We start from the raw sequence: 102,984 nt of genomic DNA on the forward strand, positions 1-102,984 counted from the left end.
TCAATACATCAATGAGCTGGCCGAAGAAAGATATGGCAAGAAAATCACCAACATTGTTTATATGGGGATGGGTGAGCCGTTGCACAACTATAAATCCATTACAAATTCTGCTCATATCATTTCAGATCCGTTAAGTATTGAATTATCCCCAAAACGAATTACGGTTTCTACAGTGGGGCTCACTAAGCAGATCAAAAAACTTGCCGACGACCAGGAACCATTTAACCTGGCGATCTCATTGCATGCTCCAACCGATGAAAAGCGAGACAAGATCATGCCGATCAACAACTCCATGAACCTGGAGAGTCTTGAAGAGGCAGTAAAGCATTACTATAAAATGACGGATCGCCCGATCACATATGAATATTTACTATTTGACAACTTCAATGATACTCCGCAAGATGCCCGGGACCTTGCCAAGATCGTAAAATGGGTTCCAAGCAAAGTAAATATCATCATGTATAATAATGTGGCCGGTGTAGAGCTTAAACGAGCCCGCGAAGAACGTCTTGATAACTTTATGCGGGAACTCATTAAAAATGATGTGCGTGCGACCGTCAGGAGAAGTCGCGGAGATGATATTGATGCGGGTTGCGGTCAGTTGGCGATTCGGGAAGGAGCGCCTAAAGGAAAGACTATTGCTAAAGATTAGTTTGGGGGTCAGAAAATTCGTTCCAACGCAGAGCGTCTGGAACGAGTGTAAAGGTAAGACGATGGCGAAGTAGTAAGCAGCATTACAGAGGTAAAAAGTCAGAATTCAAAATTCTGACTCCTGTATTCTGATTCCTTTTCTCCCTAATCAATCAGGTTAAACACGCGTTCGAAGCGGGGAACCATTCCATCCATAGAAAACCAGACAATCACCGCTTTTCCGATCACATGGTCTTTGGGTACAAATCCCCAAAAACGTGAATCCTGGCTGTTATCGCGATTATCCCCCATTGCAAAATAATAATCTTGCTGAATGGTATAAGTATCCGTTTCCTCTCCATTGATCATGATAAGGCCGTTCTCACGACTGAGATCGTTACGCTCATACCGCTCGATAATGTCTTTGTACACAAACCAATTTTCATCGGTAAGCTGAATCTCCTGACCTTTAAAGGGCACCACAATCTCCGGCATCTGATCAGGATTGGTGAAAGCTCTTGAAAAACTCCCTTCACTTTGAATATATCCCCTTTCAGCTACCCCCTCAGGAGTCACATTCATGTATAATGTATCCACCTCAGCCCAAGCGCTTACTTTACCGGCTACATCTTCGGTCATATTTACAATGTATGTGTCTTGATTGGTATATCCGATCAATTCTCCACCCACCGATTCCATCTTAGCATTGCTCAATCGGACGCGGTTTGCCATCTTGATCACATAATGTCTTTGAAGTCCTTCATGATCGGCTTCCGGTTTGCCATCAATATACAGGATCTTATCCCTGATCGATATGGTATCACCGGGAATGGCTACTGCACGCTTTATGTAGTTGGTCTTTTGGGAGGTAGGTTTCACTTCCCAAGGCACATTGAATACGAAAATATCATTACGCTCAACATCCCGAAGTCCGGGGAGCCTTGTCCACGGGAGTTGAACTCCCGGTAAGCACCACCCCTGAAGGAAAGGAACACAAACACCCATTGGAGTACGCGGGCCATAAGTGATATTGGATACGATCAGGAGGTCGCCCGTCATCAGGGTTTTTTCCATGGACGGCGTTGGAATTTTATATGATCCAAAAAGAAATGCTCTTAAAATTGCAGCCGCTATAAAAGCAAAAACGATGGCATCGATCCACTCGCGCAGCCACGACTTAGCTTTTTTATTTTCCTCTTCCTTCTTTTCCTTCCGTTTTTTCCAATAGGAGCTTAATCCCGTGTCTTCCGACGTATTTTTATCTTCCAATGTTGATACTATTTAGTTTTGATATGCGAGGGCTGCTTTATTTCTTCCTTTTTATACTCTCCAGCCTCATAAGCCACTCGAAACCATTGTCCTCGCTCGGGAGAGTAAAAGTAATCTACGTATTCTTTTGGAGAAGCACTCCTTAATTCTTTTGTTAGTGTACGCTTCACTTCCGGCATCAAATCTACATATCGGCTGGCTCCAACATATACCAATCCGTCCTCAAAAGGCCCTTCCAGATCCAGTACCATCATAGGGATATAGCCATCAATAATGAACCAATATTCAAACTGAATGGACTTCCCATCCCTCAGGTAACCATCCTTTTCGATGATATCTTCTACGGTTTGCGTGGGGTCTCCATACACATCTTGCAGTACGGCTCTTATCTCGATAGATGGCATCCGGTCCAGCTCATTGTAGCGAAATCCTTGACCGGTCCATTTTATATTGGAAAACTGAGCCTGAAAAGCGGCCCGGGCTTCTTTTGTATTCTCGACTTTTTTGATCTCAGGTTCTTCGAACTGCGCTTGTGCAGCCGTTGAGATCATCACCATAAAGATGAAAAAAAGTAATACTCGTTTCACTAAGTTCTGCATAGGGTTTTTTATTTTTTAACGATCTTCTTCATCCATCGAAAGTACAGCCAGGAATGCCTCCTGTGGAATCTCAACTGTACCAACTTGTTTCATTCGTTTCTTTCCTTCTTTCTGTTTTTCAAGCAGTTTTCGTTTTCGGGAGATATCGCCGCCATAACATTTTGCGGTAACGTCTTTTCGCATAGCGCGTACGGTGTCTCGTGCAATAACCCTGCTTCCGATGGCTGCCTGTACAGCTACTTCAAACTGTTGCTGAGGAATAAGTTCCTTCAATTTTGCACAAACTTTGCGTCCCAGGTAATAAGCTTTATCTCTGTGCGAAATACTTGAGAGTGCATCCACCTGGTCACCATTAAGTAAAATATCCAGACGAACCAGATCACCTTTTCTGAATTCAATGAATTCATAGTCAAGCGAAGCATAACCGCGGGTACCTGACTTCAGGCGGTCATAAAAATCAAATACAACCTCAGCCATCGGTAATTCATACGTAATTTCAACTCTATTATTTTGCATGAAATGCTGATTCACATATACACCGCGACGATCTTGACAGAGCTTCATCACCGGACCAATATAATCGGCCGGCGTAATGATACTTGCCTTGATGTAAGGCTCGTAAATTGCTTCAATATCACCATTATCAGGCATTTGACTGGGGTTATCAACCTGAATGCGCTTGCCCGTTTCCTTTAGTTCAACTTCGTATTGCACGTTAGGAACCGTGGTAATGATATCGATATCAAATTCCCGGTCTAACCGCTCCTGAACGATCTCCATATGGAGCAATCCCAGAAAACCGGCCCTAAATCCAAATCCAAGTGCTTTAGACGTTTCCGGTTCATAGGTGAGCGAGGCATCGTTGAGTTGCAGCTTTTCAAGTGCACCCCGGAGATCTTCAAAGTCGTCAGCATCAGTTGGGAAAAGCCCGCTAAAAACCATCGGCTTTGCTTCCTGATAGCCTGGAATTGCTGTTTCAGCCGGATTATTTACTTTCGTGATCGTATCACCAACACGGACATCTTGCAGAGATTTCACACTCCCGATCACATAGCCCACTTCCCCGGCACGAAGTTCTCCCGTTGGCTCTTGCTTCATCTTCAGGTAACCGATCTCTTCTGCGTTATATTCTTTTTTATTAGCCATGAATTTGAAGAGATCTCCTTTTTTCAACACTCCTTCCATCACCCGTACATAAGCAATGGAACCTCGGTAAGTGTTAAAAATGGAATCAAAAATAAGCGCCCTGAGAGGTTTATCTTCTTCCCTTTTAGGCCCGGGGACCCGGTCAACAATAGCTTCAAGCAATTCCTCAACCCCTTCTCCTGTCTTTCCTGATACATGCAGGATTTCTTCAAAATCACATCCTATTAAGTCTACAACTTGCTGTCCTACCCCTTCAGGATCAGCGCCGGGAAGATCGATCTTATTTAAAACAGGAATGATCTCCAGGTTTTGATCGATTGCTTGATACAGATTTGAGATAGTTTGAGCCTCAATGCCCTGAGCGGCATCCACCACTAAAATAGCGCCTTCGCAAGCTTTAAGGGCACGTGATACCTCGTACGCAAAATCAACGTGACCAGGGGTATCGATCAGATTGAAAATATATTTTTCCCCATTCGGGCGCTTATAATCCATGCGAATGGCATGGCTCTTGATCGTGATCCCTCGCTCTCGCTCAAGATCCATATCGTCCAGGATCTGCTCCTGCATTTCACGTTCACTGATAGAGCCGGTCTTTTGAAGCAGGCGGTCTGCCAGTGTAGATTTCCCATGGTCAATATGGGCAATGATGCAAAAATTTCGAATGTTATTCATGAATTGAATAGGATGTGGTGCGTCTCACTTAAAAAAATAAAGATACAAAGAAGGCGGGAGCTGTTAAAATGTATGCCTTGGGAATTTTGATTGTTGATTTATGATATGGGAGTGAACGAACATATTCCCAATAAATTTTTATCTGCGCAACGCTATTCACCAATGTGTTTATGAGTCCCTTTGCTATGACGTTTACGAAGTTTTTTGATCACTTTGTGAAGCGGAATTTCTTTTTCGGCCAACAGCAGCATGAGGTGAAAAATGAGGTCAGCAGCCTCTCCGATAGTTTCTTTGTCTTTTTTGTTTTTAGATGCGATCACGGTTTCAACGGCTTCTTCCCCAACCTTTTGAGCGATCTTATCCAACCCTTTCTTATACATAGAAGTAGTATACGAACCGTCAGGCATTTCTTCTTTTCGGTCGTATAACAGTTCCTCGAGTTCAATAAGAAATTCAAAATCTTTTTGTGTGATCGTCTTGATATCAGCCATATCTAAAATATTTGATGCAATTTTTTGCGGGTGTGAAGTTCTGCTTTTTATGGCACTCAAACAATGTGTTATTCGAAATTTAACATTGCCAGGTAATTCCAACCTTTTCTCATTCTCGTTCCGAACCACCGGTTCCGATAGCCGCAAAGAATATAATAGCCCAACTTCCGATGGACTATTTCTCCATATAGATAATCGGGCGGAGGTTTTTATTATTTGGATACTTAACTCCAAAAAAATCATTACTTGATCCAACATCTCGCACCCTCCGTTAGCCACATAATTTGATTATGTAGCGAACACCTCCCTCAAAGGAGGACTCTTTGAACATCGAACAGAAGAACACTTAATCACAAATGTTGAAGTGAAAAAATCGCTTCACGATTCAATATTCTACAGCAGGTTTCTCTAAGCTACCACAAACCTTTATGTCCACTTCAAGAAGTCTCCCCTCAAGGGGAGATCAATTCAAAAAAGGAACAGCTTTTTTGAATTTCGTAGGGTGTTGGCGCCATAGCATCAATATCTTCACCGAATCCTTCCTCCTTCAATGTTCGATGTTCCTTGTTGGATGTTCTACTCATACCCGGTCATCTCGATAAAACCGTTGCCGCCGATTTCCTCTCCGTCCATTTGGCCGGAAACCGAAAGGGTGCCTTCAAAATATCGTACGGAAACATCCATCTCCTGATCCGGGAACAGGGTGGCCAGATCAAGTTCAAGATTATATTTTGGTATTTGAAGCGTCCATTTTGATGGGTAACTGGCTCCGCTGTGAGGACTTTCCCAACGATCCAAAACATCCAAATTCACTTCCTCTGGAGAGATATTGACTTTATTTCCATCCGGATCAACAAGAGAACCCACGGTAAATTCACTCACTGAGCCATCTGCATTTCGGAGCTGATAATACATCAGGTCGTAGCCGTTGGAGAGCTGAATGGAGAACCAATCCCAGCCTTCCTGCTCACGATCCAGCGCCGAAGTACTCCATTCGTGGTCCATCCAGCTTGAGCCACTCACTTCCAGTTTTTCTTTGTTTATAGTGATGGAGCCTTCTGCATCCATACGGGTGAAGGCCAGGTAATAGGATGCATTTCCTTCTTCCTCTCCTTTTTTATCGTATCCATTTTCCCCTTGAAGCACCAACGGTTTGGCAGGTGTAACGGTGAGATCGATCGCCGTGCCATTTTCCATTTTTGCTTTTAGTTGAACCGGGAAATTTTTGTCGTCAGTTTCTTCAGGATCAACCCGAAGAATTTCCCAGTCTTCCAGCCAAATGCGATAGGGATCCACTTGAGCACCGGCTAAACCTGCGGCACCGCGACTGTATCGCTCTTCAAAAACATGGTTTTCATTTTGGACGTCCGAAATCGCAAAGTGCCCCAGATATAACTGATCGGTATTCCATCCCTTATAAAAAGGCTGACTTGGATTGAGACTGTCCGGCGGATTCAGCTGGCTTCGAAAAATGGTGAATTGATATCCAAAATGACGTCCTTCCTCTGTAAACACATTCCCGGTGTAGTACCACCACTCTGTTCGGAACCCGGGATGCGGACCGTGATCATCCGGAAACACAAATTCACGCGGACCTGTAGCACGAAGATAACCTTCTTCATCCCCGCCGCCCATCGCTTCAGCTACGGATATGGAAGCGGTGATTTCTTCCTCGCCCCCGGAATTCATCCATACGATTCCAGCCACCAAGATTATCGCGAATATGCTCCAATATATTTTTTTCATTTTGCCACTAATTATTTAATCCTAAAACTCGTTTTTTGACTCTTAACCAAGCTCCAGCTTGGTTACGCATTCCAGGAAGCTCCTGCTTCCTACTTGTCAGCTTTGGGGATATTTTGTCCAACCTCCGATCTACATTTTTCCTAAAAAACCAATCGGGCGGAAGGTTTTCTATTTGGATATCTTACCCCGGGATAAATTCCGGGGCTATTCATATTTCATCCCTATCGGGATTTCTTTCTTAATTCAATATTTGGGTGTTCCTTGTTCGATGTTCCTTGTTGGATGTCCTTTCTATTCATTTCTCAAAGCATCCGCAGGGTTTGCTTCGGACATTTTTTTGGAGGGATAAATTCCCGCCAAAAGTGCTGCTATGATCGCCAATGCAACGGCCTGAATCAGTACTTCCGGGGTGATCATAAATTGCAACGTCCAGCCGAAGGAGCGCAAATTTATTACATATACCAAAATGTAGGCCATCAAAATTCCCAGGGGGACGGACAAAATTCCGGCCATTACACCCATCACTCCGGTTTGGGAGATCACGTAATTCCAAAGCTGACCAGGGGTCATTCCGTTTGCCCTGAGCACCGCTAATTCACGGGCTCGTTCTAACTGAAGAGCCATCAATGCGCTCAACACGCCCATAAATGCAACTAAAATCGCCAGCATTCTGAGTACAATCGTTACCGTAAAGGTCCGGTCAAAAATCTCGATGGAAGCTTCTCGCAGTCCTCGGTTCGAACGGATAAAAACTTCCTGCATTCCCGATACACGCTCCCTGAGTTGTTCTACCAAGGCCTCTACCTCCACTCCTTCTTCAGCATAAAGTGCTAACCCAGATACAGCATCGTCATCAAAAAATTGATTATAGATTTTTCTGCTGATGGTCACCGTTCCAATATCGGAAGCATAATCAAAGTTAATGGCCTGAATTACGAACGGCTGATTTCCGGCATCGGTATCAATAAAAAGAGTGTCTCCCAGCCCAACATCATTCCTATAGGCATACACCTCAGAAACCATCACAAGATCTTCCTGAGTATATCTTTGCCAAAAATTGGGTCCGCTTTCCTTCAGTTGAAAAGCGTCCTTAGCCGCGGCTCCCTGATCGATGGCTACCAGATTGTCGGTTCCATAATTGGTTCTTACATCCACGCTTCGAACCGTGCTTGCTTCGGCTACGCCTTCGGTTTCTTTGAGGATTTGCACCAAATTCAGCTCCAGAGTGGCATCGGCTTGTCGGGTTACGGAGCTTGGGGGTTGAATGTACACATCGGCTTGCAACTGCGCCTCCAGCCAGGAAACGACCGTAGTGCGGAAACTGTCCACCATCACCCCAACACCTACGGTAGCCGCGATTGCGACCGCCAAAGCTGCGATTGCAACCGATGTTCGGCTCAATTCCGTGACCACTCCCCGAACCGACATCTTCCCGATCAATCCGTTTATGGCTCCCAGCAAAGGACGGAATAATTTTGCCATTCCTACAATAAACAGCGGAGTGATGAGCGCAAATCCCACGATCATAAATAAAAGTGAAGAATATCCCGCTGCAATTCCACCGTTTGGAATAAGCAGAATTCCCACTCCGGCTAATCCGCCGAGGATGCCATATCCGGCCAATGGTAAAATTCTTGAAGTGATCTTTGATTCATTGGAAGATCGTTTTAGCACCGTGGTGACTTCAGCTTGTGAAGCCTCGCGCGCCGGCCAAAATGCGGCTATTAACGTGGCTCCAATTCCCAAAACGATTCCCTTCAACAGCGGAAAAACACCGATAGATAATTCCTGAACCGACAGCACAAAGTATAGATCGTTGATAGATTGAGTGACCAATTTCACTAAGCCTTGTGCAAGTATGATTCCGGCAACAATTCCGATCACGGTTCCCAATGCACCGATCAAGAGTGCTTCTTTCAGCACGGTAAATAAGATCTCATTTTTGGTAACGCCCAACGCTCTTAGTCTCCCGATCAACGGACGGCGCTGTACCACGGAAAAGGTCATGGTATTATAAATCAGGAACATCCCGACCAACAGTGCCAGCATACTTAAAGCTTGCAAGTTGAACTCGAAAGCGCGGGTCATTTGTTCGACGGTTTCTGTGCGGGAATCGGACCGGATGATTTCTGCTCCCTCCGGCAACAATGGTTTTATTTCGGCTTGAACCGATTCTGAATTTTCGGGAAGGATGAGGTCGATGCGGGTGAGCTCTCCTTGCATATCGAACAGTCGCTGAGCGGTGCTGACATCCACCAATAAAATACTTTCCAGGGCTTGTTGACTGCGGTCATCGCTGGCTTCGATAATTCCGATAAGTCGAATCTGAAACCCTCTTCCACCTACCGAAATTTGTAATGTATCTCCAATCTCAGCCTGAATTTCTTCTGCTACAGAGGCCGCTACCAATCCGGAATTCTCACCGTTTATAAATTCTGAAAGTTCAATTCCTGCCCGTTGGCTTGCGTAATCCCGAAATGGTTCCTCGGCGATAGGATCAACCCCAAGCACCTGAAACGTTCGGTTCAGACCATCGACCCGGGCATAACCCTCCACCACGGGGGCTGAATTTCTGAAGCCTGATTCCACCCGCAGATCCCGGTAAACCGATTCGTCCAGGTTTTCCCCTGCGCCTCGAATTTGATGCGTTGCTTTGCCGGTCACAGCTTCGGTTGAGAGTTGAAAAGCTTTCTCGGCACTGGAATTTGAGAGATCAATAGAAACAACAACGGCAACGCCGAGTGCAACGCCCAAAATGGAAAGCGCAAAATGCCAGGGATGTTTTTTCAGGAATCGCAGGCTGGACAGCCACAATAAATTGGAAGAGTTTGAAGCCATTATTTTGCGAATTCGGCCGGTTCTACCTGTTCTAATTTTCCGCCCCGAAGTTCTACCACGCGATCTGCAATCTCACAAATATCACGATCGTGCGTAGCTAAAATAATGGTACGGCCATTTTCCCTGACTGATTTGTTCAGTATATCAAGAATGGTTTTGCCGGTTTCGTAATCAAGGTTACCAGTGGGTTCATCGGCCAGAATCAGCATGGGTTCGTGAGCTAATGCCCGTGCAATAGCTACCCGCTGTTGCTCTCCCCCGGAGAGTCGATCCGGATAGCTGTCTCCGCGATCACCGAGTCCCACTTCATCCAAAAACTGTTGGGCTTTTTTTTCTGCAGATGCGTCGGAATCTCCCTTTAATTTTAGTGGGAGGAGCACATTTTCGAGCGCAGTCAAAGTGGATATCAAATTGAATGATTGAAAGATGAAGCCAATATTTTTTCTTCGGAATAGCGTTCTGGAATTTTCATCCATTCCGGCCAGATTGGTACCACCAATTACGACTTGACCGGAATCCGGTTTATCGATGCCGCTTACCAAATTCAGCAAGGTGCTTTTGCCTGAGCCTGAGCGTCCGAGCAGCACGATCATCTCTCCTTCCTTAACCGAGAGTTCCAGGTCGTCTAAGACAGAACGGGATTTTGTTCCCTCCTGATAGCTTTTAGTGAGTTTGTTGAGCTGAATATGTGCGTTTTCTTTCATTCTGATGATTTGGTCATTATTGCTACGACCAAACATCAACAACCCGGTATTTGTTCCTTATAAGTTGCTCCATTGGGAAACAAAAATTTCCCCATAAAAAAAGGCGTCTGAATAAATCAGACGCCTTAAACCGGAAGATCAATTGATCATTTCACCAACATCATTTTTTGGGTCTTTTCAAAATTGGCTGCACGCAGTCGATAGATATACATACCACTTGGCAGCCCTTTTGCATCAAATACGACGCTATGGCTTCCTGCAGCTTGTTTCTTGTTTACCAGTTTTGCCACTTCCTGCCCCAATGTATTGAATACGGTAAGTTGAACTTGTGATGCCTCAGGGAGAGCATATTTAATATTCGTAGTTGGGTTGAATGGATTCGGGTAATTGTGATGGAGCTTGAACTCTTCGGGTACACCGGGTTCTTCCGTGATCTCCGTTGATTCCACCATGTCTACGCCTACGGTTACCGTCGTTTCACCGCCGTCTTCATCCGTAACTTTAATATCAAGAGTCGCGGAACCATCAAAACCCTTATTTGGACTTAAGGTCAGGTTTCTGCCATCAAAGTCTATATTTATTCCGGAGGTATCCACGCTAAAGCTGTACGTTAAGGCTGAATCCGGGGATTCCACATCGCCGGTGCGTGCATACATATCGGCAGTAAAGGAGCCCTCAAATGCTATCTTTATGTTATTCTCAAAACCGGCCAGCTCAGGCAGATCATTGACAGAAGTCACATTTACGATCAGCTTTTGAGATACCGTTGTAGCACCATCCGAAGCCTGAACTTCCAAAGTATCCGTTCCAAATATGTTATCCAGTGATTGAAACACCAGGCTGGTATCTTGCTGAACCTCAGCTTCCACTATGTGGCATGGTACCTTTATGGAGTAGGAAAGCACCGGGTTATCGTCATCCTGAAAAACCGTATCTAAATCTGCTACAGTCAATGTTCCAAAATCTTCTTCGATGGTAACTTCCTGAATTGGGTTCTCGATTACCGGCTGACTGCTTAGTGCGTTCGAATTAATAAAAGTAGCATCACCTTGTAACTCTCCACTCATTGCCCTTGTAGCAGAGCTGTGAGTGAGGCTTGAACCGAGATCTTCATCAAACCTCAAATAGGTGATCAACCCATCCTGAGAACCGTTGAGCATCTTATAATAATTATCGTCGATTTCAGATTCTGTTCTGGTCACATTCCAGATCCGGATCTCGTCCATTGCTCCGCTGAAGAAGTTTGCATCAAGAGCATTCGGGGCTCCTAATAACAACGGTTGTCCATTCGAACCAATCGATCGGGTCTCACTGTCTGTACCATCCAGTTGACCGTTTATATAGATCTTAAGGTCTGTACCGTCATAAGTGGCAGCGATATGCGTCCACTGATTGGCCGGAATACTTGATCCGCTAACCACTCTTGGGCCGCTATTGTTGATGTCCCCAATGGTAAATGAAGCCGTAACAGCATCACCGGCCCCTTCCAACCTGAGCATGTATCCGCCACCGGTTGAACCTTTTTGCAGAATGATAGCATTTTCATCACTGTTGCCATCGTGATTCACCCAGGCTTCCACTGTCATTGAGTGGTCATAATTTTGGTAAAGCTGTTCGTATCCGTCAAGAGAATTTCTGCTGTCAAAACGCACATAATCCAGCTCTCCATCCAGTTCCAGGGCATGTCCTGCTCTGTAAGACGAGACTCTTGCCGGAGCAATGTAGCTCAGATCACTTTCCTGACCTTCAGCATTTATCACAGTAGCTTCGTAAAAGTAAGAATTTTCAGCTTGCACATCGGCATCACTGTAAGAAGAGGTTGAAGACAGCGTAGCGATCTCCGTACGATCACTTCCGTCCTGAGTTGTAGAGCGGTACAATTTATACTGGGCTGCTGCTGCACCATCCCGGTTCTCTACACTCACATTAACCAAACTGCCCGATGCTTCGGTAAAACGGTAAGGTGCCACCGGAAAAACTCCTGAAGCTTGAATACCAATATCTCCATTTACGGGAATCAACTCCATATCGGTGTGATATGTATCCGAACTTCTAACAATACTATTTCCTGTATCATCGAATTTATAGTATAACTCAAGTCCTACTTCGTTCCCGGTATAAGGACTGTTGAAATGATCTTCGATATCCTGCCGGGGAAGAGCTACACTCCAAATTCCCAATTCATCGATCTGCCCGCTGTAAAAATAGCTTGATGCTGCTGCGTCTGCCCCTATGAACAGATCAAGATCGTTATTTCCAATAGTTCGTGTTTCAGTGTTGGTTGCATCCAGTTTTCCATTCACATAAACCTTTAGGTCCGTTCCATCATAAGTTCCTGCGACATGGGTCCATTGATGCGCCGGTATACTGGAATTAGAAATAATCGTAGGTCCTCCGTTATTCACATCCCCGATCGCAAAAGCAAGCCGGGGAGCCTGGCCTTTTCCGTCAAATCGCAGAACATAACCTCCATCGGTTGAGCCCTTGGCCATGATAACAGCATTTTCATCACTCTGTCCATCATGTTTTATCCAGGCATGAACGGTGATCCCGGTTCCGGTGATATCCAACGATGGTCGTTCTGACACGGCCCCATAAGCATTTTTGGACAGATGTAAACTTGCTCCTCCAAACTGACTGTAAGGAGTTGCATTAACATTTCTTGAAAAATCACTTTCATTACCTGACCCATTTACCGTCGTAACTTCATAATAATAGGTGACTCCGTTATCTACATCCGTATCCGTAAAACTACTTACCGTTGAAGCTGCCGTTGCAACGCTTGTGCGGTCAATTCCATCCGGTTGTGTGGAACGGTAGATCTCGAATGATGCGGCATCATTTTCGTTATTAGGCCCCAATCTCTCATCCCAGGTTAATTCTACCTGACCGTTCTTATTTTGAATATACACTTCCGGAGCAATCGGTACAGCTCCCGGAGTTACCACCGTTGCATCTCCAACCATAGATAAGCCGCTGGATCCGGCCATATCATTTACGGTGCTGCTTGTTACATCATCAAAGTCATAAAAAGCGATCAATCCGGCTTCACTGCCCGTTAATTTTTCAAGATAACTGTCAGCAATTTCAAAAGCCGATCTTGTGGTATTCCAAATGCGTACTCCATCCATTTGACCACTCAAAAAATTTGTGGATAAAGAAGCATCCGTCCCCAAGGTGAGGTTATTACTATTTGAACCGATGCTGCGTGTTTCCGTGTCGGTAGCATCCAATTCGCCATCAATATATATCTTCAGAAATTGACCGTCATAGGTAGCTGCCACATGGGTCCATCGATTGGCAGGAAGTCCACTTTCTGAAATAACCTGAGGCCCTCCATTATTGAGGTCACCGATCACAAACCGTAAATAGGTTTCATCACCTTCCCCAATTAGTTGAAGGCGGTAACCACTACCATTCACCCCTTTGTTAATAATGAAGGCATCCTGCACACTGTTGCCATCATGCTTAACCCACGCTTCCAGGGTAATGTTGTAACCGCTGATATCCAGGGCTGCATTATGAGCTGCCGTTGCATAATCTCCGTTTCCATCCAGACTTAAAGCAGCTCGCTGAGCCATCACCTGAAAGGAGACAAATGTCATCAGCAACACCATCATGGCTCTCTTCGTCCATGGCTGTATTTTTTTTCTGAGTACATAGCCCGTACCCTCTTTGTTATTATTTTTTTGTAAAGTATCTGTTTTATTCATTTTAACTTCTCATTTTTATTTCTCAAGGTTTATATATCATCATTTACGAAGTTGAAATGAGAATTAGCTCAGTCTTTAATTTTAAACATCACTTTTTTATTGATGATATCTTCTCTCCTTCCATTTTGAGTAAGAAAAGAAGTGCTGTAACCCCTAACTTTATGCAAAAAAGAATCCATGCAAACTATTCCTGCCATTGACCTTTTAGACGGGCAAGCCGTTCGGCTACATAAAGGTTCTTACGAAGAAGTCACAGTCTACGACCAATCACCGCTTAATCAAGCCCAAAAGTTTAAAGATGCTGGGTTCAATCATATCCATGTGGTAGACCTGAATGGAGCTAAAGAAGGTAAATTTGTGAACCTGCCGCATATTCAGCAGATCATAGATGAGTTGGAAATCTCGGTTCAAACCGGAGGCGGCATTCGGTCTTTTGAGGATGTGGAGATGCTTCTTGATGCAGGACTTTCCAAAGTGATTTGCAGTTCTATGGCTATCAAAAATGAAAAGGACTGGCTTAGGTCTCTGGAACAATATCCCGAAAATATGATTCTGGGAATGGATCTGAAAGATGGCAAAATCGCCTACTCCGGCTGGCTGGAAACGGCTGAAGAATCGGTGGAATCTTTTTTGAGCCGGATGATTGATCGGGGATTACAAGAAGTACTTTGCACCGATATTTCCAAAGACGGCACTTTGGCCGGCCCAAATTTTGAACTCTACAACGACCTCCATAAAAATTTCCCTGAGATCAGATTAATTGCTTCCGGCGGGGTTTCTTCTTTGGAAGATCTGAACATCTTGAATGAGGCTAACATTGACGCCGTAGTAATTGGAAAGGCCTATTATGAAGGACGAATTTCACTTGAAGAAATGGCTGCTTTTAACGCCTGATGATAAAAGTAGGCCGCACAGCTTGTCCGACTATTATTCTACAGAATTGAATGTACGATATTAAAATCCTTTGTTTTATTGAGATAAATAGATTCCTGTCTTCACAGGAATGACTATATCCTCTCACTCATCTTGTCTTCAAATTAAAAAAGCCGGACAAGCTGTCCGGCTTACTTGTTTCTACGAGATAATCTCAGGTGTTCGGGTTGATCATTTTTCCCATAAAAATTATTGCTCCGGTGCTTTGTTCACGAATTACAAATACAAAGGGACGATTAGCGTAGAATGAAGGCGGAGCAGAATCAACCATACTTACAGACGTTACAGCAGCAGCTTCTGTCCCTTTCTCATCTACAGTAACAAAGGTTTTATGCTTTACCTCACCGATCCACAGTCCGCCTTTTGCATGTATTCCTGTGAAATCAGCACTTGTGTTGAATGGCACCTCCATCCCCATTGACTTAAGCACATCATTCAGCGTGATTTCATATTCCATCTCAAATTTAGGGAGATTGACTATAGTTCTGGAATAGGATAACTGATCAATCCATGAATTAAAGTTATCGTAGGTCAGGTCATTTTCTATAAACTCATTTACGGAGATATTTTCATCGGCAGGCATCACCAATGTCATGCTATACAAGCTGTCTCCATAAGGTAAATCCAGCATATGTACTTCATCAGAGAAATAAGCATTAAATTTTTTATCCTGATTCATCATATCTACGGTCACTTCATCCCCGTTCTCAAGGAAAAAAGAAGCTTCCCTTGTTTTTTCTTCCTCAAAAGGATGTGTCCAATCTCCTTTAAAATAAATCGCATTTATGAGGTACATAAGAACATTTGGAGGGATATTTCCACTAATAATTTTTTCTATTAAACCATTGGTATTATCCTCAACCCACTGATTGATGATTTCTGCAGATTTCGGATCATTAAAATCCAGTTCATCAGCAACTGCATTAAAATAGGTTTCGAGGTCATTGATGAACTCTTCTTCTACCTGAAACCCTTCCCGGCTCCACACCGAATTGGCAATTTCCATATCAACTTTAGAGTCCGCTTCCTTCAACCGCTCGATCAAAAGCTGATACCCTTCGTTTATTTCTTCCATTTCTATCTCCTGGAAAGCAAGTGTCTCACGCATCTGATCAAAAGTTTCTCCCCGGGCACCATTCATCGTCATGCCTAAGGCTATTGAAATACTCAGGGGTGAAATAAAAATATTTTTCTCGCCATCGTAAGCAATAGTATGTTTGAAAATATCAAAACTGAATGAATGCCCGGTCTCAACTAATTTCTTCTCGGCAGTTGTAAGCTCTTTTGGAACATTAATTTTGTCATCCGGACCCGATATATTATCCGTGCAACTCCATAATAAAAAGAACCCGGAAATTATTGTGATAAGCGGAAGTATTCTCTTGTATCTCATGACTTTATAATTTGGTCTGAGAACATATTAATAAAGATTTCTGACAAAGAAAATTGTGAACCTTTCATATGAAATCAAATCAGCATCATTAAACCGAACACTACACATTATTTTATTTATCTTTCCGTTGGATTTATTCCTCATAACGTTATAATTAACTATTTATACAGCAGACTCAGATTTCCGCATGCTCACAACACGCATCATTCCCTGCCTGGATATTAAAAACGGTAGAACCGTTAAAGGCGTAAATTTTGAAGGACTTCGGGATGCCGGCGACCCGGTTGAACTGGCCAAACGCTACAGCGGTGAAGGCGCGGATGAGCTCGTATTTTTAGACATCACAGCTACCCTCGAAAAAAGAAAGACGCTGGTTGAATTGGTGAAGCAAATCGCAGCTGAGATCAATATTCCGTTTACGGTGGGCGGGGGAATCAAAACCGTAGATGAAATTGAAGAACTTTTAAAATCCGGTGCAGATAAAGTATCTCTGAATAGCAGTATCGTCAAGGATCCGGATCTCATCAATCGCGCATCTGATGCATTTGGTGCTCAGGCGATTGTAGCGGCCGTTGACGCGAAACGGAATGGGGATTCCTGGAATGTATATGTAAAAGGCGGAACCGAGGATACGGGTCTTAACGCTTTGGAATGGATGCAGGAAGCAGAACAGCGAGGAGCGGGAGAGATCTTACTCACCAGCATGGACCGCGATGGAACTAAAGCAGGTTTTGATACCGAACTCCTAAAAAAAGTAAACGATCTTGTTCGCATTCCGGTGATTGCCAGTGGCGGCGCAGGCACCATTCAGCACTGCATTGATGCGGTAAAAATTGCAAACGCAGATGCCGTCTTAGCAGCCAGCATCTTCCACTTTAAAGAGATCGAGATCAAAGACCTCAAGCAGAAAATGAGTGAAGCCGGCATTGAAGTGCGCACAAATCACACCCTTTCGGTACAAGAATAATTTTCTTAGAGCTTGACCATTTTATTGGATTTCGAAAAAAATTAATTTTTATATTTATAAACCTAATTTATTTAGGATAAAATTTCTTTCAGCTTGTAAGCGCTTTTCCAAAAGCTGAAGTAAGATTCGAGTTCATTCATGCATTCAAGTTCCCCTTTCAAAAGAAAAAATAGCTTTTAAATTCATTAAGAAGACATTTTAAATTTTTGAGCGTTTGACAAAGAAAGATTTTTTGTGCTTTTTGATGGTACTCATCTCGCCTAACCATCGAAGTATAAAATACAATGAACCGAAATAATTTAAGTTATACCGGTGAAGAAAGTTCTGCCTGTGGGGTAGGCTTTATCGCCAGCCGAAAAGGAGTCTATGCAAATGAACATCTGTTAAACGGACTTCACGCGCTGAAGTGCGTAGAGCATCGCGGAGCGTGCGGAGCAGATGGAGTAACCGGAGACGGAGCCGGCATTATGACAGATATTCCGTTCAACATGTTTGGCTATGAACAGGATACCGTTGCCATTGCCACTTTATTTGTGACCAACGATCCGGTAAAACAACGGAAAAGTTTACAGTTATTTGAGAACACCTTTGAATTCATGGGGCTTCCAATTTTGGAATACCGGGATGTTCCCATCAACAAAAAAGTTCTTGGGAAAGAAGCTCTTGCCACACTGCCTGACATCAAGCACGTCGTAATAGAAAGGCCTGCAAAAAGCAGAACCAATCTAGCTTTCGATACGCTTTTATATAAGGCAAAACAGCTGACTATGCAGAAATTGTATTCCACTGAATTAGTGGGAAATTTATTCTTTACTTCTCTGTCGGCCCAGACCATCGTGTATAAGGGACTTTGTAAAGCCGAATCGTTACAAGATCTCTATCCCGATCTTCAAAATCCGGAGTATAAAACCCGATTCACTTTATTCCACCGAAGATTCAGTACCAACACCCGAACCTCGTGGGATAAGGTACAACCATTCAGACTGATCGGACATAATGGTGAGATCAATACGATTGCCGGAAACCGATCCTGGGCAAAATCTCGGGAAAAAATGATTGGTGCTGAGAAGTATGAATTGCTCACACGCAAAGGTATCAGCGACTCTGGCAGCTTCAATGAAATGGTAGAAGCCATGCGTTACCGAAGCGGTGTTCCCAATGTGGAAGACATTCTTGCCCTGATGGTTCCACCTGCCAGTGTAGATAATGAATTTTATACGTTTTGGAGCCGTGCTATGGAGCCCTGGGATGGCCCGGCATTCATATCGTACGCAAATGGATATACCATCGGTGCCCGACTCGACCGAAATGGATTCCGCCCGGCAAGATGGGCTCGAACGGAAGATCATTTCTATCTTTCTTCAGAAGCAGGAACCTTTGAAGTAGATGAATCAAGGATTGAAGCCAAAGGAACGTTATTTGCCGGTCGTGGAGTTACACTTGACCTCGATACCGGAGATGTTCATTTCCGAGACCCAAGTCATTCCAAAGAAAATGAAGATGCCAAATTCGATGCCCGCCTCACCCCCATTCCTGAAGAAGTTGGCGATCCAAAAAAATCGTATCTCGAAAAACTCCCGCTATTCAGCTACACCGATGAAGAATTAAGCAAAGTGATCTACCCGATGGCTACAGATGGCAAAGAACCGGTTGGGTCTATGGGTGATACGGCCCGACTTGCCGTTCTATCCACTGAACCAAGATCATTTTTCGATTATTTTTATCAGAATTTTTCCCAGGTCACCAATCCTCCGCTGGACTATATCCGCGAGCAGGTGGTTACCGATCTTAGAACGCACCTCGGGAAAAAACCGAACATTTTTGAACCTAAAGAACTCATCCCACCGGCTCCGGCTTTCTTGCTGAAAAGTCCTTTTCTGAGTTTGTCACAGATGGATTACCTGCATTCTATTGTGGGCGGAGATCTTTCGGAAGAACAAATTGTGCCGGTTCGGCTTTCCATGACTTTCAAACGTACGCATGGTGTTGTCGGCTTCAAAGCCAAACTGAAGGAACTGGCCGATCAAGCTATAGAAGCGGCTCAAAAAGGACATTCCATTATTATTTTAAGTGATCGGGATGCTTCTTACGAATATCCGGCCATTCCTTCGTTGCTTGCGCTACGTTCGGTTGTAAATAATCTGAATGAACAGGGGTTGCGGCTCAATGCTTCCGTTGTGATTGATTCCGGTGAAGTGAAGAACACGCATCACGCAGCGGCCATTATTGGATTTGGGGCGTATGCTGTTTGTCCTTACATGGCACTTGATGTTGCCCGAAATGATGACAACCGCGCACTCAAAAAGCTGGATGCGGATACCAAAGAGCGCAATTATTTGCATGCGTTGGAACAAGGATTGCTAAAGATCATGGCGAAGTGCGGAATTTCTGTGGTTCGCAGCTATCAAAGTGCAAAATTATTTTCCGCAGTAGGACTTGATAAACAAGTGATTCGCGATTTCTTCCCCGGAATCCAAAGTCCTATTGGAGGGATCACGCTCGATCAAATTGGCGAGCAGGTTCTTGAGCGAACGCAACATTTGCGGGATGAAGACCTCAGCGAGATGAAGCCGCTGAAGACCTATCAATACAAAGAACACGCCCGTGGGAAAATGGGTGAAAAGCATTCGATGACGAGCTCGCGATCTAAAGCCATCCACGAATTGGTGCGCGATAAAAAGCTCGATCTCACCGACATGCAGCTGTTCGATGAATATCTAAAAGCCGGTCATGAGGATGAACCGGTAGCATTGCGCCATTTGCTGGATACAAAGAAAGCCGAAGAGCCTCTGGATCTGGAAGAGGTGAAATCCATTGATCATATTCTTCAAAAATTTGGTTCTGGAGCCATGTCATTTGGAGCCATCAGTGCTGAATCTCAGCGCGATATCTTCAAAGCCATGAAAGAGATCGGCGGGCGCTGCAACAGTGGCGAAGGCGGCGAAAATCCCTATTATTTTACGGAGGGAATTTCAGCTTCCGTTAAACAAATTGCCTCTGGGCGTTTTGGCGTCACCGGAGAGTACCTGGTTGCCGGAGACGAAATTCAGATCAAAGTTTGTCAGGGTGCCAAGCCAGGTGAAGGAGGTCAGCTGATGGGAATCAAAGTAACGGAGGACATCGCCCGCGCCCGATTTGCCAATCCCGGCTTCGACCTGATCTCTCCTCCTCCACTCCACGACATTTACAGCATCGAGGATCTGAAGCAACTTATTCACGATCTCAAGCAACTTCACCCCGAAGGAAAAGTGAGTGTGAAACTGGTTTCTGGTGTGAATATCGGAACCATTGCGGTGGGTGTAGCCAAAGCCGGAGCGGATGTCATCCAGGTTTCCGGTGGAGAAGGAGGAACCGGAGCGGCTTCGTTGAGTTCCATGAAACACGCCGGATTACCTTGGGAAATCGGACTTCCTGAAGTGCATCAATCCCTGGTAGAAAATGACCTTCGGGATCATGTGATCCTCAGAACTGATGGCGGACTTTCGTCCGGAAAAGACATTGTACTCGCTTCTATTTTAGGAGCTGAAGAATTCGATTTCGGGAAATTGTTGCTGATCGCGGAAGGCTGCATTATGGCTCGAATTTGTGAGAAGAATACGTGTCCAACCGGAATTGCTACGCACGATCCGAAATTCAAGGCCAAGTACAAAGGCCACAAAGATCATGTGGTGGATACGCTGAAGTATCTTGCCCAGGATGTGCGTCGCGAACTGGCCAAAATTGGAGCTTCTTCTTTGGATGAAGTTTTTGGGCAGACCCAGTATCTGCAAATGCATCCTGACCGGGAAGAGCTTATCAAAGAGAAAAACTTCGATTTAAGCTATTTCCTGAATGCTCCTTCATACAAAAAAGAAGAAAATCTGTCCGGACTTTCAGATCCTATCAGTCCGCTGAACCGACAAATTGTGGATGATCTTTCCGAAGCCATCGACAACAATGAAGATATCAGCAAGGAATATGAGATCTACAATACCGATCGTTCTGCGCTGGCTACTTTATTTGGTGAAATGTCTCGCAAAATGAGCAAGCAGCGGCTGAAGGAAATCAAGGAAGGCAAAGAATTCAAGAACCCATACAGCAAAACCATTTCCCTCACTTTCAATGGAAGTGCCGGTCAGAGTTTTGGCGTATTCCAAACCGGAAATGTAGATGTACGACTAATTGGTGAAGCCAATGATTCGGTCTGTAAATCCATGTCGGGTGGGAAAACCGTGATTGTTCCACCAAAAGAAGCAAGGTATGAACCGAGCGAGAATGCCCTTATCGGAAATTGTGCTTTATACGGTGCCACCGGGGGGCGGTTTTATGTATACGGCCAGGCCGGCGACCGATTTGCTGTCCGCAACAGTGGTTGCACGGCTGTTGTGGAAGGAACCGGATTGCATGCCTGCGAATACATGACCAACGGAACTGTGGTGATTCTGGGTGGAACCTCGAACAACATCGGCGCGGGAATGACGGGAGGAGAATTGTTCCTCTTTGAAGATCCCGGCAGTAAGGTAAATCGCGAGTACATTGATGCGGTAACCCTTTCCGAAAAAGATGAGCAAAAGCTGAAAACTATTATTCAGGATTATCAAAAAGAAACCGGTTCAACCAAAGCCGATTATATTTTGTCGGATTGGGAGAATGTGAAATCACAATTCAAGAAATACATTCCGGTTTCTATGATTGACAAGGAAACTCAAACTGAAAAAGCTTCTGTGGAGAATAATTAGAATCTTGATCTCACTCACTCATTGATTCTTTTTAGCAGTAGCTTTCCCCATACACAAATCGTGTATGGGGTTTTTTATTTTGCTGATTTAGATCTTTTCAGTCTTGAGCGAAGCGGAGACTGGAAAATAGTAGCTAATTCAAGTCTTCAGACTTGAGGATGCTAAAAATCTTAAGTCACCGCTCGGAAGAATTTGAATTTCTTTTTTAAATACTTGGACTCGCTCAAGACTTAAGATATCAGATAACCTCAAGGTTCGATGTTCCTTGTTCGATGTTGGATGTTCAACAGCTTAAGCTTCCACTAAATACACTTCGGTAGCAACGGCATGTCCGATCGTTTGCTGTTGTTCTTCTTCAAGGGTAACCGTAACCGGGCCATTAAAGGGTGCTTTTTCAAGTACTTTGATCTTGACACCCGGCAGTACTCCGATCTTTTCCAAATACCGCAGCAGTTCCGGATCCTGATCTTTGACCCGGCCAATGATATAGGGTGTATTGAAATCAGCTTCCGCAATAGACAGTTGAGCCATTTCCGGCATTACGCCGTCTTTAGAAGGGATTGGGTCGCCATGGGGATCGTGTGTGGGGTGATTCAGGAGTTCCGCAATTCGGTCTTCAAACTGCTCTGAGATGTGATGTTCAAGCTTCTCGGCTTCGTCGTGAACTTCATCCCAGGAATAGCCCATCACTTCCTTCAGGTACAATTCAAGCAAACGGTGATGGCGTAATATCTCCAATGCGATCTTCTTCCCGGATGCTGTAAGCTTGGCACCTTTATACGATTCATGATCCAGCAAATTCATCTTTGCCAGCTTCTTCAGCATATTGGTCACCGAAGCTGATGAGACTTCCAGCGCATTGGCGATATTAGTGGTGGTTGCTTTCTCTCCTTCCGTTTGAAGCACGTAGATTACTTTCAGGTAGTCTTCAATGGACTGGCTCAGCCCCATTTTATTTTTAATGGATTCTTTCAAAGCTGGTATTTTGGGTCAGAATTAGTATAAAGTTAGGTAAAATACAAAAATTACTGATTTACTGAGGCATCTGCTTTTATAATCACCAACGTCATATCGTCGTGCTGTTTGGCCACGCCTTTGAATTCTTTCACATCATCCACAATGATCTCCAGAATTTTTTCAGAGGATGCCTTTCGTACTCCTCGTACCAGGCGCTCCAGGCGTTCCTCCCCATAAAATTGGTTACCCGGACTCAGCATCTCGGTTATGCCGTCAGTGTAAAGAATAACCACATCACCCTCTTTCAATTTCAGGGTAGACTCCTTGGTGGTTTTCAGGAACATATCCCCCTTTGCTACGCCAATTCCAAGTCCGTCCGGTTTCAGCCACTCGGAATCACCATTGGACCTCAAAACAAGCATGGGATTATGTCCGGCTCTGGCAAAGGTAAACTGCCGTTTATCCGCCTCCAGAATTCCATAGATCATAGAAATGAATGTTCCGCGTGTAGCATTTTCGTTGAACAATCGATTCAATTGATTCAAAAGCTCAACCGGAGACATTATTAACGCACTCAAACTATGAAGTACACCCTTGGTAAAGGTCATATAAAAAGACGCCTTTATCCCTTTACCACTTACATCCCCAATAGCAATAGCGGTGCGCTGATCTCCAAGCGGGATCATATCGTAATAATCGCCCCCGGTTTCCTGGGCAGGAATACAAACCCCTGCTATATCAATTCCGGGCAGGTGATGAATCCGGGAGGGTAAGAACGTTTGCTGTACAATTCGGGCAATCGAAAGTTCTTGCTTAAGGCGTTGCTCTTTAGCCTGTTCTTCAATGTAAGCAGGCACATATTCCGGTAATTCATTGCGATCACTTCCTTTAAAGATGAAGTAGATCCCAAAAGCGACAAAAGTAACCAGCATGATCCCAAACAGCCAAAAAGCGTTAGCATCGGGAGACCCTTCCAGCACCCAGCCTTTGGATGTTGACAGTAAATTCACAAAAATGAAGAATCCGAATACCACCGGAAGAATATCATATCGCAAATAAAAATATCCCAGCACTAACCCGATAACGGCTCTTGTGGTATGGTCTAAACCTGCGGGTTGAAGCTCAAAAGGGATCACGTCCATCAATCCAAAAATTACCGCGGAAAGTATCGGAATGACCCACTCTTTGCCCGACAAGCCCTTAATTTGATTTCCCGCGATCAGGAAAATCGGTACCATAATAAGCAGTACTATGAGTGAACTCACCATCAGGTTACCGATGGAAGGAAAGAGAAATTGGTTTGAAATGAAGCCGGTATCAGCTGAGATGTAGCCGTTTGAAGAGAAATACAGAAAAATGCCCAGGGTTCCGGCCAAAATACCTCCAATACTCACGGCCTGGATGATTCCCCAGCCCATCGGTTTGTTCATGAATAATCCGCGCCGGACCAAGTCCCATGTTTTTAACTTTTCCGGCCAGTACTGTCGGGTAATGGAATCGCTGACAGCCGTTAATACAAAGAAGCCAACCGCACTCACCGCTCCTAAAACAGCCACCAGCATGGCACCGTTAATGAGCTGATTGGTTCCAATATTTGAGAATGCGAAACCAAAATCGTTGGCAAATTGCAGCACCCAAAAGGCGGGCGCCATAAAACCGGCGATCACAGCAATGATCATAGCCGGACGGGTATCGAGGGCCCGGGCTTTGATCCGAAGGTAGAATACAAACAGCAGCCATAAGGAAAAAAGCACGATGATCAGCAAGGATATACTTTCCAATATATCCTGGAAATCAGCATTCCGGACCGTTACCTGAGGTTCAAGGGTATAAGCAATAGATTTGACCGAACCGGCCGGCAATACATCCAAATTAAGTTTAACGGAACTGTTCGTTGAGGCATCCTCATAACTCCAATAGGTTCTGGCAAACCGAATGCCTCCTTCGTCCATGATCTCAATGGAATCCTGAGAAAAATCGAAAGTTCCCCAAAGCGTACGGTTCAGATAAAAACGAGCCAGATTCCGAATGTTATCCATGCTGTAATATCGTGCCTCATCTTCGCCACGCAATACCCGTAACCGATCTAAAATACTTTGTTCGCGACTCGCACTTGCGGATCCTGTCAAATGCTGATAATCTGTGAGCCCTGCAATGAGAGAGTCCTCCAATCCCCGGGTGTATTCCTCCACTTGATCCCTAAACACAGAACGCACTGCAAACCGATTGGCGGGACGCTGCTGATTTAAGAATTCAGCATTTGCCGAGTACCCCACTACTTTTCCATTTCCGCCGAACGCCATCGTAACGGATGGATTTTCTTGCGAATTGACCCTATTGGTTTGCCTGACTTCCCAGCTTAGCAACGGGATCTGCGAAAGAAAATCTGATTCTGCTACCCGCTCTTTGAAATCTCTTTTTCCCCATTTTTTTTGTAGCGTATCGATATAGGCATGTTCAGCCTGCAACTCGGCTCCGGCATAAAAATCAACAGAGTTGAATTGCCAGCTTTGCAATACTGAATCCGCTTTCTGAACAACTTCATTTTCATTCAGACTGGTTTGCTGACCGGAAAAGGGATGATCAGCATTAAATGAATAAAAGAACCACCCAAGTCCGATGACCCCGAGCAGTATGATCAATAATTCCCTAAAGAGTTGTTTTCTCTGTTGCATGAATGGTACTACGAAAAATATCCGTTAGGTTTCGTGAATATGCTTAGATTATTGGAAACATCGAAATTGAAAGATAGCATTTTATGTGTCTTATCACCTTTGCCTATAAAGTTCACCCTGATTATGAGCTGATCTTGGCCGGAAACCGGGATGAATTCTACGCACGACCTACCCGAAAGGCTCAATTCTGGACGGAAGAAGGCCACCCGGATATTTTAGCCGGAAAAGACCTGGAAGCCGGAGGAACCTGGCTTGGTGTTCATAAAGATGGTCGATGGGGAGCTCTCACAAATTACAGAGATTTTAGTATCCAAAAAGTTAACCCACCATCACGCGGGGAGCTTGTATTAGATTATCTGGCTTCCGGCAAAAAAGGAGAAACATATTTAAGGCACATAAAACCCAAGGCGGGACATTACAATGGTTTCAACTTGTTGCTTGGAGACCGCCAAGGGCTTTACCATTTACACAATCAGGAGAAGAAGATCCATAGAATTGAACCGGGGATACATGGTTTAAGTAATGCTTCACTCGATACCCCGTGGGACAAACTCACAAAAGCCAACCAACAGCTGGCCTCATTGATCAAAAATGAAAACCTAAGCAAGGAGGCTTTGTTCGAACTCCTGCTAAATGAAGAAAAAGCCCCGGAAGAGAATCTTCCTGAAACCGGTTTATCTCCGGAAATGGAAAAAGCGGTTTCCTCCATTTTCATCAGGACGGAAGGATATGGTTCCCGTTGTTCTTCCTTGTTACTCATCGATAAACATGGAAATGTTGACTTTACAGAACGTCGTTATATTCCCGGAACAAAGGAGATCAATGGCGAACAACATTTTGCATTCTCCCCTTAACTTTTATCTAATATTTCATTAAATAGGCGTCCAATTATTTTATCGTTACCTTAATCGCCTCTTATTTCATTTAAACCCCATTTATGACGTATAAAAATACCAAACCCACGCTTCTACAGGCCTTCATCCCAATTATATTTTTGATCATTGCACTTTTTATCAACGTGCGCATTTTTGGGGATGCTTCCCTCGACGGTTCCAACCAAATTATCCTTATGCTCTCAGCAGGGGTAGCCAGCCTGGTGGCGCTGAAGTTGGGTTTTAAATGGAAAGAGATTCGAAACGGTATCGTAAAAAGTATCAGCTCGGCAATGTCTTCCATTATTATTTTGTTGTTGATCGGGTCTTTGGCCGGTACCTGGCTTCTTAGCGGCATTGTTCCGGCAATGATCTATTATGGATTGATGGTTCTTAACCCCACCATATTTCTCTTCGCTGCCTGTGTGGTATGTGCCGTTGTGTCTGTAGCAACCGGGTCTTCCTGGACTACAGCGGCAACCGTGGGTATTGCACTTGTTGGAATAGGAACCGCACTTGGCCTGAATCCGGGAATGGTAGCAGGGGCCATTATTTCCGGTGCCTATTTTGGGGATAAAATGTCTCCTTTGTCTGACACCACCAACCTTGCCCCAGCCATGGCGGGAACTGATCTTTTCACGCATATTCGCTATATGGCATATACCACTGTTCCGTCGATCACTATCTCCCTCATCTTGTTTTTGATCCTTGGTTTTATGTTCGGAGGAAACGCCCAACCGGTAGATACCCATGAAATTCTGAATGCCATAGATGGTGTATTCAATATCAATGGATGGCTTTTTATTGTACCGGCCTTGGTGGTCTTTCTGATCGTTAAAAAGATACCGGCCATTCCTTCCATTTTGGCCGGCGCTCTGTTAGGAGGGTTGTTTGCCATTATTTTCCAGCCCGATGTCATTCACTCTGTATCCGGCTATGAAGATGCCTCCTGGGAATCTACCTATGTGGGTGTAATGATGGCTTTCTATGGTGATATCAGCATCACTACCGGAAATGCCATCGTAGATGACTTACTTAGCTCCAGCGGGATGTATGGAATGTTAGGAACCGTGTGGCTGATCATGTCAGCTATGATCTTTGGCGGCGTGATGGAAGCCAGCGGCATGCTTAAGCGTATTGCTGAAGCCGTTATATCCATGGTCAACTCAACCGGATCGCTGATCGCATCTACGGTAGGTACTTGTGTATTCTTTAACGTCACTGCATCGGATCAATATTTAGCCATTGTAGTGCCGGGCCGTATGTACACCGACACTTTTAAAGAAAAAGACCTGGCTCCTGAAAACCTGAGCCGTACTCTTGAAGACTCCGGAACCGTCACTTCTGTTTTGATTCCATGGAATACCTGTGGCGCTTACCATTCCAGTGTTTTGGGAGTTTCAACCTTTGCTTACTTCCCCTTCGCATTCTTTAACCTGATCAGCCCATTCATGTCTATCTTTTATGCCTATGCCGGTATTAAGATCAGAAGTTTGGCAGAAGCCGGCGGTGAGCCGATGAATGAAGATGACTTTGATAATCCGTAAGTATCAGCTGATAGTAACTTTCAGGCTTCAGCTATCAGCTTGGTAAAGTGGTAAAGTTTTAACCGGTGACGACTACTCTGCGTCGTCACCAACTTATTGGAATAGAAATACTTGTATTATTTCAACCAAGCTGCTCTTTTATTTTGCTGAGACCGGCTGGCATTTTCATTTATTGCAGTTTTGAATGAAGCATCTTCAGATAAGATCACCATTGCAGATTTTTGCTCTCCCCATCTTAAGAAGGTGATTTCAACCTCATCACCGGGAGCATACTTTTTCAGAATCTCATCCACATCATTCACTGAACTCAAACGTGTTCCGGCAATCGAAAGAATCTCATCCGTTGATTCAATCCCGGCATCATAAACCGGAGAACCTTTGATGGCATTGGATCGAAGTTCCCCCACTCCATTTTCGATACGAATATTTGTCCCTAAACTTGCTTCACCCGGATTCGCCTTTCCAAAATTCACCCCAACACTCGCAAATAAGGATTTATAATCCGGCATTTGGCTGTCAAAGATGTACTTATCGAAAAAGTTGGTTGCGAATTCTTGACCGGCATATTCAGCCAAAGCGGCTTCAATATCTCTGTTTGTATACGGGACTTCAGGTTCTCCAAATTTCTTCCACATGAGCTTCATGAAGTCATCGATATTTTTGTTGCCTTCCAGGTTTCGCAGCGACAGATCCAGCGCCACCCCTAGTACACTTCCATAACTGTAATACGAAATGAAGGTGTTTTCGCGATTTACCGGATCTACGGAACGAGCGGCATCCACAAAAGGGGCCTGATAACTCATTTCAACGGGATTGAAAAACTGTCGGCCGGGATGATTGAATACATAGTTGAGTCCGCCTGCAAGTCCACGAATGTATTCCTCTTCAGAAAGAATCCCCGCTCGCTGAAGGATCAGATCATCAAAATAACTCGTAAAGCCTTCAGCAAACCAGAGTTCGCCACTCATGTTGGCTTCTTCAAAATTAAACGGTTCCAGGCTGGCCGGACGGATGCGTTCTACATTCCAGGTGTGAACAAATTCGTGGGAGATCGTGCCAATGCTCGTTTCACCAAGCGGTTCATCCAGAGGTTTCGAGTTCGTCACGATCGTTGAATTCCGATGCTCCATTCCATCTCCACTGGCATTTGGCATGTAGCAACTCAAAAAGACGTACTCACCGTAATCCAATTCAGGAAGTCCGCCAAAAACGTCAACTTGCTCGTTTACGATCGCCATCACTTTTCCAAAATACTCGTCCACTTCAGACTCAGTTGCCGGCGTGTGAAGGGCCAGCTTAATGGTTTGATCGCCTACCCTTTCAGAACGCTCATGGAAATTTGCGATCTCAACCGGACTGTCAAGGAAGTAGTAAAGATCGGGTGCATAATACGTGTTTCCCTTCAATGGCTTAAGCTGAGTCGCCACTTTCCAATCCAGGTCGTTACGAACGTCAAAAGTTATTTCGATGGGCCGGTGACCGTAGTCCCGTGCCCAGGCAAAGGTAGCCGGCATGTTGAGATGGGCATGCGTTTCATCGACTTGTGAATACGTTCCGTCTCCCCGATTGGCAAACAATGTGTACTCAAATTTCACGGTTCCATCATGACCGCTGATGTTCCATTGATGCGGATTGGGCCGCGTTACTTCCAGCTCATTTCCTTCACTGTCAGTTGCCTTCACTCCGTACACATTCTTGGCAAACTCGTGCAGCGCATATCTTCCGGGAGAGGTCCGGCTCATTCGAACTTCCAGCACTTTGTTATCCAGATTAGTGTACGTCACCGATATTTCTGCTTCATGATGAACAGCGTTTTCGAAGGAAATCTCGTATTTGGTGGTGGTTTGGGCTTGGAGTGATAAAGTGAGAAGTGATAGAGCGAGCGTAAATAGAATTTTTCTCATGACGGAATTTTGAGATTACAATTATTGGGACGTGAATATGGAGAGGAATGGGATAAGGTTCAAGGTTTTAGGTACAAGGTACAAGTTTTCACAAACGAAAAACTTGTACCTTGCTTTGCATTGTAAAGAAATTGGTAACCTCGCAGAGCGATCCTCACCAGGACAAACTTGCATCTTGCACCTAACTTCTTGCACCTATTCTTCAATCCAGGAGTACGGATAGCTCGGATCGTCCAGCCGCATGGCTTCTTCGGTTACATACATCGGATGGAACGTATCGATCATCACCGCATACTCGTCGGTTTCTTCAGCGCCGATACTGGCTTCGGCTTTTCCGGGCTGAGGTCCGTGTGGAATGCCTCCGGGATGCAGCGTGATATCCGCATAGCCAATGCCTTTTCGGCTCATGAAATCTCCTTCCACATAATAGATCATCTCATCGGAATCCACGTTGGAATGGTTGTAAGGCGCCGGAATGGATTCAGGATGATAATCGAATTTACGTGGACAGAAACTGCATACCACATAATTGGTGCCCCGGAAAGTTTGATGTACCGGTGGTGGCTGATGGATGCGTCCGGTGATCGGCTCGAAATCCCGAATGTTGAAGATCCAGGGATACAAATATCCGTCCCAACCCACTACATCGCACGGATGATGATCGAATGTGTAATGATGGAATCGACCGCCTTTCTTGATGCGCACTTCAAACTCCCCTTCTTCGGGATGAAAAAGCTGCTCGGAGGGCAGACGAAAATCCCGCTCACAAAATGGGGAGTTCTCCATGAACTGTCCCATTTCAGAAAGATATCGTTTAGGAAACTCAATGGGACCGGTTGAATCAGCAAATAAAAACCGCGCCTCGTCTGACTCAAAGTTCATTTGATAGGTCGTGCCGCGCGGAAGGAAAATATAATCGCCCCACCCAAAATCGAGTCGGCCAAAAACCGACTGAATATGCCCCTCACCTTCATGAATGAACAGCAGTTCGTCATGCTCTCCGTTTCGATAGAAATAATTCATGCTGTCGGTGGGCCGCGCTACGCCGATTTGGATATCATTATTGAACATCAGCACCTTTCGGCCGGTGATTGGATCTCCACCTGCCGGAACATCTCTGGTTTTGATCAAGCGATGGCGCAACGTTTTCTCATCGGCTTTCTTGATGATCACTTCAGCACCTTCCTCGATCTTCTTGACCCGCGTAGGCATGTGGTGGTGATACAACAGTGAGCTATTCCCGTGAAATCCCTCGGCTCCGAATAACTCTTCGGTATATAATTCACCGTCCTCTCTTCTAAAAACGGTATGACGTTTATGGGGAATCTTCCCTAATGCGTGGTAGTACATGACTGGAAATTTTGAATTTTGGATTAGAAATTTTGAATAGGCTTACACAATTCAAAATTCATAATCTCTAATTTATAATTACAAATTGCCTCTCAGCTCTTGTTCGCGTTCAATGGCTTCGAAAAGGGCTTTGAAATTTCCTTTCCCAAATCCACGGGCGCCTTTGCGCTGGATGATCTCATAAAACAAGGTCGGTCGATCTACAACCGGCTTCGTAAAGATCTGCAGCAGATAGCCTTCATCATCCCGATCTACTAAAATTCCCAATTCCGCCAGCTTGTCGATGGGCTCGTCGATCTTGCCAACGCGTTCTTCCAGTTCTTCATAATAGGTGGTTGGAACCGAGAGAAATTCCACCCCACGGTCGCGCAATTTGGTTACTGTATCAATGATATCGCCCGTAAGCATTGCCACGTGCTGCACGCCCGGACCTTCAAAGAAATCGAGGTATTCTTCGATCTGGGATTTTTTCTTTCCTTCCGCCGGTTCGTTGATCGGGAACTTGATCATGCCACGTCCGCCGGCCATCACGCGGCTCATCAACGCGGAATATTCGGTGGAAATGTCTTTGTCGTCAAAGCTGATGTATTGGGTGAAGCCGAGTACATCGCGATAGAAATCCACCCAGTCGTTCATGCGGCCAAGCTCCACATTGCCCACACAGTGATCCACAAACTGTAGACCGACATCTTCTGTTTTGATCAGGCTTTCTTTGGCTTTGAATCCAGGCATAAACAAGCCATCATAACTGGAGCGATCGATGAAGGAATGGATCACATCGCCATAGGTTTTAATGGCTGCTTTGCGAATGACTCCATCTTCATCTTTCAGGTCGTGGGGTTCCAGCACCGGTTCCGCACCTCGCTTCACCGACTCGTTGAACGCCCGGTCCACATCTTCCACATGCATGGCAATGTCCTTGATTCCATCTCCGTGTTTGTGAATGAATTTCGCGATCGGAGAATTGCTGTTTAGCGGAGCTGAAAGCACAAACCGAATATTGCCCTGCTCCAAATAATAAGAAGTCCGATCCCGAATGCCGGTTTCCAATCCGGAGTATCCTTTCAGTTCAAACCCAAAAGCCGTGATATAGAAATGTGCCGCCTGCTTGGCGTTGTTCACATAATGTTCTACATAATCCACATCCTGAAGTCCAAGATGATCATCAAATTTCTCTTCTACGGGTCGTTCGAGGGTTTCTTGTTGATTAGCCATGTCCACACTTGTTTATTTTGAATTACTTCACACTTGAAAATACAAAATAAAAAAGCGCTTCCATAAGGTAAAGATCTGAGGCTCATCGCTTTTTAGAAAATCCGCCCCAATGATCTTTTCAGTCTTTGTACTCGTTACGAAGCTCCGGCTTCGTAAAGCAGTCCCGGAAGCTCCAGCTTCCCCTCAAATAATCCTATCAATATCTATGAACCCACTACCTCCCAAATAATCCCTCGCTGATGAATACCGCCAATCTTCCGGTTTATCCACATATCCCCGTTTAACCGGATTAAAGTGCACATACTTGATCTTCTGATGCAACATCTTCTCCGTAGAAATTTGCTTGGGATGATATCCCTCCTGCCACACTTGATAGGCAGACTCTTTCTTGCCTCTTTTCCGTGAAAATGCCAGCTGCTTTAAATAAACCTGATTATTCTTTGATTTCAGAAGATCCAAGACCTGTTTGGCCGTATATGATTTAATGCTTTGCAGACATGTTTTTAAATCCTCGTGCTCAGCAATCAAATGAAAGTGATTTTCCATGATACACCAGGCATATATTTTGAGTCCATTTTGGGACTGATGATGCTTTATTGCTTCAATGACATATCGCGCAATTTCCGTTTTAGAAAATAGTGGCAATCCATGTACAAAACAGCTGGTAAGCAAATAAGGATACCAAGGTTCGTGTTGTTTGTATCGGCTTCTTCCCATGGTCTTTTTTTATAGTAAGAGCGATGGGAATGGGATTCCTTACATATTTTTTGAAAAAGCCTCCTCCCTGGTCATCCTGCTTATGCAGCTCTGGCTTCCAGTCGTTCAGTATAGGAGGTGGGCGGCTCATTATATTTCACGGGAAGCTGGAGCTTCCCCGACTGCGTTGCGAAGATGGACCTTCGCAACGAGAATAAACGAGAATAAATCAGGAAATCTGGGATGCTACCTTCAAATCACATTATATTTCAATTCCCGAACTACTCTTTTTAAATTCCTGTTAAAGAGACTGAAAAGCGCTTCCAAAAAACCGTATATTCATCATTATGGAAAACCAAGAAAAGTTAGACGAATTTCAAGCTCGCATTGATGCGGGCGAAAAGATTGAACCGAAGGACTGGATGCCGGAACGGTACCGCCAGCAGCTCATTCGAATGATGAGTCAGCACGCCCACTCTGAAATTGTGGGTATGCTACCCGAAGGAAATTGGATCGAAAGAGCTCCTTCCCTGAAAAGAAAATTGGTACTGTTAGCCAAAGTGCAGGATGAAGCCGGGCACGGACTTTATTTATACAGCGCAACGGAGACGCTTGGTATTGACCGAAGCGAATTGGTTGATCAGTATCTGTATGGGAATGCCAAATATTCCAGCATCTTTAACTATCCTACCATGACCTATGCCGATATCTGCGCCATTGGCTGGTTGGTAGATGGTGCTGCCATCGTGAATCAAACCATGCTGGCGCGTTCTTCCTACGGTCCCTATTCCCGTGCAAACGTGCGTATCTGTAAGGAAGAAAGTTTCCACAAAAAGCAGGGCTATGAGATGTTGGCCAAAATGGCTTCGGGAACCCCTGAACAGCAGAAGATGGCGCAAGATGCCGTAAATCGCTGGTGGTGGCCAAGCCTGATGATGTTTGGTCCGCATGATTCGGATTCTCCCAACAGCGCCGAGCTCATCAAGTGGCAAGTGAAATTGAAGACCAACGATGAACTTCGACAGCATTTTGTAGATCGCATGGTGATGGAAGCCGAAGCCATCGACGTCACTCTTCCCGATCCCGATCTGACCTACAACGAAGAAACTGGTCATTGGGATTTTGGTGAGATTCCCTGGGATGAATTCTGGAACGTGGTGAAAGGCAACGGCATCATGAATCGAGATCGTATGAAAGCACGTCGTTCGGCCCATGAAAATGGCGAATGGGTGCGTGAAGCGGCTGTTGAATATGCCCGCAAGAAGAAATTACGAGAAGAGAAAGCATCTTAGACAGTTATCAGTTTACAGTGAACAGTTTATCAGAGCTCACGTCTCACTATCAGATCATTTTAAATCAATTATTTTAATGTCAGATACAAATAATAAAGACAACTGGCCTCTTTGGGAGGTTTTCACACAACCTAAATCCGGGAAGCCTCACGAACACGCCGGCAGCCTTCATGCTGCCGATGAAGAAATGGCCCTTCAAAATGCCCGTGATACCTACGCCCGAAGAAATGAAGGCGTAAGCATCTGGGTAGTGGAATCAAAGCACATCACGGCTTCAACACCGGAAGATATGGGGCCGTTTTTTGATCCGGCCAATGATAAGCCATACCGACATCCCCAATTTTACAGTGTACCAAGAGCCGTTAAGAAAAGATCATGAGTACAGCAACGAAAGAACTAACAAAACAAGAAGCTTTTTTAACCTACTTACTCCGTTTAGCAGATGATCGATTGATCCTTGGCCAGCGAAATTCCGAATGGTGCGGGCACGGACCTCAACTAGAGGAAGACCTCGCTATCGCCAATATTTCCCTGGATCTGATCGGACATGCTACCGCCCTTTATGAGTATGCCGCAGAAGTGGAAGATGAAGGGCATGATGAAGATCATTTCGCCTATTTCAGGGATGATCGTGAGTTTACCAACCTGCAGCTATGTGAACTCCCCAAAGGTGATTTCGGATTTACCATTGCTCGACAATTTTTGTTCAGTGCGTTCAGTTATTTCCAATACGAGCGACTCAAAGAAGCTCAAGATGAGCAATTCACCGGAATGGTGAATAAGCACCTGAAAGAGATCAAATATCACCTTCGACATTCCCGCGAGTGGGTTTTGCGTTTAGGTGATGGGACGGAAGAAAGTCACAACAGAATCCAGGAATCTTTCGATGAGCTTTGGATGTATACCGATGAACTCTTTTATATGGATGAAGTGGATGAGTGGATGATCAAGGAAGGCCTGGGGGTTGATTCCTCTGAATTCAAAGATGAATGGAAGAAATTGGTTGAGGATACGTTAACAGAAGCAACACTCACCGTTCCCGATTGGGATCAATTCATGATGAGTGGCAGCCGAAAAGGAATTCATACCGAGCACCTGGGACATATGCTGGCACAGATGCAGTTTTTGCGTCGGTCCTATCCTGATGCGGAGTGGAAATAAACTTTTAAAGTTTAAACTATAAAATAGTCCTCTCTTGAGGGAGGTGCCGACCGAATGGGAGGCGGAGGGTGTTGTCACCAAGGAGTAAATTGCTTGAATCAAACTCAAATTCCCTTGGCTACAACACCCCTCCCGGCTAAAGCCGTACTCCCCTCAAGGGGAGACTTACTTTGCTAAAAATTAATTTCTCAGCCAAACAATAATGCCAACCATCCAGTTACATACCGAAGAACAGATCTGGGACTTTCTGAAGGAAGTGACCGATCCCGAAATACCGGTGTTGAATATCGTGGAGATGGGGATTGCGCGTAAGGTTGAAGTGGACGAAGATGGCAAAGTGCTGGTCAAGATCACCCCAACGTATTCCGGCTGTCCCGCTATGAATGCCATCGAAAAGTTGGTAAACGAAAAGCTGAAAGAACGTGGAGTTGCTGATTTTTCAGTGAAGCTTGATTTCGCTGAAACCTGGACCACCGACTGGATGACGGATGAAGCAAAGGTAAAACTCAAAGACTATGGCATCGCCCCGCCGGAAAAAACCGAAGATGAAGACGACGATTTTCTAAAGAGCCTGTCTAATACAAAAATTGTTCCCTGCCCTTACTGTGATTCTTTTGAGACTGAATTAGTAAGTCAGTTTGGGTCTACGGCTTGTAAATCACAATATTATTGTAATGAGTGCGAGCAGCCTTTCGAGCATTTTAAGTGTATCTAATTACGGATTTCACAGATTTTTAATTGATCCTTTTCAAACTCTGCGGTTTATATAAATAACATTTTTGGGAAAAGGCTGTCATTGAATAACTTCTCTCAGAATAATAATCCGTGTAATCCTTAAATCCGTCAGATCCGTGATTAAAACAACTTTATCCGATGGCATCTTCACCATCACCCTGAACCGCCCCGATAAGCTCAACAGCTTTAATTTTGAGATGGGTAGTCAAATGAAAGAGGCCTTGATTCAGGCCGAATCAAATGATGAGGTTCGATGTGTCTTGCTCACCGGAAACGGTCGTGCTTTCTGCGCCGGGCAGGATCTTGCCGAAGCTACTGAAGTATCCAACGATCCGGATCGTGATCTTAGCGAAATTGTGTATCATACCTACATCCCTATTATCAAAGGGATTCGGGAATTAGAGAAACCGGTAGTTTGTGCTGTGAACGGAACAGCAGCCGGAGCCGGAGCTAATATTGCTCTTGCCTCCGATATCGTGATTGCCAGCCAAGAAGCCAAATTCATTCAATCCTTCTCCCAGATCGGATTGATCCCGGATAGTGGCGGAACCTACATCCTGCCCCGGTTGATCGGATTAGCCCGGGCAACCGCACTTACTTTTCTGGGTGAAAAAGTATCCGCACAGGAAGCCGTTGAAATAGGGATGATCTGGAAAGCTTATCCCGCTGATTCTTTCATGGATGAAGCATTATCCATCGCCCAAAAACTAGCCAAAATGCCTACCCGTGGATTTGGTCTCACTAAACGTGGATTCAATGCAGGGTTTTCAAACAGCCTGGAAGAACAAATGAAACTGGAAGCCAAGCTTCAGGCCGAAGCCGGTGAAACCCACGATTATAATGAAGGCGTTCAGGCCTTTCTGGAGAAACGAAAGCCAGACTTCAAAGGTCAGTAAGTTCACAGATTTCACAGATTCCGGAATAATATGGAAGGGTAGATCTTGGCGAACTTTGCGAAAAACTTTGCGTACTCTGCGGTTATAACTAAAAGCCTAAACCGTTTTGAATATGGAACTCACCAAGAACCTTAGAACCCTTCTAAATCTCGAAGAGCTATTACTTTTCATTGGTTCGGTTATTCTTTTTGGAATAGCCACCGAATATAGCTGGTGGATGTATGCCCTCCTCTTCTTCCTGCCTGATATTGCTTTCGCAGCTTACCTGATCAATACACAAGTTGGTTCATGGGTGTATAACTTCCTTCACCACAAAGGCGTCATAGTCATACTGATCCTGGCTGGATATTACTTATCTATTCCTATACTCCTTGCAGTTGGGATTGTATTCCTGGGACATTCATCTTTTGATCGGGTCGTTGGCTACGGACTTAAATTCCCCGATGATTTTAAGCACACGCATTTGGGTAGGATTGGTCCCCAAAATTAATCAAAGCTCATCTATTCCTACCACATATTCTGAGTACGCCGTATTCGCTACCCCATTCAAAAACCTTTTATCAGCTGTATAGAATATTCCTTGATATTCCACTGCTAAAGCTAAATAGCAAGCATCATACTGTGTAATCGGAAACCGAGTTGATATGAAAAGTACTTCTTTACTTAGCTTTTTGTAAGGAATGACAATGAAGGGTAAATTTCTTATGATCGAAAAAATTTCCTCAGCTCCCGGAATATCCAACTCTCCCTTTCTAACCTTTTTCGACAAAATATTGTCAATCTCAATTAAGAACAGATCCGGAACTACAAAGTTATCCAGTTCAGAAAAAAACCGCCGTGCATTATCACTGCCATCTTCCGGTAAAAACCACTTTATGGCAAAACATGCATCTATTACAGGTACTTTCATTCTTCCCTTTCTTTCGAAAGATCTTCGGCACTATCGGAAAACTTCTTCCCAGTGGCTTTGTACCTCATATACACATCTCTGACCATGCTCTTGGTTTCCTCTAACTCTGGCCCGGCATATAGCTCCAGCAAAGACTTTAACTCTGCTTGCAGTGAGCGGTTATTTCTTTCTGCTCTCTTCTTCAGATTGTTAAGGGTTTTTTCTTCAATATTTCGTACTAAAACGTCAGGCACATCTCCTCTTGCTTTATTGATTGATATCATTATGATATCTTTTTTAAAAATGACTTTCAAGTCCAAATTTTTCATTCAATTTACAACGCATTCCGATTCAGAATCCTTATCTTGGAAGCGATTTTTCAGACGATAAACCAAGAAATTCTATGATATCAAACGATGCAAAAATTGGCGTAATTGGCGCCGGAACAATGGGAACCGGAATAGCGCAGGTTGCGGCCACACAAGGTCACCATGTTTTCCTTTATGATGCTTATCCGCAACAACTCGAAAAATCAAAAGCAGGACTGGAAAGTATTCTCGCCCGACAGGTTGAGAAGGAACGAATGACACAAAAAGAAGTGGATGGAATTTTAAATCGCATCAACTTTGTAGATAACATTACCGGTTTCGGAGAATGTGGATTTGTGATCGAAGCGATCGTAGAAGACCTTGATATAAAAAAAGACACCTTTGCCCGCCTTGAAGGCATTGTTTCAAAAGATTGCGTGCTTGCTTCCAACACCTCTTCCCTCTCTGTTGCAGCAATCTCTTCTGCACTGAAAAAGCCTGAACGATTTTTAGGTGTTCACTTTTTCAATCCGGCACCGCTGATGAAATTAGTGGAAATTATCCCGGGTATCGCCACTGATAAACAAGTTTTTGAAAGCACCAAGACATTCATCAAAAGCTGGGATAAGATCACCGTTTCCGGTAAAGATACACCGGGATTTATCGTGAACCGGGTAGCCCGGCCGTTTTATGGGGAAGCCCTCAGAATCTATGAAGAAGGAATCGCGGATGCTGCCACCATCGACTGGGCCATGAAGGAGATCGGTGGATTTCGCATGGGTCCGTTTGAACTGATGGACCTGATCGGCCACGATGTAAATTATGAAGTCACGAGCACGGTATTTGAAGCTTTTTATTACGACCCCCGATTCAAGCCCTCTTTCGCCCAAAAGCGAATGGTAGAAGCCGGGTGGCTGGGACGAAAATCGGGCCGTGGGTTTTATAATTATAATGATGATACCAAAAACCCTGAGCCAACTAAAGACAAACAACTCGGTCAAAAGATCTTCAATCGTATTCTCACTATGCTTATCAATGAAGCATGTGATGCCGTATTTATGAATATCGCCTCTGTGGAAGATGTAGATCTGGCCATGCAAAATGGCGTAAATTATCCCAAAGGGTTACTGCAATGGGCTGATGAGATCGGACTCAAAAACGTGCTCGACAGAATGACGGCCCTTCAGGTTGAATATCGCGAAGATCGTTATCGCCCCAATCCGTTGTTGAAGAAAATGGTGGCGGATGGAAAGAGTTTTTATGAAGAATAGCTGTTAGCTATCAGACTTCAGTTTTAATCTGTAACCAAAAAACTGAAAGCTGATCGCTGACGGCTGAAAGCTTAGATAACAACGACTATGAGTAAAGACAAGAATGCCATAATAAACAACATGCTTTCCAACGACCCTTTCTCCCAATGGATGGGAATTGAGGTATTGGAATCTGAACCGGGTTATTGCAAACTTTCGATGAAAATTCGGGAGGAAATGACCAATGGATTTGGAGTTTGTCATGGCGGAATTACATTCTCATTTGCTGACAGTGCCCTTGCTTTTGCATCAAATTCCCGTGGAACTATTTCTCTCGCTTTAGAGAACAACATAAACTTTACAAAGAAAGTGAGTGTTGGAGATACTTTGACAGCCGAAACCGAGGAACTTCAAAATGGTCGGACTATCGGCGTGTACAAAGTCCGCATTAAAAATCAAGATGAAGAGTTGACAGCGGAGTTCAGAGGCACGGTTTACAGAACCGGCAAGCAACACGAAATTGAAGATTAAAATTGAAGATTTAAGATTATGGCAGACGCATTTATTATTGACGGAATCCGAACTCCTATTGGCAAATTAAAAGGAGCGCTCTCCCCCATTCGGGCCGATGATCTCGCAGCAATTCCTATCAAGGAGCTCATCAAACGAAATCCTGAAATTGAGTTGGAAGCCATCGAAGATGTGATTCTTGGATGTGCCAATCAGGCGGGAGAAGATAACCGAAACGTAGCCCGAATGGCTTCGCTATTGGCAGGAATTCCAGTTTCAGTACCGGGTGAAACGGTGAACCGATTGTGTGCTTCCGGAATGAGTGCAACCGTGAAAGCCTATCACGCCATCAAAGCCGGCGAAGGAGATCTGTTCATCACGGGTGGAGTCGAACACATGACGCGCGGTCCGATCGTTTTAGGAAAAGGATCCTCCCCTTATTCAGGAACCACAGAAATGCATGATTCCACTTTTGGCTGGCGATTCATCAACCCGAAAATGGAAGAAATGTATGGCACCGATGGCATGGGCATGACCGCTGAAAATGTGGTCGAAAAATACAATATCAGCCGTGAGGATCAGGATAAATTTGCAGCGTGGAGTCAGCAGAAAGCCGGAGCCGCTCGTGATTCGGGAAGATTAGCCAAAGAAATTGTGCCGGTTGAAATTCCCCGCCGAAAACAAGATCCGCTTTTGTTTGAACATGATGAATTTATGCGTCCCGACACCACTCCCCAAGTGCTCTCCAAACTGCGTCCCGCTTTCCGAAAAGATGGTTCTGTAACGGCCGGGAATGCTTCCGGACTGAATGACGGAGCCGGAGCCTTGTTAGTCGCTTCCGATCAGGCGGTTAAAGATTTTGGTTTGAAGCCGAAAGCACGAATTGTTGCCCATGCGGTTTCAGGAATAGAACCAAGAATTATGGGATTAGGTCCGGTTGAAGCAGCTCAAAAAGTATTAAAAAGGGCCGGAATGAAACTGGACGATATGGACGTCATCGAATTGAATGAAGCTTTCGCCGGACAATCCCTCGGTGTAACCCGATTGCTGGAAATGGATGATGATGACCCACGGCTCAACCCAAACGGCGGAGCGATTGCTTTGGGTCACCCATTGGGTATGACCGGTCAGCGATTGCTACAAACGGCCACGGTCGAACTTCATGAAAAAGAATCTCACCAATATGCGCTTTGTATGTTGTGTGTAGGGGTTGGGCAAGGCATGGCGGTGATCCTTGAGAAGACAACTTAATTTACCGCAGAGCTCGCAGAGCCTGCGCAAAAGACGCTAAGTTTTCTTTCTGCGAACTTTGCGAAACCTTAGCGCTCTTAACGGTTACAAAAAATGGTTCTTATGGCAATTTATGAGTTTAATGGATATAAGCCTGTAGTTCACGAAACAGCATTCGTGCATCCTCAAGCAGCGGTTACGGGAAATGTGATCATCGGGAGGGATGTGTATATCGGTCCGGGAGCAGCTATTCGTGGCGACTGGGGCAAAATCGTGATCAAAGACGGATGTAATGTACAGGAAAATTGTACGATCCATATGTTTCCGGGAGTTACGGTGACGTTAGAAGAATCGGCTCATGTAGGCCATGGAGCTATTATTCACGGAGCGCACCTTGGCGAAAACTGTTTGGTTGGTATGAATGCCGTGGTCATGGATAATGTGAAGGTTGGGAAAGAATCCATTATTGGGGCATTATCTTTTGTTCCGGAAGGTATGGAGATCCCGGATCGTAAAGTGGTCGTTGGAAACCCGGCAAAGGTCATAAAAGATGTTACCGATGAAATGGCTGCCTGGAAAACCAAAGGGACTGGATTATATCAACAGTTACCTGGTGAATTACATAACACGCTAAAGGAATGCGAACCGCTTCGTGAAGTACCGGAAGATCGGGAAGATCAGAAGATGGGCTATGAGACGTGGGGGAAGACGAAGTAATTTTAAATTTTTAAATGCTAAATGTTAAATGGGACGAGATAAGATTAAGGTAACGAGTTATATAAAAGGTGAGTGGATTGAGCAAGGGAAGGAAACCGACCTCATCAGTGCAGTAACCAATGAGCCGGTTGCTCAGATGGTAGAAGCGGATATTAATTATAAATCAGCGCTGGAATATGCACGGACGGTGGGAGGACCTAAGCTTCGGGAAATGACCATTCACGAGCGGGCGTTCAAGATCAAGTTTTTGGGGCAGTATCTGATGGAGCGAAAGGAGAAGTATTATGAGATCTCCACGCATACCGGGGCTACCCGTGCCGATTCCTGGATCGATATTGAAGGTGGTATCATCACGGCATTTGGCATTTCCAGTAAATCACGTCGCCATCTATCAGATCTTCCCTGGCATGTGGAAGGCGATACCGAGCGACTTTCCCGTAAAGGCTCTTTCATGGGGCAACATATTTGCGTTCCAAAGCATGGAGTAGCTGTTCATATTAATGCCTTTAACTTTCCGATCTGGGGAATGTTGGAGAAATTGGCTCCGGCTATTATTTCGGGGATGCCGGTGATCGTGAAGCCCTCTCCCATCGGGTCTTACCTTTCCTGGGAAGTCTTTAAGGATATCATTGAATCCGGAATGCTACCGGAAGGCTCGGTTCAGTATATCGCTGCGGATAAGCCCGGAGACCTGCTCGATCACCTCAACAGTCAGGATTCTGTGGCTTTCACCGGTTCAGCCCTGACAGGTAAAAAACTGAAAGCTCATCCGAATATCATTGCCAATAATGTGTCTTTTAATCTTGAGGCGGATTCGCTGAACTGCTCTATTCTTGGGGAGGATGTCACGCCGGATATGGAGGAATTTGACCTTTTCATTAAAGAAGTGGCGCGAGAAATGACGGTCAAAACCGGACAAAAGTGTACAGCCATTCGAAGAACCATTGTCCCGGAACATTTGGAAGAGAAAGTGATCGATGCCTTAAAAGCCCGATTGAAGAAAACCACGATCGGCGATCCGGCTCAAAAAGAAACGAGAATGGGGCCGCTTGCCAGTTCTCTGCAGGCAGAACGATTTGAGGAGCAACTTCAGCAATTATCCGAGATCACCGAAACAGTTTATATGGCTGATGGCGATCAGAAAAATGCCTTCACCAATCCACGGGTACTTGTGTGTCACAAACCCATGCAGGTGGATGAGGTCCACCGATTGGAAGCATTCGGCCCTATGACCACCGTAATGCCTTACAAAACTGCTGAAGAAGCCATCGAGATCGCCAATAAAGCCAATGGTTCGTTGGTTGGATCTTTGTTTACAGCAGATGATGATCTTGCCCACAAAATAACCATGGGTTGTGCTCCCTACCACGGCCGGTTTATGGTGATCAACAAAAATTCGGCTGGGGAATCTACGGGACATGGTTCGCCTATCGCTTCATTAGTTCACGGCGGACCCGGTCATGCCGGCGGAGGTGAAGAGTTGGGCGGTGCTCGGGCCGTCCTTCACAATATGCAACGAATTGCATTACAGGGATCACCGACTACTTTGCGGAACATTGTGAAGCAGCACATAAAAGGAGCCGAAACCCGGGAATCTGAAAAACATCCGTTCCAGAAATATTTTGAGGAACTGGAAATTGGGGAAGCATTCACCACCGATAAGCGAACCGTTACCGAAAAAGATGTGGAAGATTTTGCAGAATTAAGTGGCGATCATTTTTACGCCCATACCGATCCTGAAGCTGCAGCTCGTTCCCTCTTTGGGAAGATCGTAGCCCATGGTTATTTCGTACTTTCCGCGACAGCCGGTTTATTTGTGCACCCTGATGAAGGTCCCGTGATGCTGAATTACGGATTGGAAAATCTTCGATTTGTAGCACCGGTTGCTCCTGGAGATATCATTCAGGCCAAGTTGATCCTGAAGCGAAAGAATGTCCGCCAACAGAAGAAAGATGATCCATTCCCATTCGGCGTGGTGTATTGGGATGTGGAAGTGATGAATCAGCAGGATGTTTTGGTAGCCGAATACACCATCTTGACGCTGATGAAGCGGAAAAAGAAATTACCTATAGACGAAAAATAATTTAACCGCAAAGGACGCCATGTTTGCGCTAAGTACGCTAAGTACATCGCGGTCCTTGCGAAATCTTAGCGCTCTCTGCGGTTTATTAAACATATAGAATTAGGAAACATGTCAGAACAAAACGGAGCCGTAAACCTAAGTATCAACAATAATATCGGGACGATTGAATTCTATCACCCCAAAGGAAATTCGTTGCCCGGAGCTATCCTCAGAGAATTGGCCCAAACCATAACCGATGCCGGTGAAAATAATGAGATCAGAGTGATCGTAATCAAAAGCCGGGGCGATGGTGCTTTTTGCGCCGGGGCTTCATTTGATGAGCTGATCGCGATCGAAGATTACGATACAGGCAAAGAATTCTTCATGGGATTTGCACTCGTTCTGAATGCCATGCGTACCTGCCCAAAGCTGATCATCGTTCGGGTGCATGGAAAAACTGTAGGCGGTGGAGTGGGCATTGCATCTGCCGGTGATTACACCTTTGCCCATGAAAATGCATCGGTAAAACTGAGTGAGCTGGCCTTGGGAATCGGCCCGTTTGTAGTGGGACCGGCCGTTGAACGAAAAATTGGAACAAGTGCATTTTCAGCCATGGCCGTGGATGCCACTAATTGGTATGATGCTAAATTTGCCCGGGAAAAAGGCATGTTCAATAAGGTCTTTGATTCGGTAGCCGACCTCGATCAAGCCGTAAAAGAACTGGCCGAACAGTTAGCAAAAAGCAGCCCCGATGCCATGAAAAACCTAAAGGCTGTTCTTTGGAAAGGTACCGACGATTGGGATCTGTTGCTGGAGCAACGGGCTGAGATCAGCGGACGATTGGTGCTATCCGACTTCACCAAAAATTTTATCAAAAAGTTCAAAGAAAAGTAATTACAGCTCTTTAGGTAAGGTAATCTTGAAGGTTGTTCCCTCATCATTGAAGATCTCTATATCTCCTTTGATCTGGCTGGTGAGCGAATGAATAAGCGTGATACCCAACGAAGTCCGTTTTTTAATGATCAGTTCTTCGGATATACCTACACCATCATCTTTTACCTGAAGAAGATATCGATTGCCCACATATGGCCGGAATTCCACCCAAATATTCCCTTCTTTCAATTTATTGAAAGCGTGTTCGTAACAATTGCTGATCAATTCATTGAGAATCAAACCGCAAGGAATAGCGATGTTTACATTTAACTCGCCCGGCCGGATGTCCATATGCAATTTGATATCTTTATCCTGTCCCTGCATGGAAGCTGATATCCTGTGAATGAGGTCTTCCGCAAAGGCTTTAAAATCCACATCAGTAAGGGTTTTACTTTGATAGAGCTTTTCGTGGATGGAGGACATCGTTTGGATGCGCTGCTTGCTGTTTTCAATGGCAGCCTTTGCTTTTGCATCTTTAATCTTAAAACCTTGTAGCTCCAGAAGGCCTGAGATCACCGCCATATTATTTTTTACGCGATGATGTATTTCCTTGATCAATAACTCTTTCTCATCCAGGGCTTGCTTTAATTCGGAGGTTCTCTCTTCCACCATTTTACGCAGGTTCTTCTTCTCGTAATACAAAAGAAACATTCGGACTTTGAGATACATCAACCCGCCAATCACAATTATTGCCAGCACATAGAACCAGGTTCTCTTCCAATAAGGTTTTTCGATTTCAATGGAAGCCAGGGTAACAGGCGCTCCCCATCCCGATTGAATACTCTTGGTTTGTACTTCCAATTGGTATTGGCCGGGACTTAAGTTTGTGTAACTGAGTTCCGGCTGACCGTAACGTTGCTGCCACTCCTGCTCAAAACCCTTCAAACGATACCGAAAAAACACACGCTGTGGGTTTTCATAAAACAGTGATGCGATATTAAAAGCCACATTATTTTGGTTGTGAGCAAAAGCATGAGTTTCAGGATCACCCAAATCAACTTCTCGTCCATTTACACTAAATGATTGAATGATTGGTTTGGGAGCTGGCTTCTGATATGGCTGGATATCACCTTCATATTTGATGAGTCCATGCGTGAAAGAGCCGAACCAAAGATCCCCGTTATTATCCATGTGGGAAGCCATAAAATTCATTTCAACGCCTTTCCCAAAATCCTGAAGCGGGTAGAAAAACCCATTGATGACATTCCGCTTTTCTTTAGGTAAAGATGCCATCTTATGGTAATGCAAGCCTCCGCTTGTTCCCTGCCAGATATTACCTTCATTATCGAACTGTAAAAACTGGGTTTCTTTTAAAAATTCATCCGGTAAGGTGTAATTGTACAGAGCCTGAATCTGATCTTTTTCGTCAAAAGTAATTCTTGAAAAGCCAACATTAGTACCCACCCAGAAAGTACTGTCCCCGGATTGGGTAATGAAGTGCATCGATGAACCTTCAATACCATCCTCAAAAGAAAATGACCGAACTGAATCTCCTTCTACTTTATGAATTCCCTGATCACTGACCGCCCAGATATTCGACTCAAAATCTTTGAACAACGACCACACAAAATTGTCTGCTAATCCCTGCTCTGAATTAAAACTCGTGAATTCATTATTTTCATATTTCAAAAGGCCGGATTCTGTAGCAATCCATAAGGCACTCCCATCTACCAAAATATCCTGCAGCGCCCAATTTTTCAGGCCAATTTTAGCATCATAATCAGTAAAGTTTTGACCATCAAACTCTACCAACTGTGAGTAACTATTCTGTATCAATAAATTCCCATTAGACAACTGATCGATATCCCAAATCTCCTTGTAGTCCACCAATTCATTTGGTATTCGAAAATGTTGTGAATTACCTTCCTCGTTGAATTTGGTAAGACCTGTTTCCGTTCCCAGCCAAAGGCCTGCCTCATTGTCAAAGATCACATTCACTGACTCACCTAAAACAAAATCTGAATCCCTGTATATCCTGAATCCCCTGCTGCGGAGGATGTTAACTCCGTTTTCATCGGTAGCTACCCAAACCCGACCTTGATTATCTTCATGTAGGCTATACACGTAATTGGAACTCAAGCCATTACTTTTGTTGATGTGGGTATAATTTTCTCCATCATACAGATAAATCCCATCACCTTCCGTCGCAATCCAGAGTGTCCCTGTTCCATCAACAAGCACAAAATATACATACTCCAAATCCTCACCGTTAATCGACTCTATGGCTTCCCATTTCTTTCCATCAAATACCGAAACACCGTTACTGGTGGAGGCCCATATATTCCCTTCGTCGTCTTCTGCAAAATTATAGACCGATGCCCCGCTTAAGCCATCTTCTGTGGTTACCGTCCGGATAGTATCTCCTTCAAATATGGCAATTCCATTCCAGGTACCAATCCACACTTCGTCAGGCTCCTTATGAAACAAATTCCAGGTATAATCGGAAGGAAGCCCCTCCTCTTCAGTCAGCTGAATCATAGTCTCTTTATCCCAGATAAAAACCCCATGACCATAGGTGGAAAACCATAACCTGCCATCAACTGATTCTGATACATGCATTACGGACAATGAATCCAATGCTGAGAGCTCCGGCAGATATCGTATGCTGTCACCTTCAAAGATTCCGACACCGGCTTCTTCAAACGTTATCCAAAAACGATCTTCAGAATCTATAAAAAGATCATATACAAGATCGCTGCGTAAACCGTGCTTGGTGGTATAGGAAGTTGGCTCCGTACCATCGTACCGCACCAAGCCTTCATAAGTGGAAAGCCAGATATAACCATTTTCATCCTGAAGCACATCTCCAATCTGGCCGGCGGGCAGACCTTCATTAGTCGATATTTTTTTGATATCGAAAGTCTGTGCCTTACTTGCTCCTGTACTCAGGATAGCAATAAAACCTAATAAAACTATACTTTTATTCACGGTATAACCCCTAAGAATTTAACCGTGTAAAGATGGGGAATTAATTGACTATAAAAAATTAGTAGTTTTTTAGCCGTTTTGGTCTGTTAATCACTATTTACTACAATTGATTTTATGAATTGCTATACTCTGCCAAACTTCTAATCAACTTTTCTACTATGCGATATCTTGCTTTCATTTTAACGCTGATTTTTGCCGGCACCCCCCTTTTTGCTCAAGAAAAAGAATGGGACGTTACCAACCCCGACCTGGGTGAAACAACTGAAGTCACATTTACCACCGATGAAGGCACCTGGATGAATGTGGATGTGAGTCCCGATGGCAGCCAGATCGTATTTGACCTGTTAGGCGATATTTTTCTGTTGCCCATTGAAGGTGGCGAAGCTGAATTGCTGCGAGGCGGACATGCTTACGAAATTCAACCACGCTTTAGCCCGGATGGCTCCCAAATTCTGTTTACCAGCGATGCCGGTGGCGGCGATAACATTTGGGTAATGGATGCGGATGGCGAAAATGCCAAACAGATCACCGACGAAAGCTTTCGACTTTTGAACAATGCTGTCTGGGCTCCGGATGGAGAATATATTATCGCCAAGAAGCATTTTTCTTCTACGCGTTCTTTGGGAGCCGGTGAGATCTGGATGTACCACAAATCTGGCGGAGCAGGTATTCAATTAGTAGAAAAAGCCAACGAACAGCAGGACATCGGCGAACCCTGGGTTTCTCCGGATGGGCAGTATGTGTATTACAGTCAGGCCGTATATCCCGGCGGATATTTTCAGTATAACAAAGATCCAAATAGCCAGATCTATGTGATTCGTCGCTATGATCGTGAGACTGGCGATATCGAAACGGTAACCGGTGGAAATGGTGGGGCGATCCGGCCTCAGGTTTCTCCCGATGGTGAAACGCTGGCTTTTGTAAGACGAGTTCGCACCAAGTCTGTACTCTTTTTGCGGGATCTGGATACAGGACGCGAATGGCCTGTGTATGAAGATCTAAGCAAAGACATGCAGGAAGCATGGGCTATTTTTGGCCCCAATGCCAATTTTAACTGGATGCCCGACAATCAGCATATCATTATCTGGGCAAACGGGAAGATCAACAAGATCAATACCGAAACCCATGAGGCAGAAGTCATTCCTTTTGAAGTGGAATCTTCGCACGAGATCGTGAAAGCCGCTCGCTTTAAGCAAGAGGTTGCTCCAGATAAATTTACCGTAAAAGCCGTTCGTCATTTAAAAACCTCACCTGATGGAGATCGTGTGGTATGGAATGCGGCCGGATACCTCTGGATCAAAGAACTCCCCAATGGAACACCCAGGAGATTGACATCCGGATCTGATTTTGAGTTCGAGCCGGCCTTCTCTCCCGACGGACGATCACTCGCTTACGTTACCTGGAGTGATGAAGAGATGGGTGCCATCAACGTGATTGAATTCAATCGCCGTGGAAATGCGGGTTCTCCCCAAAAGATAACAACCGAAAAAGGCATTTATCGTGAACCGTCTTTTGCTCCGAATGGCCGAACCATTGTATTTCGTAAAGAAAGCGGCAATGGTCAGCAAGGATTTATACATACCTTGAATCCCGGAATTTATACGATTTCGGCCAATGGAGGTGAAAGTACTATGATCACCGATGAAGGTGCGCTCCCGAAATTCAGTCCGGATGGAAGCCGTATTTTTTATCAAACCGGTGGATACATTTTTGGAGCCATTGATAAAGCTTACAAGAGCGTAAATTTGCGGGGTGAAGATGAGATCACGCATTTCACTTCGAGCTATGGGCATGAATTCGCTCCAAGTCCCGATGGCAAATGGATGGCGTTTTCTAATCTTCATAAAGTATACCTGGCTCCCATCCCCAAAACCGGAAAAACGATAGAGTTGAACCCAAACACCAAAGCCATTCCGGTGAAGCAGATCTCGGAGGAAGCAGGGTATCACATGCACTGGTCGGATGACAGCCAAAAAATTCACTGGACGCTCGGTGAAGAATATTTCACTGTTGACCTGAAAGACACGTTCGGTTTTGTGGATGGGGCTCCTGAAGAACTCCCTGAGCCTCCGGCTGAAGGCATTCACCTGGGACTTGAACTTGAAACCTATGTACCTGAAGGAACCATCGCCTTCACCAACGCGCGCATTATCACCGTGAATGATGACAATGAGGTGATTGAAAACGGAACTATCGTAGTCGAAGGAAATCGCATCGTTTCACTAGGAACTGATGTAGAAGTCCCATCCGGCGCCAAAGTGATTGACGCCTCTGGAAAAACCATCATGCCGGGTATCGTGGATGTGCATGCTCATATTGGAAACTTCCGATTGGGAACCAGTCCGCAGCAACAGTGGGAATATTATGCAAACCTCGCTTATGGAGTAACGACTGCACACGATCCTTCTTCGAATTCAGAAATGATCTTTTCTCATTCAGAAGCTGTGAAAGCCGGAAATATGGTAGGACCGCGTATTTTCTCAACGGGAATCATTCTGTATGGAGCCGATGGTTCTATCAAAACCGAAATCAACAGTTATGAAGACGCACTGTTTGCCCTCGAACGAACCAAAGCCTGGGGCGCCTTTTCAGTGAAAAGCTATAATCAGCCGCGAAGAAATCAGCGGCAGCAGGTGATGAAAGCCGCCAAAGAACTCGAAATGATGGTAATGCCGGAAGGTGGTTCTACCTTCACACACAACATGAGTATGATCCTGGATGGACACACAGGTATCGAGCATAACATTCCGGTAGCTCCGCTTTATAATGATGTTGTTCAACTGTGGGCAGGAAGTGAAACCGGTTACACCCCAACGCACGTTGTGAATTATGGAAGCATGAGTGGTGAGTATTATTGGTATCAGAAAAATAATGTGTGGGAAAACGAGCGACTGCTGACTTTCACTCCGCGCAGTGTGATCGATCCACGGTCTCGCCATCGTACGATGATTCCGGATGAAGAATACGAGAATGGTCATATTCTAACCGCAGAATCAGATAAGAAATTAGCCGATGCCGGAGTAAAAGTGAACCTTGGAGCACACGGTCAGCTTCAGGGACTGGGCGCCCATTGGGAACTCTGGATGTTCGAGCAAGGCGGCATGAGTAATATGCAAGCCCTCCGTGTGGCCACCATCAACGGAGCCCATTACCTGGGTATGGATCATGAGATCGGTTCCCTGGAAGAAGGTAAACTGGCCGACTTGGTAGTGTTGGATAAGAATCCTTTGGAGAATATCCGAAATACCAATTCGGTGACGCATACTATGGTCAATGGCCGCTTGTTTGATGCGGCTACCATGAATGAAGTGGGTAATCAGGAAAACGAGCGTCTTCCTTTCTGGTGGGAACGTGACAGCTACGACAAGGAATTCGACTGGCATGCCATCACGCTGGCCCCAGCCGGACTACAGTGTACTTGTTTTGGTGCGCATTAAGCCGTTGGCTATCCCATAATTAACCAATATTGATCGGATAAACCCGAACGCAGTTTGTAACTTAAAGCCTCCTAATGTGGGAGGCTTTTTTAATTTCAGAAGGATTCGTCATCAACAACCAAAAACTCTCTGCCCTACTCATAGCTGCTACCGGTATTATCCTGTTCTCATCCAAAGCGGTAATGGTGAAATTGGCCTATGGCTATGAGATTGATGAGCTTTCTCTACTGCTCCTTCGCATGGTTTTTGCCCTGCCTTTTTACCTTTGCGTATGGATCTATAAACGTTCGGAATGGAAAGAACGTCCGCTTAGCATCAAGCAATGGGCCGGAGTGATTGCCCTTGGATTGGTCGGTTATTACTTTGCCAGCTTTTTCGATTTCAAAGGATTGACCTACATCAGTGCCAGCTTAGAGCGACTGATCCTTTTTACCTATCCAACTATAGTACTCATCCTCAGCGCCATCTTCCTGAAAAAGAGAATTACTGGATTCCAGATCACAGCTATCCTGATTACCTACGCCGGGCTTGCCATCATTTTTCTGGACAATCAAGGTATTGCTTCCGGAGCAACCGAAGATGTTATCACCGGCTCGGCCTTCATCCTGCTCAGTGCTCTGACTTATGCCATGTATTTAACCGGCACCAATTTTATGATCGGCGGCATTGGCACCTTGCGACTCACAACTATTGTAATGAGTATGTCGTGTTTGTCAGTGATCATTCATTTCTCTTTTGTTCAGACTCCGGATATTTTTGGCTATCCTTACCAAATATATTTGATAGGTATTTTGATGGCTGTTTTTGCTACCGTTCTTCCTTCCTTTATGATCAATGAGGCCATCAAGCAGATAGGAGCACCGGATGTTTCTATTTTGGGGAGTTTGGGACCGGTTTCAACGATTACGCTGTCCATGATCTTTTTAGGTGAACGATTGACCCTCATTCAGTTTTTTGGCGCCTTGGTTATCATCTCCGGAGTTGCGATAATCACATTGAACAAACGCTGACTCCACCGCTATGACACACGATCAACTCATCAGAGAACTCCAAAAATACGCTGATCCTGAAAAAGCCAAGCATTCTGCACGTTTCTTCAGAGCGGGTCCCGGGGAGTATGGTGAGGGAGATAAATTTCTTGGAATCAAGGTCCCGCCACAACGTAAAGTCGCCAAGAAATTTCAGGATATGGAATTGGATGAAGTGGCTAAATTGCTTCATAACAAGTATCACGAAGTTCGGCTTACGGCAGCTTACCTATTAGTTTACAAAGTGGAGAAAAGAGATCAACAAACTCTGGAGGCCGTAGTGAAATGTTATCTCAAAAATCTGGAAGGCATCAACAATTGGGACTTGGTCGATAGTTCCTGCCACAAGATTCTTGGTCCCTATTTTGAAGATAAAGAACGAAACCTGCTATACGATTTTGCCCGTTCTGAGGATCTTTGGAAGAAACGCATCGCGATGATCTCCTGCTATCATTTCATCCGAAATAATGATTTTGAAGATGCCCTTAACATCGCTGAAATTCTGGTGAATGACGATCATGATCTTATCCACAAAGCCGTTGGCTGGATGCTCCGCGAGATCGGTAACTGGGACTTAGAAGCTGAAGAATCATTCCTGAAAAAACATTACCAAACCATGCCTCGCACCATGCTCCGGTATGCCATCGAGAAATTTGATGAGCCTTTACGATTGAAGTATTTGCACGGGGAGATTTAAGTGCGTTCTGACTCCCCTCCCTGAAAGCAACAGCAAGCTGTTCTTTCGGTCCCTCCAGCGGGACATAGGTTTCTTAGCTTTAACAACTTTGTAGGATTGATTACTCAAAGATATTTTTCACTGGAATGAACCTATCTCTCTTTGGAGAGAGACCGATTTCAGCTCTGCTGGAAATCAGAGAGAGGGCTGTTTAAACGGTCTAAAATTTAATTCCTACACCGTCCAAGCGGACGCTTGAACTAGTACTGGGTTTTAAAACCTCAAAACCGCAGCGTAAACGTAGATCCTTTTCCCTTTTCAGAATTCAGGATCAAGCTGCCACCGTGCAAGCGCATGATCTGCCGGGATAAACTTAGCCCGATCCCTGAGCCTTTTGTTTTTCCATTTCCACCAACCGTATAGAAGGGAATGAAGATCTTTTCCTTCATCGCTTTTTTCACACCGGGACCGTTATCCTGGATATGAATGACCGTGCGACCCGATTCATCGATCTCTCCTCTCAATATTACTTTTCCTCGTTCCTGCTCATCCAATACCCGGATTGCATTTTTCGTTAGATTGATCAGCACCTGCTCCACCAAATGCGGATCTGCCGTCAGCTCTAAACTCTCAGGGTCACAGGCTATATTAATGTCAACTCCTACTTCTTCAGCCTGATTTTTCATCAAACTCGAAGTTCTTTTTAAGACCTCCATCACGCTAAATTGCTCAAAATTTGGATCGGGAATCTGCGTAAAATCTCGATAAGAATTCACAAACCGCATCAAACCCTGACTTCGGTTACTGATGGTATTCAACGCTTCGGTCACATCCTGAATGGTTTCGGTATTCAACTTTACCTCCTCTTTTTCGGGGTCGAGGTGTTCTTCCAGCAGCATCTTCACCGTTCCGGAAAGTGAAGAGATCGGCGTAATGGAATTCATGATCTCGTGCGCCAGAACCTGCGTCAAATTTTGCCAGGCTTCCATCTCTTTTTCTTCCAGTTCGGTATGAATGTTTTGGAATGAAATGAGCTTATATGCTTCATCCCGCATCCTGAATTCTGTCGCGTACATGGCCAACTGCAAGGTTTCATTTTGAACCGTGATTCGAATCAGGCTACGCGTTCCGCCTTTCTGCTTTTTAACCGATTCATAAAGTTTTTCAGAGATGGATTTTAGCGAATCAACCGTCCTGATCGTTGCCACTTTGAACAATCGTTTTGCCGCGGTATTCAGTAACACCACCTCGCCATTCCCATTCACACACATCAACCCAATACCTATATGCTGCACCACCGTTTCCAGATACCGAATGCTCTCCTCCTTCTCGCTCCGCTCTTCCTTGAACCGATCGATCACTTCACTAAAGGAGGCATTCAATTCATCAAAATTACTCCCCAACCCGTGATTTCGGAATGAACCGGTGAAATCGGAATAACGGATGGCATCCAGAAAACGAGTCAACAATACATTCGTCCGTTCCAGGTAGTGGATCAGCGAAACGATCTCCCCAATGATGATCACCCCAAGAATACTTATGCTCACGTAATAAGACGTCTCCAGTATCAGATACATCAATCCCAGTAGCGAAAGCGCCAGCAACGCCACACGAACAATTATTCCGAACCGAAAGGATTTGAAGATCATTTTTGAGCAATCAGCTGTCAGCCATCAGGCTTCAGCTATTTTTGTTTGAGATTATAATTCTAAGTCGATCCATATTTTCAAAAAAGGCAAGAAAACTGAAAGCTGATGGCTGAAAGCTTTCTTCCTACAATCCATACTTCTCCAGTCTTCGGTAAAGAGAGGCTCTCGTCAACCCTAACTCATCGGCCGCATGCGAGATATTTCCTTCGTGCTTGTCCATGGCTTTGCGGATGACCGTTTTCTCCACTTCTTCCAAATTTAATCCGGCCACAGGAAGTTGGTCATTGTTTTCGGGTCTGGAGGTCAGCAAGAAATCTCCTTTTTGTAATTCATCCTCATCAGTCATGATCACAGCACGTTCCACGGCATGTTCCAGTTCCCGAATATTTCCCGGCCAATGGTATTCTTTTAAGTGATCGGTGGCCTGTTCGGTGATCCCATGAATTTCTTTCTTATACTTCGTTCGATACTTCTTCAAAAAATGCTCGATTAGTAGAGGGATGTCTTCCATTCGCTCCCGTAGCGGAGGCAACTTCACTTCAATCGTATTGATCCGATACAACAGATCCTGCCGAAAATCCTGATTTTTTACCATTTCCCCAAGATTCTCATTGGTAGCGCACACCAGCCGAATATTGATCTTGGAAGTTTTGTTGGAGCCGATTCGTCGAATCTCATGCGTTTGTAAGGCCGATAGTAATTTGGGTTGTAGCTGAAGCGGAATATTCCCGATCTCATCCAGAAAAAGGGTCCCTCCATTGGCAATTTCAAACCGACCGGCCCTTGATTCTTTGGCATCGGTAAAAGCTCCTTTTTCATGACCGAATAGCTCACTTTCAAACAGACTTTCCGGCAATGCCCCCATATCCACCGAAATGAACACATTCTCACTGCGATTGGACCGCCGGTGCAACGCCCGTGCTACCAACTCCTTCCCGGTTCCATTTTCTCCGGTGATAAGCACATTGGCATCGGTTTTGGCCACCTTTTCAATGGTTTGAAACACCTGTTCCATCGCCCGACTCTCCCCAATGATATTCTGATACGGCTGTTCCATATCTGCCTTGAGGACAGCATTTTGAGTTTTAAGTCGTTGGGAATCGCGCTTGCTTTGGCTGAGGTTCATGGCCGAGGTGACCGTCGCTAACAGTTTTTCATTTTGCCAGGGTTTCAGCACAAAATCGGAAGCGCCCATTTTAACAGCTTGAACGGCTTTCTCTACATCTCCATAAGCTGTAATCAGCACCACCGCCATCGCCGGATCGATCTCAAGAATTTTCTCCAGCCACGTAAAACCTTCTTCCCCGCTGCTTACATCTTCCGTGAAATTCATATCCAAAAGTACCGTGTCATAATCGTACTCCTTCAGCAAAGCTGGAATCAGCTTGGGATTGGTTTCCACATCCACTTTTTCCACGTGTTGCTTGAGATACAGACGCGCCGCATTCAGCACGTCCGTATCGTCATCAACCACTAAAATTCGTCCGGTTTTTTTCATTATATAATAGTTTTTCAGTGCGATGATGTTATAGTGTTACGGTGTTTGGATCTGGCTTTTAAAACACCATAACACCTTAACATTACCCTATGCCAATTCCATACCATTTGTAACATTTCGGCTTTAAATCAGTCTTGATGATAGTTTTGGGATTTTCGACTGTCCGATATCGAACACCAGGTGTTGGAATGTGAACAATAATTAGGAAAGAATCATCCTTATTTCACTTTTAACTGTGGTTGGCTTAGTTTGGCACGCATCTTGAAATTACGGTACACAAAGTGAAGTTATTCTTTCGCGTTTGAAACCAAAAATCACAATGAACGTCAGATACTCACCAATTCAAACTAAAAGCTGAGCGCTAAATGCTGATGGCTTTTGTACTTGAAATAATAACTAAGGATATAAATTATAGGCTTTACCCTTATGGGAATGGATCGAAAAATTGAGAAGAAAACCTGGACCTTGAAACGGATCTTAATGATTGCCGCGATCGTGGCTTTTGTGGGACTCAGCATTTACGCGTTCTGGTTCATGGATGTGCGCTCCACTTTGAATGTTGAACGAGAAAAGATCACCATCTCAGAAGTTCGGGAAGACACTTTTCAGGAATTCATTCAGGTTACCGGTACAGTTCAACCCATACAAACCATTTACCTGGATGCCATCGAAGGCGGTGTGATTCAAAATGTGTATCTGGAATCCGGCACGATGGTCGAAAAAGGAGACACCATTCTCACCCTTACTAACTCAGGCCTGCAGCTTCAGGTAATGGGACAAACGAATGGCCTGTACGATCAGATCAACAATACTCGAAATTCTCGTTTGGCACTTGAACAAAATACCCTTCGATTGCAAGAACAACTGGCCAATGCCCGATCTCAAATGGAGATCCTGAGGGGGCAATACGAACGCCAACAAAAACTGATTGAACGAGACCTTATTTCAGAAGAAGAATTCCAGACCACTAAAGAAAACTATGAATTTCAGAAGCAGCGGTACGAGTTAACCTATGAATCGTATGTCAAAGATTCGGTTCAAACCATACGACAAATGCAGCAGTTGGATCAATCAGAACAACGGATGTACCAAAACCTGGAGGCTGTTCAGCAAATTCTGGATAATCTCACAGTCAAAGCACCAATAACGGGACAGTTGAGTACGATCGAGCTCAATCAGGGACAGTCAATTTCATCCGGCGAGCGTATTGGTCAGGTCGATATTCTGGACAATTATAAAGTCCGTGTGGCGATTGATGAGTATCACCTTTCAAGAATTACACAAGGACTTCGTGGTTCTTTCAACTTTGATGGACAAACCCATGAGCTTGAGATCACCAAAATTTATCCGGTGATCAACAACGGGCAGTTTGAAGTGGATATGGAATTTGTGAATGAAGCACCGAATAATTTACGCAGGGGTCAGACGGTTCGAATTCGCCTTGAATTGGGTGAATCGGCCAGTGCGGTTCAAATTCCCCGGGGCGGATTTTACCAAACCACCGGCGGTAACTGGGTTTTTGTTGTGAATGATGACGAAGGCCGCGCCTACCGCAGAGAAATTAGATTAGGCCGGCAGAACCCCGAATATTTTGAAGTGCAATTTGGCCTGGAACCGGGCGAGAAAGTGATTACCTCGAGCTATGATACTTTCGGCGACAATGAAGTGCTTGTTTTAGAGTAGCTGTCAGCCGTCAGTTCTCAGCTTTCAGTTTACCTCGAAAACACTGAAAGCTGAAGTCTGATAGCTGAAAGCTTTATAGTTAGAGCATCTAACACCTAATTCCTTACAAAATTTTAAAAGACCATTAAACCAAATACTGAAACCATGATTCAAACAAAAAATCTAAAAAAGGTCTACACAACTGAAGAAGTGGAAACCACTGCGTTAAGCAACGTGAATCTCGAAATTAATGAAGGGGAATTTGTAGCTATTATGGGTCCTTCGGGATGCGGGAAATCTACTCTACTTAATATCATGGGACTGCTCGACAATCCCTCTGACGGCGAGTATCATTTCCTGGGGCATGAGATTTCCAATCACTCTGAGCGGGAACGAGCTCAGCTTCGCAAAGGAAACATCGGTTTCATCTTCCAGAGCTTTAACCTGATCGACGAGCTGACGGTATTCGAAAATGTGGAACTGCCGCTCCTTTATCTGGGTGTTGATTCTGCCGAGCGTAAAGAAAAAGTAGAAACCGCGCTCGACCGTATGGGTATGATGCACCGCCGTAATCACTTTCCTCAGCAGCTCTCCGGTGGACAGCAACAGCGTGTAGCCATTGCACGCGCCGTAGTAGCCAACGCCAAACTCATTCTTGCCGATGAGCCCACCGGTAACCTGGATTCCGATCATGGTGACGAAGTGATGAAGCTTTTGGCCGAACTCAACGAAGCCGGAACAACGATCGTGATGGTAACCCACTCGCCTCACGATGCTGACTATGCCCGACGTGTCATCCACTTATTTGATGGTCATGTGGTGACTGAGAACATGCAGGAAGGTTTTCATGTGTAATAGTTCTCAGCCGTCAGCAATCAGCTTTCAGTTCCATTGATCTTGAAATTAACTGAAAGCTGAAGACTCAAAGCTGATCGCATTTGGCATGTTATGATCTGCCGGACATTTTGGACTTCCTGGGGAGTTTAGGATCCTAAGAAATTTGTACCGGGTTTAGTACCATCGGCATATTCGTAAAAAGTATTTTCTGATACAGCCATAGTTTTTACCTTGAGCTACTCTCAGAATTGATCAATACTTACCAGACTTCATGCCCAAAAAAAGAACCCTCGTTTTCTTTCTGACATCTCTTTTTATTTATTCAGGATGTCAACCGGTTAAGAACTTACTTAAGAAACCACAACCCAAAGAATTTCCCCAGGTTCAACGCGAATTCCGTGCAGCCTGGGTGGCTACAGTCGCTAATATAAACTGGCCAAGTGCTCCGGGACTCCCTGTTGAACAGCAGCAGGAAGAAGCGATCCAACTTTTGGACCTGCTTCAACGAAATAACTTCAATGCCGTGATTTTTCAGGTACGGCCACAAGCGGATGCACTGTATAAGAGTACCTTGGAACCTTGGTCTTATTACCTGACCGGAGAGCAAGGAGTAGCTCCCGATCCGTATTATGATCCACTCAGTTTCTGGATTGAAGAAGCTCACAAACGTAACCTGGAACTTCATGTATGGCTGAATCCTTACCGGGCCCATCATACCACCGGAGGATTGATCTCCGAAAGTTCGGTCGTAAACACCAAAAGTGAACTTGTAAAAGAACTTGACAGCGGATACTGGTGGTTCGACCCCAGTCTCAAAGCTACCCAGGATCATTCTCATGCCGTCGTGATGGATATCGTGAAACGCTACGATATTGATGGAGTCCATTTCGATGATTACTTCTATCCCTACCCCTCTTACCACAACGGAGACTTCCCCGATGATGAAAGTTGGGAAGCGTATCAAAAATCGGGAGGAAAACTAAGCCGGGGAGACTGGCGCCGAAAAGCCGTAGATGATTTTATTGAGCGGGTATATCGTTCCATCAAAGAAGAAAAGCCCTATGTTAGATTTGGTATCAGTCCCTTTGGAATTTGGCGTCCCGGCCATCCAAACTCTATAGAAGGATTTGATCAATACGAGGAACTCTACGCCGATGCCAAAAAATGGTTAAACGAGGGCTGGGTAGATTACTTTACTCCGCAGTTATATTGGCCGGTGAACCAGGTACCTCAAAGCTTCCCGGTATTATTGAATTGGTGGGATGAACAAAATTACAAAGACCGGGATGTATGGCCCGGAATGAGTATTGGCCGGTTTCAGGGCAATCAACAAATTGATGAGGTGCTGAATCAAATCATGATCACACGAGGTATCACTCCCAAATCACCCGGAACGGTACACTGGAGTATTGAACCTTTGGTTGGAAATGACTCATTACAGCAAGCACTGCAAAACACTGTTTATGCGGAGCAGGCAGTGGTTCCCCCCATGGACTGGCTCTCAAACCGTGTACCTAAAAAACCGGAGGTGAATAGTACTTTATCTACAAATTATCTCGAGGTTTCCATCCAGAAAAAGCCCGAAGAAATCGATCATTGGACTATTTATGCCAAATATGGGAATCGATGGAAGATCAGGAAAGTGAACAAATTTACGGATCATTTCAAAGTAACTGCATACATCCCTGTTTCACCTTCAACTGAGGAATCCCCGCATTTTCAAAAGGTGCACATTCTTGATGAAGTATTTGTAACCTATCAAAATCGATATGGTTTGGAAAGTGAGGCGACTAAAATCACTTTTTGAAAATGCGATTCTCTCAATCAGTGTTAAGTTTAATCATATCAATGAAAGTCTGTGAGCTGATGACGGAAGTTCAGGTGCCCTAACAATTCATTATACCCAAAATATTCATGGTAAGAAACTGCTTTGGCGGTCAATCCTTGTCTTTCAAAAGCATCTGATAAATTGAGCGTAACGATGGTTATTTGATACCAACATCAATATTCTTTTTAGTATGCAATAAATGTGCTTTTTTACAAACAACAGATTCGCTCAACGCAGGAAATCAATTACTGTCCGCTTCTGAACACCGGGTGTAGTAAACCGAACAGTTTTCATGGTAAGACCCTTGTTTTCAGCGATTTTAAGGCTATTAAAAGATCTTGGCACACTTATTGACCAAGAGGTTTTCGTGATGGTATCGAATAGAAAATAACTATCAGCACTCATCCGCCAACTGACGGGTGTCAAATTGGGTCTACTGAAAGCTGATGATCGCTGAAAACTTAGAATTATGATTAAAAATTATCTGAAAATTGCTCTTCGTAATCTTAGAAAAAATAAAAGTCATACTATAATAAATATTGGCGGACTCTCTCTGGGTATTATCTGTTCGCTTGTTATTTTTTTGGTTATCCAGTTTGACCTGAGTTTTGATAATTGGCATACCGACAGCCATCGGATTTATCGGGTGGTTACCGAGAATACTGATTATGGAATTTTAGATCATAACTCCGGCGGCCCCTATCCCAGAGCCGAAGCAATTCGTAATGATATCAATGGAATTGAATATGTTGCTTTAGTAAACACTAATTTTAGATCAGCTGTGGTTTCTATCCCCGGAAGAAGCAGCACAGGAAAAAAATTCAAAGAAGAAGAGCTCGCTTTTGTTGACCCCGAATACTTCAACATATTTACTTATAAATGGGTAGCCGGCGATCCTGAAACCGCTCTTCAAAAACCAAATACCGTTGTTTTAACAGAAGGCTTTGCAAACAAAATGTTTCAAAGTACCGATGTAATTGGCCATTCATTGACTGTTTTCACCGAGGACTTCGTGGATGTAGAAATTACCGGGATAGTAAAAGATCCTCCCAAAAACACCGATTTTCCATTTAAAATATTTGTAGCAAGTAACTCAAGATCCAGAGCGGGCTATACCTATGCAGAAACCGATACAGAATGGTCAAGCACTTCCAGCGGATACCAAAACTATGTAAAGTTAAAGCCCGGTATAACTCCTGAAGAAATAAACAAACAATTTGACCTGCTGATCACCAAGTATAGTGGGGAGGAAGTAGCAGCAGATAAAAATTACTTTTTGCAACCTCTTTCGGACATTCATTTTGATGCCCGATTTGACAATTACTCCGGGCGCATCATAGAAAAGAAAACATTATTAGCGCTTGGTATTATTGGATTTTTGCTTCTACTAACAGCATGCATCAATTTTGTAAATTTAAACACAGCCATAGCTGTTCACCGATCAAAAGAAGTAGGACTTCGGAAAACGTTAGGTGGAACCAAAACTCAGCTTACGCTTCATTTTTTGGGTGAGACCGCACTTATTGCATTGATTTCTATCATTTTAGGAATTGGTATCACTGAGGTAGTATTACATGGTATTGAACCTATACTTGGTTTTACCCCTGTATTGAACCTGTTTTCAAACCCGGAATTAATACTCTTTTTAGGGCTTCTTTTTATTGTGATAACAATTGCGGCAGGGTGGTATCCGGCACGCCATCTTTCAAGTTATAGTCCTATTGATGCTATTCGAAATAAAATCAATGCAAGTTATGGACAGGGGCTTGTACTTCGTCGCAGCCTTATCATTATTCAATTTGCGATCACTCAAATCCTTGTGATTGGCACTGTTATAATTTCCAGCCAAATTAAATTCTTTCAGTCCAAAGATCTTGGATATAACAAAGAAGCTATTGTAGAAGTCACCATACCAAATGATGACGAACAAGTTCTGAACACCTTCAAGAATCAGCTTCTTAATGAATCCGGTATTCAAAATATAACCTTCTCTAACACCGGAACTACGAGTAATAATACCTGGTCGGCCAACTATCTGATCATGAAAGATAGTGTCCGGTTTGAAAATAACGCCCATGTCAAATTTGTAGATAACGATTTTGTAGAAACCTATGGTCTTACCATCTTAGCAGGCCGAGATCTTGCCCCCTCCGATACGGTGAATGAATACCTCGTAAATGAAGCCTTTGCCAAGCAAGTTGGTTACGAAAATAATTACGAAAAACTCCTCGGAAAATATAATCGCTTTTACGGAATTGATGCTCCAATTGTAGGAGTGGTGAAAGACTTCAATACCCAATCGCTCCATACCGAACTTCCTCCTGTAGTGATTACAACAAGACGCAACTTCTACGTAGGTGCAATACAAATTAATCAGGAGCAAACTAAAGATGCCCTATCAGCTATTGAAGAAACCTATAAGCTGGCATTTCCTGATTATGTGTTTGAATATGAATTTCTGGACGACAGCATCGCAAAAATGTATGAACATGAGCAAAGAACCGCTCGCATAATGGATGCTTTCACCTTTGTGGCCATTGTGATTGGATATCTTGGGTTATTTGGTTTGATTTCGTACATGGCTACGACACGAACAAAAGAAATCGGGGTACGAAAAGTTTTGGGTGCTACTCTCGCTGACATTTTGAAAATCTTCGGCATGGAGTTGACTTTATTAACCGGAATTTCATTTATCGTAGCAGCTCCAATTTCCTGGTACCTGATGCAAAAATGGCTTTCAGACTTTGCCTATCGTATTGAAATTGGAGCAGAAATATTTGCTATAGCTTTTTTAGGAACCATCGTACTGGCGATACTCACCGTTGGATATAAATCCTTCTCTGCGGCTATGCAAAACCCCGTGGACAGTTTACGAAGTGAATGATAAATAGCGGTCAGAGCTCAGACTTCAGCTTTCAGTTTTTCAAGGTCGAAACAACTGAAAGCTGAGAGCTGACGACTGAATGCTAAAAGCTTAAAACAATGCTTAAAAACTACTTTAAAATTGCCTGGAGAAATTTCAGGAGAAATAAATCGTATTCTATAATTAATGTTCTCGGACTTTCCATTGGTTTGGGCAGTTTGATTTTGATCTCCCTTTTTGTCAGTGATGAACTCAGCTATGATCGCTTTCATGAAAACAGCGACGAAATCTATTTTGTAGGAAGAGAAAGCACCTTCGGGGGGAATAGCAATAAGGGTATAAGCACTCCCTTCCCGGTAGGTCCTACTATGGAAAAAGAAATTCCCGAGGTGGAACATGCTGTCGTCACGCTATACAATGGCTCTGGAGATGTGAGTACTAATAGTGAAGATTTTTCAGAAGAAGACCGTGTTTTGCATGCTTCGGAAGACTTCTTCAACATGTTCTCTTTTCCCTTAAAAGTTGGGGATGCGAAAACCGTTCTTGCTGATCCAAATTCTGTAGTGATCACTGAAGAAATAGCCGAAAAATACTTCGGGGATGAAGATCCACTCGGAAAAACACTGCATATCAACCGATATGAAGAAGGAGAATACATTGTCACCGGTATTGCTGAAAACATGCAGCAAAACTCCTATTTAAGCTTTGACATCATTCCTTCTATCAAAAGCACTTCTTATTCCGAGTCTCATCGTGATTCCTGGGGCTCAAGCATGTTTAATACTTACATTCAGCTTCAGGATGGGAAAACATGGAAAGATATTAAGCCAAAGGTAGCTGAGTTGGTCGAAAAAAATCTTGGCGAGGAATCCACGGTTTCCTTCTTTCAGATTCCATTGACAGAGTTATACCTCTCTGAACATACCTCAAGCAGTGGGTTCCAGGGAAATAGTAAGTATGTGTATATTTTTTCTGCCATTGCGCTATTCATCCTGATCCTGGCATGTATCAATTATATGAACTTAGCAACGGCCAGGGCTATGCAGCGTTCCCGAGAAGTAGGGGTTAGAAAAGTGGTTGGAGCCGGCAAACCTCAGCTTGTTTTCCAATTCATTGGGGAGGCCGTATTAGTATCGGTATTCGCATTTATTGTGGGACTTTTTATTGCTGAAATTATGCTGCCTTTTTTCAATGACTTCATCGGAAAAGATTTAGCACTGAACATTTCAGAAACCGGATCTCTATTATCTCTTCTATTCCTCATCTCAATTGGAGTTGGAGTTCTCTCCGGCAGCTACCCAGCCTTCTTTCTGTCTCGGTTCAAGCCTTCAACCGTATTGAAAACCACTTCTCATCGAAGTGTAAAAGGGGGTGGTTTTAGAAAGATTTTAGTTACTCTGCAGTTTGTGGTTTCAACAGCGCTGATTATCTGCACACTTATTGCATTCAACCAATTACAGTTTGTTCAAAACAAAGATCTTGGTTTCCAGGATGATCAGGTTATGTATATTCCCGCCCATCAGATCAGGGGTAATTTAGAAACCTTTAAAGAAATAGCACTGAATCATTCTTCGGTATTAGATGCTTCTGCTGCCACCGATATTCCGGGAAGATTTGGGATGCGAATGGGGCAAGCCTTCGATCCTGATAATCCAGATGATCCATTTTATGCCCATCAACTAAGAACCGATGCAGATTATGATGATGTTTTGAATTTAGAGATGGCTGCAGGTAGATTTTTTGATAAAGACCGAACAACAGACCGAGACAATGCCCGTGTTATAAATGAAGCAATGGTTGAAAGATTGGGATGGGGTGAACCGGAAAATGCCGTCAATAGAATGATCGCGGATAGTTCCACAGTTGTAGTTGGTGTCGTAAAAGACTTTCATTTCAAATCACTCCACGAAAAGATTGGACCGGTTTATATGCAAATGAAACCTTCGGAACCAGGTACTTATACTTCATACTCAATGTTAGTTCTGAAATTCAACCCAGGGCAGGTAGAATCCCTTATCTCTTACTTACAGGAAGAGTGGAAGAATCTTTGGCCTGAAGATCCGCTGGTTTATCATTTTCTGGATGAGAAATTTGCTGAACAGTATGCTACCGATCAAAAGCTTAGTCGCGCATTTTCAGCATTTGCGTTTGTTGCCATCTTCATTGCTTGTTTAGGATTGTTTGGTTTAGCGGCATTCTCCGCTCAAAAGCGCACCAAAGAAATCGGCATCCGAAAAGTCCTGGGAGCATCGGTTGCCAACATTGTCACCCTGCTCTCCAAAGATTTTGTGAAACTGGTGATCCTCGGTTTTGTTATCGCCATTCCCATTGCCTGGTACGCCATGAACCAATGGCTGGCTGATTTTGCGTATCGCATCGAAATTGGTCCCGGAATATTTGCCCTGGCTGGAATCGCGGCTTTGGTGATCGCTTTGCTGACGGTTAGCTGGCAATCCATCAAAGCAGCCGTAGCAAACCCCGTAGATAGTTTAAGAAGTGAATGATAATAGCGGTCAGCGCTCAGAATTCAGCTTTCAGTTTTATCAAAATCGAAACTACTGAAAGCTGAGAGCTGAAGGCTGATCGCTAAAAGCTTAAAACAATGATTAAAAATTACCTGAAAATTGCTCTTCGAAATCTAAGAAAAAATAAAATTGATTCGGCCATAAGCATTGGGGGATTAGCGGTGGGTTTAGCCTGTTGTATCCTGCTGGTTTTTTATGTGCGGTTTGAATGGTCACACGACAATTTCCATGAAAATAAGGATCGGCTATACCGAATAACGGACCAAACTACCGCGAGGAATTCCGGGGAGATTCAAAAGAATTTAACCACCCCATACCCTCTTGCAGCAGTATTGGATTCAACTTTTCCTGAAATAGAGCGGGTAATGAACATTGCTTTAGGACCGGTACATATTTTAGATCGCGGCAAATTTCATCAAGTTGAGGTCACTTTTGCCGATCCCGGTTTTTTTGAAGCCTTCACCTTTCCCATTTTATATGGAAATTCTACATCACCACTTGAAAATCCTGATCAACTGGTGCTTACCGAAGATGAAGCCCTTCATTATTTCGGAACCAAAAATGCCGTTGGAGAAACCCTGTCGTTCAAGCTTCACGAAACGGAATATGATCTTACTGTAGCTGCTGTAGCCGAAAACCCACCGGCCAATTCCAGCCTTACCTTCAATATTGTCCTTCCCTTCGAAAACTATTTCAGATCGGTACCTAAAGAAAGAGTGGATACCTATCGCAATAGCTGGTATATCGGATTTGGAGAAACCTGGGTTCTGCTTAATGATAAATCTTCTGCTAAGGACCTGACCTCAAAATTCCCGGAGTTATTGAGATCTCATTTAGGCAGTTTTGCGGAAACACAACAAATGGTAATGGGGCTTCAGCCACTCAATGGAGCCTACTTCGATCAAGAATATCGGTCTTATATTACCGGCAATACCAACATTTTATACTCATCAATTTTAGGTGGAATTGCGCTGGTTATTCTCATCATTGCAGGAATGAATTTCATGAGCCTTACCCTTAGTCGCGCTTCTCAGCGCAGTCATGAGATAGGGATTCGTAAGGCAGCAGGTGCGCAACGGGGACAAGTCAGTTTTCAGTTATTTGGAGAAGTCTTTGTTACCTGTACCATTGCCATCCTCTTGGGGCTCATGTTAGCTGAACTCGCTTCCCCCTTCTTTCAAAACCTAACCGGCAAAGCCTTTGAAGTTTCTATCATCAGCGATCCGGTATTATGGTTCGCTTTGTTGGTCATAGTAGGCTTTATTACCATTATAACAGGCGGATATCCTGCTTTCCAAATGGCCCGAAAGAACACGGCACGTATGTTTTCATCCCGCCGAAGTACCGAACGAATTCCTTTGTTTGTGAAAGGGTTGATCATCGCACAATTCGCCCTTTCTATCGCCTTCCTCATTGCCACTTTTACCATGAACAGTCAGCTGAACTTTCTGCTTAATAAGGATTTGGGATTCGACTCCTCCAATGTGATCACCGTGGAAATACGAAATCAGGCTGAAGCCGCAAAGCAAGCAGAATTATTTGCCGATGAAGCTCAACGACTTCCCGGAGTAGAACAGGTAGCCAAAATTGGAAGTGCCTATCGGGGCGATCCAAGATATATGCAAGCAAAAATCGGATTTGGGATGGGAACCATGGGCTCAAGCACTAGTCTGGAAGGTTTTGATCATAGTATAACCTCTGAAATTATCGATGAGCATTATCTTGAAGTTATGGGAATGGACCTTTTGGAAGGTCGAAATTTCTCCCCGGATCGTCCGTCTGAATTAAAAAATGGAATTATCATCAATGAAAAATTTGCAGAAATCATGGGATGGGATAATCCGGTAGGACAAGTCATAAAAGATAAAGCCGAGGGCTGGACGCCTCCATTTGATGGCAAAGAAGTAATTGGTGTGGTAGATAATTTTCATTTTCGACCTCTTTATGAACAACTTCAACCCATTGCCCTTCAGCATTTAGAAGGAGCTGGGTTTGATGTTCCCGGAACCATACTTATAAAATCCCGACCAGGAATGCTCAGCGAAACCGTCGATCAGCTTTCTGCTCTTTGGAATGAAGTATTACCTTCTGCTACCTTCAATTACAGTTTTTTAGATGAGCTGGTGGAAATGCAATATCAGGAAGAGCAACGCTGGCGGAATATCATCTGGTTCGCTTCCATTATGGCAGTTGCACTTGCCAGTTTTGGTTTATTCGGATTAGCTGCTTTAGCAGCCGAACGCAGAACTAAAGAAATCGGCATCCGAAAAGTCCTCGGGGCTTCGGTTGCCAACATTGTAACTCTGCTTTCCAAAGATTTTGTGAAACTGGTGATCCTCGGTTTTGTGATCGCCATTCCCATTGCCTGGTACGCCATGAACCAATGGCTGGCTGATTTTGCGTATCGCATCGAAATTGGCCCCGGAATATTTGCCCTGGCTGGAATCGCGGCTTTGGTGATCGCTTTGCTGACGGTAAGCTGGCAATCCATCAAAGCAGCCGTAGCAAACCCCGTAGATAGTTTACGAAGTGAATGATAAATAGCGGTCAGCGCTCAGACTTCAGCTTTCAGTTTTATCAAAATTGAAACTGCTGAAAGCTGACGCCTGATCGCTGACTGCTTGAAAAAATTTGTAACGTTTTTTCAAACCTTTCGTCTAACTCACGGAACATTAAATCGGGTTAGACCATGCTGAAAAATTATCTCAAAACTGCCTTTCGAAGCTTTAAGCGACACAAAAGTTCATTCCTTATTAATGTCATCGGCCTTTCTATCGGGATGGCCTGCAGTATCCTCATCCTGCTTTGGGTGATCGATGAGCTGAACTTTGATCGCTTCCATGCCGATGCCGACCGTATCTACCAAGTTATGGAGCATCAAAATTATTCGGATAATATCATGACCACGATGTCCACGCCGGGCATCCTCGCTCCTGCGCTCAAGGAAGAAATTCCGGAATTTGAATACGCTGCCACCTACACCTGGGATATGGAGTTTCTGTTCACCAAAGGCGATAAATCCCTGAAAGAACGAGGTCGTTATGCGCGACCGGATTTCTTCCACATCCTGGATGTAAAATTACTCCACGGCGACCGTGATAACCTGATCAGCTCTCCGCGAAGTGTAGCGATCTCCAAAGAACTGGCCATCAAATATTTTGGAACGGAAAATGCGGTGGGTGAGTCAATCACCATCAACAGTACCGACGTGCATACGGTAACCGGCGTCTTCGAGAAACTGCCCGAAAATTCAAGCTTCCGGTTTGATTACGTACTTCCTTTTGAGGACTGGCTGGAAGATAACGAGTGGGCTACGAACTGGGGCAATAACGGACCACAGACCATTGCCAAGTTGTATCCCGGCGTGGATGTGGAAGCACTGAACACCAAACTTAAAGATTTCATCAAAGAGCGAAATGAGGACTCAAATATCGACTTGTTCGTGTACCCAATGCCGGAATTGTACCTGAATGGTCAGTTTGAAGAAGGCAAAGTGGCCGGTGGCCGAATTGAATATGTTCGTCTTTTCACCATCGTAGCCATTTTTATTTTGATCATTGCCTGCATCAATTTCATGAACCTGAGTACCGCCAAGGCGACCAAACGCGCTAAGGAAGTAGGCATTCGAAAATCCATTGGAGCCAGTCAGGGTTCGCTCATCGGACAATTTATCGGGGAGTCCATGATCATCACTTTCTTTTCGCTGTTGGTTTCGGTTTTCCTGGTGGAAATGAGTCTTCCGGTGTTCAACGATCTCACCGATAAAGCCATTAGCGTCAATTATGGCGATCCGACGCTGTTGCTCATGTTTCTGGGAACCGCTTTAGTCACCGGATTACTGGCCGGAAGTTATCCTGCGTTCTATCTCTCCTCCTTTGAAGCCGTGAAAACGCTGAAAGGAAACCTGAAGATCTCCGGCAGTGAAGCTTTCGCCCGAAAAGGACTGGTCGTTTTTCAGTTCACACTTTCCGTAATCCTGATCATTTCTACCATCGTGGTCTATCAGCAGATTCAATTCACCCAAAACAAAAACCTGGGGTATCAAAAAGAAAACCTGGTGACCTTTGTGGTGGAAGGCGACATTTCCAACAATTGGAACACCTTTAAGCAGCAGATCAAGGATATTCCCGGAGTGGTGAATGTCTCACGTGCCGGATCCAGCTTTTTAGGACGAAATTCCAACACTTCCGGACTCGAATGGCCAAACAAAGATCCCGAAACAACTATCCTTTTTGAGAATGTAACTTCTGATTACGGTCTCATCGAAACTATGGGATTTGACGTACTTTCAGGCCGAAGCTTTTCTGAAGAATTTGGAGCCGATACCGCTCGCATTGTCATCAATGAAGCAGCCGCAAATGTCATGGGATTTGAGGATCCGGTTGGAAAATTTATCACGCTTTGGGGGGATGAAACCGAGATCATTGGCCTGGTTAAAGACTTCAACTTCCAGAATCTACGCTATGGGATCGAGCCGCTCTTTTTCCGACTGGATGATTTTGGATGGAAAGCTTTTGTTCGTATTGAATCCCAAAATATCCAGCAAACCATTGCTGAGATCGAAAACAAATACAAGGAATTCAACCCTACCTATCCTTTTGCTTACGAATTTATGGATGAACAATACGCTGCCTTATATCGCAGCGAGCAGCGAATCGGGGATCTGGCCAAATACTTTGCGATCTTTGCCGTGATCATCTCCTGCCTCGGCTTATTTGGTCTTTCAGCTTTCACGGCAGAACAGCGCGCCAAAGAAATTGGCGTTCGAAAAGTGCTCGGTGCTACCGTGCAAAATCTGGTGCTTCATCTTACCAAAGACTTCACCAAGCTGGTCCTTATTGCCATCCTTATTGCCATTCCGGTTTCCTGGTGGATGATGAGTCAGTGGCTCTCCGATTTTGCCTTCAACTCCGGACTGAACTGGTGGATCTTTGCGGCTTCCGGATTTTTGGCCGTAGTCATTGCCTGGCTGACCGTGAGCTGGCAATCCATCAAAGCTGCGTTGGTGAATCCGGTTCAGAGCTTAAAGAGTGAATAGCGTATAGTGCATGGCCGTTGATTTTCACAACAAACTATGCGCTCTGCATTGGCACCACAAAAATTGCTATGTTGTATATCATGTTTGATAAAGCTCAGTTTGGATGAAAGATCTCACATTTACTATTTCCGGCGGAGGAATCGCAGGATTAACTACCGCCATTGCTTTAAAAAGAATCGGCATCAAAGCGAAGATCGTAGAGGCGGCCCCTGAGTTTAAACCGGTTGGAGCAGGCATCACCCTCGCCCCAAATGCAATCAAAGCGTTTCAGCATCTCGGCATAAAACAAGAAATCGAGGAAGCTTCAAACCTGATTTCCGGTTTAGAGATTTGTGATTTTAAGGGAAAAACGATCACCCAACAGCCCTCAGAATTCGATGAATCAACAGCTATTCATGCCATCCATCGGGGGAATTTACATGAGGTTCTGCTCTCTCACCTAAAAGATCATTCCATTGTTTTGGGGAAGCGAACCACCGGATTCAACAAAAAAGCAGACCAAATAGAGCTCACTTTTGATGATGGAAGTACACATCTCACAGATCTTCTAATCGCCTCCGATGGCATCCATTCCCCCATTCGAAAACAACTTTTACCGGATTCTGAGTTGCGGTATGCCGGATATACCTGCTGGCGGGGCATCTCTGCAAATAACTTCGGAATTGAAAAAGCAACCGAGAGCTGGGGTCACGGAAAACGATTTGGGATCGTGCCACTTCCTGATAATCAAATTTACTGGTTTGCTTGCCTGAATGCGCCTGTAAATGATCCTCAAATGAAAAAATATGGGGTTCACGAACTGAGGCAGGTTTTTGAGGATTTTCATACTCCAATTCCAGACCTGATCGGCTCAACCCCAGACAGTCAAATTCTTTGGAATGATATTTATGACCTGAAACCGATCAGGAATTTTGCGTTTGGGGATGTGGTATTGATTGGGGATGCGGCCCATGCCACAACACCCAACATGGGTCAAGGGGCTTGTCAGGCCATAGAAGATGCAGTGATCTTGGCAGAATGTTTGAAGCGTTCATCAACCGCTGCTCAAGCCTTTCAATTTTTTGAACAACATCGGAAAAAACGAGCCCAATCCATTGTGAACCGATCATGGAAAATGGGCAAGATGGCTCAAATGGACAACCGGTTCCTTTCTACCCTCAGAAATGGATTAATGCGAGCTATTCCGGCTTCTGTTCTAAAAAGTCAGCTAAAGTCGATTTACGATATTGATTTCACCCTTTGACCACTGTCCGTTTTCGAACACCCGATGTGTAATTTCGAACATCATTGGGTTCATAATCGTCTTTTTAAAACCTTTTGAGCTTTCTTTTCCACTTTGGCACATTTGTTGAATACTCGTATTCAGCGTACAGTGATCAGTTAACAGTTACCAAAAAACCTGATCACTGCGAACTGTTAACTGATCACTGAAAAGATGCTGAAGAATTACCTCAAAATTGCGTTTCGAAATATTTCCAAGCATAAAGGATATTCATTCATAAATATCGCCGGTTTGAGTATCGGGATTGCTTTAAGTCTGCTGATATTCTTATTTGTGATGCATGAATTCAGCTATGATAATTTTCACAAAAATGCAGATAAAATTTATGCTGCAACACTGCATCAGGGAGAGCAGACTATCGCCGTTACTCCTTCCATTATTGCACCGGCTTTAGATCAACAATTTCCTGAAGTTGATAAATGGGTTCGCATTTATGAGCCTACCAGATATAGTCCGGTTGTGGTAAAAAAAGGTGAAAATATTTTTCAGGAAGATAATTTCCTGTACGCTGATTCTGCTTTCTTCGAAATGTTCAGTTTCCCTTTTATCTCCGGAGATCCCACCACAGCTCTTGAACGTCCCCGAACCATTGTACTTACCGAATCATCTGCGACAAAACTTTTCGGCGATACAAATCCGGTTGGACAAATCCTTGAAGCCCGCGTTTTCAGTGATGTCATTAATTTTGAAGTGACCGGAGTAATTAAAGACGTACCTTCAAATTCTCATCTGCAGTTTGACTACCTGGCTTCTATGACTACCCGAAGTAATTGGTCGGAACTATCTGATACTCAGATACGAGCAGCTAACTTTTTCACCTATTTAATGCTTAATGATGAGCGATCAGAAGCGTCACTATCCAACAAGTTACCTTCATTCCTGAGCAATTTTGTCTCTGAAGAATCAGACCTTTCGCTCTCCCTGCTTCCACTTACCGATATCTACCTGAGCTCCGGAATTCAGGCTGAAATGAACGTCTTGGGTAATAAAAATGCACTTTTTGGCTTTATTGCCATCGCATTTTTAGTGCTTTTGATCGCAATCACCAATTATATAAACCTTGCCACGGCCCGCTCTTCCAACCGGGCAAGCGAAGTAGGAATTCGAAAGACGTTGGGAGCCCACCGGGGTGCTTTGATCCGCCAATTCTACAGCGAATCCGTTATCACAACCATTGTTTCTGTTGGCATAGCCATTGCATTAGTGGAAATTTTTAAGAACCCGTTTTTTGATCTGATTGGTAAGGAGATTTCCATTTCTCTTTTTTCAGATCCGTTAGTTTGGTTCATGATAATCCTCACAACTCTTATTACAGCTTTAGCAGCCGGAGGATATCCTGCATTGGTACTTTCGTCATTTGAACCGGAAAAAGTGCTCAAAGGAAATTTCAGAGGCTCAGGCTCGGATGCATTCTTTCGTAAAGGGTTGGTAACCTTTCAATTTGCAGCTTCCATTTTCCTGATCATGGGAACTGCCGTGATTTATCAACAAACGGACTACATCCTAAATAAAGATCTTGGATTTGATAAAGAACAAATCGTGATCCTCCCTACCGGCGATAACATTCTATCTCAGAAAAGGGAGCTTCTAAAAAGTGAGGTTTTGAGGGAACCCGGGGTCATGAGCGCTACATATATGTCTAACGTACCGGGAAATCCATTTGGAGGATATACGGCGATACATGCGCCGCTTCAGGAATCAGTAAGTACCTCTGCCGGGGCAGCCGACCCTGATATTGTTAGTACCCTGGGATTAGAACTTTTGGCCGGAACCGGATTTCCAAATAATTCCGAATATACTCCCGAACAGGGGTACGTATATATCATCAATGAGAAATTAGCAGAAACTTTCAACTGGTCTTCTGAGGAAGCCATTGGAAAAGACCTCAACTTGCAAGGCGGACGCGAAGGAAAAGTCGTTGGAGTGGTAAAAAACTTTAATTACGCATCTCTAAAAGAAAATATTGAGCCGCTTGCGTTATTTATGCAGCCCAATATGTACGATAACTTATTAGTCAAAATCTCCCCGAATTCTATTCGGACAACCTTATCCTCACTTGGGGAATTATGGAGAGATCTGGCCCCGCACCGGCCATTCGAATTTCAGTTTCTGGATCAAAACTTAGATGCTCTTTATAAATCTGAGCAGCGAACCAAAAATATCTTCCTGCTTTTTGCGGGTTTCGCCATTTTCATTGCTTGCCTTGGTTTAATTGGGTTGTCTTCCTACACTATCGAAAGGCGAACCAAGGAAATTGGCATTCGAAAAGTCTTAGGAGCTTCCCTGTCCGGCATTGTAAGCCTGGTATCATTTGATTTCCTAAAGCTTGTAGCGCTTGGCTTCGTAATCGCAACACCGGTTGCATGGTACACCATGAACCAATGGCTTGCAGACTTTGCCTATCGTATAGATATGGGGCTTGGTGTTTTTATTGTTGCTGGAATTGCCGCCCTTTTGATCGCTTTGTTTACCGTAAGCTGGCAATCCATAAAAGCGGCCGTGGCAAACCCTGTAGAAAGTTTAAGAAGTGAATAAATAATAGTGTCACAGTGCGTAGGTGTTACGGTGTTATGGTTTTCATAGGTCAACCATAACACCGTAACACCATCGTACCATAAAACCAATATAATGCTCAGAAATTACCTTAAAATTGCATTCCGCCATCTGGCAAAGAACAAATCCTATACTTTCATTAATACGCTGGGATTGGGAGTTGGACTTGCCGCCTGTATCATTATCGGGCTTTGGGTGAATTATGAACTCAGTTATGACGATTACCACCAAAACTCAGATCAGATCTACCGGGTATTGAATGGGGATGTTGCTGCCATTCCTCCGACTTTGGCTCCGGCTCTCAAAAGTGATTACCCGGATTTGGCGGAAAATGTAGTTCGGTATTGGCCTGTCAAATCTCCATCGGATATCATTTATGAAGACAAGCAGTTTGCAGAACGAAATATCACCTTCACCGATCCCGAGATCTTTGATGTATTTACTCATCCTTTGGTCATGGGTGACAAGAAAACCGCCCTATCTTCATCTCATCGTATTGTGATCAGTGAGTCGATGGCCGAAAAATACTTCGGAGCAGAAAATCCGCTGGGCAAAACCATGAATATGTGGGGACAAGACCTGGAAGTGTCCGGTATTTTTGAGGATGTTCCGCTCAATTCCCATCACCGTTTTGATTTCCTCGTTCCTATCGATCTCCTTCAAACATTCATGGGCAACATGATGCAGAATTGGACCTGGTCTGGCTTCTATACTTATATCAAACTCCCCGAAAAAGTGGAACCGGCTCAAGTTGAAACAGCTATCGCTTCTATTTTTGACAAATACAGCGAAGAAGATTTTCCGGCTCCGCAGCTTCAACCGCTGAATGACATTTATTTTGAACCCGCCGAGAAAGACATCGCCTCCACCGGAAATTTTAGTTATGTAATCATCCTGGCCACCATCGCCATTGTGGTTTTGGTGGTGGCATGCATCAACTTCATGAATCTGTCGACCGCCTACTCTACTATGCGAAAAAAAGAAGTTGGCATGCGCAAAACATTAGGCGCTCAGCGGAATCAGTTGATCGGGCAATTTTTGGGAGAGGCCATTTTACTGAGCCTCATGGGATTATCCGTGGCATTGATCTTAGTGGAAGTCAGTCTGCCCTTTTTCAGCAACTTCACCGGAAGTCCATTAACTATGCCTTATGAACACAGTTGGGTAACTATTCTGGGATTCGCAGGGTTTGCACTTTTTGTAGGTACGTTCTCCGGAAGTTATCCAGCCTTCTTCTTATCCCGGTTCAAGCCAATGAGTGCTTTGAAGCAGTCTGATCGTACAGCTTCATCGGGAGGAGGCTTGCGAAAAGGACTTGTAGTCTTTCAGTTTGCTATCTCCATTTTTCTAATCGTAGCAGCTTTGACGGTCTATTCTCAGATCAATTTCATGCAAGAGAAAGATCTCGGTTTCAATGAAGAAAAAGTGATCATTACCGGAGCTGAAAACTATCAAAATATGAAGGCGGAGCTAGAAAAAATGCCGGAGGTACAGCAAGTTTCAGCTGCACAAGGCGTTCCGGGGCAACGTTTCCCTTTTTATCCCATTCAAACAAACGAAATGGCTCCAGATTCCCTGCCCACCATGCGAACCCTTCGGGTCAACCCGGGATTTATTGAAACTTTAGGTATGAAAATGGCTATGGGGCGTAGTTTCGAGGAGCAAATTCCTACTGACGCCACTCAGGCTTTTGTGATCAACCAAGCTGCCGCAAATTATTTGGGCTGGGATGATCCCGTCGGCAAAGAAATTTCTTGGTACAATTTCAGTGAAGACGGTTCTTCTTTTGAAGTCGCAAAACAAGGAGAAGTGATCGGTGTGGTCGATGATTTCAATTATGCCTCACTGCATAATCCTGTGGAGCCGCTGATCATGCATGTAAGTCAGGATATCAATATGGCGATCGTCCGACTGAATGCAGGGAGTGATCAGCAAACCCTGGCAAAGATCAGGGAAACATGGAATAGTGTAACTCCCGGCAGTTATTTTTGGTACTATTTTCTGGATGATGAGCTGGATCGCCAATACGGTGCCGAACAGAAGTTAGGTCAGGTTTTTGGCGGACTAACCTTACTTGCACTGTTTATTGCTTGTTTAGGATTATTGGGATTGACCACCTATTCTACCCAGCAAAGAACTAAAGAAATTGGCATCCGGAAAGTGATGGGCGCCGGCGTGAAGCAGATCCTTGTATTATTAAATACAGAGGTACTGAAAATGATCGGAATAGCACTGATCATCGCCATTCCCATTGCCTGGTACGCCATGAACCAATGGCTCACCGAATTTGCCTACCGCATTGAAATTGGCTTCGGAATTTTCATCTTCGCGGGAGCATCTGCCTTAGTGATCGCTTTGCTTACCGTTAGCTGGCAATCCATCAAAGCAGCCGTTGCAAACCCCATAGATAGTTTAAGAAGTGAATAATTAATAGCTGTCAGCTCTCAGACTTCAGCCGTCAGATTTGGCCGGACTGAAAGCTGACGGCTGAATGCTTAAAAGAACACATATGCTTAAGAATTACTTTAAAATTGCTTGGAGAAATCTCTTAAAAGGAAAACTATATTCTGTGATCAATATCACAGGCTTAGCAATTGGTATTGCGTGTTGTTTATTGATTGGCCTATATATATTTCAAGAGCTTCGGTACGATCGCTTTCACGAAGATGCGGATCGTATTTACCGAGTAAACCTAACACTTGCTAACGAAGCCAAATCCACCACCATTGCCACAACCCCTCGTCCATTGGCAGATATGCTCGTAAATCAATTTCCTGAAGTTGGCTCCATCACCTCGCTGGAATTTGAAGACGGTGTAATTCGGTATAATAATGAGCTTTCTAATATTACATTTGCGGTAACAGACTCTAACTTTTTTAATGTGTTTAGTTTTGAAATAAAAGCTGGTTACGCCATTTCTTCTATTTCATCCCCCAATGAGGTGCTAATACCCGCCTCACTTGCTAAGAAATTATTTGATAATGAAAACCCCATTGGTAAAGTAATTGACTTACGAATTAATGAGACATTTTATCCTGCTACCGTTGGCGCAGTCATAGAAAATCCTCCTTCTTATTCCAGTATCACCCATGACATCCTGATCCCTGAACCACTCTGGCAAGCAGCAAACCCAAGAAGTTCAAGAAGCTCTAACTGGGGAACGATGGCAGGTGTACGATATGCAAAATTAGCTCCTAATACTGATCTCAAACAGCTTTCAAGTGATCTCAATGAAGCTATGATTAGCCTTATTCCTGAACGGTTTCGGATAAACCGGGAATACAGCTTTCAACCATTGACAGATATCCATTTCGGTAAACAGGTGATGTGGTCGCAAACCCCAACGGTAAATCCAAATTTTGTACTTATTGCGGCAATTATCGCATTTGTTATTCTTGGCATTTCTTGCATCAACTTTACCTCACTTTCTATTGGCTACTCTTCTCGAAGAACCAAAGAAATAGGTATGAGAAAAGTGATAGGAGCAGAGCGAAAACAATTGATCATGCAGTTTTGGAGTGAGACGTTCTTCATCGCTTTAATAAGCCTGATCCTGGGCCTGTTTTTTACCGAAATACTTAGCCCATACTTTTCAGCTTTAGTAGGAGACACTACCCAATTCAGACTCTTTGAGCATCCGGCCATTTTGTTGATCATTGGGATCATTGTGCTTCTCACGGGCATACTTGCGGGAAGTTATCCTGCCATTTACCTCTCTAAATTCAAACCCTCCCAGGTATTTCAAAAACAGTCTTCCCATAACTCTAACCATAAACTTATTCCAGTACTCACCACTATTCAGTTTAGTCTTGCTGTTGTTTTGATTGTAGGAACGGTGTTCATGAATAACCAAATGCAGTTATTAAGTGATAAAAATCTCGGGTTTGATGACGAATATGTAGTTCAACTCGAAACGCCCTATCGAGAAGGAGAGAAAATACTTCAGGTGCTCCGAAATGAGCTTTCAAATGAAACCAGTATTCGTGGAATCTCAGGTTCCTGGAATAGTCTTGATGGAGAAGGAGTTTCTTTCAATAACATCCCTTTCCAGGCAGATGGAAAAGAAATACGTGGTTCTAAGTTTGGCGTAAGTTCTAATTTGCCCGAAGTCCTAGACATCAAATTACTTGCAGGCAACCCGCTTTCTGAAACGGACGAGACAACCAATGAGGTATTAGTGAATGAAGCACTAGTTCGTTCTTTTGGCTGGGAAAATGCGATCGGAAAACGTATTGATGGAGCCTTTGATGAAAGCTACACCGTAAAAGGAGTCGTACAGAATTTTCATTTTCAATCCCTTCATAAAGTAATCTCCCCTTTGATCCTCGAGCCCAATGAAGCACTTACAAAGATCTACCTAAAAGTGAATGGACAGCAGCTCTCCTCAACCATCAATACTATTGAAGAAGCATGGATTGCATCAGCACCTGATCTCCCATTTCAGTTCTCTTTTCTCAATGATCAAATCGAAAAACAATACCAGTCAGATCAAAAATGGGTAGCTATGGTTCAGGCAGCTTCTTACCTAAGTATTTTACTTTCGTGCCTTGGCCTATTTGGATTAGCTACACTGGCATCCTCAAAAAGGAAAAAAGAGATCAGTATTCGAAAAGTGATGGGAGCTACTGTTTCTTCCATAGTATTCCTGTTATCCAAGGATTTCTTAAAACCAGTATTGATCGGATTGATCATCGCCATGCCCATATCTTGGTATATGCTTACCATTTGGCTACAAGATTTTGCATATAAAATAGAACTTAATCCATTGACATTTTTTATCGCAGGAATGACAACTATTTTAATTGCCCTGCTTACAGTAAGCTGGCAATCCATCAAAGCCGCCGTAGCGAATCCCGTAGAAAGTTTAAGAAGTGAATAATTAATAGTGTTACAGTGCGAAAGTGTTACGGTGTTACAAGTAGCATCGGTAACACCGTAACACGTAAACACTCTCACACCATAACACCACATTATGATCCAACTTAGAAACATTGACAAATATATCGACAAACGGTTCCAGCGAACCTTCATCCTGAAAGGCATTGACCTTGATATTGAGGAAGGAGAATTCGTGACTATAATGGGGCCAAGTGGTGCCGGGAAATCAACTTTGCTGAATATCCTGGGTTTTTTGGATGATGCATCTGAAGGCGAGTATAAATTCCTTGGTGAACCGGTTCACAATCTCAGCGAAAAAAAGAAATCAGACTACCACAAATCGCACATCGGCTTTGTATTTCAGGCCTATCACCTTATTGATGAATTGACGGTCTACGAAAATATTGAAATGCCGCTGCTTTACCGAAAAGTAAAAAGCAAGCAGCGCAAAGCTATGGTCGCCGATATTTTGGATCGGTTCAACATTGTGGCTAAAAAAGACCTGTTTCCGCCTCAACTTTCCGGTGGACAGCAACAGGTGGTCGGCGTGGCCAGAGCTATCATTGGAAGTCCGAAGTTACTGCTGGCAGATGAACCAACCGGAAACCTCCATTCCGAACAAAGCGAGCAGATCATGGAGATGTTCAAAAAACTAAATGATGAAGGTGTGACGATCATACAGGTTACCCATTCAGAAAAAATGGCTGCTTATGGTAACCGTATCATCAACCTAAAAGATGGGGCAGTGGTTAAGGAAAATCCTTATGAAGAAGAATAACCGTTAGCTTTCAAGCAGATATATGGTCGCGATTCGGGCATTTTCTTTGATATTGCACCCGGCCTCGGAAACGGTCACGTTCATGAACAGGCTTTTTTCGGTATCATCAGAAGAAAAGATGATTGAGTTTGCTATCAGTCCTGCCTCGCGTGCGTGAACATGAGGGACAATAATCCCAAATACACCTTCAGGAAGATCCAACGACTCATTAAAGGTAATTTTATAGGGCCCTTGACCCAGTTTCCACCAGCCATAATCATCTTCCGGCTTTTGCTTTTCGGGGTTTAATTTCTCTGATGTGGCAGGCTTGAATTCACTGCCTCCAAAATCGAGTGAGCCGGCTCCGGTTATACGATGCACTTTTGAAACTGTAAGGTCAATACGATCTGCATGCCTTTGGGTATCTGCATGAATGATTCCAGAAATAAAATCCATACTTTGTTTCGATGATAAAAATCCCATCGGTTCTCTCCTTTATTTTGATTTTCATGTATGTTTATAACATATCTATCGGAAGCTATCATTCAAACTATATCATTTACTAACAAGAGCATGTTCAATTTCTTCAAAAACATATTTCAAACCTCAGCTCCCGAAGATAAACCTGTTTCTAAACCCGACATTGATTCTATCATTCAAAAAGTTCAACAAGTAGAAGAAAATTCTGATATCGAACCCGGGCGAAAGATCCACGAGTTCGATCATGGCTTTCTTTCTCTGCGGCTAGACCGTGACATCACCAAAAACTATCGTATCACTGTATTTCAAGGAACTGAACGGATCTATAGTTTTTCGATTAGCGAAGATTCGGTGCTTGAGAATGCGCTTCATCAAATTCTGGATTTTTTGAACGGTAGCCGATCATTCAAAGAACTTCCAAATTCCGAAACACTGAAAGGGTTTTATTTTGGCCATCCCAAAGATTAGCAGTAAAATGGGAGTGGAACTTTAGCCGGCCCTCACTCCGTTTTAGTGTCGGTTTCAACTATCCTTAAATTCAAAAAGAAGTGTATGAACACCCTATCCAGAAGCTTGTCATTCCTTTGTGTTCTTTTTGTTCTCTCCCCTTTTCCCCTTTTAGCTCAGCCCTCAGCTGAAGCTTCCCTGCAAAATATTTGGGATGAAGCCGAAGCCATTGGAAGTCTTCGAAGTGTTCTTATTCAGCAAAATGGGGGATTATTGGGAGAAGAATATTTCCGGAATGCATCGGCTGATTACCCCTACAACATCAAATCAGCCTCTAAGAGTATCATTTCTCTTCTGGCAGGTATTGCAGTCGATCAGGGTCATATTTCCATTGAAGAGACGCTGGGCGATTATTTCCAGGATTACTTTGAAGCCAATCCAAATCCAGAGAAGGAAGCCATTACCATTCGGAATTTGCTGTCTATGCAATCGGGATTGGAGACAACGAGCTTTTATAACTATGGGGCGTGGGTGATCAGCGATAATTGGGTAGAATTTCAGCTTGATCAGCCTATGGAAGAAGAACCGGGCGGAAAGATGGTGTACAGTACCGGAACTTCACATTTGCTGTCGGTTATTATCACCAAAGCCACCGGAATGAGTACCAAAGCTTTTGCTGAAGAGTTTTTGTTTGACCCGATGGACATTCACGTAGGCGGCTGGGATCGTGATCCACAGGGATATTACATGGGTGGAAATAACCTGGCATTAATCCCACGCGACATGCTTAAGATCGGACAAATGATGCTGAATGGCGGAGAGTATGCCGGGGAACGGATCGTCTCTAAAGAATGGGTGCGCGATTCGTTCAAAAGCTATACCCGCAGTAACTTCAATCCCTATGATTACGGATATATGTGGTGGAGCCGTCCCGTTGCCGGTTATGAAGTCTACTTTGCATGGGGATTTGGCGGGCAGTATATCTTTATGATCCCGGAATTAAATAGCGTGGTGGTGATCACCAATTCCCTTCAAAATGCTACCCAGCGCAGAACATATAAAGAACCCATCTTTAATTTATTGGAAAATTATATCCTTCCATATCTTGAGAACGCCTCAGATTAAACTATTATCAAGTAAGTAAAATTTTTTTGTAACAAATTGTAATCTCTTTTCTCTTGTTTTTTGATTGTTAAAATCAAAAGCTACTCACTCTTCTCTTTAAAATTCAGGGTTTCATTTAAAGTTGGCACAGTGAAATTTTATTCTTTCTATGATTAAGAATTACATTAAGATCGCTTTCAGGAATCTCCTTAAAAATAAGGTGTATTCACTGATCAATATTTTGGGTTTGGCTATTGGGCTGGCTACTACCTTACTTATATTGATTTACGTATTCCATGAAACACGTTACGATCAGTTTCATGAAAACTCGGATCGGATATTCAGAATTGCACAAATCACTGAATCGAAAGATCGCTACGAAGAACAAGCTACCACCCCCTTTCAGTTAGGTACGGTCTTAAAAGAAGAATTTCCCAATCTCGTTGACAAGACGGTACGATTTTATGACTTACAGGAAGAGAGTCACACTTTCCTAAACCGGGAGGATAATATTTCTTTTCGTGAGTATAACTTCTATTTCGTGGATTCCACCTTCTTTGATGTTTTTTCGGCTGAATTGATTCAGGGTAATCCCGATGAAGTGCTTAAAAATCCGCTCTCGCTGGTTATCACCCAAGAATTAGCCCACAAGTATTTTGGGGATGAGAACCCAATTGGGCAAGCACTCAGCTATCGTGGTATAAATGAGATGACCGTTACCGGTGTGATGAAATCATGGCCGGAGCAATCTCATATGAAGATCGACCTCGTTGCTTCCTTCAGCAGCCTGAACAGCATCTACGCCAGCAGCCCAAATTACGATCAAAGCTGGTTGTGGAATCCCGTTTGGACTTATGCGCTTTTAAAGGAAAACACGGATCCCGTACAGCTTGAAGATCAGATCACGAACTTGATTGATAAATATTATTACGCTTATTCCGGCTGGCCGGCGGATGAGGAGCTCACTTTACAGCTTCAGCCCATAACCGATATTTACCTGGAATCGAACCGGGATCAGGAAATGGAGGCCAACAGCTCCTCTACCTATATTTATATTCTTTTGATCGTTGCCGCGTTCACATTGCTGATCGCCTGCATTAATTTTATGAATTTATCTACCGCTCGATCGCTGGAGCGAAGCCGGGAAGTTGGAATGCGAAAGGTACTCGGAGGATATAAAAAACAGCTATTCGGGCAGTTTTTAGGTGAATCTTTTATGGTGGCATTAATCGGTACACTCATGGCTTTACTGATCGTGTTTATCACCCTTCCAACATTTAATTCCCTGATCGGTAAAGATCTTACTTTTGGGCTTTTTCAAAATTTGTATGTGATTCCCGGTTTATTACTCCTTACCCTTTTGGTTGGATTCATATCGGGAGCTTATCCTGCTATTTTCCTTGCTTCATTTGAACCTTCTGTTGTATTAAAAGGGAATGCAACCAAAGGCAGATCAAGTACTTTGTTTCGAAAATTATTGGTGACCTTTCAGTTTTCTCTTTCGGTGATGCTGATCATCGGTACAGCCATCATCTATCTTCAGCTGCAATATATTCAGGATAAAGACCTCGGCTTCGATGAAAACAATGTGGTGCTCCTTCCCACCAAACAAAACCTGATTGCCTGGGAATTTGAAACATTCCGGCAGCAGGCATTAAGTCATGCGCAGATTGAATCGGTTACCGGTTTGGGAAAGATCCCCGGTTCTGAGACACAGGAATATTACCGGTATGTACCAGCCGGAGTCGGTCAAGATCAGGATGTCACCAACCTGGCCCTTTATGTCACCCACGACTTTGAAAAAACGTTCGATGCTAACATCTTAGCCGGCCGGGCTTTTTCCCGCGACTTCCCTTCTGATCCCGATCAGGCTGTGATCATCAACGAAGCCATGCTTCAGCAGTTTGATGTGGATTCTCCCGAAGAAGCCATTGGAAAGACGGTTTATTTTTATCCTTTGAATGAGGAACGAGAATCCCTTTCAGTGATAGGTGTTGTAGCCGACTTTAACTATACCTCCCTTAAAAAAGAGATCGAACCGGTGGTGATCCGGCTTTCAGCGGGCACCAATTCCATTTTAAGAAGTATAGAACATACGGCGGTAGAGATCGCGCCCGGCGATCCATCAGCGGCTCTTGCTCACCTCGAAACCGTGTGGAATGAAGTTAACCACATCGACCCTTTTGAATACAAATTCCTTGATGCACGGCTTGATCAGATCTATGAAAGTGAACAAACTATGAGCGCACTGGCTACCGCTTTTTCGATCCTTTGTATACTTATTGCTTGTTTGGGCTTGTTGGGATTGGCATCATACTCTGCTCAGTTGCGCCAAAAAGAGATCGGTATCCGTAAAAGCCTGGGGGCCTCTGTCTCAAACATCGTTTCCCTGCTTGCCAAAGATTTCCTGATTTTGATACTGATCGGTAACCTGATCGCCTGGCCGGTGATCTATTATTTTGGGTCCTCATGGTTAGAAAACTTCCCCTATCGTTTTGATCTGTTAGCCTATCTTCCGGGTATTTTTGCAGGAACGGCCGCTTTTATCATAGCCATTGCTCTCCTTACTGTTAGTTATCATTCCGTAAAAGCAGCCGTAATCAACCCTGTAGATGCCATAAGAAATGAGTAAGAGCTTTCAGCATCCGAATCTTCTTTAAAAATTCATCCTGATTATGTACCATAATGGAACCTTCAACAACAGGGAAACATTGGGTTAGTATGAAATGGATGACCAACTTATTTGCGCTGCTTTTATGGATACTGAGCTCTTATCAGGGAGTTGTTCAGGCCGGCACCTTGCAAGACAGTACTTCTCAAAAGGCCGTAACTGTCATCACTGTTCAGGGAGCTATCGGCCCTACAACCACCAATTATATCGTTCGGGGACTTGAAACCGCTGTGGAAAATAACAGTGAAGCTCTCATCATTGAGCTTGATACCCCCGGCGGATTGTTGAATTCTACCGAAGATATCGTAAAAGAAATGCTGGCTTCCAAAATGCCCATTGTAGTGTATGTGACTCCATCAGGTGGAAATGCAGGCAGTGCAGGTACATTCATCACGCTGGCAGCTCACATTGCAGCTATGGCTCCTACCACTACCATTGGAGCTGCTTCACCCGTTACAATGGGTGGAGGGCAACAAGATTCCGTCATGCAAAAGAAGATCTTTAACTACTCTGAAAATTTTATTGAGAATATTGCTAAGGAACGCGGCCGAAATGTAGAATGGGCAAAATCTGCTGTACGAGATGGTGCTGCTGTTACAGAAACAGAAGCCCTTGAATTGAACGTGATCGATCTAATTGCGGCTGACCTAAATGAGCTTCTTTTAAAGATGGACGGAATGGTCGTTGAGGGTGATTCACTGCAAACGGCTCAGGCCAACATAGAGCGACTTGAGGAAAGCTTTGCTGAAAAATTTTTTAGTTTCATCATGAGACCCGAGATCATGTTGATACTGACCATGATCGCGATCTATGGCATTGTTGGAGAAGTAACCAATCCAGGTGCCATTGTTCCGGGAGTATCCGGCGTGATCGCTCTGATCTTATTGCTATACGGATCTGCGGCTATGCCCATTAATGTGGCAGGCTTTGTTCTCATCGGACTTGCCATAGTACTGTTTGTGATAGAGGCATTTACACCAACCTTTGGCATATTATTAACGGGCGGTGCCGTTTCATTTTTTCTTGGAGCTTTGATGTTGTTCCAGGAATTTCCAAAGGAAATGCAATTAGACTGGTATTGGTTGGTTCCGGCTACCATTTTGACCGTTATCTTTTTCGGATGGATCGCCACTTCAGGCATCAGGGCACAATTTACCGGCCATAGAACCGGGCTCGAATCCCTGATCGGCAAGAAAGTGAAAGTGATCGATGATGTGAGCCAAGATTCCGGACGAGTTATGATATCGGGTGAATATTGGAATGCCGTTACCGATGGTGAAGAAATTAAAGCAAACGAATGGTGCGAAGTGGTCCGTTTTGAAGGACTTACCGTCACCGTAAAACCGTACAAATCAAATAAGGAGATTGACCATGGAGTCAACTGAGATCTTTTCCGGCTATATAACCTGGCTGATAACACTGGTAGTTTTTCTGGTATTACTGGCCCCGCAAATCTTCAAAATCCTCAGGGAATATGAACGGGCTGTAGTATTCCGACTGGGTAAATTTCAAAGTGTGAAAGGCCCCGGCCTGATCGTACTAATTCCCTTTATAGATAAAATTGAGCGGGTAGATCTGCGAGTGCTTACCATTAATGTAGACCGGCAGGAAGTGATCACCAAAGATAATGTAACCGTAAATGTAGATGCCATCACTTTTTTCCGGGTGGTAGATGCCGAAGCGGCCGTTATTCAGGTTGAACGCTATATTCACGCTACATCCATGCTGGCTCAAACCACCCTTCGCAGTATCATAGGTCAGGTAGAATTAGATGAATTACTAGCCAACCGCGAGAAGATCAACAAGCAGATCCAGAAAAATATTGATACGCAGACCGATCCATGGGGAATCAAAGTAGTATCTGTGGAAGTGCGTGATGTGGTACTCCCCGAAAACATGAAGCGAGCAATGGCACGACAGGCTGAAACCGAACGTGATCGTCGTGCGAAAGTCATTAATGCCGAAGGTGAATACCAAGCTGCCGAAAGACTCGTGGATGCCGCTAAAATGATCGAGACTGCACCGGCTGCATTGCAACTCCGCTTCCTGCAAACCATGAACGAGATCAGTGAGGAGAATGCAACCTTTGCCTTCTTACCCCTGCCCATGGATTTCCTGGAGGCTTTTCGAAAGATAAATCCTACGGATAACATCAAGAAAAAAGACGACAGCGAATAGTTGTAACCACGGAAGGCTCTGAATACACGAAGTTTCTTCTGAGTTAAGAATCTAATTCCAAATTCCGGTTACAATTTAAATCGCAACTGATAGCTCCGATGCTCTGCTTCGGAGCTTTTTTATTAGAGGATTAAATTTCTTGGTGGAATACTTTAGATCATTACGATCGACTCTGGAGAGTCGAGTTACATCGTGGTGCTCCTTTACGGAATCCCAAATAAAAGCTTTAAGCATCACTAAAATTTTTAACCGCTAAATTATTCTAATCCCACCTACAGTTTTGTTAATTTCAGAGGACTTCAAACCTGAATAGAATACACATTTCACAATGGGGCACATTCGAACATTTCTACTCATATTTTTCTTTTTAACGCTTGGCTACGATTTGGCTTTCGGGTTTCAGGATTCCAATGCACCACAACCACGAGAGCAGAACCTGTTGACCAATCCACAGCGAGCCGTGCATACTTTTCTCCACTGGCAGCAAGCCGGACATCAAAATATGGAACGGGTAATCACCACCATGAAACTGGCGGGAGGCGATGCGGAACAAAAAGCTGAATTGGCTTCTCAGCTATTGAAAGTTTTGGATGCCCGCGGATTGCTTATTGAATACAATAAAATTCCCACCGATCCCAATTACACAGATAGCCTGTCAGGCATGCAGCAGTATATTTTGTTTCAAAGTCTGCCGGAAGTGTATTTAACGAAAACCGCCCAAAATGAATGGGTTTTTTCCGAAGCTACCGTACAAATTATCCCCGATTTATACGCAAACACCTTCTCGGTTTGGTTTACCTTTTTTGTAGACAATCTCCCCGATTGGGCGTATAACGAATGGTTGGGAGTAAAGATCTGGCAATATCTTGCGGTCTTCTTGTGGCTTCTTTCCGGGCTTATACTTATGAAGATCTTCAATTTCTTTTTGGATAATTACGTCCGAAGGGTAGCCTTAAAAACGAAATTCACATGGGATGACGACCTCATCGACAGCATAGAAAAGCCCGCCGGTTATATCTTCCTGTTGACCTTCTTTTTCCTCACCTATTCAAACCTCCAATTTTCCGTAACAATAAGTCATTTTTTGTCGGTTTCACTCGAAATTGCTCTGTCGGTAACTTTTGTATGGCTTTTCTATAACCTGGCGGATGTATTCTCGAAATATCTTGGTGTACTCACATCCAAAACGGAGACGGCTCTCGATGATCAACTCATCCCTTTGATCCGCAAAACCTTACGTTTTTTTGTGATTGTGATGGGAGTGATCGCTATCCTGCAAAACAATGGATACAACGTGGCTTCGCTCATCGCCGGACTTGGAATCGGAGGTTTGGCCGTAGCTCTGGCAGCCCGGGAAACACTTTCCAATTTCTTTGGCTCACTCACCATATTCCTGGACCGACCGTTCAAGATCGGGGACTGGATCAAAACCGGAAATGTGGAAGGAACCGTGGAGGAAGTTGGCTTTCGGTCAACCCGGATCCGCACCTTTTATAATTCGCTGGTAAGTGTACCGAACTCCAATCTCGCCAACACCGATATCGATAATCTGGGATTACGAAAATATCGCCGACTTAAAACCGTGCTTAATCTCACCTATTCCACCACTCCGGAGCAGATGGAAGCTTTTGTGGAAGGCATCAAAGCCATTGTGAAAGCAAATAAAAATTTCCGGCAAGATTATTACGAAGTACATTTCAACTCCTTCGGAGCCCATTCCCTGGATGTATTGGTATATGTTTTCTTTGATGTACCCGACTGGACTACAGAATTGCAACAACGCCATAATTTCTTCTTGGAGATCTTACGGCTGGCTAAAGAAGTAGGAGTTGAGTTTGCCTTTCCAACCCAAACTTTACATATGGATAGCTTCTATAAAGATGAACCTCGAAAAGTGGGCGAAGAACGAACAGAAGAGGAACTGGCTTCGGCCATCTATGAGTTTGGCCCTGATGGTAAGAAAGGCAAACCGGATGGCATCCGAATTTTCCGAGCCGGTGAAGAAGTGGATTTTGGCGCGAAAAAATAAACCACGGAGTACACAAAACTACACTGAGGTAGAACCTTAGAACCTGAGAGCCTCCAGCGGTCCTCGCAGCGTTTTGTTATTGGACATTATAGGTTGAAACCGTAACGCTCGCAGGTCCTGGCGGACGCTTCGAGGTTGCTCCAGCAAAATCTCCGCCAAAGCCAAATCCCTTCATAAAAAAAGCCGACTCAACTGAGCCGGCTTTCAAAATTTTAAACTGCGAACAACCGCAACATCTATGTCATCTGCGTTCTATTCCGCTGCTTTTTCCTTTTCCTTCTCTCCGGAAAAAGCTTCGAATACCATTTTCAGATCTTCAGCCACTTGTTCCTTTGTGCGGCCTTCGATACGGTGCCTTGGGATCATGGCTTTGATCTCGCCATCCACAAAATAGGCAAATGCCGGTGATGATGGCGGGTATTCGCTGAAATACGCACGGGCATGAGCCGTAGCCTCTTTATCCTGACCGGCAAAAACAGTAGTCATGTGGTCTGGCTTTACATCTGATTGTTCCAAAGCAATTCCCAAACCCGGGCGTGCATTACCCGCAGCACAACCACATACGGAGTTAATCGCCAAAAGCATGGTGCCTTTGTATTCTTTCATGGCGCGATCTACATCTTCTGTCGTCTTCAGTTCTTCTACGCCGTACTTGGTCAGCTCTTCTCTCATCCAGGACGTATCAGGTCCCATTCCAAATCCAAATTGCATAATAGTCTCTTTAAGTTTATTTGATTGCTTAAACGGCTTAAAATTACAAAAAATTTTAGCCAAAATAAGTCAAGGCTTCCACATAATGGGAAGCCTTGAAAATATTCAGATTCCCGCTAAGACGGGAATGACCGTATCTAAAGTCGGTGTTGCGTTACTTCGCTGCTTTGTAATTTTCAGCTACTTGATCCCAGTTGATCACATTCCAGAATGCTGCAACGTAATCGGGACGTCGGTTTTGGTAGTGCAGGTAATATGCATGTTCCCAAACATCAATTCCAAGGATTGGAGTGTGTCCATCCATTAGCGGACTGTCTTGGTTTGCTGTAGAGTGAACAACAAGATTACCGTCTCCATCTACAGAAAGCCATGCCCATCCGGAACCGAATCGGGAGCCTGCTGCTGAAGAAAATTCTTCTTTAAAATCATCGAAACTTCCGAAAGCATCGTTAATAGCTTCCGCTAAGTCTCCGGTTGGAGTTCCTCCACCGTTTGGAGACAGAATCGTCCAAAATAGTTTATGATTTGCATACCCGCCGCCGTTATTAATCACAGCTTGTTTGATATCTCCTGGAACTTCGTCAATGCGTTGCAGCACTTCTTCAATTTCAAGATCAGCAAAATCGTGACCTTCCAACGCTGCATTTACTTTATTGGTGTAACCCTGATGATGTTTGGTATGGTGAATTTCCATGGTTCGCGCGTCAATATGTGGTTCAAGCGCGTCGTATGCGTAAGGTAAATCAGGAAGTGAATAAGCCATTATATAACTCCTTTTTAAATTTCGGTTATGTTGGCGCTTAAAACTTGTGCGCCTTTCATTTATCGTCTTCAAACATAAGCAAAACAGCCTTAAAATTCGTTCCTGTAGTCCATCAATACAATCTATCTTTTAGATTTGTTAACACTATGAAGAAAGGTTACTCTGAAATCCTCTGAGAATTGAAGTATCTTTAACCAACTCAGTCATTTTATCTCACTCACAACTATTTATGAAGTACAATTACGATGTAATTATCATTGGCAGCGGCCCGGCAGGTTTCTCTTGTGCCATGCAAAGCTCCAAGTTTGACAAGAAAGTATTGGTTATCGAAGCCAATGAAGAATCTTTTGGGGGAACATGGATCAACTCAGGTACCATCCCCAGTAAAGCCCTTCGCGAAACCGCCCGCATTATCCAACGTTTCCAAAGTCAGTTTGAGGATCTTTCCCACGAGAAAGCATATCAGCACCATAAAATGGAAGAGTTGCTGAAATACAAGAATGAAACGCTCAAAAGTAAGAACACCAAGGTCGAAAACGACTTCAATAAAAATGAGATCGACACCGTTCGCGGATTTGGGGTTTTAAAGGATAACAATACCGTCGAAGTAACCGCAAAAGACGGTTCTAAAAAAGAGTATTCCGGTGAGTTTATCTTTGTATCTCCCGGAAGCAAACCTTTGCAGCCGAAAGGGTTTAAAGTTGATCACGACAAGGTACTGGACTATACCTCTGTCTTGAATTTGAATCACATCCCCAGAAAAATATTGATCATCGGAAGTGGGGTTCAGGCTCTGGAATATGCCACAACATTCTCGAATCTGGGCAGCCGGGTTTCGATATTGAATGAGACGGACTCTTTTCTACAATTCCTGGATAATGAAATTCGAGATCAGCTGACTATGATCCTCGATAAACAAAAGATCGAGGTCTTTTCTAATGCTGAGAATATTGAGATACAGTCTAACGGACTCAGAAATACAACGGAAGTTCGATATAACCTGCGTAATGATAATGAGGGGAAACGCACCCGTGTTATCGAAACCGAACATGTGCTTTATTTGGGTGGAAAAACTCCTAATACCAGCGGACTTGGCTTTGAAAATACCGGTGTAGAACTGGATGAGGAAGGATATATCGTAGTTAATAGCGATTATCAAACCAACGTAGAAAATATCTTTGCCGGCGGTGATGCGATCGGTTATCCGGCTTTGGCTTCGGCCTCTTTTTCGGAAGGACGTTTGGCTTCCTGCCGCATGTTTGGAATAAAAGCACTGGATGTTCCACCCGAAATTCCTTTCGCCATATACTCTATCCCGGAAATTTCAAGCATCGGACTTACGGAGAAAGAGGCAAAATCCCGTGGATACGATGTGACCGTTGGACGAGCTTATTACAAAAACATCACCCAGGGAGATATCAGCAATCAGCAAGATGGATTATTGAAATTAGTGTTTGAAACCGAGAGCCTGAAGCTGGTAGGAATTCATATTATTGGTGAGCGCGCCAGCGACCTGATTCACCTGGGGCAAGCCGTGATGTCGCTTGGCGGCGATGTTCGCTATTTCATCAATCACGTACTCAACTATCCCACTTACAGCGAAGCCTACCGAATCGCCGCTTTTAATGGTATGAACCGCGTATACAAAGCCGGCGTGAAGTACAAAAAACTTCTGAAGAACAATAAATAAGAACATCGAACAAGGAACATCCAACATCGAACTTTGAACGGGTTACTTCTCCTTTCGATGTTCCTTGCTCGATGTTGGATGTTCTGAAGTTCTACACGTAATGAATGGCTTTGCGCATACCTTCAGAATCGTACTCAAATTCTTCGGGGAGGGTTTTGATGCCTTTCTCTTTTGAGATTTTGGCTGAATAAGCCAGTACCATTGCATCCACGATGTCATCCTCTTCTACCTCGTTTCGGCGGAATTCTTCTTTGATATCACGGAAGAAATCATCGGCAATCGGTTCGCGGTTTTTAATCAATTCCAACCGGTGCTTGATGCCTTTTTTAAGGTTTTTCTTCTGGTAGATCATCCCGCCATTCAAAGTTTGGAAAAGCAGTTCGGGATGAGCTTCCAATACTTTGTCGATCAGAGATTCATCGGCTCGCAACAGCTCATCAACCATCTGTATTTTTGGGGTGATGTTCCACGATTGCAGCGTAAGCTTTTTTTCGGTGTATTCGTGGCTGATCATGTTAGCTTCCACATAAGAAGGAGCCGTCAAAGCCGGACGAATGGGGGGACTAAACACACTGGAAGCGTATTCGTCACCCAGTTTTTTACGCAGCAGTGCATCGGCTTCGCGGGTATATTCTTCGTCTTCCAACCCGATCGGCATATCAATGAAAATTCGATCGTAGGTTTCAAAAGCTTCCTTCAACGCTTCCCGATCCCGAAGAATCTCATATTTTTCATCGCCCTCATCAAAAGTGATGAGAATCCACCCTGCCTGGCAACCGTCTATTCCTGCTGTTTTCACTATAACTGATCTTTAATGTTTTTCTTAAGTTGAATGTGCAGCTCATCCAACTGATGTTTATCCACCGTATCCGGAGAATTATCCATCATGCTTTGCGCTTTCTGGTTTTTTGGGAAAGCGATAACATCACGAAGACTCTTGGCTCCGGTCAGTAACATCACCGCTCGATCTACTCCAAAAGCAATTCCGCCATGTGGAGGCGCTCCATATTTGAAGGCATCCAGCAAGAAACCGAATTTCTCTTCCGCTTCTTTTTCTGAAATCCCCAAAAGCTCAAATACTCGACGCTGCATTTTTTGATTGTGGATACGAATAGAACCACCACCCAGCTCGTTTCCGTTCAATACCAGGTCATAAGCGCGGGCTTTTACTTTGCCAGGATCAGAATCCATCAGTTCCACATCTTCTTCTCTCGGTGAGGTGAATGGATGGTGCATAGCATGATAGCGACGAGTTTCTTCATCCCACTCCAGCAGCGGAAATTCCGTTACCCACAAGAAATTATATTTCGATTCATCGATCAGTTCAAACTCTTTGCCCATCATCAGACGAAGCTGACCAAGTTGTTTTAAAACATCCGGTTTTGGTCCGGCAAGAATAAGAACCAGGTCTCCTTTCTTCGCTTCGGATTTTGCTACCATCTGTTCCACTATCTCATCAGTCAGGAATTTTGCCACGCTGCAAAGTGGTCCATCTTCCTGCATCTTGATGTAAATCAGTCCACCGGCACCGGTTTCTTCTTTCACGCGATCCGTCAGTCGGTCGATAGCACCACGGCCCATATCTCCTTGTCCCGGCACGGTGATTCCAACTACTCCACCGCCATCTTTAACGGTCCCGGAAAATACTTTGAACTCAGCATCGCGTACGATCTCAGAAAAATCCTTGAATTCCAGGCCAAAACGGGTATCCGGCTTATCGGAACCGTAGGTATTCATAGCCTCTTCATAGGTCATGCGTGGGAATGGCGTTTCAACTTCGTATCCAATGGTATCTTTGAACACTTTCTTCCAAAGGGATTCATGCGTTTCGTAGATCACTTCTTCATCCACAAAACTCATCTCCACATCAATTTGGGTGAATTCCGGCTGTCGATCGGCACGGAGGTCTTCATCCCTAAAGCACTTCACGATCTGGAAATAGCGGTCGTAGCCGGAAACCATCAGCAACTGCTTGTAGGTCTGCGGACTTTGAGGAAGCGCAAAAAACTTCCCTGCATTCACGCGGCTTGGCACCAAATAATCACGGGCCCCCTCCGGAGTACTGCGCATCAGAACCGGTGTTTCCACTTCGGCAAACTGCAGGTTATGATAAAACTCCCGAACCGACTGGTAGAACTTGGAACGCAACATCAACCGATTCTGCACTTCAGGTCTGCGAAGATCCAAGTAACGATATTTTAACCGTACATCTTCATTCGTGGGAATGCCGTCTTTGATCTCAAAAGGTGGTGTTTCGGCTTCAGAATAGATCACCAGGCCGGTCGCTTCAATTTCGATCTCACCGGTCGGTAAATTTGGATTCTTATTCTCCTCACCCCGGGTAATAACCTTGCCTTTAACGCCAATCACATATTCGGCACGCAGTTGCTCCGCCTTTTCGTGCAGCTGATCGTCCTCTTCAGTAAAAACAACCTGTGTAACGCCGTATCGATCTCTCAGGTCAATAAAAATTACGCCGCCGAGGTCGCGCCGGGGACCAACCCATCCGTTTAAAATTACTTCTTCGCCAATATGTTCTGCGGTTAACTCCCCGCAGGTGTGTGTTCTTTTGAGGGTCATTCGTTTCGATGAATCGTAGAGTGAAAACTTTTGGTTATTAAGGCGCTGAAAATACACATAATGTTAACGAATCGCCTAATCAATGTGGCCGGAACTTATTTTTCTCATTAATACCTTTGCCTCCGTTTTCATGACGGGACTTATTTGGATCGTCCAATTGGTTCATTACCCCTCCTTTCGATTTGTAAGCGAAGTGAATTATCTCGCTTTTCAGAATCACCACGTCCGCAGTATTGATAAGATCGTGATTCCGGTGATGGTGGCTGAGATCACGACCTCTTTTGCTCTTTCCTGGTTTGATGGTTTTCTCTCAATGAATGCGTTAGGTTTCTACTTGGTGCTGCTGATCTGGATTTCTACAGGATTGTTTTCAGTTCCGGCTCACTCCAAACTGGAATCCAGAAAAGATATCGATGCCATCAATAGCCTTGTTTCCACCAACTGGATACGGACGATCTTATGGACGGTGAAATCCGGGTTGAGTTTTTATTTGTTGATGGGGATGTTGGGTTGAAAGAAATGGACATGACTAAATTTTTAGCCTTGGTGACATTCACCCCTCCCTGCTAAAGCCGGACTCCCCTCAAGGGAGGTACCGACCGAATGGGAGGCGAAGGGTGTTTGCCGGTAATTAATTACTGAGTACCACACTACCAAAAATTAAAATTGGCAAACTTCCCTCAATTTTAACTACATTATTTGTCCTTTCTTCGAGTGGGTCGGAGAAAGAACCATTCTGCCTGGGGAGGTAAAATGAATATCATCGAAACCATTGTTGCTGACGGCAACGAAATTTTCAGACATGGACTCAGTTCCATTTTGCGGGATCACGGTGCATTTAATATTTGCAGCGAGGTTGACAATGGAGCATTGGTGCTTACCGCTTATGAAAGTGTGAAGCCAAAGCTTTGTATCCTCTCCTTTTCCATGCCTGAGATGGAAGGCATCATCATTGCAAAAAAGATCATTGATAAAGACCCGAATGCCAATATTCTCCTCATGGCTGACAATACCGATCAGCGTACACTCAATGAGTTTTTAGATTCCGGTGCCTATGGATTGATCCAAAAATCAGCCCACCGGTTCGAACTTATCGATGCGGCCCAAAAAGTTGCCAATGGTGAGCGCTTTCTTGGCAAACAGTTTTCCAGAATGATGACCGAAGAGTATAAGCGCCTCGCCCGCAAGAAAAAACGCCCCGACCCTATCAAATCTATCACCAAGCGGGAACGAGAAGTGTTGAGCCTGCTCACTGAAGGATTTACCAGCTCCGAGATCGCAGATAAGCTATATATCAGTCCAAGAACGGTAGAAAAGCATCGCACAAATCTGTTAAAGAAACTCGATCTCAAAAATACAGCTGCCCTCGTCCGCTTTGCCATGGAAAACGAACACACTTTGCTATAATTACCAAATTCCAATGGTCAATGCTTTAGAATTTGAACATTGACCATTGGAATTTACATCACTACGTATTTTCACGTACACAAATTACGTATTTCCCACTATTGACGAACAAGCCACTTAAGGCTATGTTTTAAGTGCAAATGGGGTAATAGCCGTCTGTAGATGATATCTGCCACCGCTCATTGATTTGAGGGTGGCTTTTTTTTGGAAAATACCTGCCCGGAATCTCTAAAAGACGAAAGCATTTAATTATTTTTTTCGGCTATTTGCTTCAATTTAGCCGCCCGAAGTTCATTGTACATATTTTGCTCCTCCACCATCTTTGAAAGAGCGAAGAGGTCATATACAGCACCCAAACCCAGTACGCCACCGCTCAGCAACCAGCCGATCCCCGTTCCCACTCTTCCCAAATAAAAACGATGCAATCCCAGTATTCCGAATAAACCTAAAAACCAAAACAGGTAGGCTTTTCCTTTGGATTTAGTCCCAACAGGTTCTTCCTCTTTTGCTCGGATGATCGAAAGCTTTTTCCTGCCTCCCACCTTTGCAATGAAATCCTCATAACTTGTTAGCAGTTTTCGGGCAAATTTCCTGGTACGAACCGATTCCTGTTTGGCATACTCCAACTCCGCTTCCATCACCTGGTATTCAAAAACAAATTCCTCCACTACCTTTTCCATGGTCATCTTATCCTGAAGATACGCTTCCACTTTGCGGGTCAGGTTCCGAATGGAATCATGAATAGTAACCGTAAGATCGGTCCTGCTGTCATCCCCGTCCTTTTCTAGTTCGTTGATCAGCTCTGCATAGGTATTTGCGGCCTTCTTCAGGGCCTGTTCGGCTGCAAGGGCCATTTCATATTCTTCGGATCTCCGCATATTGATCTGTTTTTATGGATTCGTACCTGCGTTCGAAATACGGAAATTTTTGTTCCAAATAGAAGGGTAAAAATAATAAAGCCCGACTTTCTTATTGAATCGGGCTTTAAATTGTAAGTACCGTGGGGCGGAATTGAACCGCCGACCTCACGATTATGAGTCGTGCGCTCTAACCATCTGAGCTACCACGGCATATCTTTTTCAAGAGAGCATCAAATATACGGGTTTATATAACAAAGGGTAAAATGTTTTTTCAGGTTGATTTTATAGAGCGTGAAGATCTTTGAACCATTGCAAAGTTCGGATCTCATAAAGGAGGGTTATAAACAGTCCTGCACAACGAATGCAAAACATTCGACCTTAGAAAAAAGAGCGTGAAGAAGATGACGGAATGGAACGTTAAAAAATAAATCATACCGCACAGGTATTTACCTACAGGCAAGCACAGAGAAGGAGCATTGATTTATTTTAGTGCAATGGAGACATCTTTAGCTCTTTTTTCGCAGTCGAGAGTTTTTGGTTCTTTTGTCGGCACAAAAGAACAAGGAAGTTGATAAGGGCTTGTATGTAATATTTCCCTACCTCCCCTTAATCTCTTCGCTAAGTTTCTTAACTTCCACGGTTCACAGAAAACCAATCTAAAAAAGGTTCATGGCTAAAAACATTACTTCTCAGGAAAAAGATTATTCACAATGGTATCTGGATGTGGTTCGGGAGGCAAAATTGGCGGAGCATTCTCCGGTACGCGGAAGCATGGTTATCCGCCCTAACGGAATGGCGCTTTGGGAAAATATGCGCAATGCCCTCGATCAGATGTTCAAAGATACCGGCCATGAAAATGCCTATTTCCCGCTGTTTATTCCCAAATCATTTTTGTCCAAAGAAGCGCAGCATGTGGAAGGGTTTGCGAAGGAATGTGCGGTAGTCACTCACAGCCGACTCAAAAGCGTGGACGGTGGCGTGGAAGTGGATCCGGAATCGAAACTGGAAGAAGAGCTGATCGTCCGGCCTACCTCGGAAACCATTATTTGGGATACTTACCGAAACTGGATCCAGTCCTATCGGGATCTGCCTATTCTGGTAAATCAGTGGGCGAATGTAGTCCGTTGGGAAATGCGTACACGGTTATTTCTCCGCACCATGGAATTTCTCTGGCAGGAAGGTCATACAGCTCACGCCACTAAAGAAGAGGCGGTTGAAGAAACCCGTCAAATGTTGGATGTATATGCAACTTTTGCTGAAGATTTCATGGCGATGCCTGTTCTTAAAGGAGTGAAAACAGCCAGCGAACGTTTCGCCGGAGCCGTTGATACCTACTGCATCGAAGCGCTGATGCAGGATGGAAAAGCACTCCAAGCCGGTACCTCCCACTTTCTGGGGCAGAATTTTGCCAAGGCTTTTGATGTGAAATTTCAGGATAAAGACGGCGAACACAAACTCGTTTGGGCCACAAGTTGGGGCGTTTCTACCCGACTGATCGGTGGATTGATCATGACACATTCGGACGATCAGGGATTGGTGCTGCCTCCAAAACTGGCGCCGACTCAAGTGGTCGTAGTTCCTATTTACCGTAGTGATGAACAGCGCGAAGCCGTACTTGAATACGCAGACGGTATTTATGACGAATTGAAAGAACTGGGCGTTCGTATCAAAGTGGATGACCGTGATAATTACAATCCGGGCTACAAATTTGCGGAGCATGAAGCGGCCGGCATCCCACTCCGAATTGCTATAGGTCCCCGTGATCTGGAGAATAATAATGTGGAGCTGGCTCGCCGCGATCTGAAGTCCAAGAATATTGAAAGTCGTGAAGGACTCGGTTCCCGCGTCAAGAAATTACTGGATGATATTCAGGATGAGCTTTTCGAAAAAGCCAAAAAACGTCGCGATGAGATGACTTCCGAAGTGGATTCCTACGAGGAATTTCAGAAAATAATTGAAGACAAAGGCGGATTTGTATGGGCTCACTGGGATGGTACATCCGAAACTGAAGAGAAGATCAAAGAAGAAACCAAAGCCACCATTCGCCTCATTCCGCTGGAAGAAGGTGAAGAGGGAAAGTGTATGGTTACCGGCAAGCCATCAAAGCAGAAAGTGTTGTTTGCGCGGTCTTATTAATAAAATATAGCTTAGATTCTTGTCATCCTGAGTGATTATTTTTTCAAACTTGGTATCGATGTATTCCGCGAAGGATCTCAAATTTTAATGCTGCTCGTTGCAAAGTTTGAGATCCCTCGTGTTTAACACCAGATCCCATACAAATTTCGTAAACACTCGGGATGACAACATTGAAATCAATGATCAGTAAAATGATGCCAAAAATCCCGCCTCCATATTATTTGTCTAATGCCGAGCAATCCCGGTTCATGGACGAAAAGACCATCTCTGAATTTGGGATCGATGGTTTTACCCTGATGGAGATTGCGGGAACACGCGCTGCTGATTTTATACAGTCAGAAATTCCAACCGGTTCGCACGGACTATTCTTTTGTGGGAAAGGAAACAATGGCGGAGATGCGCTGGTGATCGCGAGGTTACTTTCTCAGCAGGATTATAAGATCACGGTATGTTTTTTATCTGGAACCGATGACTTGAGTCAGGATGCTGATAAAAATTTCAAGCTCCTCCAAAAACTTGATGCAAACATTGAAGTTCTAAACTGGAATGACTTCACCCCAAAAGAATATGATTTTGTGGTTGATGGCATGTTGGGAACTGGACTAAACTCTGATGTCAGAGTACCCTATTCAGAAGCCATCGAGTGGATCAACGGGCAGGAGTCGCCGGTATTTTCGTTGGATATTCCCACAGGATTAAATGCAGATTCCGGCCAAATTATGGGTACTTCGGTTCAAGCTGATTTCACCCTGAGTTTTGGCGTTCTTAAAACCGGTTTTTATCTGAATAATGGTTTTGATACCACGGGAGAAGTCATTCTTTGCGAGCTTTCTTTCCCGAATAAATACAAAAAATCCACCGCCTGCCTGATAGATGAAAGCTGGGTTCAGGCAAATACTCCTTCACCAAAAAAAAGAAAGCATAAGTATGATGAAGGGGTACTTTACATTGTTGCAGGGTCAGAAGGTTTGACCGGTGCCGGTATTTTGGCAGCAAGAAGTGCATGGTCGGCCGGTTTGGGAGCAGTGATCCTCATCACTCCAAAAGGGTTGCTGGATATCTACGAGAAACAGCTGGAGCAGATCATAAAAAAAACGGTCGGAGATCGGAATGACCTGTATTTCAAGGAATCACATGAGGAAGAGGTAACACAGATCCTGCAAGAGAAACCCGGAAAACTCCTTATTGGCCCCGGGCTTGGAAGAAAGCAGGAAACCATTCGGTTCACCCAAAAACTATTGAACAGTTTTGATGGAGATATAGTGGTTGATGCGGATGCGCTATTTGCCTTATCTGAACTTGAGTCTTGGGATAAACCTGCCAAAGCACAATGGATCCTGACGCCACATCCCGGGGAGCTCAAGAGCTTGTTGAATAAAGATGTAGGAGATGACTTATTCAGGCTGGAAACAGCTAAAACCCTGGCTTCACAAAAAAAGATCACGGTTTTATCTAAAGGAATGCCATCGATCGTTGGAACACAATCGGGAGATGCGTATTTAACCGGGTACGACACACGGATTTTTTCCCGTGCAGGATTCGGAGACGTACTTGCCGGTAAAGCGGCGGCCTATTGGGTGAGCTCAAATTCACCGGAGCTTGGTTGTTGCCTTGCATTATTAGACGGTTACCAAAAATCACAACAATATTTTGCATCAAACAGCGGTTCCTTAGAACCAAACGATATTATTTAAATGACAAAACCTTCCAAAATTTTACCCCGCTCGGTTAAATTATATTTAACCCTGCTAACCATCTCGACAGGATTGATCATCTATGGAACCCTTTTTCCCACTGATTATGATGTACCTCACGGACTAATAGGCATGGACAAACTTGTTCATGTGGTGATGTTTGCTACATGGTCTTTCTTTTACGGACTGGTCCGATTTCTGAAAGATAAATACAAACTTCTTCCTGTATTTCTGGTCAGTACTTTCTTTGGATTACTGATCGAAGTTTTTCAATACTTCCTGCCTACCGGACGCTCTGCAGAACTTATGGATCTTATTGCGGATAGTACCGGGACCGGGATTGCATTAGTGCTACTTTATTTGCTATCCAGGAAAATACCTGAATTTCAGCCGGAACCTTCCTCCGAATAATTTGACCATCCGTTTTTAAGAACGTGCAATTTTCTACTTTTTTGCTATTTTAATGGGGTAACTGTGCAACGCTTTCCCAAATACGGAGGTGCGCATGTCCCTGAAAAATCCATCTGCCGATTTACGATTGAATTATCCCATCCTCCTTGAAACCGGGATAATAATTGCCTTGTTGGTTTTGATCTTTTGCATGAAAATTGATCTCCCCACGGTTAATACTTCTTCCGTTCTTTATGTGGAAGGAGATGAGACGGCATTAGTCTTGCCACCTTCGGTTGTGGAAAATACGTCTCTCATCAAACCTCCTCCTCGGCCCCAAGTCCCTGTTTACTTACCAAATGATACACCCATTGAACCGGAACCTATAGAGATTGATGAGTTCGATCGCATTTCAAGGCTCATGATCCCTCCCCTGCCTGATCAGATCATTGTTGAGCCAACCTATGACCTATTCAAGGATATTGAGCAACTTCCGGAATTGATCGGTGGCGAACAGGCCTTTCAGAATAGTATCGAATATCCCTTGTTAGCACGAAGAGCCAGAGTTCAGGGTATTGTTGAAGTTGAATTCACTGTTTCCGAAACGGGTAAGGTTCTCGACCCGGTGATCATAAAAGGACTGGGTTATGGGTGTGACAAGGCTGTACTGGATGCGATCAAACTGCAGCGATACCGCCCCGGAAAAAAGGCCGGAAAAGTATCCAGCTTTCGCATCAAGGAAACGGTTCAATTTATATTACTGAACACTTAGCTATACCCGGATACTAAAATCATTTCTTGAATGTTAAAATATTGCTAAGGGTACTTGCACACGACTGATAAAATTCCGTTCTTTTGCACTTACTCGTCGAAACCGATTAAAACAGTATAAGAGTATTATGAGAAAAGAAAGAAAATCACCTAAAGCAGATCTGAAAAGATCATACACTGTTTATCTTGAAGCAGGTTTGATCTTTGCACTGCTTGTAATGATTGTTGCTGTCAAAGTGAATTTAGAAACTGAACCTCCAAAAGCTATTGCCCTTGATGAGCAAGAAGTGGTTGAAATGGAGGAAGTGATCCAAACCAAACAAATCGAAACCCCCCCACCTCCTCCACGTCCACCGGTACCGGTTGAAGTTCCCAACGACGAGATTATTGAAGATGAGATGATCGATCTTGACGCTGAACTTGATATGGATGCTCCCATGGACCTCCCTCCACCACCNCCGGAAGAAGAGCCTGAAGAAGATTTCNTNGTTGTGGTAGAACAGATGCCTCAGCTGGAAGGCGGAATGGCTAAACTTCAGGGAAGTGTGAAATATCCTGAAATGGCACGCCGGGCCGGTATTGAAGGCCGCGTTACCGTTCAGTTTATTGTGAA

72 protein-coding genes and 1 tRNA gene (1 of these 73 cut by a window edge) are annotated in these 102,984 nt (G+C 44.2%); 46 read left to right on the forward strand and 27 right to left on the reverse strand.

From position 1 onward, the window contains the following. Positions 1-652, forward strand: the 3' portion of a protein-coding gene (gene rlmN, locus B151_RS0112540) for a dual-specificity RNA methyltransferase RlmN (protein ID WP_020403993.1). The gene continues 461 nt to the left of window position 1, outside the view; the window shows 652 of its 1,113 coding nt (coding positions 462-1,113); its start codon lies beyond the left edge, outside the window; its stop codon occupies positions 650-652. Positions 653-795: 143 nt separating this feature from the next. Here the strand turns inward: rlmN and lepB are convergent, their stop codons facing one another. The 8 genes from lepB to B151_RS19655 form a co-directional block, all read right to left on the reverse strand. Further along, positions 796-1,899 carry a signal peptidase I gene (gene lepB, locus B151_RS0112545; RefSeq protein ID WP_020403994.1) on the reverse strand — a complete coding sequence of 368 codons (1,104 nt, stop codon included), beginning with the start codon at positions 1,897-1,899 and terminating at the stop codon, positions 796-798. Positions 1,900-1,907: 8 nt separating this feature from the next. Continuing rightward, a complete protein-coding gene (locus B151_RS0112550) occupies positions 1,908-2,498 on the reverse strand; it encodes a hypothetical protein (protein ID WP_020403995.1) in 591 nt (196 codons plus the stop codon). A 15-nt stretch (positions 2,499-2,513) separates the two neighbouring features. Next, positions 2,514-4,319, reverse strand: a complete 1,806-nt coding sequence (gene lepA, locus B151_RS0112555) for a translation elongation factor 4 (RefSeq protein WP_020403996.1) — start codon at positions 4,317-4,319, stop codon at positions 2,514-2,516. 152 nt (positions 4,320-4,471) lie between these two features. After that, positions 4,472-4,810 carry a phosphoribosyl-ATP diphosphatase gene (gene hisE / locus B151_RS0112560; protein ID WP_051069754.1) on the reverse strand — a complete coding sequence of 113 codons (339 nt, stop codon included), beginning with the start codon at positions 4,808-4,810 and terminating at the stop codon, positions 4,472-4,474. A gap of 576 nt (positions 4,811-5,386) precedes the next feature. After that, entirely contained in the window at positions 5,387-6,556 is a 1,170-nt protein-coding gene (locus B151_RS0112570; protein WP_020403999.1) for a lipocalin-like domain-containing protein, read from the reverse strand. Positions 6,557-6,847: 291 nt separating this feature from the next. Next, positions 6,848-9,394, reverse strand: a complete 2,547-nt coding sequence (locus B151_RS0112575; protein WP_020404000.1) for an FtsX-like permease family protein — start codon at positions 9,392-9,394, stop codon at positions 6,848-6,850. Next, complete coding sequence (locus B151_RS0112580) at positions 9,394-10,098, reverse strand: ABC transporter ATP-binding protein (RefSeq protein ID WP_157470987.1); 705 nt, start codon at positions 10,096-10,098, stop codon at positions 9,394-9,396. Before B151_RS0112580 ends, B151_RS0112575 begins: the two co-directional genes overlap by 1 nt. Positions 10,099-10,244: 146 nt before the next feature. Then, positions 10,245-13,811, reverse strand: a complete 3,567-nt coding sequence (locus B151_RS19655) for a LamG-like jellyroll fold domain-containing protein (RefSeq protein ID WP_020404002.1) — start codon at positions 13,809-13,811, stop codon at positions 10,245-10,247. A 177-nt stretch (positions 13,812-13,988) separates the two neighbouring features. Here B151_RS19655 and hisA point away from each other — a divergent pair, with 177 nt between their 5' ends. Then, positions 13,989-14,705, forward strand: a complete 717-nt coding sequence (gene hisA, locus B151_RS0112595; protein WP_020404004.1) for a 1-(5-phosphoribosyl)-5-[(5-phosphoribosylamino)methylideneamino]imidazole-4-carboxamide isomerase — start codon at positions 13,989-13,991, stop codon at positions 14,703-14,705. 193 nt (positions 14,706-14,898) lie between these two features. On the opposite strand, the gene B151_RS0112600 is transcribed toward hisA, so the two are convergent. Further along, positions 14,899-16,137, reverse strand: coding sequence for a serpin family protein (locus B151_RS0112600; protein WP_020404005.1), 1,239 nt, complete (start codon positions 16,135-16,137; stop codon positions 14,899-14,901). A gap of 187 nt (positions 16,138-16,324) precedes the next feature. Here B151_RS0112600 and hisF point away from each other — a divergent pair, with 187 nt between their 5' ends. Next, positions 16,325-17,104, forward strand: coding sequence for an imidazole glycerol phosphate synthase subunit HisF (gene hisF / locus B151_RS0112605; RefSeq protein WP_020404006.1), 780 nt, complete (start codon positions 16,325-16,327; stop codon positions 17,102-17,104). 284 nt (positions 17,105-17,388) lie between these two features. Further along, a complete protein-coding gene (gltB, locus tag B151_RS0112610; protein ID WP_020404007.1) occupies positions 17,389-21,822 on the forward strand; it encodes a glutamate synthase large subunit in 4,434 nt (1,477 codons plus the stop codon). A 291-nt stretch (positions 21,823-22,113) separates the two neighbouring features. On the opposite strand, the gene B151_RS0112615 is transcribed toward gltB, so the two are convergent. Then, entirely contained in the window at positions 22,114-22,797 is a 684-nt protein-coding gene (locus tag B151_RS0112615; protein ID WP_020404008.1) for a metal-dependent transcriptional regulator, read from the reverse strand. A gap of 50 nt (positions 22,798-22,847) precedes the next feature. Continuing rightward, entirely contained in the window at positions 22,848-25,454 is a 2,607-nt protein-coding gene (locus B151_RS0112620; protein WP_020404009.1) for a PP2C family protein-serine/threonine phosphatase, read from the reverse strand. An 83-nt stretch (positions 25,455-25,537) separates the two neighbouring features. Between B151_RS0112620 and B151_RS0112625 the strand changes: the two genes are divergently transcribed. Further along, the gene (locus B151_RS0112625; protein ID WP_020404010.1) at positions 25,538-26,308 is read left to right on the forward strand and encodes an NRDE family protein; all 771 of its coding nucleotides are present in this window, start codon (positions 25,538-25,540) and stop codon (positions 26,306-26,308) included. An 83-nt stretch (positions 26,309-26,391) separates the two neighbouring features. After that, complete coding sequence (nhaC, locus tag B151_RS0112630; RefSeq protein WP_020404011.1) at positions 26,392-27,873, forward strand: Na+/H+ antiporter NhaC; 1,482 nt, start codon at positions 26,392-26,394, stop codon at positions 27,871-27,873. A gap of 116 nt (positions 27,874-27,989) precedes the next feature. On the opposite strand, the gene B151_RS0112635 is transcribed toward nhaC, so the two are convergent. The 4 genes from B151_RS0112635 to B151_RS0112650 all read right to left on the reverse strand — a co-directional run bounded on the left by B151_RS0112635 (position 27,990) and on the right by B151_RS0112650 (position 33,059). Continuing rightward, positions 27,990-29,777 carry a M61 family metallopeptidase gene (locus B151_RS0112635; RefSeq protein WP_020404012.1) on the reverse strand — a complete coding sequence of 596 codons (1,788 nt, stop codon included), beginning with the start codon at positions 29,775-29,777 and terminating at the stop codon, positions 27,990-27,992. A gap of 195 nt (positions 29,778-29,972) precedes the next feature. Then, positions 29,973-31,127 (reverse strand): homogentisate 1,2-dioxygenase, encoded by a 1,155-nt coding sequence (locus B151_RS0112640; protein ID WP_020404013.1) that lies wholly within the window; start codon positions 31,125-31,127, stop codon positions 29,973-29,975. A 78-nt stretch (positions 31,128-31,205) separates the two neighbouring features. Continuing rightward, positions 31,206-32,342, reverse strand: a complete 1,137-nt coding sequence (gene hppD, locus B151_RS0112645; RefSeq protein ID WP_020404014.1) for a 4-hydroxyphenylpyruvate dioxygenase — start codon at positions 32,340-32,342, stop codon at positions 31,206-31,208. A 183-nt stretch (positions 32,343-32,525) separates the two neighbouring features. Next, on the reverse strand, positions 32,526-33,059 hold the full coding sequence (locus B151_RS0112650; protein WP_020404015.1) for an REP-associated tyrosine transposase: 534 nt from the start codon (positions 33,057-33,059) through the stop codon (positions 32,526-32,528). A gap of 326 nt (positions 33,060-33,385) precedes the next feature. Here B151_RS0112650 and paaA point away from each other — a divergent pair, with 326 nt between their 5' ends. The 6 genes from paaA (at position 33,386) to B151_RS0112680 (ending at position 37,612) form a co-directional block, all read left to right on the forward strand. Then, complete coding sequence (gene paaA / locus B151_RS0112655; protein WP_020404016.1) at positions 33,386-34,330, forward strand: 1,2-phenylacetyl-CoA epoxidase subunit PaaA; 945 nt, start codon at positions 33,386-33,388, stop codon at positions 34,328-34,330. A gap of 76 nt (positions 34,331-34,406) precedes the next feature. After that, entirely contained in the window at positions 34,407-34,709 is a 303-nt protein-coding gene (gene paaB / locus B151_RS0112660) for a 1,2-phenylacetyl-CoA epoxidase subunit PaaB (RefSeq protein ID WP_020404017.1), read from the forward strand. Beyond that, positions 34,706-35,491: a 1,2-phenylacetyl-CoA epoxidase subunit PaaC gene (gene paaC / locus B151_RS0112665; protein WP_020404018.1), complete on the forward strand. Its 786-nt coding sequence runs from the start codon at positions 34,706-34,708 to the stop codon at positions 35,489-35,491. The genes paaB and paaC overlap by 4 nt, the downstream gene beginning before the upstream one ends. Before the next feature lie 202 nt (positions 35,492-35,693). Beyond that, positions 35,694-36,206 carry a 1,2-phenylacetyl-CoA epoxidase subunit PaaD gene (gene paaD, locus B151_RS0112670; RefSeq protein ID WP_020404019.1) on the forward strand — a complete coding sequence of 171 codons (513 nt, stop codon included), beginning with the start codon at positions 35,694-35,696 and terminating at the stop codon, positions 36,204-36,206. A 136-nt stretch (positions 36,207-36,342) separates the two neighbouring features. After that, positions 36,343-37,122 (forward strand): enoyl-CoA hydratase-related protein, encoded by a 780-nt coding sequence (locus B151_RS0112675; RefSeq protein ID WP_020404020.1) that lies wholly within the window; start codon positions 36,343-36,345, stop codon positions 37,120-37,122. 112 nt (positions 37,123-37,234) lie between these two features. Next, positions 37,235-37,612 carry a DUF4260 domain-containing protein gene (locus B151_RS0112680; RefSeq protein WP_020404021.1) on the forward strand — a complete coding sequence of 126 codons (378 nt, stop codon included), beginning with the start codon at positions 37,235-37,237 and terminating at the stop codon, positions 37,610-37,612. Here B151_RS0112680 and B151_RS18725 read toward each other — a convergent pair whose 3' ends face one another. Beyond that, positions 37,613-38,032: a type II toxin-antitoxin system VapC family toxin gene (locus B151_RS18725; RefSeq protein ID WP_020404022.1), complete on the reverse strand. Its 420-nt coding sequence runs from the start codon at positions 38,030-38,032 to the stop codon at positions 37,613-37,615. It abuts the gene before it with no gap. Next, positions 38,029-38,340 carry a FitA-like ribbon-helix-helix domain-containing protein gene (locus tag B151_RS0112690; protein ID WP_020404023.1) on the reverse strand — a complete coding sequence of 104 codons (312 nt, stop codon included), beginning with the start codon at positions 38,338-38,340 and terminating at the stop codon, positions 38,029-38,031. Before B151_RS0112690 ends, B151_RS18725 begins: the two co-directional genes overlap by 4 nt. A gap of 74 nt (positions 38,341-38,414) precedes the next feature. On the opposite strand from B151_RS0112690, the gene B151_RS0112695 reads away from it, so the two are divergent. The 6 genes from B151_RS0112695 (at position 38,415) to B151_RS0112720 (ending at position 44,982) form a co-directional block, all read left to right on the forward strand. Further along, positions 38,415-39,590: a 3-hydroxyacyl-CoA dehydrogenase NAD-binding domain-containing protein gene (locus B151_RS0112695; RefSeq protein ID WP_020404024.1), complete on the forward strand. Its 1,176-nt coding sequence runs from the start codon at positions 38,415-38,417 to the stop codon at positions 39,588-39,590. Between the two features lie 87 nt (positions 39,591-39,677). Next, on the forward strand, positions 39,678-40,100 hold the full coding sequence (locus B151_RS0112700) for a PaaI family thioesterase (protein ID WP_020404025.1): 423 nt from the start codon (positions 39,678-39,680) through the stop codon (positions 40,098-40,100). An 18-nt stretch (positions 40,101-40,118) separates the two neighbouring features. After that, on the forward strand, positions 40,119-41,330 hold the full coding sequence (gene pcaF, locus B151_RS0112705; protein ID WP_020404026.1) for a 3-oxoadipyl-CoA thiolase: 1,212 nt from the start codon (positions 40,119-40,121) through the stop codon (positions 41,328-41,330). Between the two features lie 102 nt (positions 41,331-41,432). Further along, the gene (locus tag B151_RS0112710; RefSeq protein WP_020404027.1) at positions 41,433-42,026 is read left to right on the forward strand and encodes an acyltransferase; all 594 of its coding nucleotides are present in this window, start codon (positions 41,433-41,435) and stop codon (positions 42,024-42,026) included. Positions 42,027-42,054: 28 nt separating this feature from the next. Continuing rightward, positions 42,055-44,109, forward strand: a complete 2,055-nt coding sequence (gene paaZ / locus B151_RS0112715) for a phenylacetic acid degradation bifunctional protein PaaZ (RefSeq protein ID WP_020404028.1) — start codon at positions 42,055-42,057, stop codon at positions 44,107-44,109. A 108-nt stretch (positions 44,110-44,217) separates the two neighbouring features. Next, positions 44,218-44,982 carry an enoyl-CoA hydratase/isomerase family protein gene (locus tag B151_RS0112720; protein WP_020404029.1) on the forward strand — a complete coding sequence of 255 codons (765 nt, stop codon included), beginning with the start codon at positions 44,218-44,220 and terminating at the stop codon, positions 44,980-44,982. Here B151_RS0112720 and B151_RS0112725 read toward each other — a convergent pair whose 3' ends face one another. Then, the gene (locus B151_RS0112725; RefSeq protein WP_020404030.1) at positions 44,983-47,949 is read right to left on the reverse strand and encodes a two-component regulator propeller domain-containing protein; all 2,967 of its coding nucleotides are present in this window, start codon (positions 47,947-47,949) and stop codon (positions 44,983-44,985) included. A gap of 158 nt (positions 47,950-48,107) precedes the next feature. Here B151_RS0112725 and B151_RS18730 point away from each other — a divergent pair, with 158 nt between their 5' ends. From B151_RS18730 to B151_RS0112740, 3 genes are all read left to right on the forward strand, one after another. Next, positions 48,108-51,386, forward strand: a complete 3,279-nt coding sequence (locus tag B151_RS18730; protein WP_020404031.1) for an amidohydrolase family protein — start codon at positions 48,108-48,110, stop codon at positions 51,384-51,386. A gap of 74 nt (positions 51,387-51,460) precedes the next feature. Beyond that, positions 51,461-52,396 carry a DMT family transporter gene (locus tag B151_RS0112735; RefSeq protein ID WP_020404032.1) on the forward strand — a complete coding sequence of 312 codons (936 nt, stop codon included), beginning with the start codon at positions 51,461-51,463 and terminating at the stop codon, positions 52,394-52,396. 10 nt (positions 52,397-52,406) lie between these two features. Beyond that, the gene (locus tag B151_RS0112740) at positions 52,407-53,111 is read left to right on the forward strand and encodes a DNA alkylation repair protein (protein WP_020404033.1); all 705 of its coding nucleotides are present in this window, start codon (positions 52,407-52,409) and stop codon (positions 53,109-53,111) included. A gap of 260 nt (positions 53,112-53,371) precedes the next feature. On the opposite strand, the gene B151_RS0112745 is transcribed toward B151_RS0112740, so the two are convergent. Continuing rightward, positions 53,372-54,739, reverse strand: a complete 1,368-nt coding sequence (locus tag B151_RS0112745; RefSeq protein ID WP_020404034.1) for a sensor histidine kinase — start codon at positions 54,737-54,739, stop codon at positions 53,372-53,374. A 124-nt stretch (positions 54,740-54,863) separates the two neighbouring features. Further along, a complete protein-coding gene (locus B151_RS0112750; protein ID WP_020404035.1) occupies positions 54,864-56,237 on the reverse strand; it encodes a sigma-54-dependent transcriptional regulator in 1,374 nt (457 codons plus the stop codon). Between the two features lie 432 nt (positions 56,238-56,669). Between B151_RS0112750 and B151_RS0112755 the strand changes: the two genes are divergently transcribed. From B151_RS0112755 to B151_RS0112810, 12 genes are all read left to right on the forward strand, one after another. Continuing rightward, positions 56,670-57,920, forward strand: coding sequence for an efflux RND transporter periplasmic adaptor subunit (locus B151_RS0112755; RefSeq protein ID WP_026166660.1), 1,251 nt, complete (start codon positions 56,670-56,672; stop codon positions 57,918-57,920). A 144-nt stretch (positions 57,921-58,064) separates the two neighbouring features. Beyond that, positions 58,065-58,754 (forward strand): ABC transporter ATP-binding protein, encoded by a 690-nt coding sequence (locus B151_RS0112760; RefSeq protein ID WP_020404037.1) that lies wholly within the window; start codon positions 58,065-58,067, stop codon positions 58,752-58,754. Between the two features lie 253 nt (positions 58,755-59,007). Next, on the forward strand, positions 59,008-60,543 hold the full coding sequence (locus B151_RS0112765; RefSeq protein WP_020404038.1) for a glycoside hydrolase family 10-like protein: 1,536 nt from the start codon (positions 59,008-59,010) through the stop codon (positions 60,541-60,543). Positions 60,544-61,033: 490 nt separating this feature from the next. Further along, positions 61,034-63,448, forward strand: a complete 2,415-nt coding sequence (locus tag B151_RS0112770; RefSeq protein ID WP_020404039.1) for an ABC transporter permease — start codon at positions 61,034-61,036, stop codon at positions 63,446-63,448. A gap of 98 nt (positions 63,449-63,546) precedes the next feature. Further along, entirely contained in the window at positions 63,547-65,931 is a 2,385-nt protein-coding gene (locus B151_RS0112775; protein ID WP_020404040.1) for an ABC transporter permease, read from the forward strand. Positions 65,932-66,029: 98 nt separating this feature from the next. Next, positions 66,030-68,489: an ABC transporter permease gene (locus B151_RS0112780; protein WP_020404041.1), complete on the forward strand. Its 2,460-nt coding sequence runs from the start codon at positions 66,030-66,032 to the stop codon at positions 68,487-68,489. A gap of 152 nt (positions 68,490-68,641) precedes the next feature. Beyond that, the gene (locus B151_RS0112785; RefSeq protein ID WP_020404042.1) at positions 68,642-70,990 is read left to right on the forward strand and encodes an ABC transporter permease; all 2,349 of its coding nucleotides are present in this window, start codon (positions 68,642-68,644) and stop codon (positions 70,988-70,990) included. 103 nt (positions 70,991-71,093) lie between these two features. Continuing rightward, complete coding sequence (locus B151_RS0112790) at positions 71,094-72,233, forward strand: FAD-dependent monooxygenase (protein ID WP_020404043.1); 1,140 nt, start codon at positions 71,094-71,096, stop codon at positions 72,231-72,233. 192 nt (positions 72,234-72,425) lie between these two features. Further along, positions 72,426-74,807 (forward strand): ABC transporter permease, encoded by a 2,382-nt coding sequence (locus B151_RS0112795; RefSeq protein WP_020404044.1) that lies wholly within the window; start codon positions 72,426-72,428, stop codon positions 74,805-74,807. 93 nt (positions 74,808-74,900) lie between these two features. Then, entirely contained in the window at positions 74,901-77,252 is a 2,352-nt protein-coding gene (locus B151_RS0112800; RefSeq protein ID WP_020404045.1) for an ABC transporter permease, read from the forward strand. Between the two features lie 142 nt (positions 77,253-77,394). Continuing rightward, positions 77,395-79,704 (forward strand): ABC transporter permease, encoded by a 2,310-nt coding sequence (locus tag B151_RS0112805; protein ID WP_169332217.1) that lies wholly within the window; start codon positions 77,395-77,397, stop codon positions 79,702-79,704. Positions 79,705-79,797: 93 nt separating this feature from the next. Beyond that, positions 79,798-80,481 carry an ABC transporter ATP-binding protein gene (locus B151_RS0112810; protein ID WP_020404047.1) on the forward strand — a complete coding sequence of 228 codons (684 nt, stop codon included), beginning with the start codon at positions 79,798-79,800 and terminating at the stop codon, positions 80,479-80,481. Positions 80,482-80,484: 3 nt separating this feature from the next. On the opposite strand, the gene B151_RS18735 is transcribed toward B151_RS0112810, so the two are convergent. After that, positions 80,485-80,916, reverse strand: coding sequence for a dCTP deaminase/dUTPase family protein (locus tag B151_RS18735; protein ID WP_157470989.1), 432 nt, complete (start codon positions 80,914-80,916; stop codon positions 80,485-80,487). Between the two features lie 117 nt (positions 80,917-81,033). On the opposite strand from B151_RS18735, the gene B151_RS0112820 reads away from it, so the two are divergent. From B151_RS0112820 to B151_RS0112845, 6 genes are all read left to right on the forward strand, one after another. Further along, a complete protein-coding gene (locus B151_RS0112820) occupies positions 81,034-81,408 on the forward strand; it encodes a hypothetical protein (protein WP_020404049.1) in 375 nt (124 codons plus the stop codon). An 84-nt stretch (positions 81,409-81,492) separates the two neighbouring features. Next, entirely contained in the window at positions 81,493-82,512 is a 1,020-nt protein-coding gene (locus B151_RS18740) for a serine hydrolase domain-containing protein (protein WP_020404050.1), read from the forward strand. A 148-nt stretch (positions 82,513-82,660) separates the two neighbouring features. Further along, positions 82,661-85,123, forward strand: a complete 2,463-nt coding sequence (locus tag B151_RS0112830) for an ABC transporter permease (protein WP_020404051.1) — start codon at positions 82,661-82,663, stop codon at positions 85,121-85,123. An 89-nt stretch (positions 85,124-85,212) separates the two neighbouring features. After that, positions 85,213-86,547 (forward strand): NfeD family protein, encoded by a 1,335-nt coding sequence (locus tag B151_RS0112835; RefSeq protein WP_020404052.1) that lies wholly within the window; start codon positions 85,213-85,215, stop codon positions 86,545-86,547. Then, positions 86,534-87,340: a slipin family protein gene (locus tag B151_RS0112840; RefSeq protein ID WP_020404053.1), complete on the forward strand. Its 807-nt coding sequence runs from the start codon at positions 86,534-86,536 to the stop codon at positions 87,338-87,340. Before B151_RS0112835 ends, B151_RS0112840 begins: the two co-directional genes overlap by 14 nt. A 328-nt stretch (positions 87,341-87,668) precedes the next feature. Next, the gene (locus B151_RS0112845) at positions 87,669-89,369 is read left to right on the forward strand and encodes a mechanosensitive ion channel family protein (protein ID WP_020404054.1); all 1,701 of its coding nucleotides are present in this window, start codon (positions 87,669-87,671) and stop codon (positions 89,367-89,369) included. A gap of 252 nt (positions 89,370-89,621) precedes the next feature. Here the strand turns inward: B151_RS0112845 and B151_RS0112850 are convergent, their stop codons facing one another. Both B151_RS0112850 and B151_RS0112855 read right to left on the reverse strand, forming a co-directional pair. Continuing rightward, a complete protein-coding gene (locus tag B151_RS0112850) occupies positions 89,622-90,080 on the reverse strand; it encodes a BrxA/BrxB family bacilliredoxin (RefSeq protein WP_020404055.1) in 459 nt (152 codons plus the stop codon). Between the two features lie 154 nt (positions 90,081-90,234). Continuing rightward, positions 90,235-90,843 carry a superoxide dismutase gene (locus B151_RS0112855; RefSeq protein WP_020404056.1) on the reverse strand — a complete coding sequence of 203 codons (609 nt, stop codon included), beginning with the start codon at positions 90,841-90,843 and terminating at the stop codon, positions 90,235-90,237. A 229-nt stretch (positions 90,844-91,072) separates the two neighbouring features. Here B151_RS0112855 and sthA point away from each other — a divergent pair, with 229 nt between their 5' ends. Further along, positions 91,073-92,533, forward strand: a complete 1,461-nt coding sequence (sthA, locus tag B151_RS0112860; protein WP_020404057.1) for a Si-specific NAD(P)(+) transhydrogenase — start codon at positions 91,073-91,075, stop codon at positions 92,531-92,533. A 91-nt stretch (positions 92,534-92,624) separates the two neighbouring features. Here sthA and B151_RS0112865 read toward each other — a convergent pair whose 3' ends face one another. Both B151_RS0112865 and aspS read right to left on the reverse strand, forming a co-directional pair. Further along, positions 92,625-93,332, reverse strand: a complete 708-nt coding sequence (locus B151_RS0112865; RefSeq protein ID WP_020404058.1) for a DUF429 domain-containing protein — start codon at positions 93,330-93,332, stop codon at positions 92,625-92,627. Next, complete coding sequence (gene aspS, locus B151_RS0112870; RefSeq protein WP_020404059.1) at positions 93,332-95,113, reverse strand: aspartate--tRNA ligase; 1,782 nt, start codon at positions 95,111-95,113, stop codon at positions 93,332-93,334. The genes B151_RS0112865 and aspS overlap by 1 nt, the downstream gene beginning before the upstream one ends. Positions 95,114-95,195: 82 nt before the next feature. Between aspS and B151_RS0112875 the strand changes: the two genes are divergently transcribed. Both B151_RS0112875 and B151_RS0112880 read left to right on the forward strand, forming a co-directional pair. After that, on the forward strand, positions 95,196-95,627 hold the full coding sequence (locus B151_RS0112875) for a hypothetical protein (RefSeq protein ID WP_020404060.1): 432 nt from the start codon (positions 95,196-95,198) through the stop codon (positions 95,625-95,627). A 239-nt stretch (positions 95,628-95,866) separates the two neighbouring features. After that, positions 95,867-96,520: a LuxR C-terminal-related transcriptional regulator gene (locus B151_RS0112880; protein ID WP_020404061.1), complete on the forward strand. Its 654-nt coding sequence runs from the start codon at positions 95,867-95,869 to the stop codon at positions 96,518-96,520. Between the two features lie 245 nt (positions 96,521-96,765). On the opposite strand, the gene B151_RS20290 is transcribed toward B151_RS0112880, so the two are convergent. After that, on the reverse strand, positions 96,766-97,398 hold the full coding sequence (locus B151_RS20290) for a TM2 domain-containing protein (RefSeq protein ID WP_020404062.1): 633 nt from the start codon (positions 97,396-97,398) through the stop codon (positions 96,766-96,768). Between the two features lie 118 nt (positions 97,399-97,516). Further along, positions 97,517-97,590 (reverse strand) — tRNA-Met (locus B151_RS0112890). A gap of 459 nt (positions 97,591-98,049) precedes the next feature. Here B151_RS0112890 and proS point away from each other — a divergent pair. From proS to B151_RS19660, 4 genes are all read left to right on the forward strand, one after another. Continuing rightward, on the forward strand, positions 98,050-99,516 hold the full coding sequence (gene proS / locus B151_RS0112895; protein ID WP_020404063.1) for a proline--tRNA ligase: 1,467 nt from the start codon (positions 98,050-98,052) through the stop codon (positions 99,514-99,516). Between the two features lie 161 nt (positions 99,517-99,677). Further along, complete coding sequence (locus tag B151_RS0112900; protein ID WP_245550408.1) at positions 99,678-101,210, forward strand: NAD(P)H-hydrate epimerase; 1,533 nt, start codon at positions 99,678-99,680, stop codon at positions 101,208-101,210. Further along, positions 101,211-101,621 carry a VanZ family protein gene (locus B151_RS18745; protein WP_020404065.1) on the forward strand — a complete coding sequence of 137 codons (411 nt, stop codon included), beginning with the start codon at positions 101,211-101,213 and terminating at the stop codon, positions 101,619-101,621. Positions 101,622-101,715: 94 nt separating this feature from the next. Then, positions 101,716-102,372 carry an energy transducer TonB gene (locus B151_RS19660; RefSeq protein ID WP_020404066.1) on the forward strand — a complete coding sequence of 219 codons (657 nt, stop codon included), beginning with the start codon at positions 101,716-101,718 and terminating at the stop codon, positions 102,370-102,372. The last annotated feature ends 612 nt before the right edge of the window (positions 102,373-102,984 follow it).

This window comes from Gracilimonas tropica DSM 19535 (assembly GCF_000375425.1).
Lineage (GTDB): Bacteria > Bacteroidota > Rhodothermia > Balneolales > Balneolaceae > Gracilimonas > Gracilimonas tropica.

Coding starts and splice junctions, on each gene's coding strand:
- B151_RS0112840 (WP_020404053.1), top strand. CDS start 86,534: ATGGAGTCAACTGAGATCTTTTCCGGCTATATAACCTGGCTGATAACA.
- aspS (WP_020404059.1), bottom strand. CDS start 95,113: ATGACCCTCAAAAGAACACACACCTGCGGGGAGTTAACCGCAGAACAT.
- pcaF (WP_020404026.1), top strand. CDS start 40,119: ATGGCAGACGCATTTATTATTGACGGAATCCGAACTCCTATTGGCAAA.
- B151_RS20290 (WP_020404062.1), bottom strand. CDS start 97,398: ATGCGGAGATCCGAAGAATATGAAATGGCCCTTGCAGCCGAACAGGCC.
- B151_RS0112900 (WP_245550408.1), top strand. CDS start 99,678: ATGACAACATTGAAATCAATGATCAGTAAAATGATGCCAAAAATCCCG.
- B151_RS0112875 (WP_020404060.1), top strand. CDS start 95,196: ATGTGGCCGGAACTTATTTTTCTCATTAATACCTTTGCCTCCGTTTTC.
- B151_RS0112635 (WP_020404012.1), bottom strand. CDS start 29,777: ATGAGAAAAATTCTATTTACGCTCGCTCTATCACTTCTCACTTTATCA.
- B151_RS0112775 (WP_020404040.1), top strand. CDS start 63,547: ATGCTTAAAAACTACTTTAAAATTGCCTGGAGAAATTTCAGGAGAAAT.
- paaB (WP_020404017.1), top strand. CDS start 34,407: ATGTCAGATACAAATAATAAAGACAACTGGCCTCTTTGGGAGGTTTTC.
- B151_RS0112850 (WP_020404055.1), bottom strand. CDS start 90,080: ATGCAATTTGGATTTGGAATGGGACCTGATACGTCCTGGATGAGAGAA.
- proS (WP_020404063.1), top strand. CDS start 98,050: ATGGCTAAAAACATTACTTCTCAGGAAAAAGATTATTCACAATGGTAT.
- sthA (WP_020404057.1), top strand. CDS start 91,073: ATGAAGTACAATTACGATGTAATTATCATTGGCAGCGGCCCGGCAGGT.
- paaA (WP_020404016.1), top strand. CDS start 33,386: ATGGAAAACCAAGAAAAGTTAGACGAATTTCAAGCTCGCATTGATGCG.
- gltB (WP_020404007.1), top strand. CDS start 17,389: ATGAACCGAAATAATTTAAGTTATACCGGTGAAGAAAGTTCTGCCTGT.
- B151_RS0112785 (WP_020404042.1), top strand. CDS start 68,642: ATGCTGAAAAATTATCTCAAAACTGCCTTTCGAAGCTTTAAGCGACAC.
- B151_RS0112570 (WP_020403999.1), bottom strand. CDS start 6,556: ATGAAAAAAATATATTGGAGCATATTCGCGATAATCTTGGTGGCTGGA.
- B151_RS0112830 (WP_020404051.1), top strand. CDS start 82,661: ATGATTAAGAATTACATTAAGATCGCTTTCAGGAATCTCCTTAAAAAT.
- paaC (WP_020404018.1), top strand. CDS start 34,706: ATGAGTACAGCAACGAAAGAACTAACAAAACAAGAAGCTTTTTTAACC.
- B151_RS0112810 (WP_020404047.1), top strand. CDS start 79,798: ATGATCCAACTTAGAAACATTGACAAATATATCGACAAACGGTTCCAG.
- B151_RS0112710 (WP_020404027.1), top strand. CDS start 41,433: ATGGCAATTTATGAGTTTAATGGATATAAGCCTGTAGTTCACGAAACA.
- B151_RS0112550 (WP_020403995.1), bottom strand. CDS start 2,498: ATGCAGAACTTAGTGAAACGAGTATTACTTTTTTTCATCTTTATGGTG.
- B151_RS0112690 (WP_020404023.1), bottom strand. CDS start 38,340: ATGAAAAATTTGGACTTGAAAGTCATTTTTAAAAAAGATATCATAATG.
- B151_RS0112600 (WP_020404005.1), bottom strand. CDS start 16,137: ATGAGATACAAGAGAATACTTCCGCTTATCACAATAATTTCCGGGTTC.
- B151_RS0112820 (WP_020404049.1), top strand. CDS start 81,034: ATGTTCAATTTCTTCAAAAACATATTTCAAACCTCAGCTCCCGAAGAT.
- B151_RS0112765 (WP_020404038.1), top strand. CDS start 59,008: ATGCCCAAAAAAAGAACCCTCGTTTTCTTTCTGACATCTCTTTTTATT.
- B151_RS18725 (WP_020404022.1), bottom strand. CDS start 38,032: ATGAAAGTACCTGTAATAGATGCATGTTTTGCCATAAAGTGGTTTTTA.
- B151_RS0112855 (WP_020404056.1), bottom strand. CDS start 90,843: ATGGCTTATTCACTTCCTGATTTACCTTACGCATACGACGCGCTTGAA.
- B151_RS19655 (WP_020404002.1), bottom strand. CDS start 13,811: ATGAATAAAACAGATACTTTACAAAAAAATAATAACAAAGAGGGTACG.
- B151_RS0112750 (WP_020404035.1), bottom strand. CDS start 56,237: ATGAAAAAAACCGGACGAATTTTAGTGGTTGATGACGATACGGACGTG.
- hisA (WP_020404004.1), top strand. CDS start 13,989: ATGCAAACTATTCCTGCCATTGACCTTTTAGACGGGCAAGCCGTTCGG.
- B151_RS18730 (WP_020404031.1), top strand. CDS start 48,108: ATGCGATATCTTGCTTTCATTTTAACGCTGATTTTTGCCGGCACCCCC.
- paaZ (WP_020404028.1), top strand. CDS start 42,055: ATGGGACGAGATAAGATTAAGGTAACGAGTTATATAAAAGGTGAGTGG.
- B151_RS0112745 (WP_020404034.1), bottom strand. CDS start 54,739: ATGATCTTCAAATCCTTTCGGTTCGGAATAATTGTTCGTGTGGCGTTG.
- B151_RS0112790 (WP_020404043.1), top strand. CDS start 71,094: ATGAAAGATCTCACATTTACTATTTCCGGCGGAGGAATCGCAGGATTA.
- B151_RS0112695 (WP_020404024.1), top strand. CDS start 38,415: ATGATATCAAACGATGCAAAAATTGGCGTAATTGGCGCCGGAACAATG.
- B151_RS0112845 (WP_020404054.1), top strand. CDS start 87,669: ATGGGGCACATTCGAACATTTCTACTCATATTTTTCTTTTTAACGCTT.
- B151_RS0112740 (WP_020404033.1), top strand. CDS start 52,407: ATGACACACGATCAACTCATCAGAGAACTCCAAAAATACGCTGATCCT.
- B151_RS0112700 (WP_020404025.1), top strand. CDS start 39,678: ATGAGTAAAGACAAGAATGCCATAATAAACAACATGCTTTCCAACGAC.
- B151_RS0112755 (WP_026166660.1), top strand. CDS start 56,670: ATGGATCGAAAAATTGAGAAGAAAACCTGGACCTTGAAACGGATCTTA.
- lepA (WP_020403996.1), bottom strand. CDS start 4,319: ATGAATAACATTCGAAATTTTTGCATCATTGCCCATATTGACCATGGG.
- B151_RS0112760 (WP_020404037.1), top strand. CDS start 58,065: ATGATTCAAACAAAAAATCTAAAAAAGGTCTACACAACTGAAGAAGTG.
- hppD (WP_020404014.1), bottom strand. CDS start 32,342: ATGGCTAATCAACAAGAAACCCTCGAACGACCCGTAGAAGAGAAATTT.
- B151_RS0112580 (WP_157470987.1), bottom strand. CDS start 10,098: ATGAAAGAAAACGCACATATTCAGCTCAACAAACTCACTAAAAGCTAT.
- B151_RS0112620 (WP_020404009.1), bottom strand. CDS start 25,454: ATGCAACAGAGAAAACAACTCTTTAGGGAATTATTGATCATACTGCTC.
- B151_RS0112835 (WP_020404052.1), top strand. CDS start 85,213: ATGAAATGGATGACCAACTTATTTGCGCTGCTTTTATGGATACTGAGC.
- B151_RS0112575 (WP_020404000.1), bottom strand. CDS start 9,394: ATGGCTTCAAACTCTTCCAATTTATTGTGGCTGTCCAGCCTGCGATTC.
- B151_RS0112720 (WP_020404029.1), top strand. CDS start 44,218: ATGTCAGAACAAAACGGAGCCGTAAACCTAAGTATCAACAATAATATC.
- B151_RS18745 (WP_020404065.1), top strand. CDS start 101,211: ATGACAAAACCTTCCAAAATTTTACCCCGCTCGGTTAAATTATATTTA.
- hisE (WP_051069754.1), bottom strand. CDS start 4,810: ATGGCTGATATCAAGACGATCACACAAAAAGATTTTGAATTTCTTATT.
- B151_RS0112780 (WP_020404041.1), top strand. CDS start 66,030: ATGATTAAAAATTACCTGAAAATTGCTCTTCGAAATCTAAGAAAAAAT.
- B151_RS0112625 (WP_020404010.1), top strand. CDS start 25,538: ATGTGTCTTATCACCTTTGCCTATAAAGTTCACCCTGATTATGAGCTG.
- B151_RS0112800 (WP_020404045.1), top strand. CDS start 74,901: ATGCTCAGAAATTACCTTAAAATTGCATTCCGCCATCTGGCAAAGAAC.
- B151_RS0112735 (WP_020404032.1), top strand. CDS start 51,461: ATGTGGGAGGCTTTTTTAATTTCAGAAGGATTCGTCATCAACAACCAA.
- B151_RS19660 (WP_020404066.1), top strand. CDS start 101,716: ATGTCCCTGAAAAATCCATCTGCCGATTTACGATTGAATTATCCCATC.
- B151_RS18735 (WP_157470989.1), bottom strand. CDS start 80,916: ATGGATTTTATTTCTGGAATCATTCATGCAGATACCCAAAGGCATGCA.
- B151_RS18740 (WP_020404050.1), top strand. CDS start 81,493: ATGAACACCCTATCCAGAAGCTTGTCATTCCTTTGTGTTCTTTTTGTT.
- B151_RS0112880 (WP_020404061.1), top strand. CDS start 95,867: ATGAATATCATCGAAACCATTGTTGCTGACGGCAACGAAATTTTCAGA.
- paaD (WP_020404019.1), top strand. CDS start 35,694: ATGCCAACCATCCAGTTACATACCGAAGAACAGATCTGGGACTTTCTG.
- B151_RS0112770 (WP_020404039.1), top strand. CDS start 61,034: ATGATTAAAAATTATCTGAAAATTGCTCTTCGTAATCTTAGAAAAAAT.
- B151_RS0112680 (WP_020404021.1), top strand. CDS start 37,235: ATGGAACTCACCAAGAACCTTAGAACCCTTCTAAATCTCGAAGAGCTA.
- B151_RS0112640 (WP_020404013.1), bottom strand. CDS start 31,127: ATGTACTACCACGCATTAGGGAAGATTCCCCATAAACGTCATACCGTT.
- hisF (WP_020404006.1), top strand. CDS start 16,325: ATGCTCACAACACGCATCATTCCCTGCCTGGATATTAAAAACGGTAGA.
- B151_RS0112795 (WP_020404044.1), top strand. CDS start 72,426: ATGCTGAAGAATTACCTCAAAATTGCGTTTCGAAATATTTCCAAGCAT.
- nhaC (WP_020404011.1), top strand. CDS start 26,392: ATGACGTATAAAAATACCAAACCCACGCTTCTACAGGCCTTCATCCCA.
- B151_RS0112650 (WP_020404015.1), bottom strand. CDS start 33,059: ATGGGAAGAAGCCGATACAAACAACACGAACCTTGGTATCCTTATTTG.